Below are 89,559 nucleotides of genomic sequence, written 5' to 3'. Positions count from 1 at the left end.
CACGGCGGGGAAGCGTAGGCAGACCCGATGAACAGAAGGGAAATTGTGTTGGCACCCATCGTGCACGTCCTCGGGGCGCGGCCGAACTTCGTCAAGGCCGCCCCGGTGATCCGGGCGCTGGACGCCGCGGGCGCCGAGCAGGCGGTCGTCCACACCGGGCAGCACTACGACGCCCGGATGTCGGAGGTCTTCTTCGACGAGCTCGGCCTTCCCGAGCCCGACGTCAACCTCGGCGTCGGCTCCGGTTCGCACGCGGCGCAGACGGCCGCGCTGATGACCGGGCTGGAGGAGGAGTTCACGAGCCGTTCACCCTCGGTCGTCATCGTGTACGGCGACGTGAACTCGACGATCGCCGCCGCCCTCGTCGCGGCCAAGCTGCACATCCCGGTCGCCCATGTGGAGGCCGGGCTGCGCAGCTTCGACATGACGATGCCCGAGGAGGTGAACCGCCGGCTCACCGACCAGCTGTCCGACATCTGCCTGGTCACGAGCCCGGAGGGGATCGGGCACCTGGCGAACGAGGGCGTGCCGGTCGAGCGCGCGCACCTGGTCGGCAACCCGATGATCGACACGCTGCTGGCGAACCTGGACGCGTTCGACACCGCGCGGGTCCGCGCGGAGCACGGGCTCCCGGACCGGTACGTCCTGGCGACGATGCACCGGCCCGCGAACGTGGACGCGCCGGACACCGCGGCCGACCTCGTCCGGCGGCTGCACGGCATCGCCGACCTCGCCGACCTGGTCATCCCGGTGCATCCGCGCGGCCGCGCGACCCTGCTGGCCGCCGGGCTCGCCGACCACGACGGCGTGCACGTCCTGGAGCCGCTCGGGTACACCGACTTCATCGGGGCCGTGCGCGGCGCCGCCGCGGTCGTCACCGACTCGGGCGGGCTGCAGGAGGAGACCACGATCCTCGGTGTGCCGTGCCTGACGGTCCGGCCCAACACCGAGCGGCCCATCACCGTCACCCACGGCACCAACCGGCTCGTCACGTTCGAGGAGCTGGTGCCGCAGGTGCGCAAGGTTCTGGAAGCGGCCGTCGGGGAGGACGCCGCGGCCCGGTACGAGAACGCGCGGAAGCCGCCGCTGTGGGACGGTGCGGCCGGCCCCCGCTGCGCAGAAGTGATCATGGAGTTCATCGGTGACTGACCCGATCCGGCACGGTGGGGACGACCCCCGGGCCGCCGCGAACGCCCGGGCCGCCAAGGACGGCGCCAAGGCGAAGCAGCAGGCGGCGCGGTTGCGCGCGGCGCTGCGCGAGCGGGAGGCCCGCGTCCAGGAGCTGGAGCGGCGGCTCGCCGCGCTGGAAGGCTCGACGACCGTGCAGTTCGGCCGGCTGGTCGCCGGCGCCGCCCGCAACCCCAAGCGGCGCGGCACCCGGCTGCCGAAGGAGCTGTACCGGCTCTGGCGGACGCGCAGCGCCCCGGTGGCGGCGCCGAAGACGACCGACGCCGGGCGCGTCCAGCTCGACCCGGTGACGCGCAGCGAGGACCGCCTGCTCGTCGCCGCGCCTTACGAGGGCATCGTCGTCGCGGGGATCCTCGGCGCGCGCGCGGCGGAGACTCTCGCCGCGCACGCCAAGGTCATCCGGTTGTATCCGCACGACGCGGCGATCGCTCTCGACAACGCCGACGCCGACCTGCTCGTCGTCGACACCGCCGCGGGCGAACCCGGCGAAGCCTGGGCGTACCTGGGCGTCCCGGGCATGTACGACCGCGATCGCGCGCTCGCGGACGTCCGCGCCCTCGCCGCCGCCCGCGACCTGCCGCTCGTCCTGTGGAACGCGGCAGGCGAAGGGGCCGTGCCCGCCACGCTCGCGACCCTGCACTGGGACGCCGTCGCGGCGACGCCCGGCCGCCTCGCCGAGCTGCTGGAGACTCCGCTGGAGCCGGTCCGTTGAAAGGAGACCTGCACGTGAAGCCACGCGCTCTCGTCTACGGCGACGTCGACCTGAACCTGATCGACGGGTCGGCGATCTGGGTCCAGGGCATGGTGCAGGCGCTGTCGCGCGCGGGCTGCGAGGTGACGCTCGTCCTGAAGGCGCCGGTGCGCACCGGACGGCTCGTCGACCCGCTGCGCGGCCTGCCCGGCGTCACCGTCCGCAGCCCGCACACCGAGCGGCTCATCGACTCCGAGGTTCCGATGAACCCGCAGACGGCCGCGGTGATCCTCGGCCGCGTCGACGCCGAGCGCCCGTTCGACCTCGCCGTGGTGCGCGGCCGCCGCCTCGCCGGGAAGCTGTCCCACACCGCCCTCGCCGGGCGGCTGTGGACCTACCTCACCGACGTGCCGCAGTCCGCCGGGCAGTTCGACAACGGCGCCAAGGGCGAGCTGCGGCGCATCGCCGACGCGTCCCGGCTGCTGCTCTGCCAGACCGAGGAACTGCGCGGCTTCCTGGAGGCCGCCGTCCCCGCCACCGCGGGCAAGAGCGTCCTGTTCCCGCCCGTCGTCGTGCTCCCCGACGGCCTCGAACCGCGCCCCGCCGGAACCCCGGACGGACGCGCGCTGCGGCTCGTCTACACCGGCAAGTTCGCGCCCCGCTGGAACACCCTCGAAATGTGCGCGCTGCCGCGCCTGCTCGGGCAGCGCGGCGTCGACGCCGAACTCCACATGGTCGGCGACAAGATCCACGACGACCCGGACGACCCCGGCTACGCCGACCGGATGCGCACCGCGCTGGAGAGCGGCGAGGGCGTCGTCCGGCACGGCGGCCACCCGCGCGCCGAGGCGATGCGGCTCACGGCGGGCTGCGACGTCGGCCTGTCGTGGCGGCACCCGGAGATGGACGCGAGCCTCGAACTGTCGACCAAGCTCCTCGAATGCGGGATGCTCGGCGTCCCGGTCGTCCTCAACCGGACGCCCATGCACGAGCGGCTGTTCGGCGCCGACTACCCGCTGTTCGCCGCCACCGAGGCCGACGTCCTCGACGCGCTCACGCTCATCGGCAAGAACCCCGAGGTGTTCACCCTCGCCGCCGACCGCTGCCGCGAGGCCGCCGCCGGGTTCGGCCTCGACGCCGCCGCCGAACGCCTCACCGGCTACCTCGCCGAGACGTTCCCCGCGCCCGTCGAGCAGGTCGCGGCGGCCGCCGCCGCGTACCGTCCGGGGGAGCGGAAGCTGCGCGTCGGGGTCGCGGGGCACGACCTGAAGTTCTTCACCCGCCTCCTCGACTACCTGCGGTCGCGCCCCGACATGGAGATCCGCGTCGACCACTGGGCCGCGCTCAAGGCCCACGACGCCGACCGCAGCCGCGAGATGGTCGAATGGGCCGACGTCGTCATCTGCGAATGGTGCGGGCCGAACGCGCTCTGGTACGCCAAGAACAAGCGCGAGGGGCAGCGCCTCGTCGTCCGGCTGCACCGGTTCGAGCTGTACGCGCCGTGGCCCAAGCAGCTCGACATCGAAGCCGTCGACCAGGTCATCTGCGTCAGCCCCCACTACACGGACCTGACGCGGGAGATGACGGGCTGGCCCGCCGAGAAGGTCGTCACCGTCCCGAACTGGGTGGACGACCGGCAGCTCGACCGGCCGAAGCTGCCCGGGGCGCAGCACCACCTCGGGGTCATCGGCATCGCGCCGTCCCGCAAGCGCCTCGACCTCGCCGTCGACGTCCTGGAGGAGCTCCGCCGCGACGATCCGCGCTTCACCCTCTTCGTCAAGTCCAAGCTCCCGTGGGAGTACTGGTGGATCTGGCAGAAGGACGAGGAGCGCGAGCACTACGAGAAGCTGTTCCGCCGGATCCGCCGCTCGCCGCTCCTCGCGGGCGCCGTGGTCTTCGACTCCTACGGACGCGACGTCGCGTCCTGGCTGCGCCGCATCGGGTTCGTCCTGTCGACCAGCGACGACGAGAGCTTCCACCTCGCGCCCGCCGAGGGCATGGCGTCCGGCGCGATCCCGGCGCTGCTCCCGTGGCCCGGCTCCGACACGATCTACGACCGGCGGTGGATCCACGACGACCCGTCCGCGATGGCCGCGTCGATCGCCACGACCGTCGCGCTCGGCCGCTTCGAGAGCGACGCGGCGGACGCCCGCGAGCAGGTCCGGACGGCGTACGGCCTCGACGAGGTCTGCCGCCGGTGGACGGACCTCCTCGCGCAGCCCCCCGCGCGGACCGACGCGCGGACCGGGGCGCCCGCCGTCCAGTAGCCGCCCTCCCAGGTCCTTCGCCGCAGGCCGAGTTCCCCCTCCCGGCCTGCGGCGAAGGACGCCCTCTCGCGGGGACGCCCTCTCGCGGGACGCCCTCTCGCGCTCGTCCGTAAAGACGTTTTGGCCCCGTGGTGACTTACTCGCCCCTGACCGCCGGGAAGTGCCCGCCGAAGACGGAACGTCCGAAGGTTCGCCACAAGTGCGGATCTGGGACAGATCAGGAGGCGAAGGCATGGGGTACGTCAAGACCAGGGACGGCGAAGAGATCTTCTACAAGGACTGGGGCTCGGGAGACCCCGTGGTGTTCATCCACGGCTGGCCCCTGAACGGCGACGCCTGGGACGACCAGATGCGGACGGTCGCCATGAACGGCTTCCGCGGCATCGCGCACGACCGGCGCGGCCACGGCCGGTCCAGCCAGCCGTTCACCGGCTACGACTTCGACACCTTCGCCGACGACCTGCACGACCTGATGGAACACCTCGACCTGCGGAACGCGACGCTCGTCGCGCACTCCATGGGCGGCGGCGAACTCGCCCGCTACATCGGCCGCCACGGCACCGGACGGGTCGCCCGCGCGGTCCTGCTGTCGGCCATCCCGCCGGTGATGATCCAGGGACCGGGCAACCCCGAAGGCGTCCCCCCGCAGATCTTCGAGGACATCAAGCGCGGCATCCTCACCGAGCGCTCGCAGTACTGGATGGACGCCTCCGAGGGGTTCTTCTCCGCGAACCGTCCGGAGAGCAAGGCCACGCTGGGCAACCGGGAAGCGTTCTGGTTCATGGCCATGCACGAGAACGTCCACGCCGGGGTGGCGTGCGTGGACGCGTTCGCCCGCACCGACTTCACCGACGACCTGCTCGCCTTCGACGTCCCGACGCTGATCGTCCACGGTGACGACGACCAGATCGTCCCCATCGACGCCACCGCCCGCAAGTCCGCGCAGATCATCGCGGACGCCGAGCTGAAGGTCTACGAGGGCGGCTCGCACGGCATCGCGATGGTGCCCGGCGACAAGGAGCGCTTCAACCGCGACCTGCTCGAATTCATCAAACGCTGACCGCGCCGCCGGGGGAAGGGCGGGTCAGCCGGCGCTGGTGCCGGCACCCGCCTGGATCCGCTCGAACTCCTCGACCGGCAGCGTGCGGCGGTGCCCCTCGATCTTCTCCTCGATCGCGGCCATGTTCCGGTTGTAGGCGTTGGTCGCCATCCAGAACTTGTAGATGACCACGAGCTCGAAGAACAGCATCCCGGCGGCGCTGACCGCGACGACCGGGATGATCGCGCCGGAGACGATCGCGGCCGCGACCGGCGCGACGATGAACACGCCCATCTGGAACTCGATGCCGCTGAACAGGTGCGGCCGGATACGGCCGCGCATGAGCACGTCCCGGATGCCCGTGTACCAGGGGAAACGCTGGTAGAGGCCGCCCTGCATGACGGCGTCGGCGGCCTTCTCGGCGGCCTCCTCGCCGACGACGCGGTCCTCGTCGTCCGCGGCGTCGGTGTCGAGCGTGCGCTCCGCCGACGCGAGCCGCGCGTCGACCTCGTCCGGCACGGCGCCCGCGGCGCGCAGCTCCGCCAGCTCCAGCGACTCGGCCTCCCGGCGCGCCTTCGCCAGCGTCGACCGCATCTGCGCCCGCACCTTGAAGATCTCGAGGGAGTCCATGTAGCGGAGCATGTCGAGGAAGACGACGGCGAGCGCCGTCCACACGTAGGCGACGTTGCCGGTCGCGGCGTACTGCCCGGCCATCAGCGCGATCGCACAGGCCAGCACCCGCAGCCGGTCGAAGATGTAGTCGAGCCACGCGCCGAACACCGACCCGGTGCCCTTCAGCCGCGCGATCTTGCCGTCCATGCAGTCGAGCGTGAACGACAGGTGGTACAGCAGCGCGCCCGCCAGCAGCCACTGCCAGTCGGCCATCGCGAAGCACGCGGCCGCCGCCAGCCCCAGCACGAGCGCCGCCACGGTGAGCTGGTTCGGCGTGATCCGGGTGCGGTTCGCGGTGAACTTCACCAGCCGCGCGGCGAGCGGGTCGACGAGCAGCACCGTCCACCACGCGTCACGCGCCTTGTACGTCCGTTGCCGAACGTCGTCGAGCGTGAAGTTCGCCATGGGTGGTGTTCCTTTCGTCGTCAGGGCCGTTCCGATGCTAGCGACTGTCCGGAAGTGGCCTCCGGCATTCTCCCGGACTACCGCCCCAAGGTTCGTTGACCCGGAGGCCGGAACGCCCGCCCCCGTCCTGACGTTGACCTGCGGCGTGTTGCCCTTATGGGCGCCCGAGTTAGGGCAACACGCCGCAGATCAACAACGAAGCGGCTAGGTGTGGAGGGTGGTCAGGAAGGTCTCCCAGTCGGCGGCGACGTCGGCGGCGGCGTAGCGGCGGGCGGTCTCGGGCGCCGCCGCGGCCATCCGGTGGCGCAGCCGCTCGTCGTCGATGAGCCGGACGAGCGCGTCGCCGAGGGCGGCCGGGTCGCCGGGCGGGACGAGCAGGCCGTCGTGCCCGGGGGTGATGATCTCGCGGGGGCCGCGCGGGCAGTCGAACGCGACGGCGGGCAGCCCGCACGCGAAGCCCTCGACGATCGTCATGCCGAACGCCTCGGCCCGCGACGGGACGGCGAGCAGCGACGCCTTCGCGAACTCGCCCTCGATGTCGTCCGTCGGGCCCATCAGCATGACGTTGTTGTAGAGGCCGAGACGGGTGACGCGGCGGCGGAGCTGTTCGAGCCGGGGGCCCTTGCCGTGGATCCGCAGCGTCCATTCCGGGTGTTTCTCTGCGACCCGGGCGAACGCCGTGATCAGCATGTCGTAGCCCTTGATCCAGACGAGCCGTCCGGCGGCGACGACGATCTTGTTCTCCTGCCGGGAGCGCGGGTACACGCGCTCGGGCAGGCCGTTGCGGAGCGTGCGGACGCGCGTGCCCGGCAGGAGCCGCTCGTAGTTCTCGCGGTCGGCGTCGGTGAGCGTGGTGACCGCGTCCAGCCCGGGGTACCAGCGTTCGATCTCGGCGAGGATGCCCGGCTTGTGGATGCCGAGGTGCAGGTGCTCCTGCCCGATGCGGACGACGCCGGACGGCGCGAAGCGGGCCGCCGCGATGTTCAGGCCCGCGCGGGTCGTGACGAGCACGTCGCGCGGAGCCGCCGCAGGGCGCGCGGGATGCGCTCGTCGGTCAGCGCGGAGTACTTGACGTACGAGCGCTCCTCGGGATGGACGAGCGCGCTCGGCTCGTCGAGGAGGCGGCGGGCGCGGCCGGGCCGCAGCCGCGCGAGCCGCACGTCGTCGCGCCGGTCGATCAGGTGGTGCAGCCGGACGCGGTCCGACAGCGGGAACGCCGGGCCGTCGGTGTTGCGCAGCACGCTGACGATCTCGACGTCGTGCCGCCGCGACAGCTCGTCGGCGAGGGTGAACGTGCTGCGCACGGTGCCGTCGAGCGCGGACGACTCCAGCAGCATGAAGACGATCTTCATCGGGCCTCGCCCGCACTCGGGCCGCAGGCGAACGCCAGCTCGTCCCGCACCGTGTAGTAGGGGCGGATCGAGCGGTCCCCGTGGAGCTGCCGCGGGTACGACACCTTGCCGCGCTTGCCGGGGGCGTCGTCGAGGCGGGTGGCCAGCCGCGCGTGGACGTCGGCGACGTCGAGCCACAGGTCCCAGAGGGCGGGCGGTTCGGCGGCCAGGACGTCGACGGCCGCGCACACCTCGAAGGCGGTGCCCTCGACGCGGGCCGACCAGGCGACCCGCCAGCCGCTGCCGCGGGCGACGGCGACGAGGCGGGCGGCGCCCGCGCGCGGCCCGGTGTAGGCGAGCCGCCCGGCGACGCGGATCTCGCCGCCGCCGGGATGCACCGCGACGACCTCGGCGTGCGGTCGCACGGGACGGACGGCGAGCGCGACGCGGACGTCCGGGGCGCGGGTCACGCGGGCGGCGCGGTCGCGGGGACGGTCGGCGTAGGCGAGGAGCCCGTCGAGGGAGAACCCGGGGTCGTCGGTCAGCACCGGACGGGCGATGCCGCCCGCCTCCAGGCACGCCTCCCAGTCGCCGACGTCGAGGTCGGCGACGGGCAGCCGCCAGCGGCGCCCGCCGCCCCCGCCGGACCCCGAGCGGACGGCGCCGGACGCGGCGTGCCGCAGCACGACGCGTTCCCCGTCGGGCAGGGGCGTGTCCCAGCCGATCGTGAGGGTGTCGTCGGCGCCGATCCGGACGTGGTTCGCCACGGTTGCCAAAGATGCGGCCCTTCCCCGAAGTGGACGGGGCATGCTATCAACCCCGCCGGGGGCGTTCGTCACGAGTGAGGCTTCTGTGACGAGTCCCCGTTCGGTGTGTCTTTATTGGATGTTGCCCGCTGCCGCTTCTTCGTTTCCGCGCGGATGCGGCGCTTCGCGGAACGCGCCAGCGCGGGTACCTTTCCGGGCACGACCTCGACCGACAGGTTCCCGCCCTCGGTCCGGTAGAACGCGGCGCTGCGCAGCCCGAGCGGCGCGCACGGGACGGCGGGGGAACGCCCGGGCGCCGTCATCGGCACCCGCGTCCGGGTCCGTTCCGCGCCGACCGTGACCTCCAGCCAGGCGTCCCAGCGCCCGGCGGCCAGCCCCTGCGGGTCGAGCAGGGCGGTGAACGCCAGCAGGTCGCCGTCCTGGTCGCGGCGGACCTCGCCGGTGCGGGCGGTGCCCTGGCTGCGGTGGTCGAGCGCGAAGCCGAGCCGGACGGCGGCCCCGGCGGCGGACGTCGCCGCGATGCGGCCGCGGACCCGCAGCCGCCCGTCGCCGCCCCAGCCGACCTCGTCGAACCGCACCAGCCGCCCGAACCCGGCGGTGCCCGGCGTGACCGTGAACGACAGGTTGCCGTACGGGCGGGTGTAGTACGGGACGACCGCCGCCGCGGACCCGTTCCCGTACGCGACGAGCCGTCCCTCGGGCGGTTCGAGGCCGGGGGAGCGGTCGGCGCCGACCCGGGCCTCCTTGACCAGCTCGTCGTGCGCCACCCGGACGTGCAGGTCCCACGCGCCGGCCGGCAGCGGCCCGCCGGACGCGGCCGTCGCCGCGTCCAGTTCGGCGGTGAACGCGGTCCCGCGGGTCCGGACGGTCAGCAGGTGCTCGCCGCCGGACTTGCGGGTGCGCAGCGGCAGCGTCACCGCGCGGTCGTCGGCGGGGAGCCGGTCGATCGCGGCGGTCCCGTCCAGGCGCAGCACGTCCCCGTACCACTCCAGCCCGGTCAGCTCGCGCCGCAGCGGGAGCCGGTCGGTGACGTCGAAGCACGCGTCCGGGATCGCGGCGGACCCGTCCCCGTACCCGGGGTAGCGGACGTGCGCGCGGTCGCCCGCGACGGCGACCGGGACGGGCGCGTCCGCGAGATCGGCTTCGATGATCTCCACGATGAGGTCGTGGAGCCCGTTGCGGACGCAGTGCGCGAACAGCCGGAACTTGGGCGGTATCCGCATCAGGACGCGTCGGTGAGGAACTCCTCGCACAGGCCGCGCGCGCCCTCGATCGTCCGCCGCCGGGCGTCCTCGTCGAGCAGGAGGTAACGGTCGTTGAACCGGTGCAGGACGTCGCGGTGGAACAGCCGGGTGAGCATCCGGTCGCGGATCGGGCCGGGGTCGCGGTGCGACACGACCTGCTCCAGCAGCGGCCGGGCGGCCCGCGCGAAGTAGATCTCGGGCGGCGCGCCGCCCTGCTGCATGATGCTGGTGCCGTCCTCCCGCTCCACCAGGTAGTAGCAGTCGTAGTCGGCGACGACGGACACGCCGGACGCGTGCAGCAGCGCGTGCACCGTGAAGACCTTGTCCTGGCCGGACGGCGCGTCCTCGGGGAACCGCAGCCGGTGCTCGTCGACCAGCGTCCGGCGGAACAGCTTCTGCGCGGTCAGCGACCGGCGGAAGACGTCGTAGTCGGGGTCGTCCACGGTGACGTGCGCGATGTTGCGGTCGAAGCGCGCCGCGCCCCGCCCCACGCCGACGTAGTTGCCGATGACGATGTCGGTGCCGTTCGCCTCGGCGGCGGCGAGCATCCGCTCCAGCGCCTCGGGGCCGAGCCGGTCGTCGGCGTCCAGGAAGAACAGGTACTCGCCGCGGGCCCGCTCGATGCCCAGGTTGCGGGGGCCGCCGGGGCCGCCGGAGTTCGCCCGCCGCAGCACCGTCAGCCGCGGGTGCAGCGCCGCGAGCCGGTCCAGTTCCTTGTCGCTGCCGTCGGTGGACCCGTCGTCCACCGCGATGACCTCGACGGACTCGGGTGCGATCGTCTGGTCGAGGGCGCTTTCCAGCGACTCGGCCACCGTCGGTATGCAGTTGTAAACGGGCACGATCACGCTGATCTTGGGCAGCCCGCCATCGGGGGATGTCACATGGATTCCTTCAATGTCGTCGCCCGGCGTCAGCCGGCCGACCCGAAGACGCGGTCGACCGTGCGGGCCGCCGCGTGGCCGTCGTCGAGCGGGCAGAACCGTGCGACGAAGTCGTCGTAGCGGGCGGCGTGCCCCGCCGTGGCGGTCTCGACGTCCCGGATCGCGTCGATCAGGTCGTCGGAGGTCTCCACGAGCGGTCCGGGCGCCTCGGCCTCGAAGTCGAAGTAGAAGCCGCGGAGCCGGTCCCGGTAGTCGGCCAGGTCGTAGGTGAAGAACAGCATGGGGCGCCGCGTGTTGGCGTAGTCGAACATCACGACGAGTAGTCGCTGATCATCATGTCGGAGATCAGGTACAGCTCGGTGATGTCGGGGTACAGCGACACGTCCCGCACGAACCCGCCCGGGTCCTCCTGGACGCCGTCCACGACGTTGCTGTGCAGCCGGACGAGCAGGACGTGGTCGTCGCCGAGGGCGGCGCGCGCGCGGTCCAGGTCGAGGCGCATGTCGTGCTTGTACCGGCCGCGGCTGTAGTACTGGTCGTCGCGCCACGTCGGCGCGTACAGCACGACGCGCTTGCCGTCCGGGATGCCGAGCCGGGCCCGGACCCGCTTGGCGACGGCGTCCGCGTCGGGGCTGTGCAGCAGGTCGTTGCGCGGGTAGCCGACCTCCAGCATCTCGCCCTTGAACGCGAACGCGCGCTTGAAGATCTCGGTGCTGAACGGGTTCGGCGACAGCAGGTGGCTCCACTCGGGGACCTTCGGGCCCGCCGGGCCCTTGTCCTTGCTCTGCAGCGCGGACTTCATCCCCGGCGCGTACGCGAAGTGGACCTCCTTGACGTCCCGGCCGATCTTCTTCAGCGGGGTGCCGTGCCAGGTCTGCACGACGATCTGGTCGGGGTGCCGCTGGAACCAGTCGCCGAGCCGGTGGTTGGTGACGATGTACTTCGACGTCGTCACCGCCTCCTGCCACTCCTTGCCGTTCAGGCGGACGGCGTTCAGCGTGTCGGGCAGTTCGGCCTGCGCGTCGTTGACGACCCACAGCTGTTCGAGGTCGGAGCCGCGCCGCAGCAGCTCCTCGTGGATCGACTTCGGGCTGTCGGAGAACTGGCGCCCGTTGAAGCAGGAGAACAGCACGGCGTCGCGGAGCCCGTCGCGGGCGACCCGCTTGCGGGCCTCCTCCCGGTACTTGCCGCCCGCGCTCTTCTCCTCGCTCGACACGTCGCCGGTGACGGCCACGACGAGCCGCCCGTTCTTGGTCTCCAGCTCGTAGCCGCGCCGCGCCACCTCCAGCGGCCCCGGCAGCGAACGCTGCGCGGCGTCGGCCAGCCGGACGGTCAGCGCCCGCTCGCCGGGCGGCCGGAACAGCACGTCCCAGCGGCCGGGCCGCAGCGGCAGGACGCCCGCGACGCTCGGCACCGCCGCCGCCGGGACCTCCGCGCGCAGCACCCCCGAACCGTCCCGGACGAGGTCGAACGCGAACTCCTTGCGGCGTCCGCGGCTGCGCACGACGATCTGCCCGGACTCGTGCGCCGGGTGCGTCGCGGCCAGCGACAGGGTCCCGTCGGGACGCCACACGCAGTCGTCCACCGACAGCCGCGTCGTCGCCCGCCGCACCCGCACGTACCCGCTCGGGCCGCGGCCCGCGCTCACCTCCAGCGCGCCGAACGTGCGCGCCGCCTCCTGCACGCCCTCCGCGAGGACGAGCGGACGGTCGTCGCCGTCCCCGGACGCCACGGACAGCGCCCAGTCGCGGGTGTCGTCGATCGAGTCGGGGTCGATGTCGACGTCGAGCGCGTCCGGGTCGACGCGCACCGTCCAGCCGCCGGGCCGGGCGGTCACCGGGACGGGGACGCGCGAGTCGCCGAGCGTCAGCACCGCTTCGGCGGGCGCCTCGCTCGCCGACCCGCTCGCCGACTCGACCTCGACGATGAGCGCCTGCCCGTCCCAGCGCAGCGCCGTCGCCTTCTCCCGGACCCGCTCCACCCGCACGACGAGGTTGCCCTCGACGACCTTCGGGACGACGCGGACGTCGTCGGCGACGTACCGGTAGGGCGGGTTCGCGCCCGTCCCCGAGCCGCCGCCGCGCACCGGGCCCTGCCGGAACACGCCCGCGTTCAGCACCGAGGCGTGCACCTCCCAGGTGCCCTCGGCCCACCCGCCGCGCTCCTTCAGCTTCGCGGCGTCCAGCGCGAACTCGAACCCGGTCCAGCCGCCGGACGACTTGCCCGGCTTCGGCGTCTGCCGCGCCCGGACGGTGACCTTGCGGCCGCCGTTGCGCAGCGTCACCGTCTTGATCGCCGTCCAGCGGCGGCGCGAGCTGACCGAGTTGATGTACGCCTCGCCGGTGACGACGAGCCGGTCGTCCTCCCACGACACCGCGTGCGTCCGGCCGCGCATCTTCACCTCGTCGCGCGCCCGGTACACGTCGCGGGGGACGTCGACCTTGGCGTCCTTCCAGTACGGGTAGACGACGTAGCGGCGCAGCGGGTCCCGGACGATCGACGGCGAGGACTTGCCGCGCTCGTACCGGACGACCTTCACCAGCTCCATCGTGTGGCCGCTGGTCGCCAGGTGCCACTTCAGCCGGGTCAGCGCGGGCGCGTCGCCGAACACCTTCGCCGAGACGCCGTTCGCGTACGCCGCCGCGAGCGCGATGACCTGCTCGCGCTCGTCCCCGGACAGGTCCGGCAGGGCGTCCAGGAACGTCTTCAGCTCGGTCGTGACGAGCGCGAGCTGCAGCCGCCGCAGCTCCTTGACGTCGCCGCGCTCGGCGACGAACGCGGTGGCGAGGTTCGCGGCGGCGAAACCGTCCGCGATCTCCTGCAGCTCGGTCGTCGGCGCGTACCGCCGCGACCGCCGGTGCACGACGATGTCCGGCACGACGTCGACGGACTTCGCCAGGTGCAGCGCCCGCACCATCACCGGCAGGTCGTCGTAGCGGGCGAGGTCGGGGAACTCCAGCCCGCAGGCGTCCCAGAACGAGCGCCGCAGCAGCGTCCCGACGATCTTGCGGTCGGTCAGCAGGTCGGGGCTGCGGTGCAGGTCGGTGCCCGTCGCCGGGGCCGCGGTGTCGCCGCGCGCCTTCCACTGCGACACCTGCCCGGTCCACTTGCGGGACGCGTCGGGGCCCTTCGCCAGCTCCGCGCCGGACTTCTCCAGCGCGCCGAGCAGCGCCTCGACCGCGTCCGGCGGCAGTGCGTCTCCGGAGTCGGCGAACAGCAGGAACTCGCCGCCGCTCTCGGCCACGCCCAGGTTGCGGGCGGCGCCCCGGCTGGGGGCGCCCTTGCGGATCAGCCGGAACCGGTCGTCCGGCAGGGCCGCGCCCGCGGCGGTGCCGGTGCCGTCGTCCACGACCAGGACCTCAAGGTCGCGGTACGTCTGGACCGCGAGCGACTCCAGTACGGCGCCGAGGTCTTCTCCGCGTGGGAGAGCACGATGACGCTGATGCGAGCGGGCATGCCCACTCCTTCGTGAGCTGGCGAACCGGAACGACGGTCCGGTCGCGGACGGTCAGGGGGTACTGCCGACGGCCCGGTGGGGCGCCGCCGCCGCGGAGTCGTGCCCGCCCTCAGGACGCGCCGCTGCTCGCCGACTCCGCGGGCGCGGCCACCGGCGGGAGCTTCTCGCCGAGGAAGACGCGGCGCACGGCCCGTTCGGCGGCGTTCCCGTCGTCCCACGGGCAGAAACGGTTGCGGAACGCCTCAAGGTTCTTCTCCGCCGCGTCGCCCCACGCCGACCGGGACACGAACGCGTCCACCAGTTCGGACTCGGTACGGGCGACGACGCCGGGCGGGAACTCGGTGAGGTCGAAGTTGACGCCGCGGGTGAGCCGGTAGGTCTCCCAGTCGTTGGCGTAGATCACGATCGGCTTGCCGAGGTTGGCGTAGTCGAACATGACGGACGAGTAGTCGGTGAGCAGCGCGTCCGACGCGACGGACAGGTCCTCGACCGACGGGTGCTTGGAGACGTCGATCACCCGCTCCTCGGGCCACCCGAGGTCGGCCGCCATGTCCTTGAGCTTGTAGAAGTAGTGCGCGCGCAGCAGCAGGACATGGTCGTCGCCGAGCTGCTCGACGACCCGGCCGATGTCGAACATGGGGCTGTAGTTGCGCTGGTAGTCGCGGTGCGTCGGCGCGTACAGGATCGCGGTCTTGCCCTCGGGGACGCCGAGGTCGGCGCGCAGCCGCACCCGGTCCTTCTCGGTGGCGCGGATCAGCCGGTCGTTGCGCGGGTACCCGATCTCCAGCATCTCGTAGTGGCACGGGTACGCCCGCTCCCACGCCTCGCTGGACAGCGGGTTGGACGAGACGAGGTAGTCCCAGCGGTCGCAGCGCTCGATGAGGGCCTTGAAGTCCATGTCGGCGGCGCCGACCGGGTACTCCATCTGGTCGAGGCCCATCTTCTTCAGCGGCGTGCCGTGCTGGGTCTCCAGGTGCACCTGCCCCGGCCGCTTGACGATGTGGTCGGGGAAGTTGACGTTGTTGACGAAGTACTTCGCCGCGGCGACCGTCCGGTAGTACTCCGCCGACCCCGGCACCACGTACTCGACGCCTTCGGGCATGTCCTTGCGGCCGCCCTTCTTCACCACCCACACGCAGCGGATGTGCGGGGCGAGCTCGCGCACCTTCTCGTAGATCGCGGCCGGATTGCAGGCGTACCCGCGGTACCAGTAGGCGCCGAACACGGCGAGGTTCTCGTCGATCGGCATCCGCAGCCGCATCTGGTAGTAATAGCGCTCCTTCGCCAGCTCCTTGGAGCGGACGACGCCGCGCTTCTGCAGCTTGCGGACCTTGCGGGTGCCCTTCTTCGCCTTCGCGGTCAGCGTCGGGGAGCTGAGCCGCTCCCAGGCGCGGAAGTCGTTCCGCTCGATCGCCCGGTGCTTGTCGGCGAGGCGCGGCTCGTCGTCCGGCGGCACGTGCCCGGCCGGCTTGTACCGGTTGTACCACTTCGACATCTCGGTGAAGTAGCGCTGCTTCTCGGACGCGACGATGCGGTCGGGCCGCTCGATGATGACGAGCAGGTGCCAGATCGCCCGGTTGAACATCGTGGACCGGAACTGGTCCGCGTACGAGCCGATCTGGTCCATGAACGCGAAGATGCGGTCGTACTGGTCGAACGCGTCGAAGTGCTTGGCGCTCGCCGTCTTGGTGATCGCGCCGCGGCGGCGCTGCCGGTAGATGTAGCAGACCCGGTCCAGCAGGCTGATCCGCTCGGCCGCCATGAGGACCGGGTAGGTGATGCTGACGTCCTCGTAGTAACCGCTGTTGGAGCGCAGCCCGGTCCCGATCAGGAACTCGCGGCGGATCGCCCGGTTCCAGATGGAGGTGAACATCTCCAGGCACTGCGGACGCTCGGCGAGCGTGAACACGTCCGGTGCGGGCGGCTCGCGGAACAGGTGGTTGATGATGCTGCGCTTGACCCGCCCGTTCCAGTACGAGCGCGCGTAGTCGAACATCAGGACGTCCGGGCGCGTCTCGGCGAGCCGGTCGAGGATCGCGCGGACCGCCCCCTCGGTGGCGTAGTCGTCGCTGTCGAAGAACCAGACGTAGTCGCCCGTCGCCATGTCGAGCCCGACGTTGCGGGCCTGGCCGAGCCCGACGTTCTCGGTGAGGTGACGCACCCGCACCCGCGAGTCCCGCTCGGCGAACTCGTCGAGGATGAGCCCGCAGGCGTCCGGCGAGCAGTCGTCGATCGCGATCACTTCGAGGTTGGGCACGCCCGGCTCGAGGATCGACTCCATGCACTGCCGCAGGTAGCCCTGCACCTTGTGCACCGGAACGATGATGCTCAAAGAGACGTCGTTGTTTTCACTGCTCACGCGCTGGCCAATCGGTTAACGAGAGACGAAGGAACGGTAGCCGCTAGCGTAGATCGATACTACGTCCTGCTTTGCCGTGTCTTGAGAAGCCAGTCGACACGGGGCTCGACCGCCCAGCGGGTGACGCGGCGCACCGGCGACGTGCCGAGCAGGACACCGAGGGCCACCGCGCCCAGCGTCACCGCCACGATCCCCGCCGGGGTGTGCAGAGACTCACTCTCGAAGTAGCCGCCGTAGTCGAGGACCTTCACGAACAGCCCGTGCAGCAGGTAGATGAACATCGTGCGGGCGCCCATCGCGGTGAACCAGGTCGTGCCGCGCGGGATCACCGCGAGGAACGCGGCGCCCAGCAGCAGCGCCGCGACCATGGCCGCGAACCGCAGCCCCATGCCCTCCAGGGCCGAGTACTCCATGGCCTCGTAGCCCCGGTTCCACCAGAGCAGGTCCGAGTTGATCTCCGGGACGATCGTGCCGAGCTGCCACAGGTAGGCGATCGGCAGCGCCGCGACGAGCACGGCGGCCCCCGCCCAGCGCGCCCACCGGGCGCGCAGCCACTGGATGCGCGCGGGGTCGATCGTCAGGCCGAGCACGAAGAACGGCAGCAGCCCGACCGTCCGCGCGACCGTCCCGTCCGCGTTGAACGTCCAGCTGCCGGCGATCAGGCACAGCACCACCGACACGGCCGTCGGGTGCCGCAGGTGGCTCCACAGCGGCGCGCTCAGCCGCCAGAACACCATGGCGACCAGGAACCACATCAGGTAGTGCGGCCGGAACAGCTCGTGCAGATCGAAGTCCGCCCCGTTGATGAAGATCAGCTGCAGCCGGTACGGGACGATGAAGATCAGGTACGGGACGACGAGCGTCGGCAGGATGCTGCGGAACTTGTCCGTCGACCGCATGAAGCCGCGCGAGAAGAAGCCGGAGATGAACACGAACACCGGCATGTGGAACGCGTACAGCACGGTGTAGGCGGCGGCCACGGCGTGGCTCTCACCGAAGTTCGCCCAGACGTGGCCGACCACGACGAGCACGGCCGCGCAGAACTTGGCGTTGTCGAAGTACGCGTCCCGCCGCCCGGACGGACGGCCCGGCGGCTCCGCGGGGCCTTGCGGCGCGTCCGTCCCGGACGCCGGTGACGGGGAACTGGGGGAGGTGGAAGTGGCAACCATAATTCCGAAGGGGAGACGTCACGGTGTCGTGGGAGTGGCATGGGAGTAACGACACGGTCACTGTAGTGGGGGTGCCGGGCTACTTCTTCGCCTTGGCCGGACGCCTGAGCGGGGTGAACATCCACGGCATCTTGGGCTCCAGCGCCCACCGCATCACCCGGACGACCGGCGCGGTGCACAGCACCGTCACGACCACGGCGGCGATCGCGGCGACGCCGAGCACGCCGGGTTCGGTGTTGATCCAGCCGATGTCCCATCCGTCGGTGAAGTTCATCGCCCGGGTCAGGAAGCCGTGCAGCAGGTAGCCGTACAGGGTGGCGGCGCCGAGCCCGGTGAACCAGTGCTTGCGGCGCGGCATGATCGCCAGGAACGCGGCGACGAGGACGAACGCCGCGGCGAACATCGCGACCCGCATCACCGTGCCGGTGACGTTGCTGACGCCCAGTTCCTCGTGCGTGTGCCGCCAGAAGATCCAGTCGATGTTCATCCGGTCCATCGCCAGGTAGGCGAAGCCGAGCCCGCCGGCCAGGACGACCGCGCCGATCGGCCGCGCGATCGGCCGCTTCAGCACCTCGAAGTGCTCCGGCCGCAGCACCAGCCCGAGGACGTAGAACGGCAGCAGCCCGAGCACCCGGTGGAGGCTGAGCGTCGAGCCGAGCTCGCCCGTGTAGGACAGCAGCGAGATGACCAGCGACAGCGCCACCGGCCAGCGGACCTGCTGCCACACCGGGGTCGACAGCCGCCACATGAACAGCGCGAGCAGGAACCAGGTGAGGTAGTAGGGCTCCAGGAGGCTGACCTCCAGCCGCCCGCGCCCGGTGCCGACCCAGTCGTAGAGCGAGTAGGCGACCTCGAACACCACGTAGGGGACCCCGACGGCCGTGATGAGCCGGCGGGCCTTGCCGCCCGAGAACGTCCAGTTCCGCGACATGTAGCCGGTGAGCACGATGAACACCGGCATGTGGAACATGTAGATGAACAGGTACAGGCCCTTGGCGAGCGGCACGTTCTGCAGGTAGGCGACGGAGTGCCCGATCGCCACCAGGACGATCGCGAAGTACTTCGCGTTGTCGAAGAACGGGTCGCGCTGCTTGCGCGGCTTCGCCGCGGGCGGCGGGCCGGCGGGCGCCGGGACGGTCGCCGCGGGTGCGGCCTCCGCCGTGCCGGGTGCCGTGCCGGGTGCCGGGGGGACGGTCGCCGCGGCGGGCCCGTTCGTCCCGTCCGGACCGTCCGGCCCGGTGGCGTCCGGCGGCGGGACCGTTCCCGTCGCCGGTTCCGCCGACTGCGATGTGGACGTGCTGTGGGTCATGCGCCTGCCCCGATCGATCCTTCGCGGATCAGGTTTCGCTGCAGATGTCGTCGCTGGCGCGGATCTCGCCCTGCTGTTCCGGGATGCCCTGCTGACCGCCCTTGAGGTCGGTCCAGTTCGTCCCGATGACGAGGTCGACGACGCCGGGCTGGGCGTCGCCGGTCTGCGCCGCCGCCGTCGGCTTGCTCGGGATGAGGGCGGCCAGGCTCTTCGCCTGGTTCTCCGCACCGGAACCGTACAGCACCTTGGTGGCCTCTGTCCGCTCGGCGTTGCCGCCGACCGTGACCTGGAAGCCCTGCGCCTCCAGCGAGGTCTCGACGCGCGACGCCTGGCCGTTGATGCCGCTGCCGTTGAAGACCCGCACGCGGATCTGCTTCGGCGGGATCGTCGGCGCGGCCTGCTTCGGCGTCCCCCCGGTCGTCTTCTTCTTCTCCTCTTCCGGCGGCTTCTTGTCCTCGCGGACGGACTTGAAGAACGCGTCCGCGTTCGGGGACAGGATGAGCCGGTTCTTGTCCTGGGGGTCCTGGCCGTTCGGGACGGTCACGAAGCGCAGCTTGCCGGACGACAGCCCCTGCATGCCCTGCGCGATGTCCCTCATCGCGGTCACCGACAGCTCGCTGTCGGTGGTGAGCGACTCGGTCGTCGCGTTGAGCAGGCTGAGCAGCGCCTTGGGGTTGGTGAGCACGCCCGCGCTCATCACCTTGCTGGCGAGCGCCCCCAGGAACTTCTGCTGCCGCTTGATCCGGCTGGTGTCGGTGCCGTCGCCGAGGCTGTAGCGGGCGCGGACGTACGCCAGCGCGACCTCGCCCTCGATCTCGTGCTCGCCCCTGCTCAGCTTCAGCCCGGACTTCTTGTCGTCGACGTCCTTGTTGAGGCACACCGGAACGCCGCCGATGGCCTTGGTGATGTTCTTGAAGCCGTTGAAGTCGACCTGCACGAAGTGGTCGATGCGGATGTCGGTCATGCTCTCCAGCGTCTTGATGACGCAGGTGGCGCCGCCGACGGTGAACGCCGAGTTGATCTGCACCCGGCCCGAGCCCGCGACCGTCTTGCCTTCGCGGTCCTCGCACTCGGGACGCTGCACCATCAGGTCGCGGGGGAAGCTGATCGCCATCGCCTGCTCGCCGCCGGGCGACAGGTGCAGCAGGATCATCGTGTCCGAGCGGGGCAGCTCGTTCTTCATCTGCGCGCCGTACTTGGCGTTCGCTCCCTCGCGGGTGTCGGACCCGAGGAGCAGGATGTTCATCGCCTCGTTCAGCTTCTCCGGCCGGTCGGGCCCGAGCTTGGCGTTGACGTCCTCGTGCGCGATGTTGCCGAACGCCTGCCGGTATAGGCCGTAGGCCGTGAGAGAACCGAGCACCATGACCGCCGAGAGGCCGATGCACACCCAGCCGAGGATTCGCCAGCCGCGCCGGGGCGGCGCCGGTTCCTCAGGGTCGGCGTCATCGACGTACTCCATGTACATCGGGTTGCTGTTCATCGGCTCCGTGGTTCCGGTGGGCCCGCTTTCACAGGTCGGGACGTGGACGATGGGCGGATTCGTCGTGCGCGGAGGGGGCGTACGGGGACGGGGCGGCGGGCGGGCAGGGGGCGTGACGGACGCAAGGGAAGCGTAGTCAGGCGAGCCGACGTACGGACCCGGTTGCGTCATTCCAGCCCGGGAGTCCGGCCACCGCCGTCACATGCTCCACCGACACCCGCCTATTTACGGCGGTTTTGTCGAAGTTTCGTTGGATTATGACGGAAGCACCCGAGGCTAGTGGTGCGAGCAGTCCGGCCAGAACCCCGTCGAGTGTGGCGAACGACATGTCAACCAGAAGCCTGTCCCGTGCGTCGAGCTCCCATTTCTCGACGGCGGCGTGCGCCGCGCTCACCAGATCCGCACCGCTGAGTGTGGCGTTTGTCACACTCAACGCGGGCAACCGCGGCGTGACCCCCGGCCCCGCCGCGAACCGGTCGCCGTACGAGCGACCTCCGCCGCGTAGTCCACGACGCCCGGCGGGCAGTGCCCGAGCGGCGCGCCCAGCGCGTGCAGCGACAGCCCCACGATCTCCTCGGCGTCCGCGTCGGCGAGGACCTCGTCCAGCGCCTCCTCCGACGTCGCCAGGACGTACGGCTCGGAAGCCCCGAACGGCTCGGCCGCGCCGTCCTCGGAGCGCGCCTCCAGCGAGCCGGGCGTCACCGGCTCGGCGACCACTCCCGCGGACCAGCAGGCCAGCAGCCACACCGACGTCTGCCAGTGCGGCGGCAGCGCGAGCACCGCGCGCGTCCCGGGCTCGACGCCCAGGCCGTCCACCAGGAAGTTCGCCGTCTTGGCGACCCAGTTGTCGAACGTGCGCGCCGACAGTTCGACGCGCTCGTCCGTCCGGTCGTCGTAGAAGGTCACCAGCGGCCGGGACGGGTCGTCGGCGACCCGCCGCCGCAGCAGCTCCACCGGCCCGGTGTTGCTCTCGCTCATGCAGCCGAGCGTAGAACCTGCCGGGACGATCACGGGTCAAGGCAACGTCTCATCGGCATCGGCGGGCGCCCGGTGCCGCTACGCTCCGCACAGATGAACGAGCGGACGAGTACGTCGGCGGGCCGGGTGCTCGCCCGGATCACCATCGCGCCCGCGCTGATCGTCGCGGCCTGGCTCGCGGTCTCGCTGCCGCTGCTGCTGGCGGGCGTGTTCCACCCCGCCCCGGCGATCGCGCTGTTCGTGCCGGTCGCGGCGCTGGCACTGCGGTACGGCCTGCGCTCCGGGCCGCGCGCCGACGCGCCGGACGGACCGGCCGGCGACCCGGGCGAGCCGGGCGAGCCGGGCGTCCGGACGGTGCGACGCCGCGGACCCTCGCGGGCGTGCTGGCGGTCGTCGCCGTCTTCACCGTTTACCAGGTGTTCATGCTCTCGGAGCAGATCATCGTCCGCCGCGACCCCGCCTCCTACGTCCAGTTCGCGGTGTGGCTCGCCGAGCACGGTTCCCTGCCGATCCCGCAGTCGCTCTGGGCGTTCGGCGGCGCCGACCCCGCCCTCGGGTTCGAGAGCCCCGCGTTCTACGCGGAGGGCGGCGCGATCGTCCCGCAGTTCATGGCCGGGTTCCCGATCGTGCTGACGCCCGGCGGCTGGCTCGCCGGCGCCTCCGGCATCCTGCTCACGGCGCCGCTGCTGGGCGCCTGCTGCGTGCTCGCGTTCGCCGGGCTCGTCGCGCGGCTGGTCCGGCCCCCCGCTGGGCGCCCGCCGGGGCGCTGCTGCTCGCCGTGTGCCTGCCGATGCTGTGGGCGTCCCGCAACACCCTGAGCGAACTGCCCGCGATCATCCTGCTGCTCGGCGGCCTGTCGCTGATCCACGACCGCCCGCCGCGACGCCCGGCGCGGCGCCGCACCGCGACCGTCGACGCCAAGTACTTCCTCGCGGGCCTCGCGCTCGGCCTGATCGTGCTCGTCCGCATCGACGGGCTCCGCGACGTGCTGCCGCTCGTCGCCCTCGCGGGCCTGCTCGTCGGGCTGCCGGCGCGCGCCGGGTACTGGCTGGCGGGCGGGCTGCTGCTCGGCGTCGCCGCCGGGCTCACCGAGGGCGTCGCGCTGTCCCGCCCGTACCTCGAATACCTGCGCGGCTCGGTGCTGCCGCTGCTGGCCATCGCGGCGGTCGTCGTCGCGGCGTCCGTCCTGCTGGCCGTCCTGCTGAGGCTCGACCGGACGAACGCGCGCCTGCGGGCGCTCGCGGGCGCCGTCCGGCACGGGCGGCTCCCCGACGTCCTCGCCGCGCTGACCGTCGCGGCGTTCCTCGCGTTCGCCGCGCGGCCGCTGTTCCAGACCGCCGTCCGCGTCCCCGACAACCCCGACGACCGGCTGAACGCGCAGTTCATCGAGGCCGTCCAGAAGATCAACGGCATGCCGGTGGACGGCACCCGGCAGTACACCGAGCTGTCGCTGTACTGGGTCGCCTGGTACATCGGCGTGCCCGCGCTGCTGTTCGCCGTCGTCGGCGCGGCCGTCCTCGGGCGGCGGCTGCTGCGCGGCCGGTCCGCGGCGTGGCTGCCCGCGTACGCCGTGATCGTGTGGACGACGACGCAGGTCCTGGTCCGGCCGGGCATCACCCCCGACCATCCGTGGGCGTCCCGCCGCCTGATCGGCCTCGTCGTCCCCGGCCTGCTGCTGTTCGCGCTGTTCGGGGCGGCGTGGACGGCCCGGCGGGTGCGGCGCCTCGGCTACTCGCCGCGCGTCCTGCGCTGGGGCGTCGGCACCGGGTTCGTCGTGATGCTCGTGCCGATCGTGCTGGTCTCCGCGCCCTACCTGGCGTCGCGGACCGAGCAGGGCGAGGTCGCGGCCGTCCGCGGGCTGTGCGACCGGCTCGGCGACGACGCGTCCGTGATCGCCGTCGAGCGCGCCACCGCCGACCGGTTCCTGCAGGTCGTGCGGGGGATGTGCGGCGTGCCGACGGCCCGCACGGCCGACGGCGCCACGCCCGGCGACGTCCGGCGGGTCATCGGGAAGGTGCGCGCCGCGGGCCGCACCCCGGTCCTGCTCGGCGCGCGGCGCGCCGACGTCGCGCCGTACGGGACGGCCGAGCAGGTCGTCCGCGTGCGCACCGAGCAGGACGGACGCACGCTGAACGAGCCCCCGCGCGGCACCTGGGGCCTCTCGATCGACGTGTGGATGTCGCGTCCCACCGGCCCCGGCCGTCCCGATGACGGCGGGTCGGGCGGCTGAGGCGAGTATCCTCGCCCTGCGTGAGCACCCAGCCTGCCGATCCCGCGGCCGAACACGTCCACGTCACGATCGTCCTGCCCTGCTACAACGAGCAGGACCATGTGATCGACGAGGTCGAGCGCATCTGCAAGGCGATGGACAACAGCGGCAAGACCTACGAGCTGCTGGCCGTGGACGACTGCTCGACCGACGACACGCTGGCTCGGCTGCGGGACGCCGAGTCGCGGTTCCCGAACATGCGGATCATGGCGTTCCAGCACAACAGCGGTTCGGGGACCGTCCGGCGCATCGGCTCGCAGCAGGCCCGCGGCGACATCGTCGTGTGGACCGACGCCGACATGTCCTACCCGAACGACCGGATCCCCGAGTTCGTCGAGATGCTCGACGAGAACCCGGCGATCGACCAGGTCGTCGGGGCCCGGACCAGTGAGGAGGGGACGCACAAGGCGCTGCGGGTGCCCGCGAAGTGGTTCATCCGCAAGGTCGCCGAGCGGCTCACCAACTCCAAGATCCCCGACCTGAACTCGGGGCTGCGGGCGTTCCGCCGCGAGGTGTCGCTGCCCTACCTGCGGCTGCTGCCGCCCGGGTTCTCCTGCGTGACCACGATCACCATCGCGTTCCTGTCGAACCAGCACCCGGTGCACTACGAGCCGATCGAGTACGCCAAGCGGGCCGGGAAGTCGAAGTTCCACTTCACCAAGGACGCCTACCGCTACATCCTGCAGGTGCTGCGGATGGTCATGTACTTCAACCCGCTGAAGGTCCTGATGCCCCCGGCGCTCTGGCTGATCCTGATCGGCCTCGGCAAGGGCGTCTTCGACATGATCGTCCACTTCGGGTACTTCGCGAACAACACGATCATGATCTTCGTGACCGGTCTGCTCATCGCGTCGCTGGCGCTGCTCGCCGACCTGATCGTCCGATCACGCGTGGACGCCTAGCGTGGGCGCGCCGAACACCACCGCGATGCGCATCTCCGTCGTCGGCCCCGCGTTCCCCTACAAGGGGGGCGGCGCCCACCACACCACCGAGCTGGCGCACCGGCTCGCCGCCGCCGGGCACGACGTCGCCATCGAGTCGTGGCGCGCCCAGTACCCGTCGTTCCTGTACCCGGGGCAGCAGACGATCTCCGAGCCGGAGGGCGAGCCGTTCCCCGGCACCCGGCACCGGCTCGACTGGCGGCGCCCGGACGGCTGGTGGCGCACCGGCCGGTCCCTGCGCTCGCGCGACCTCACCGTGCTGGCCGTCCTCAGCCCCGTGCAGGTACCCGCCTACCTGGGCATCCTCGCGGGCCTCGGCCGCCGCGCCCCGGTCGTCGCGCTGTGCCACAACGTGCTGCCGCACGAACGCAAGCCCTACGACGTCCCGCTGATGCGGCGCCTCCTGCGGCGCGTGCACGGCGTGCTCGTCCACTCGGACGCGCAGGCCGAACTGGCGCGGGGGCTCACGGCGCGTCCCGTCCGGGTGGCGGAGATGCCCGCGCACCTCCCGGCCGCCCCGGCCACCGCGCGGGACGACGGGGTGCGCCGCCGGCTGCTGTTCTTCGGGATCGTCCGGCCGTACAAGGGCCTGGACGTCCTGCTGCGCGCCCTCGCCGCGGGCCCGGACGACGTCGCGCTGACCGTCGCGGGCGAGTTCTGGGGCGGCGTCGAGGACACCGAGAAGCTGATCGGCGACCTCGGCCTCGCCTCCCGGGTGGAGCTGCGGCCCGGGTACGTGCCCGCCGCCGACGTCCCCGGCCTGTTCGCGGCCGCGGACGCGCTCGTCCTGCCCTACCGGACCGCCACGGCCTCGCAGAACGTGTGGATGGCCCACGAGCACGGCGTCCCGGTCATCGCCACCGACGTGGGCGGGTTCGCCGGCCAGGTACGCGACGGCGAGGACGGGCTGATCTGCGCGCCCGGCGACGTCGCGTCCCTGACATCCGCGCTCGGCCGCTTCTACGCACCGGGGGAGCCGGAACGTCTCCGCTCCGGCGTCCGCCCGGCCGACCACGGCCCCCTGTGGGACGCCTACCTGGCGGCGCTCACAGGTGCGGTTCGATGATCTTCAGGAAGGCCCGCTTCGGCTTCGCGCCGGTGACCTGCTCCACGACCTCGCCGTTCTTGAACAGCAGCAGCGTGGGCAGCCCGAGGACGCTGAACTGTCCCGGGGTCCGCGGGTTCTCGTCGTAGTTCATCTTCGCGATCTTGAGCTTGCCGTCCAGCTCGGCCGCGATCTGGTCGAGGACGGGGGCGATCATCTTGCACGGACCGCACCAGTCCGCCCAGAAGTCGACCAGCACGGGGATGTCGCTCTTGACGACCTCGTCGTCGAACGTCGCGTCGGTCACGGTGACCGGAGTCGTCACGGGGCCTCCTTCGTCGGGTGCGTACCGTTCACAAGTCCCGCGCGCGGCCGATCATTCCCGCCGTCGTCCACTACCGCGCCCTTCGGCGGCTTCGTCAGCGCGAACGCCGCGCCCGCGATGAGCAGATCCGCGGCCGTCAGCAGGACGCGGCTGGCGATCGCCACCACGACCGCCGCGCCCCCCGGGAGCGCCGGGCTCAGCACCACGGTCAGCGCCGCTTCCCGCGCCCCGATCCCGCCCGGCGCGATGAACACCAGGAAACCCACCACGAACGCCAGCGCGTACGCGCCCGTCGCGAGGAACGGCAGCCGCGTCCCCTCGCCGTCCACGCCCGCGCACAGCAGCCACAGGTGGACGCCGAACAGCACCCACCCGAGGACCGTCCAGCCGATCGCCCGCAGCGTCACCGCCAGGCTCACCGGACGCTCCAGCGGCGGCCGCCGCAGCAGCTTCAGCATCACGCCCAGCGCCCACGTGACGATCTTCGGATGCAGCGCCGCGAGCAGCACCGGCGCCAGCAGGAACAGCCACCAGAACCTCTCGCGCGCCTCCGCCGACGTCAGCGGCAGCGTCACCGCCGCGACCGCGAGCCCGCACGCCGTGGACGTCGCCACCGCCAGCAGCGTCGACCCGAAGCTCCGCTCCGCCGGGACCTTGTGCTCGCGCGTCATCTCGATCTGCGTGACCAGCGCCCACACCTTGCCGGGCACGTACTTGCCGAGCTGCGAGATCCCCGAGATCCGGAACGCCGCGCCGACCGGCAGCGGCGACCCGAGCCCGCCGAGCAGCGTCCGCCACCCGAGCATCCACACGAACAGCCCCGCGACGCCCGCGGCCAGCGAGCCCGCCAGCGCGAGCCAGGACATGTCGCGCATGGCCCGCACGGTGGCGTCCCACTGCGACGCCACGCTGTAGGCGCAGAAGGCCAGCGCGAGCAGAACCAGCAGCACCCGCAGGACCCGCACGGCGACGACCTTCTTGTTCACGCGCCCCAGAGTAGGCGAACACGGGCCCCGAACGCGGCACTCCCACGGGCCGTCCGCCGTAAGCTACGTCCGATGAAACTCTCCGATGCGATCGCCTTCATGGGCCACCAGGTGCACGTCTGCCGGTACCGCGAGGCCGGGACGCTGCTCGGCTGGATGGGCCGCGACCTGCGCGGCCGCCGCGTCCTCGACGTCGCGGGCGGCGACGGGTACTGGGCCGGGCAGGCCCGCAAGAAGGGCGCCGACGCCGTCTCCATCGACCTCGCCCGCGGCAAGATGGAATACGGCCGGACGCTCGCGCACGCCCCCGCGCTCGTCGAGTGCGACGCGCTGCGCCTCCCCTTCGGCGACGCGTCCTTCGACGCGATCCTCTCGGTCTGCGCCATCGAGCACTTCGACGACGGCGGCCGGTCCCTCGACGAGATGGCCCGGGTGCTCAAGCCCGGCGGCGCGATCTTCATGTCCGCCGACGTCCTCAGCCGCGCCGACGCCTGGCCGAAGCTGCGCGACACGCACAAGGCCAAGTACCACGTCCAGCACACCTACACCCACGAGAGCCTCCGCAAGCTCATGGACGAGCGCGGCCTCGACCTCGTGCGGCACAGCTACCAGTTCCGCACCGCCGCCACCGAACGCCTGTACCTCTCCCTCTCCACCTACGGCGGCAAGGTCGGCTTCAACGCCGCCGCGCCCCTGACGCCCCTCGTCGCCCTCGCCGACCGCAAGGCGCCCAACGAGCGGGGCAGCATCGTGCTCGTCGAGGCCCGCAAGCGCGCGGAGTGACCGTCCACTAGGCTCAACCCCCACAAAGTGGTGGAGAAAGGAGCCAAGTGGAAGCGATCCTCCTGGTAGGAGGCAGGGGAACCCGTCTGCGCCCCCTCACCATCTCCACCCCGAAACCCCTCCTGCCCACAGCCGGTGTGTCGTTCCTCTCGCACCAGCTCGCGCGCGCGCACGCCGCGGGCGTCGAACGGATCGTGTTCGCCACGTCCTACCGGGCCGAGATGTTCGAGGCCGCCTTCGGGACCAAGGCGCACGGGCTCGAACTCGTCTACGTCAGCGAGGACGAACCCCTCGGCACCGGCGGCGCCATCCGCAACGCCGCGCGCGCGCTCACCTGCGCCCCCGACGACCCGGTCCTTATCCTCAACGGCGACATCCTGTCCGGCCACGACGTCCGCGCCCAGGTCGCCCTGCACGAGGAGACGTCCGCCGACGTCACCCTGCACCTGACCCGCGTCGACGACCCGTCCCGCTTCGGCTGCGTCCCCACCGACGACGCGGGCCGCGTGACCGCGTTCCTGGAGAAGACCTCCCATCCGGTCACCGACCAGATCAACGCGGGCTGCTACGTCTTCCGCCGCTCCACCATCGACACGATCCCCGAGGACGAGGTCGTCTCCGTCGAACGCGAGACGTTCCCCGCGCTGATCTCCTCGGGCGCCCGCGTCATGGGCCACGTCGAGTCCGAGTACTGGCTCGACGTGGGCACCCCCGAGGCGTTCGTCCGCGGCTCCTGCGACCTCGTCCTCGGCCGCCTCGCCTCGCCCGCGATGCCCGGCGAACCCGGCGAACGCCTCACCCTCCCCGGCGCGTCCGTGGCCCCGGGCGCGATCGTCCGCGGCGGCACGACCGTCGGCCGCGGCGCCACCGTCGAGGCCGGGAGCACGGTCGTCGGCAGCGTCCTGCTCGACGACGCGTTCGTCGCCGAGGGCGCGACCGTCCGCGACTCCGTCCTGTCCCGCGGCGCCCGCGTCGGCCCCGGCGCCGTCCTCGACGGCGTCATTCTCGGCGACGGCGCCGTCGTCGGCCCCGGCAACGAACTCCGCGGCGGCCTGCGCATCTGGCCCGGCATCGAACTCCCCCCGACCGCCGTCCGCTTCAGCACCGACGCCTAAGCCCCGAGCGCGTCCCGCAGCACGTCGGCGTAGGCGCGCGGGTGGGTGGTGTTGCCGTTGTGGCCGCCGGGGAACTCGCGCGGTCGCGTCCCGCCCAGCGAGGCCAGCGCGACGGCGCACGCCCGGTCGAAGACGGCCCGCGGCGTCGTCCGTCCGACCGCGGGGACGATCCGGACGGGCGTCTTCGCCAGCGCCTCCACGTCGAGGGTGTCCCGCACGATCGCGGTGAAGTCGTGCTCGATGAAGAACTCGAAGTCGCGCACCCGCCGCGGCGTCATCGGCTGCGGGGTGAGGCCGGGTTCGGCGTCCGGCCCGGCCGGATCGATGCCGAGCACCCCGGCGATCGCGGCGAGAGCCGCCCGCAGTCCGTCCCGCCGGTGGACGGACTGGATCTCCGCCAGCTCCCGCTCGTGGGCCGCGCGCCGGTCGGCCGGGAGCAGCCGCGGGCTGACCGGCTCGTGCGCGACGAGCACGCCGACCTGCTCCGGATGCCGCGTGACCAGGTGCAGGCCGATGGAGGCGCCGAGACTGCACCCGAGCATGCGGACCGGCTCGTCGGTGAGTTCGGCCAGCAGGCGGTGGACGTCGTCGGCGTGCTCGTCGAGCGTCACCCCGCCCGCCGGGTCGTCCAGGACGCTGCGCGACAGGCCGCGCCGGTCGTACGTCACGACGGTGTGGTCGTCGACGAGGCGGTCCACCAGGTCCGCGCTGCGTCCCGCGCCGCCCTCGCCGCTCTGCGAGATCAGCAGCATCGGCCCCGTCCCGCGCACCTCGTAGTACAGCGTGGCGCCGGGCACGCGCAGGGTGGTCGCTTCCATGGAGACTCCCAAAAGCATCAGAACTGATGTATCTAAAAAGATGTATCATGGAGTCATGAACGGAGTCGACCTGTTCCTGCTGGGGCGCACCCTGATGAAGATCGGCGAGGCGGCGCTGCCCACCGAAGGCGTCGGGGCGCACTCCACGAGCGTCCGGACCGTCCTGATCGTGGCCGGTGACGTGCGCGACCGTCCGGGCGGCGCGGTCGGCGAGATCGCCGCCCGGACCGGCCTGCCGCAGAGCGCCGTGTCCGGGGCCGTCGCCCGCCTGCGCGAGGCCGGCGCCGTCGTCACCGAACCCGACCCCCGCGACCGCCGCAGGCTCCTCGTCCGTCCGGCCCCGGAAGCCTCCGCCCGGGTGGCGGAGGTGCGGGCGACGCCCATCGACGCCGCGCTGTCGACGGCCCTCGACACCGACGATCCCGAACGCCTAGCCGCGATCGTCGCCCTCCTCGACGAACTCGCACGGCACGTGACCCCGCAGGCCCTGACGCGCCTACGCGAGTGAGGACGCCGACTTTCGTCGGCGCCGGAGGCGGCGGTGTTACCGTCCGGTCAATCGGTCCAAGGCCAACTGGCTTTCCGCGTCGGCGGCGCGGTAGATCACCAGCAGGTGGTCCGGGTCCTGGAGCGGCCTGAGCGTTTCGAACTGGACGGCGATCACACCGACCTCGGGGTGCCGCAGCATCTTGACGCCGCGTGCGTTGACCTTGACGTCCTGCTCGGCCCACAACCGCGCGAAGTCCTCGTGATCGGTGGTGAATTCGGCGATGAGGTCCGTCAGCGCCCGGTCGTCCGGATACGCGGCCCACGCGGCGCGCAGGTGGGCGATCCCCTCTCGCACCATGCGTTCGCGGTCGAGGTAGTACTCGCGCAACTGCGGATGCATCAGGCAGAGCCACATCGAGTTGCGCTGCGACGGCGGCAGGGTGCCGAAATCCAGCAGCAGCCGCGTCATCTCGGTGTTCCAGGCCAGGACGTCGTAGCGGTGGTTCAGGAGCATGGCCGGCAGCGGTGACAGGTCGGCGACCAGCCGGGCCAGCGACGGCTCCGCGGCGGTGACGAGCTTGTCGGCGTCGCGGGGACGCTGCCGCGCCAGGTCGAAGAGGTAGGCGCGCTCGTCCGGGGCCAGGCGCAGCGCCCCGGACAGCGCCTCCACCACCTCCACGGAGGGCCGCAGCCCGCGCGCCTGTTCCAGCCGCACGATGTAGTCGACGCTGACCCCGGCCAGTTCGGCGACCTCTTCGCGGCGCAGCCCCGGGGTCCGCCGGGCCCGCGTGCGCACCGGCAGGCCGAAGTCCCGCGGATCCAGGCGTTCACGCCGGGTCCGCAGGAACGCGGCCAGTTCTCGGGTCTTGTCCACCGTGCGGGGCGTCATGAACGGTGCAACCGCGAGGGTGGGAGCGCTCTTCCCAGGATGTTCCTTCCCTTACCTCCGGTTCGCCGCGGTCACAGACTCGCTGTCGACGACGGAACACAAGCGCAGGAGGACACGATGTCGCTCACCCTCGACGACTACCGGCTGCTCGGCCGTTCCGGCCTGCGGGTCTCCCCGCTCGCGCTGGGCACGGCGACCTTCGGCACCGAGCACGGCTGGGGGGCCGAGAAGGACGAGACGCGCAAGCTGTTCGACACCTACGTCGAGCGCGGCGGCAACTTCATCGACACCGCCAACACCTACACCGACGGCAGCGCCGAACGTCAGCTGGGCGAATTCACCCGCGGCGACCGCGAGAGCCTGGTCCTGGCGACGAAGTACACGACGCTGCGCCGACCCGGCGACCCGAACTCCGCGGGGAGCCATCGCAAGAGCATGTTCGCCTCCGTGGAGGCCAGTCTCCGGCGGCTGAACACCGACTACCTCGACCTGCTCTACCTGCACGTGTGGGACTTCACGACGCCCGTCGAGGAGATCCTGCGCGGCCTGGACGACCTCGTCCGGCAGGGCAAGGTCCTGTACGTGGCGATGTCCAACGTCCCGGCGTGGGAGATCTCGCGGATGCAGGCGATCGCCGACCTGCGCGGCTGGTCGCCGCTGGTCGGGCTGCAGATCGAGTACAACCTCGTCAGCCGGGACGCGGAACGCGATCTCATCCCCATGGCCCGGACGATGGGGCTCGGAGTGACCCCGTACTCGCCGCTGGCGGGCGGCGTGCTCACCGGAAAGTACGGCCGCGCCGACCTGACGAGCCCGGCGGCGTCCGAGGAAAGCTCCCGCAAGAGCTTCAACGCCGGGCTGGGGCTGGTCACCGAACGCAACCTCGGCATCGCGACGCGGTGAAGGAGGTCGCCGCGGAGCTGGGCCGCACCCCCGCGCAGGTCGCGCTCGCCTGGACGCTGCAGAACCCGGGCGTGACGGCGTCGATCATCGGCGCCCGCACCCTTGCGCAACTGGAGGGCAACCTGGGCGCCCTGGAGGTCGACTTCACCGCCGCCCAGCTGGCCCGCCTCGACGAGGCCAGCGCGATCAGCCTCGGGTACCCCCACGACCTGCTCGCAGGCGACCACATCCGCAATGTGACCAAGGGCGACATGAAGATCGAAGCCCGCGCCTGACATCCGGGCCGCCGAAGCCGCGACCGTCGGACCCGCTGGTCCGACGGTCGCGGCGGTTCATCGGTCAGCGGCCGGGGTCGCGACCGAACAGCTTCATCGACCAGAGGAATCCGACCAGGGCGATGCCCGCGGACCAGGCGACGGCCTGGTAGGCGCTGCCGCCGATGGCGTCGCCCATCAGCAGGCCGCGCAGGGTCTCGATGGCGGGGGTGAAGGGCTGGTACTCGGCGAACCAGCGCAGGGCGGTCGGCATCGAGTCGGTGGGCACGAAGCCGCTGCCGAAGAACGGCAGGAGCATCAGCAGCAGCGGCGCGTTGCTCGCGCCCTCGGGGTTCTTGGCCACCAGGCCGAGTGCGACCGCCAGCCAGGTGAGGGAGAAGACGAACAGCGCCAGGAACCCCGCGGCGGCGACCCATTCGGCGAGGCCGGCGTTCGGCCGGAAGCCGATCGCGAGGGCGACGCCGATGACGACCACGATGCTGATCGCGATGGAGGCCATGCTGCCGATGACGTGCCCGGTGAGGATCGACGACCGGGAGATGGCCATGGTCCGGAACCGGGCGACGACTCCCTCCGCCGTGTCCATGGCCACCGAGATGGCGGTGCTGGTGGCGGCGCCGACCGTCGTCATCAGGATGATGCCGGGGGTCACGTAGCCGAGGTACGCCCGGCGGCCCCCGCCGCCGGCGAGCCCGTCGCCGAGCGTGCCGCCGAAGACGTACACGAACAGCAGCAGGAAGACGACCGGCATGCCGATGAGCTGCACCGTCATGGCCGGGTAGCGCAGCATGTGCTTCAGGCGCCGCCGGGTCATCGTGGCAGAGTCGGCCAGGGTGTGGGTGCGGACGACGGTGGCGGTGCTCATCCGACTGTGTCCTTGTGGGTGCCGGTGAGGGTGAGGAAGACGTCGTCGAGGTCGGGGGTGTGCACGGACAGGTCGGCCGGTTCGATGTCGGCGGCGTCCAGCCGGGCGAGCAGGTCGCGCAGTGCGGCGACACCGCCGTCGGAGGGGACCTGCAGCGTGAGCCGGTCGTCGTCGGAGGTGTCCACGAAGCCCCGGCCGAGCGCGCCGAGCGCACCGGTGAGCGCGGTGTCGTCGGCGAAGCGCAGGGACACGTGGCCGCCGGGGACGAGGCGCTTGAGCTCGTCGGGGGTGCCCTCGGCGATCAGCGTTCCGTGGTCCAGCAGCGCGATGCGGTCGGCGAGCCGGTCGGCCTCTTCCAGGTACTGCGTGGTGAGGAAGATCGTGACCCCGCCGTCGGCGAGGTCGCGGACGATCTGCCACATGGTGCGGCGGCTGCGCGGATCCAGGCCGGTGGTGGGCTCGTCCAGGAAGATGACGCGCGGGTCGCCGACCAGCGTCATCGCCAGGTCCAGCCGCCGGGCCATGCCGCCCGAGTAAGTGGCCGCCGGCTTCTTGGCGGCCTCGACGAGGTCGAACCGTTCCAGCAGCCGCGCGGCGAGCCGGCGGCCCTCGCGCCGCCGAAGGTGGTGCAGGTCGGCCATCAGGACGAGGTTCTCCTCGCCGGTGAGGAGCTTGTCCACGGCCGAGTACTGGCCGGTGACGCCGATGGACGCGCGGACCGCGTGGGGGTCGGCGGCCAGATCATGGCCTGCCACCCGCACGTCGCCGCCGTCGGCGCCGATCAGCGTGGACAGGATCTGCACGGTGGTGGTCTTCCCAGCCCCGTTGGGGCCGAGCAGGGAGAAGACCGTGCCTTCGGCGACGGACAGGTCGATGCCGTCGAGCACGACGTTGTCGCCGTAGGACTTACGTAGTCCGGTGACCGCGATCGCCGGGGGTTTCGCGCTTGTCATGGGGGCTCCTTGAAAGCCGCGGGTAGGGCAGAATTCCGCGGGCACCGGTCGACGGGTGCTACTTGTCGGCCGTGCCGGATTTCCCGCCGATGGACTCCTGATGAATGTCGGCGTAGGTGCGCGAGTCCTTGATCAGGTCGTCGCAGAAGGCGGCGACATCGTCCCCGAGGAGTTCCAGGACCCCTCTGCCGGTCGCGACGCCCTCCTCGAAGAAATCGACGATCCCGGAGAGCAGGTCACCTTCGACGAGGTCGACCGGTCCGACTTTGAAGAAGTACCTCTGCATCTCCTTGTAGACGATCTGGTAGTCCGGCGGGAGCGCCTTGACCCGCGCCATGTGCGCGCGCCAGTGCTTCTTGCCCTCGATGATGTCTCGGATGCTCACGTCAGCCTCCCCAATTTCCTTGCGACGTTCCTGTTCAACTGCTCGCGCCACCGGTCGCGATGATTCCGGGCCCCTTCTCCGCCGGCGAGCGCCGCACAGAAGCCCTCGATGTCGTCGCCCAGCACCTCGTCGATGCCCTGCCCATCGGCCGCAGACTCTTCGAGCAGCACCAGGGCGCCTGTCGAGAATCGGCATCAGGCTTCGGCCGGTGAAGTCTCCGTAGGGGAGCAGATGGCCCTTGATCTGTTCCCACGCCGCCCGGTGGCCGGCCGGCAATTTCTCGGCCCGGGCTTCGAAAGCCTTCCACTCCCTGGTGAGATCGCTGCCCGTAACGGTTTCCCGGAACTTCATTTTCCACCCTCCTTGAGTTTGTCGATCCGTGAGGTGATGTGCTCCCATCTCGCCCAGAACATCGCGAGTTCCTCGCGCCCCGAACCGTTGAGCGCGTAGAACTTGCGAGGCGGGCCCTGTCCGGACGGTCGTTTCGTCACCTGGACGAGTCCGTGCTTTTCCAGCCGCTGCAGGATGGTGTAGACCGTCCCCTCGACGACATCGGTGAAGCCGAGGTCGTTCAGCCGGCGGGTAATGGCGTACCCGTAGGTCTCCTCGCGGCCGATGATTTCGAGCACGCAGCCTTCGAGCGTGCCCTTGAGCATCTCCGTCATCTGCTTGTCCACGAACACCCCCTTTCACTACTGAGTGCTGCTGACTACCGGTACAAAGTAACACTCACTACCGGTACATAGCAACACCGAGTAGCTCGGCCGCGAGACGGGACCGCGGACGCGCAGGCACGGCCGGCAGTGCCGATCCCGTCATCGCGCGGGCCGACCGGTTCGAGATCCGGGGGTACATCGGCGGATTCCCGCCGTTCAGGTGCCGTCCACCGGAGTGCACGATCATTCCGGGCGACAACGGACCAAGAACGGAGGCGCCGATGACGCCCGACCGACGGACCTTCCTGCGCGGCGGACTGGCCGCGGGTACCGGAGCGGCCGTGGGGACGCTGCTCGGCGGCGGCCCCGCGCTGGCCGCGCCCGCACTGGTGCGGCGCCGCCCGCGCCTGACCCACGGCGTGCAGACCGGTGACGTCACCGCGCACGAGGCGGTCGTCTGGGCCCGCTCGGACCGGCCCGCGCGGATGCTCGTCGAGGTGAGCCACCGGCCCGACTTCGCCCGCGCCAGGCGCGTCCCGGGGCCGCTGCTCACCCCCGGCACCGACCTGACCGGCAAGACGTTCCTGCGCGGCCTCCCCGCCGGGCGGGAGCTCCACTACCGCGTGGTCCTGGCCGACGCGGACCGCCGCTCCGTCCTGTCGGAGCCGGTGACCGGACGCCTGAGCACCGCGCCCCGCGACCGCTCCGACGTCCGGTTCGTCTGGTCGGGCGACCTCGCGGGCCAGGGCTGGGGCATCGACGCGTCCCTCGGCGGCTACCGCATCTTCAACGCGATGAGCGCCCTCGACCCGGACTTCTTCCTGTGCAGCGGCGACCTGGTGTACGCCGACGGCCCGCTACAGGAGACGGTCGAGCTCCCGGACGGACGGACGTGGCGCAACCTCGTCACCGCGGAGAAGTCCAAGGTCGCCGAAACGCTCGCCGAATACCGCGGGCAGTTCCGGTACAACCTCGAAGACGCCGCCATGCGCGCGTTCAACGCCCGCGTCCCGATGATCTACCAGTGGGACGACCACGAGGTCGTCAACAACTGGTACCCCGGCGAGATCCTCGACCTGCCCCAGTACACCGAGAAGCGCGTGGACGTCCTGGCCGCACGCGCGCGCCGTGCGATGTTCGAATACACCCCGACGGCCGTCCGGGCCCACAAGAACGGACGCCTGTACCGCCGCCTCTCCTACGGCCCGCTGATGGACCTGTTCGTCCTCGACATGCGCACCCACAAGGACGCCAACGGGACGAACGACTCGCCCACCGCGACCGAGGGCGTCCTCGGCGCCGAGCAACTCGCGTGGCTCAAGCGCGAACTGCGCCGCTCCCGCGCCACCTGGAAGGTCATCGCGGCCGACCTGCCGATCGGACTGATCGTCCCGGACGGCTCGGCCCAGGAAGGCGTCGCGCAGGGCGACGGCGGCGCCCCGCTGGGCCGCGAGCGCGAGATCGCCGAACTGCTCTCGTACGCCAAGCGCAAAGGCGTCCGGAACATGGTGTGGCTGACGGCCGACGTCCACTACACGGCCGCGCACTACTACGACCCGTCGAAGGCGGCCTTCCAGGACTTCGACCCGTTCTGGGAGTTCGTCTCCGGCCCCCTGAACGCCGGGGCGTTCGGCCCGAACATCCTCGAAGGCACCTTCGGTCCCCAACTCGATTTCTACCGCGCCCCGCAGACCCCGAACACGTCCCCGGCCGGCGGCTTCCAGCACTTCGGCGAAGTCGCGATCGACGGAGACTCGGCCGAACTGACCGTCCGCCTCCGCGACATCGACGGCACGGCCCTCCACACCCGAACCCTCACCCCCCGCTGACCGGTTCCCGAGGGACGAACACCCGCCGTGAGGTCACCGGAATCCGGTGACCTCACGGTGATCAACGGCGGAGATCAGAAACCAGCGCGCGGAAGGCGTCCCGCCCGATCAGGAGTTTGGGGCCGGTGGGGTTCTTGGAGTCGCGGATGCCGATGCCGTCGGGGAGTCCGGCCAGTTCGACGCAGTTGCCCCCGGTGTCCGTGCTGCGCGACGCCTTGCGCCACGTGGGCTCACTCCGGTCCATGTCCTTCTCCCAGGCGGGTGAGGAGCGCTCGGAAGGTGTTGTGGCTGATGAGGAGTTTGGGGCCGGTGGGGTTCTTGGAGTCGCGGATGCCGATGCCGTCGGGGAATCCGGCCAGTTCGACGCATGCTCCGCCGTTGCCCGAGCTGCGCGATGCCTTGCGCCACGTCGGCTCATTCCGGTCCATGATCTTCTCCCATGATGCGGCGGATAATGTCGGCCGAGTGCTTCACCGGCAGGGCCGATGATTTGATCGACTCATAGCACGTGGTCCAGTGGCCGACGTCCTCCGGGCGTTCGATGAATCGGCCGCCCGTCAGATCTTCAGAGTAGGCCACTGTCGTGCCCTCGGGGAGTGTCAGAAGAATGAAGCAGCACGTCAGTCCTGCGTGGGCTCCGGTGTCGAATGGGACGACCTGCAGGCTGACCTTTGGATGGTCGATGATCTTCAGGAGATGCTCGCACTGAGCGTGCATGATCTCCTTTGAGCCGACCGGGCGGCGGAGGACCGTTTCGTCCACCACCACCCACAGCGTCGGGGCGCCCGGGGTGTCGAGGACCGCCTTCCGCTCCATGCGCGCCGTGACGAGCGCGTCTATCTCTTCGGCCGAGTCGCCCGGACGTCCCGCGCGGTGGAGTTCGCGCGCGTAATCCATGGTCTGGAGCAGGCCCGGGATACAGAGTCCCTCGTACCAGCGGATCATCGATGTCTTCTTCTCGACTTCGAGGTACTCGGCGAACCCCGCCGGGAAGCGGCGTGCTTTTTTGAAGTCGAGTGCGCGGACGAGTGCCCCGCCCGTCCCGAGTTCCCGGTCGCACGCCGTGGCGAACTCGATGGAGGAGAGGACCTGTCCCGTCTCCGCGCCGGAGATCAGCGATTCGGAGAAGTTGATGCGTTCGGCGAGCTGGGCCTGCGTCAGCCCGGTCGCCTTGCGGTAATGGCGCAGTTCACGGCCCCAGAGTGCCTGGGGGCTGTACGGGTCGACCATCGCACGGGCCTCCGATTTGTCGGACTTCAAAGACCTCAAAGAAGGCGGGGGGTGCTTCAGGGTCTATTCACAGTGTCGCGATCCGTTCACCCAGAGTATCGCCGGGTGCGCACGCTGGGCGGACACTTCGTCGGAAGGGTGGATCGATGTCGGGTGCTTGTGCGTCGGAGGTTCCTACGGTCGTGCTCGAACGGGACGCGGGGGCTGCGGGGGTGGCTCGGCGGTTCATGGCCGAGCAGTTTCGTGGGTGGGGGATCGCGGACGACTACGCGGCGCGGCTCGTCGCGTGCGAGCTGGTCACCAACGCCTACCGGTACGGGGAGGGGCCGATCGTGGTCCGGGTGTTCCTGGACGAACGCGACGGGCTCCCCGTGATCGAGGTGTGGGACGGCGGCGAGGGGCGGCCCTTGGTGCGGCCGGAGAACTACGCGGACATGCGCGGGCGCGGTCTCTTGCTCGTGGCCGAGATGGCGCACGCCTGGGGCGTCCGTCCGCTGAACGAGGGCGGCAAGGTCGTTTGGGCCAAGTGCGCCGCGTGCTGAGGCTCCTGGTCGTCCGCTATCTGCGGCGGCGGGCCATCCGGCAGATGGGTGAGGCGTTCGATCTGGCGGACGGACGGGACGCGCGCGGGGCCGTGCGGTGTCACGAGCGGGCGACGGTGCTCTGGCGGGCCGTCGAGGTGCTGCGTTGCCCCTGACGGCTGGCACACTGGGGAACGTATGTTCGGGGAATCGGTGGCCGTGGGGCGGGAGTGGCGGGCGCTTGGGCGTTGGACGTCCGGGCGACGCTGGCGCCGCACGCCCGGGGGCCGTACGACCCGGCCTTCCAGGTTCGGGACGGCTTCGTCTGGCGGGCCTCGTTCACCCCGGACGGTCCGGGCACGCTGCGGCTTCGCAAGGTCGGCGACGTCGTGCGGGCGGACGGGTGGGGCCGGGCGCGCAGTGGTTGGTCGACGGGGTGCCGGAGCTGCTCGGGGCCGATGATCCGGCGGAGGAGTTCGTCCCGCTGCACGACGTCCTGCGGGAGCGGGTGCGGCGCCGTCCGGGGTTCCGGGTCGGGCGGACGCGGCGGGTGTTCGAGGCGCTGGTGCCCGCGGTGATGGAGCAGAAGGTGCTGGGCCAGGAGGCGTGGCGGGCCTGGGGGTATCTGGTCCGGCGGTTCGGACGGCCGGCGCCGGGGGCGCCGTGGCTGCGGGTGCCGCCGCCGCCCGCGGTGTGGGCGCGGATCCCGTCGTGGGAGTGGCACAAGGCGGGGCTGGAGGCGGTGCGGGCCCGGACGATCATCGGTGCGGCGCGCGTCGCGGGGCGGCTGGAGGACGATCCGGCGGTGGCGCGGCTCACGTCGCTGCCGGGGATCGGGGTGTGGACGGCCGCGGAGGTGCGGCAGCGGGCGGTGGGCGATCCCGACGCCGTCTCCGTCGGCGACTACAACCTGCCCGGGGTGGTGGGCTGGGCGCTGGCCGGGAAGAAGGTCGACGACGCCGGGATGCTCGAACTGCTGGAGCCGTACGCGGGTCACCGGTACCGGGTCACCCGGCTGCTGGAAGGCTCCGGTGCGCGCCCGCCGCGGCGGGGGCCGCGGCTGGCGATGCGGGACTACCGGTCGTTCTGACGCGGAAAGGGCGCCGCCGCCAGAAGTGGTGGGGCGTCCAGTCGCGGCCGTCGCGGCTGTCGGCGCCGAGGAGGGGGCCGAGGACGGCGAGGGCGATGAGGAGGGCGAGCATGACGATCATGGGTCTGTCCTTCGCTGGTTCGGACGTTCCCGCGCGGTTGCTTCGAGTGTGGACGCGATCATTGTTCAGGTCTAGCTAATGTTCGTGTAGTGATCGTGTTAGAAACACTTCACCGTGAAGGTTCGGGAATAGAAAGCCGCTGATCAAGGCTGTGTGTGTTGACCTTCGCGGGGCCCCCGGCGCGCGAGAGATTATGACGATTGGCATAGAGTGCCCCGCATGGAGGTCACCAGCACCGCGGTGCGCCGGGCCCTGGCCCGCGCGCGTGACGGCAAGACGCTCGACCGATCCGAGGCCACGACCCTGCTGCACGCCCGCGGCGAGCAGCTCGACGACCTGCTGGCGTACGCGGCGCGGACCCGCGACGCCGGGCTCGCGGCGGCCGGCCGTCCCGGCGTCGTCACCTACAGCCGCAAGGTGTTCATCCCGCTGACCCGGCTGTGCCGGGACCGCTGCGGCTACTGCACGTTCGCGACGGTTCCCCACAAACTGGACGCGCCGTATCTGAGCCCCGACGAAGTGCTGGACATCGCGCGGCAGGGCGCGGAAATGGGCTGCAAGGAGGCCCTGTTCACGCTCGGCGACCGTCCCGAGGACCGCTGGAAGCAGGCCCGCGAATGGCTCGACGCGCACGGGTACGACGACACGCTCTCGTACGTGCGCGCGATGGCGATCCGGGTGCTGGAGGAGACCGGGCTGCTGCCGCATCTGAACCCGGGCGTGCTGAGCTGGCGCGACTTCCAGCGCCTCAAGCCCGTCGCGCCGTCCATGGGCATGATGCTCGAGACGACGGCGACGCGGCTGTTCAGCGAGCGGGGCGGCCCGCACTTCGGGTCCCCGGACAAGGACCCCGCGGTGCGGCTGCGCACCCTGGAGGACGCCGGACGGACGAACGTGCCGTTCACCACCGGCATCCTGATCGGCATCGGCGAGACCGTCGGGGAACGGGCCGACGCGATCTTCGAGATCCGCAGGACGATGCGGGAGTACGGCGCGATCCAGGAAGTCATCGTGCAGAACTTCCGGGCGAAGCCCGACACGAAGATGCGCGACGCCCCGGACGCCGAACTGGACGAGCTGGCCGCGACGATCGCGGTGACGCGGCTCGTCCTGGGCCCGAAGGCGCGCATCCAGGCGCCGCCGAACCTGGTGGCGGAGCAGTACGCGCTGATGCTGCGGGCGGGCATCGACGACTGGGGCGGCGTGTCCCCGCTGACGCCCGACCACGTGAACCCCGAGCGGCCGTGGCCGCAGATCGACGAGCTGGCCGAACGGACGGCGGCGTCCGGCTTCGAGCTGCGCGAGCGGCTGACGATCTACCCCGAGTACGTCAAGCGCGGCGAGCCGTGGCTGGACCCGAGGCTGATCGGGCACGTCGCCGCGCTCGCCGACCCCGCGACCGGGCTCGCGCGCGAGGACGCCGTCCTGGAGGGACGCCCGTGGCAGGAGCCCGACGGCGGATTCGAGGCGTCCGGACGGACCGACCTGCACACCGAGATCGACACCACCGGACGCACCAGCGACCGGCGGGACGACTTCGACGAGGTGTACGGCGACTGGGACGCCCTCAAGGAACGCATGGCCGCACCCCAGCGGTTCGACGCCGACGTAAAGGACGCTCTCGCGCGCGCGGAGCGTGACCCGGGCGGGCTCACCGATGACGAGGCCCTCGCCCTACTCCACGCGGACGGCCCCGAACTCGACGCGCTCGCCAAGCTGGCCGATGACCTTCGCAAGGACACGGTCGGCGACGACGTCACGTACGTGGTCACGCGCAACATCAACTTCACGAACGTCTGTTACACCGGCTGCCGGTTCTGCGCGTTCGCGCAGCGGCGGACGGACGCCGACGCGTACACGCTCTCGCTGGAGCAGGTCGCGACCGGGTGGACGAGGCGTGGGCCGCCGGGGCCACCGAGATCTGCATGCAGGGCGGTATCCATCCCGATCTGCCGGGAACCGCGTACTTCGACCTGGCTCGCGAGGTGAAGCGCCGCGCGCCCGGAATCCACCTGCACTCCTACAGCCCGATGGAGGTCGTGAACGGCGCCAGCCGCACCGACATGTCCATCCGGGAGTGGCTGCAGGAGGCGAAGGCGGCCGGTGTCGACTCGCTGCCCGGCACGGCGGCGGAGATCCTGGACGACGACGTCCGCTGGGTGCTCACGAAGGGCAAGCTGCCGGCCGACCAGTGGGTCGAGGTCGTCACCACCGCGCACGAGGTCGGCATCCCGACGACGTCCACGATGATGTACGGGCACGTCGACACCCCCTCGCACTGGGTCGCGCACCTCAAACTGCTGAGGTCGCTGCAGGAGCGGACGGGCGGGTTCAGCGAGTTCGTGCTCCTGCCGTTCGTGCACCACAATTCGCCGATCTACCTCGCAGGGCTCGCTCGTCCCGGACCCACGGTTCGGGAGAACGTCGCCGTGCACGCCTTGGCCCGGATCCTGCTCCATGGCGCGATCCCCAACATCCAGACGTCCTGGGTAAAGCTCGGGGACGAACTGTGCACGCGCGTCCTGCAAGGAGGCGTGAACGACCTGGGCGGCACCCTGATGGAAGAAACCATCAGCCGTATGGCGGGTTCGGAGAACGGTTCGTTCAAGCCCATCAGCGAACTGGAAGCCATCGCCGCGCGCGCGGGCCGTCCCGCCAGGCAGCGCACCACTCTCTACGGGGACGTCCCGGCGGAGCGCATCGAGGCCGCGCGCCGCACGGACGGCATCGGCGAGTTCGGCCGCAAGAGCCTCCCGCTGCAGCCCATCACCTGACCGGTCTCGCGGGGCCGGACGAGCGATTCGTCGGCCCCACGAGGCCGTCAGCGCACGGTGATGAACGCCTCCGCCGACCGCGCCGGACGGACGCGCGGCGGCGCGGCCGGGCGGCCGACGCCCACGGCGCCCATCGGGTCCCAGTCGTCCGGCAGGTCGAGCGCGCTCCGGACGACGTCGCGGCAGAACATCGTGCTCGACACCCAGCAAGACCCGAGGCCCTCGACGGCGAGCGCGACGAGAAGGTTCTGGACGCCCGCGCCCGTCGCGACGACGAACATCTCGCGTTCGGCGCGCGCGCGCCGCTCGTCCGGGTAATCGTGCGACCCGTCCATCACCAGGCACGGGACTACCAGGTACGGGGCGCGGCGCAGCACGTCGCCGCGTCGCAGCCGCTTGGTGATCGACTCGTCGGTGAACCGGTCGCCGCGCAGGTCGGACTCCCACGCGTCGCGCATCGCGTCGAGCAGGCGGGTGCGCGACTCCGCCGATTCGAGCAGGACGAACCGCCACGGCGTCGTGTGGTGCGGCGCGGGCGCGGTGATCGCGGCGTCCACGGCGCGACGCACCGCCGCGCCGTCCACCGGCTCGTCGGTGAACTCCCGGATCGTGCGGCGCGCGCGCAGCACGTCCGAGGAGCCGTACCGGAACATGTCCTCCTCCGGTGGACGGACGAGCGCGCGCGCCCCCGGCCCGTCGTCCGGCGTCACGAGGTCGCCGAGCCCCCGCACGACCGCGATCGGCACCCCGGCGAGCTTGCCCTTCACCAGTTCGGCCGCCGCCGCGACCTCGTCCGCGACCGCCGTGATCGTCGCTTCGAGCCGGTTGCCGTGCTCGTCGTCGCGTCCGCGCAGGTCGTCGAGGGGGGACAGGCCCGCGATGCCGATCGCCGCGTCCGTCAGCCCGTTGCGCCACGGCCGTCCCAGCGTGTCCGACACGATGACCGCCACGTCCTTGCCCGTGTGCGCGCGCACACCGGCCCGTAGGGCACGTGCGGACGCGTCAGGGTCCTCGGGCAGCAGCAGCACCGTTCCGGGGGCCGTGTTGGACGCGTCGACGCCCGCGGCCGCGAGGACGAGCCCCTGCCGCGTCTCCACGATCCGCGTCTCGCCGCGCGCGTGCGCCCGCCGCGCCACGACCCTCACGGTCTCGGCGTCGATGGCCTTCTCCCGGTCGTCGGCGACCAGGACCCGCCCCTCCGCCTTGCTGACGATCTTCGACGTGACGACGAGCACGTCGCCGTCCTCGATCAGCGAGGCGGGGACGAGCGCGGCGACATCGTCGCCCTCGGCGACCTCCGGCAGCCCCGGGATCCCGAAAACCCGCAGCTCCACCCCGTTCACCGCGACGTCCTCGATCACTGGGCTTCCTCGTCTTCCCGCTTCAGTTCCACCGCCAGGTCCAGCGCCGCCCGCGCGAGGTCCGCCGTCGACCCGGCGTCGCTCATCAGCAGCGGCCGCGCGCGCACCTCGACGCCCTCGACCCGGACGTCCGCGTCCGCCTCGGCGACGAGCCAGCCGTCGATCAGACCCGGCCCGTACAGCTCCCCGACCGCCTGGGCCGTCGTCTCCACCCCGATCGCGGTGAGGCACGCGTCCGCCATGCCCCGCACCGGCGCGTCCCCGATGATGGGGGAGACGCCCACGACCGTCTTCGCCGCGACCGCGTCCCGGATGCCCGGCACCGACAGGATCGTCCCGATGCTCACCACCGGGTTCGACGGCGGGAACAGGACCACGTCCGCCGCCTCGATCGCCTTGACGACGCCCGGCGCCGGCTTGGCGTCCTCCGCCCCGACCGGCGCGATCGACAGCGCCGGGAGGGACGCGCGCAGCCGCACCCACCACTCCTGGAAGTGGATCGCGCGCCGCCCCTGCTCGGGATCGTCGACCACGACGTGCGTCTCGACCTGGTCGTCGGTCATCGGGATCAGCCGGACGCCCGGCTTCCACCGGTCGCACAGCGCCTCGGTGACCGCCGACAGCTTGTACCCGGCCTCCAGCATCTGCGTCCGCACGATGTGGGTGGCGAAGTCGCGGTCGCCGAGCCCGAACCAGCCCGGCCCGACCCCGTAGGCGGCGAGTTCGTCCTTGACCGTGAACGTCTCGTCGGTGCGCCCCCAGCCCTGCTCCTCGTTGATCCCGCCGCCGAGCGTGTACATGACGGTGTCGAGATCGGGGCAGACCCGCAGGCCGAACAGCGAGATGTCGTCGCCGGTGTTGCCGATCACGGTGATGTCCGCGTCCGGGACCGCAGACCGGAGCCCGCGCAGGAAGCGGGCCCCGCCGATGCCGCCCGCCAGCGCCACGATGTTCATGCTGATCAGCCTACGGCCTGTCCAGCGGGCCCCGCGGGGTTCCTCGGCACGCCTCCGGTGCGCCTCCGTCCATCCGGGCGCGGACGCGCGAGAATGGACGGGCGGCGACGTTCGGCCGCGGTGACGTTCGACACTCGCGGGCGTCCGGCGCGGACCGGTCCCGGCGGGCTTCGGGTCGGCGCCGCAGTGCCCGCACATCGCCGCAGGACGGTCGCCGAATGGCCGCGTTCGTCCGGCCCGTACCGTTTTGGCGTCCCGCGGGGGACGGAGACGGCGGCGGGCGAGATGTGCAAAGCTTTGCCGTGTCATCGCAATGCCTCGGTCTGGAGAAGTCGCAGTGAACAAGGAAGCCGTCCAGCGCCTGCGCGAACCGGCCGCCTGGGTCCTGCTCGCCGCTGCGGGCGTGCACCTGCTGGCGGGCATCATCCGGTTGCTGGGCGGTAACGGGGAATTCACGTCCCGCGCCTACGACGAGAGCGTCGGCGGGGTGTTCACCGAGGTGTACATCGTCGCGCTCGTGGTCCTCGCGGTGGTGCTCACGAACTGGGGCACGGCGACGCGGCAGGCCCGCAACATCACGATGGGCGCGCTCGGCGTCCTCGGCGGGATCCTGCTGTTCGGCGTGATCAGCTGGCTCGGCGGGATGCTCGCCGAAGGGCCCGACTCGATCTACAAGCTGACGACCTTCCTCATCGGCGCCGCGAAGGTCGCCGTGATGGGCGTCGGCGTCTGGTTCGTCCTGACCGTCTTCCAGGGCATGCAGCCCGCGCGGCCGAAGCCGCAGCCGCAGATGCAGCAGGGCGGTTACCCCGACTTCGGCTACCAGCAGGGCCCTCCCGGGCAGCCGGGCCAGCCGGGGCAGCAGTACGGCCAGCAGGGCGCCTACCCGCAGCAGGGGCAGGCGCAGCAGTACCAGCAGTACGGCCAGCCGGGGCAGCCCGGTCAGCCCGGCCAGCCCCAGGGCGGCGAGCAGTACGGCCAGCAGCAGTACGGCCAGCCCCAGTACGGGCAGCCCGGCCAGCAGTACGGCGGGCAGGAGCAGTACGGCCAGCCCGGCCAGCAGCCCGGCTACCAGCAGCCGGGCCAGCCCGGCCAGACGGGGCAGCCCGGCCAGCCGGGCGCCGCCCCGCAGGGCGAGGACGAGATGGGCGAGTGGACCCGCGCCTACGGCGGCTCCCAGAGCGCCCCGGACCAGGGCCCGCAGGGCACCCAGCCGGCCCCGCCGCAGCAGGGTGAGCAGCGCCCCGAGGACGGCGGCGACTGGTACCGCGACAACCGGTAGCGAACCCGCCCCGGTGAACCGGGGTGATAGGACCGTGACCCGTCCGTGATGGGCGGCGTGATCGGCGGAAGGCGTGCCGCGGGCGGGGCCCGCGGCACGCGCACTTCCCCCCGGTGACCGGCCGATTAACTGATCTTCAGCCAAAGGTCATCGGCTGTATCCCTACATAACCCGCTATGTCCCCCTGCGAACTCGTTCCGCTTGACGGACCGGGCACTACACACGTGTAATTTCGGGGGTGTAGTTTCTATGCCTTCTCGGGGGAAGGAGCCTGAGGGAAGGCATTGATCCAGGGGGCTCCACGGGCAGGGAGGTGCGCTGTGAGCGAGGTGGTCATCCCGCTGGCGCACGGCACAGACGGCGAAGAGTTGGGCTGGCAGGAGCGCGCACTGTGCGCGCAGACGGACCCGGAGGCTTTCTTTCCGGAGAAGGGCGGCTCCACTCGCGAGGCCAAGAAGGTGTGCCGCGCATGCGAGGTGCGTACGGAGTGCTTGGAGTACGCGCTGCAGCACGATGAACGTTTCGGTATTTGGGGCGGGCTGTCCGAGCGAGAACGCCGGAAGCTGAAGCGCCAGGCCGTCTAGGGCCGCGGCCCGGCGGACGGGACGTGCGCCCGGGTACGGGCGCCGCAGACGCCGAAGAAGCCGTGCCGACCACCGCGTCGGCACGGCTTCGCCGTTGTCGCGGTTCTCCGGGGGCGCCCGCTCCGGCCGTCCCGGACGGGGACCGTCGGTCCGGACGACCGTCGGTCCGGACGTCCTACTCGTCGGGGGAGTCGTAGCTCGGGTCGACCGACTCGGGGGACAGGCCGAGCAGGTCGGCGACCTCCTCCACCAGCAGGTCGCGGATCAGCCTGCCCAGCTCCTGCTCCCCGGCCGCGCGCGCCTCGACGGGACGCCGGAACACGACGATGCGGACCGGGCGTCCGCCATCGCCGGGGACGGTCTGGCCGAGCGGGACCGGCCCGTCGAACCCCGGCTCGACGTCCGGGACCTCGGCGACCGTGAACTCCACCCGCGCCAGCTCCTGCTCCCAGTGCTCGCCGAGCCGGCTCACCTCGTCCTCGACGAGGTCGTCGAACCGCTCCGCGCGGGTTCGCGAGATCGGGGCCTGCGGGGGCGCCAGAGGGCCCCGCAGTCCGCGACCGCGTCGATCGCGGCGCCGTACGCCTGCCACACGGGATCGCACCCCCCAAGCGTACCCGCAGGGCCCCCGCGCAACCTCTGGACGCGTCCGTTACGGCGTCTCGCGCCGCAGTGACAAGAAACCGCACAGTACGTGGGCGTTCCCGTGCGGTATGTAGTTCTTGCCCCGGAAATCGGCCGATAGCGGCGACACGTGCGCCCGGGTGGTGGCGGACGCGGCGGGAGCGAGGTACGGTCGGCCATCGTGAGCCCCGTCCGCACTTGCTCCCGCACCGCCTGCAAGGCGCCAGCAGTCTTCACGCTCACGTACGTCTACCGTGACTCCACCGCGGTCCTCGGGCCGCTCGCCGCGTACGCGGAGCCGCACTGCTACGACCTGTGCGCCGAGCACTCCGAGCGGCTCACGGCACCGATGGGCTGGGAACTGGTCCGGCTGCCCGTCGAGGAGGACACCTCGCTCGGCGAGGACGACCTGGAGGCGCTCGCCGACGCGGTCCGCGAGGCCGCGCGCCCCGCGCCCGGCCCCGGCCAGGAGCCGGTCGGCCAGGGCACCGAGGTCGGCCGCCGCGGCCACCTGCGCGTCCTGCGGAGTACTGACTGAGGCGCCCTCGGCGTCGGGCCCTGGGGGCCCTCCTGTTTGCCTGCGTCGCCCTCGGCGTCGGGCTCTGGGGGCCCTCCTGTTTGCCTGCGTCGCCCTCGGCGTCGGGCCCTGGGGGCCCTCCTTCAACGGGCGCCGCGTGCGATTGCTGCATCGCTCCGACTCGCCCAGGGGCTCGCTGCGCGATCAAGTTCTCGCTTCGCTCGAACTTGGCTTCGCTCGCAATCGCGGTTGTACCGGTCCGCTCTGGTTGAGGTGGCGGTTGTACCGGTTCGCTCTGGCCGGGGTGGTAGTCGGGGCGGGTGGCCATGGGAGCTGTGGCGAGTGCGGTAGCAGATAGGCTTCGGTGTCTCGCCAATTGTTTCGGACGGCTCGGACAGGGAGCAGGAGTGGGCGACCTCGCCAAGATCTTCAAGGCGTACGACATCCGCGGTGTCGTGCCGGACGAGCTGGACGCCGCGACCGCCGAGGCGGCCGGTGCGGCGTTCGTCCGGGTGACGGGCGCGAGCGCGATCGTCACCGCCCACGACATGCGGTCCTCGTCGGTCCCGCTCGCCGAGGCGTTCGCCCGGGGCGCGACGGCGCAGGGCGCGGACGTCATCGAGGCCGGGCTCGGCTCCACCGACCTGCTGTACTACGCCAGCGGCAGCCTCGACCTGCCCGGCGCGATGTTCACCGCGAGCCACAACCCGGCCAAGTACAACGGGCTGAAGCTGTGCCGCGCGGGCGCCGCCCGGTCGGCCGCGACACCGGCCTCACCGAGATCCGCGAGCTGATCGAGCAGGGCGTACCGGCCTACGACGGCGAGCCCGGCACGGTGTCCAGGCGGGACGTCCTCAAGGGCTACGCCGACCACCTGAAGACCCTCGTCGACCTGTCCGGCATCCGCCGCCTCAAGGTCGTCGTGGACGCGGGCAACGGCATGGGCGGCCACACGGTCCCGTCGGTGTTCGACGGCCTGCCGATCGACCTCGTCCCCATGTACTTCGAGCTGGACGGGACGTTCCCCAACCACGAGGCGAACCCGATCGAGCCGGAGAACCTGCGCGACCTGCAGGCCAAGGTCCGCGAGACCGGCGCCGACATCGGCCTCGCCTTCGACGGCGACGCCGACCGCTGCTTCGTCGTGGACGAGCGCGGCGAGACCGTCTCCCCGTCCGCCGTCACCGCGCTGGTCGCGACGCGCGAGCTGGCGAAGCACCCGGGGTCGTCGATCGTGCACAACCTGATCACGTCCGCGGCCGTCCCGGAGATCATCTCCGAGCACGGCGGGACGCCCGTCCGCACCCGGGTCGGGCACTCGTTCATCAAGCAGACGATGGCGGAGACGGGTGCGGTGTTCGGCGGCGAGCACTCGGCCCACTTCTACTTCCGCGACTTCTGGTTCGCCGACTCCGGCATGCTCGCCGCCATGCACGTCCTCGCGGCCCTCGGGCAGCAGGACGGGCCGCTGTCGGCGCTGATGGAGGAGTTCACCCGCTACGTCGCGTCCGGCGAGATCAACAGCGAGGTCGACGACCAGGCGGCCGCCGCCGCGAAGGTGCGGCAGGACTTCGCCGGGCGCCCCGGCACGACGATCGACGAACTCGACGGCCTCACCGTCGCGAACGAGGACGAGGGCTGGTGGTTCAACCTGCGCCCGTCCAACACCGAGCCGCTGCTGCGCCTCAACGCGGAGGCCGGCGACGAGAAGACCATGGCGGAGCTCCGCGACGAGGTCCTGGCCATTGTGAGGGAGAAGTGACGATGAAGCTCGACTCCTGGCTGCTGGAGATCCTCGCCTGCCCGAACTGCGGCGGCGGGCTGCGCGCCGACGACGGCGCGGACGAGCTGGTGTGCACCGGGTCGTGCGCGTACGCCTACCCGGTCCGCGACGACATCCCGGTGCTCCTGGTCGACGAGGCCCGGACGCCGGCTTCGTGAGCGTCGGGCTCGACCCGGGGCGGCTCGACGAGATCTCCGCGATCGAGGCGGCCGACCCCGGCGGGATGCTGCGGCAGGTCGCGTCGTCGGCCGCGCAGATCCGGGAGGCGCGCCGCGCCGCGGACGAGGCGGGCATCGCCTCGCTCGCCGACGACGGACGCCCCCGCGCGATCATCGTGACCGGAATGGGCGGTTCGGGCATTTCCGGCGACGTCCTCTCCGCGATCTGCGGCACCGGCTGCCCGGTGCCGGTCACGACCGTGCGCGGCTACCGGCTGCCCGGCTGGGTCGGCGCCGCCGACCTGGTCATCGCCGTGTCCTGCTCGGGCGGGACGGAGGAGACCCTCGCCGTCGCGGCGGAGGCGGCCCGGCGCGGCTGCCGACTGCTGTTCGTCGGCGGGACCGGCTCGCCGCTCGCCGAACTGGCCGAGCGGACGCGCGCGCCGTTCGTCCCCGTCCGTTCCGTGGGGCAGCCGCGGTCGACGCTGTGGGGGCTGACGATCCCGCTGATCCTCGCGGCGCGCACGCTGGGCCTCGCGGACGCGCCCGACGCCGTCCTGGAGGCGACTGCGACCCGGCTGGAGGACGTCGCGCACCGCTGCCGCCCGTCCAGCGAACCGTTCGTCAACCCGGCGAAGCGGATCGCGCTGGACCTCGCGGGCGACGTGCCGCTGGTGTGGGGGTCGTCCGCGCTGGCGGGCACCGCCGCGTACCGGCTGTGCTGCCAGCTCAACGAGAACGCCAAGTACCCGGCGGTGCCCGGCGAGCTGCCGGAGGCGAACCACAACCAGGTGATGGCGTTCGACGGGTTCTTCGCGCGGGGCGCCGCGTCCGACGACCCCGACGACTTCTTCCGCGACCGGACCGACGAGGCCGAACACGGCCTCCACCTGGTCGTCCTCCGCGACACCGAGGAGCATCCGCAGGCGCGCAAGCGCGCCGACGCGTCCGTCGAGACGGCCCGCGACCGCGGCGTCGCGGTCACCGAGCTCAAGGCCGAGGGCGAGCATCCGCTGGAAAGAATCGCGACACTCATCGCGCTCGCGGACTACGTCACGGTTTACTTGGCTGTCGCACTGGGCGTGGACCCCACGCCCGTGCCTGCCATTCAAGAGCTCAAGGCGAGGATTGCAACATGAGTGCTGAGGGTGGGACCAAGGCCATCGTGGCCGCGTTGGCCGCCAACCTTGGAATCGCGGTGTCGAAGTTCGTGGCGTTCGTGTTCACGGGTTCGTCGTCCATGCTGGCCGAGTCGATCCACTCGGTAGCCGACTCCGGGAACCAGGGACTGCTGCTGGTCGGCCGCAAGCGCTCCGAGCGCCGCCGCACCCCGAAGCACCCGTTCGGCTACGGCCGCGAACGGTACTTCTACGCGTTCGTCGTCGCGGTCGTGCTGTTCACGGTCGGGTCCGCGTTCTCCCTGTACGAGGGCTACCACAAGATCTCCCATCCGGAGGAGGTCAAGTCCGCGGGCTGGGCGTTCGGTGTGCTGATCGCCGCGATCGTCATGGAACTGTTCTCGTTCCGGACGGCGATCGTGGAGTCGAACCGCATCCGGGGCGACAAGTCCTGGTGGGCGTTCATCCGCCGCGCGAAGGCCCCCGAGCTCCCGGTCGTCCTCCTGGAGGACCTCGCCGCCCTCCTCGGACTCTTCCTCGCGCTGTTCGGCGTCACGATGGCGGTCGTCACCGGCGACGGCATCTGGGACGGCATCGGCACCGTCGCGATCGGCGTCCTGCTCGGCGCGGTCGCCACGATCCTGGCGATCGAGACCAAGAGCCTGCTGATCGGCGAGGGCGCCGACCCCGAGCAGGAGGACCGCATCGTGGCCGCGCTGGAGTCGGTCGAAGAGGTCGACCACGTCATGCACATCCGCACCCAGTACGTGGGCCCCGAGGAGATGCTGATCGCGGCCAAGATCGCGGTGGACCACGACGACACCGCCGCCGAGGTCGCCCGCGGCATCGACGCCGCCGAAGCGAAGATCCGCGCCGAGTTCCCCGAAGCGCGGCTGATCTACCTTGAGCCCGCGCTGGACGAAGCCGGGCGCAAAGCCCCCGTGGAAGCCGAAGCCCCCGCGCCCGAAGCCCCCACGTCCGAATCTCCCGCGTCTTGACGTCCCGACGCCGGCCCGCGTCCCTCGCCGGTCGGCGGCACTGCCGTGCCGGTCGACCCCAGCCCAGGTGAGACCGGCGGGCTCCTCCGAGGAGGGTGCCGCCGTCCGGCGAGGTGCTTCCCTTGCGGCCCGCCCGGACCCCTGAACCCGGACGGTCTGGTGTGACCGCGGCGACCGTCGCCGAACCCCCTACGTCGGCTGCGGTCGCCGTCGCGGTCACGATTCAACGTTACGTTCGCGCCGGTCGCCGTCGCGTCCACCGGAAGGAGGGAAACCGGGTCGTCCTCCAGGGGGACGCGCGGCGTCGGCATACCTCCCGACGGTGAGTCCATATGGGCCTCGCAGAGGTCACTATGTAGGCGTGACATCCGACGACGACACCCGGACCGGGCCGGATCCCGCGCGGTTCGGCCCCGCGCTCGCGCATCACGCGTGGCGGCTGTCGGGCCGGATCGTGGCGGGGGTGGGCCAGCTCCTGCTGTGGATCCTCACCGGCATCGGACGGCTGCTGCGCCCGCTCGCGGTCCGCGTCGCCACCAAGCTGACCGGTACCGGCCGCGAACAACCCGCCGCACCATACGGGACGCCCGGCCCGTACGGGCCACCCGGAGCCCCCGGCCCGTACGGGACGGCGCCAGGGCCGCCCGGCGGGGCACGGGGCGCCGGGCAGGCGGCGCCGCTGCCGCGGTGGGCGACGCCGTGGCGCGAGGCCGTCCGGTCGTGGTGGTTCGCGCCGCTGACCGGCCTCGCCCTCACCGTCGCCGCGCTCGCCGAGCTGTCCCCGCGCGCGGAGACGCCGATCAGCGTCGCGGGGGCCTTCGCGGTCGCCTCGACGCTCCCGCTGGTGTGGCGGCGCGAGTACCTGCGGCCCGTCGCCGCCGTCGTGCTCGGCGCGTTCGCCGCGAGCCTGCTCACCGGCCAGGTCGTCCTGTTCACGACCGGGTTCGCGGCCCTCTACACGCTGTACGCGCTCGGACGGGAACTCCCGCGGCAGTCCACGGGCGTCCTCGCCGTCGGGAGCGTCGTCACCGTCGCGGTCGTGTACCTGACGACGTTCACCCTCGACGACGTCCCGTGGCCCGCGACGATCGTCGCCGTCCTCGCCGCGATCGGCCTCGGCGACGCCCGCACGGTCGTCGAGACCGCCGAACGCACCGAGGCCGCGGCGGCCGAACGCACCAACGAGACCCTCACCCGGCTCACCGCCGTCCAGCGCGAGCAGGCGGTCATGCGCGAGCGCGCCCGGATCGCCCGCGAACTGCACGACGTCGTCGCGCACTCCGTCTCCATGATCGCCGTGCAGGCCGAGACCGCGCCCTACACCATGCAGGACCTCTCCCCGGAGGCCCGCGAGGGGTACACCGAGATCGCCAAGACCGCCCGCGAGGCCCTCGTGGAGATGCGGCGGCTGCTCAGCGTGCTGCGCGCCGACGCCAAGCCCGAACCGGACGCCGCGAACTCGCCGCAGCCCCGCCTCGACCGGCTCCCCGACCTCATCGAGCAGCACCGCGGCGCGGGCGGCCGCGTCGACCTCGCCGTGCACGGCGACCCCGGCGACATGTCCGCGACCGTCGAACTGTCGGCGTACCGGATCGTCCAGGAGGCCCTCACGAACGCGCGGCGGCACGCCCCCGGCGCCGAGGTGCACGTCGACCTGGTGTTCCTGCCCGACCGGATCGCCGTCCGGGTCCGTGACGACGGCCCGTCCGCTCCGGCGGGGTCCGAGCACGGCTCGTCCGATCCGACCATGGTGCTGGACCGCGACGACATCGCCTCCCGCACCGCCGTTCTCGACCCGGGCGGGGCCGCCGGGCCCGCCGGCCGGGGCGAGGCGGACCGGACGCGCGTGGAAGGCATGCCGTCCGCCGGACACGGTCTCGTCGGGATGCGGGAACGTGCGACGATGCTGGGCGGGCGGTTCTCCGCCGGTCCCGCCACCGAAGGCGGGTTCCTGGTGGAGGCCGAGCTTCCGCTGCACAGGGAGGAGCCGGGCGATGGAGGCGGACGAGGGCGGTAGCGCGGGGCGGCAACGGTGATCAAGGTGCTGATCGTCGACGACCAGACGATCGTGCGGGCCGGCTTCGCCGCGCTCCTCGCCGCGCAGGAGGACATCACCGTCACCGGTGAGGCGGGCGACGGCCGCGAGGCCGTGCGGCTCGCCGAACTGAACCGGCCCGACGTCGTCGTCATGGACATCCGGATGCCCGGCATGGACGGCATCGAGGCCACCCGCCGCATCCTCGCGCTGCCCGGCGCCGACAGTGTCCGGGTGCTCGTCCTGACGACGTTCGACGTCGACGAGTACGTCTACGACGCCCTCGCCGTCGGTGCGAGCGGCTTCCTGCTCAAGGCGCGACGGCCGACGAGCTCGTCTCGGCCGTCCGCGTCGTGGCGCGCGGCGACTCGCTGCTCGCGCCGCAGGTCACCGGCAGGCTCATCCGCGAGTTCAGTAAGCAGCGCCGCAGCCGCCCGCAGGCCCCGGCGGAGCTGGCGACCCTCACCGCGCGCGAGACCGAGGTCCTGGTGCTGATCGCCGGGGGCCTGTCGAACTCGGAGATCGCCCGGCGGCTCGTCGTCAGCGAGCACACCGTCAAGACGCACGTCGCCCGCGTCTTCACCAAGCTCGGCCTGCGCGACCGCGCCCAGGCGTGATGCTCGCGTACGAGTCGGGCGTCGTCGTCCCCGGCGAAAGCACCGCCTGACCGTCGGACGGGCGGTGGTGCGGCGGCGCGGCCGGGGGCGGCGCTCCCCGCGGCCCCGCCGCCGCCGTCTCGGTCAGCCGATCGTGAACCCGGCGCCGACGCCGCCCTGCTCGTCCATGTCGGCGAGGACACTGGTGATCGGGGTGAAGTGCTGGCCGCCCCACGCGATGCCGGCCAGCTCGGTGCCGTTGACGACCGGGGCGCCGGAGTCGCCGCCCCACGTCCAGATCAGCGTCCAGTACCAGGGGCCGTCGGCGCCGAGCGTCGCGCCGCAGGTCAGGCCGGTGCGGTGGCCCTGCTTGCACATGCGCGTGCCGTACGGGGGCACCTCGCCGACGGACGTGACCGTGGACGAACCGGACGGGCTGGTGACGGTGTCCGTGGGCGTGACCTTCTCCGGGTCGAGCTTGATCACCGCGTAGTCGAGGCCCTGGGGCCCGCCCGCGACGTAGTTGTTGGGCTCGCTCACGTAGGTCACTTCGCCGATCGGCCCGATGTCCACGGTCTCCTGGGTGATCTCCAGCGGAGCCGGGCTGTCCCACGTCCCGGCGGGCGTGGTGTCCAGGTGGACCTCCTGGCCCACGAGCTTGTTGCCCTCGTCGTCGATGAAGCAGTGCGCGTTGGACAACCCCACGAGGTTTCCGGCGTTGTCGTGGCCGATCGCCGTGAGCGTGCACACGGTGAAGCCCGTGACCTGGCCTTCCGCGTCCACAGCGAGCCTCGGGACGATGCCCGTGCCGGCGCCGATCGGGATCGTCGTTTCCGCCTGGGCGGTCGTGACCGGGGCGGTGAGGCAGGCCGCCGCGACCGCGCCGAGGGCGCAGAGTCTGAGAAGCAAGCGAGACATCCGTGCTTTCCCTTCCAGAGGAGCAAGGCTGGAAGGAAGTCAAACAGACAAGAATGTCTTTTGGGAGTGTGGGGCGCGTCACCCGGTTTCCGGTTCCGGAAACGGGCTGGTCGGGCCGGGTGGAGCGCCGTTTCAGGCGCCGGGCGAGGCATGCTCCGCCTGTCCGAATTGGAGGGAGTTGGGGGAAATTAGTCTCTGCCGGCCCGGGCGGACACGATCCCTCCGATGGCGAGCCCGGCACCGATCATGAGCAACCCGAACCCGGGGCCCGCCCGAGAGGGACGGCCGGCCCGAACTCCTCGTCGACCTTCCCGGCGGTGAACGCGCGCCCCCCGAGCGCGCGGGCCCGCACCCGTTCGGGCGGGGCGTCGGCCCGGCGGACGCCCAGCCGCACGTCGTCCCAGTCGGCGTCCAGGGTGCCGGTGCGGCGCGTCCCGTCGACCGTCCACGTCGCGCCGTCGAAACTCGGGTCGGACTGCCGCGCCCCGCGCGTCATGTACGAGTACGAGTCCGGCAGGGTGACGAGCACGTCCTCGCCGTACTCCCACGTGTACTCGGCCGTCCGCGAGACGACGAACGCCGCGCCGCCGAGCGCGATCAGCAGCGCGCCCAAGGCGAGGACGAGCAGCCCGACGGGACGTGCGTGCGGCGTCAGCCCCAGCGCGACCCCGACGGCGAACAGGGCGACGGCGAGGACCAGCAGCGGGATCCCGACGATCCGCACCGGCGGCAGCGCGCACATGACCCCGCCGATGACGACTCCCCAGAACCCCACGAACGCGGCGACGAAGCCCAGTTCGCCGCGCAGCCCGTCTCCCGGACCGCCGCCCGGCCCGTTGCCGCCCACCGGGTACCGGGCGGTCACGCCGCCGCCTCCGGCTCCGTGCCCGGCCGGGCGTCGCCGCCCCGCCCGGCCGTCCTGCGGTCGTCCAGCGCGACGCCGACAGCAGCGGTGATCGCGACGACGGCGACGCCCCCGACCAGCAGCCCGATACCGAGGGGCCGCCGGTCGCCGTCGAAACACCACACGAGGCCGAGGACGGCCGTTGCCGGCCCCGCGATGCCGAGCAGGCAGCCGACGACCGTCTCTCCGGTGTGGTCCTTGCCGTCCGCCGCCACCGGCGCCCGCAGCGGCCCGTCCGGTTCCAGCCTCAGGTCCTCCAGGGCCGGGAGCCGGGCCGGTCCGCCGTGGTCCCGCCAGAAGCCGTCCGCGATCCCGTCCAGCAGGCTTCCGATGGCGTCGAGCATCTCGACGAGCGATTCGTCGCTCACCCGTCCGTTCAGGACGAACGCCGCTTCGGCGTCCTCGACCAGCACCCGGTTGTCGTCCATGCCCGTGCTCCGGAGGCCGCGCCCCCGCTGCAGCAGTGTCCGCAGCCCGCCGGTGAAACCGTCCCCCAGTTCCGCCGCCGCCCCCTCCGGCGGCCCCTCCAGCCGGACCAGCACCTGGGGGAGCGCGGCGGGCAGCCGGACCACCACGAGGGTCTCGTCGATGGTCTGCACATTCGCGTCCCCCACGTCGACGACGTGCTGCACGTCGGCGACCAGCCACTGCCGCCCGCCGTACGCGCCCTGCGCCGCATTGACCGCGCGGACGTGATGGCCGCCCCGCCCGAAGGGATCGCCGCGCCACCGGCCCAAGATCGCCTCCGGGTCGCCCCAGAGGGCGAACCGCCACCCGCGCTCCTCCGCGAACCTCCTCCGCCGCCGTCCCATCGCGCCCCGGCGGACGCCCAGATAGACCAGGGACAGGATCGCCGGAGCCGCCACGACCAAGCCCGCACCGACGACCCACAAGATGCCGCTCATGCCGTCTTCCCATCGTTTCCGGCCCCCAGGCTCGCCCCCGCCGGTACACGGCCGGTACAGGACGGACGTCCCCGCGAACCGGACGCCGCCCCCATTCGTCCTATGGTCGGGCTGCCCCGGACGCTGGAGGACCCATGACGATCGCATCGGCGGACTTGCGGTTCGAGGTGCTGGGCCCGGTGACGGTGCGGCACGGCGGCGCACCGGTCGAAGCGGGGACGTCCCGGCGGACGGGCGTGCTCGCCGTCCTGCTGGCCCGCGCGGGACGCGCCGTGCCCGTCGACGTCCTCGTCGACGCCGTATGGGAGCGGGACCCGCCGCCCAGCGCGGGCAAGAACCTCCAGACGTACGTGCACCGGCTCCGCCGCCTGCTCGGCGACGCGGACCGGATCGTCCGGGACGGCCCCGGCTACCGGCTCGTCGTCCGCCCCGGCGAACTCGACGCCGACCGGTTCGAGGCGCTGGTGCGGGAGGGACGGGCCGCGGCGCCGCCGGTCCGCGCCGCCGCGACCCTGCGCCGCGCCCTCGACCTGTGGCGCGGCGACGAACCCTACTGCGGCGCACCCGGCACGATGCCGATCCGCGCGGAGGCCGGACGGCTGGCCGAGCTGCGGCTGACCGCGCTCGCCGCCTGGGCGGACGCCGAACTGGCGTGCGGCCGCGCCGCCGAGATCGTCCCCGACCTCACCCGGCTCACCCGCGTCCACCCGTTGCGCGAGGACCTGCGGGCGACGCTGATCCGCGCGCTGTGCGAGTGCGGGCGCCGCGCGGACGCGCTGGCCGCGTTCGAGGACGCGCGGCGCGTCCTGCGCGCGGAACTCGGCACCGAACCCGGCGCGGAGCTGCGGCGGCTCCACCGGGACATGCGGACGATCCGCCCGGTTCCGCCCGTCCCGCACCACGGCGACCGGCCCCGCGACGCGGCCCACGAACGCGCCGAAGGACTGCAGGCCGCCGTCTCGCCCATGCTCGTGCCGCTGCGCGTGACGAGTCTCGCCGGGACCGGCTTCTGGGCCCGTACCACCGGCCGCCGCGCCGGTGACCTGCTCGTCGCCCGGATCACCGCCGCGCCGCACCGCGTGGTGCGCGAAGCGGGCGGACCGGGGGATCCGGAACTGCTGAAGGTGGTGCTGAACCGCGGCGCCCGGCCCGTCGGCGTCGAGCAGGACGACCGGCGCTGCAGCGTCCCGTCCGGTCACTTCGTCGCCTGCGACACCACCCGCCGCTACGAGATCGTCGTGCCGGACCGCTGCGACGTCTCCGTCGTCGGGGTGCCGCGCGGCGTCCTCGGCACGGACCCGCCCGACCGGGCCACCGCCGTCCCGCTGCCCGGCGGGCGCGGCATCGGCTCGCTCGTCGCCGCCTGCCTGACCGGTCCGGCGGGGAACCTCGACGGGCTGCCCGACCCGGCGCGTCGGCACCTCGGCGACGCCCTGGCGTCCCTGGTCGCCGCCGCCCTCACCGGGACGACCGGCGGACGCGTCGAAAGCGAGTCCGGCCTGGCCGACCGGATCACCGCGTACGTCCTGGCGAACCTCTCCGACCCGGCACTGTGCGCGAAGACGGTCGCCGACCGGCACGGTGTTTCGGTCCGCTACCTGCACCTGCTGTTCCGGGAGCGGGACGAGACGTTCGCCGCCTGGGTCCGGCGCGAGCGCCTCACGCGCGTCCGGCGCGACCTGCGCGACCCGGCGCTGGCCGGGACGACGGCCGCCGCGATCGCCGCGCGCTGGGGGATCGCGACCCCGCGCACCTCGGCCGCGCGCTGAAGGCGCAGTTCGGGGAGACCGCCGCCGAGATCCGCCGCCGCCCGGACTGACCGCCGCCGCCCGCGGGACGAACGACGCGCGTCGCGTCCGTGCACGCCGTGGCGGGCGTCCGTGCGCGGGACGGCGACCGCCGACGGTCGCGGACGGCCGCGAACAGCGGCGGCGCAGCAGGCGCATCGCCTTCTCCTTCTCGAAGTCGAGGGCGCGCGTGGGCGGCGCCGACAGGCGTCCGACGCGTTCGCCGAGCTCGCGCACCCGCGCCTGCACCTCCGGCTCGGCCAGCACCCGCAGCCCGAACGCCAGCTCGGCCGGGCCGACGTCGTAGCGTTTCTCGAGCGCCAGCGTGAGCGCGACGGCCCGCAGCTCGGCGTCCCCGAACCTGCGGTGCCCGCCCCGGGGCTCGCGGGTCGCGGGGAGCAGCCCGAGCGTCTCCCGGTAGCGGAGCATGCGGGGCGATGTGCCGAGCCGACGGGCGGCCTCCGTGATGCGCATGGGACCGATTCTGACAAATCTGTGTCAGAAAGTCGCCCCGGAGCGTGCCTCCGCCGCCCGGCCGACCGTAGACTCGCGGCGTCGACCCTCGCGGACGCGCAACACCAAGGAGCTACGAAAGCATGGACTACAAGGTCGCCGACCTGTCACTGGCTGACTTCGGGCGCCGGGAGATCCGGCTCGCCGAGCACGAGATGCCCGGCCTGATGGCCGTGCGCAAGGAGTACGCCGACGCCCAGCCCCTGCGCGGCGCGAAGATCATGGGCTCGCTGCACATGACCATCCAGACGGCCGTGCTCATCGAGACGCTGGTGGACCTCGGCGCCGACGTCCGCTGGGTATCCTGCAACATCTTCTCCACCCAGGACCACGCCGCCGCCGCGATCGTCGTCGGCAAAAACGGCACGAAGGACGACCCCAAGGGCGTCCCGGTGTTCGCCTGGAAGGGCGAGACCCTCGAAGAGTACTGGTGGTGCACCGACCAGGCCCTGCAGTGGCCCGACGGCACCGGCCCGAACATGATCCTGGACGACGGCGGCGACGCGACCCTGCTCGTCCACAAGGGCGCCGAGTACGAGAAGGCGGGCGCCGTCCCCGCCGCCACCGCGGACGACCCCGAGGAGTGGGGCGTCATCCTGGAGACGCTCCGCAGCACCATCGCCGCGAAGCCGAACCGCTGGACGGAGACCGCCGCCGAGATCAAGGGCGTCACCGAGGAGACCACCACCGGCGTCCACCGGCTCTACGAGATGGCCAAGGCCGAGACCCTCGCCTTCCCGGCGATCAACGTCAACGACTCGGTCACCAAGTCGAAGTTCGACAACAAGTACGGCTGCCGGCACAGCGTCATCGACGGCATCAACCGCGCCACGGACGTCCTCATCGGCGGCAAGGTCGCGGTCGTGTGCGGCTACGGCGACGTCGGCAAGGGCTGCGCCGAGGCCCTCAAGGGCCAGGGCGCCCGCGTGATCGTCACCGAGATCGACCCGATCTGCGCCCTGCAGGCCGCCATGGACGGCTTCCAGGTCACCACCCTCGAAGACGCCGTCGGCAGCGCCGACATCTTCGTCTCCACCACCGGCAACTTCAACATCATCACGGCCGACCACATGAGCCGGATGAAGCACCAGGCCATCGTGTCCAACATCGGGCACTTCGACAACGAGATCGACATGGCCGGCCTCGCCAAGATCGACGGCATCGAGAAGATCGAGATCAAGCCGCAGGTCCACGAGTGGCGCTTCCCCGACGGCCACTCCATCATCGTCCTCGCCGAGGGCCGGCTGATGAACCTGGGCTGCGCCACCGGCCACCCCTCGTTCGTCATGTCGAACTCCTTCACCAACCAGGTCATCGCGCAGATCGAGCTGTTCACCAAGACCGAGGAGTACCCGGTCGGCGTGTACGTCCTGCCGAAGCACCTCGACGAGAAGGTCGCCCGCCTCCACCTTGACGCCCTCGGCGTCAAGCTCACCGAGCTGACCAAGGAGCAGGCCGCCTACATCGGCGTCCACGTCGAAGGCCCCTACAAGCCGGACCACTACCGGTATTGAGTTGTTGGCAAGGCCCTTGGCACCAGGCCGCGAGGCGCCCTTCCTTCAAGGCTCACTCGCCCCGGCCGAACCCCAACCAGAACGGACCGGGACCACTGCGATTGCGAGCGAAGCCAAGTTCGAGCGAAGCGAGAACTTGATCGCGCAGCGAGCCCCTGGGCGAGTCGGAGCGATGCAGCAATCGCACGCGGCGCCCGTTGAAGGAGGGCCCCCAGGGCCCGACGCCGAGGGCGACGCAAGCCAATAGGGTGATGCCGGACGGGTGTGGTTTGCTCGTCCGGCATCGGCCTTCCGGCTCGCGTCCGGGTTCGGCCTTCTTTGGGGAGTGGATGAGCGATATTGCTGACGGATCGCTCGCGTACGAGGGCGTGAAGCGGATCGAGTGGGCGGACCGCAGCATGCCGGTACTGCGGCAGATCCGGGAGCGGTTCACCGCCGAGCGTCCGCTGGACGGCGTGCGCGTCGCGGCGTGCATGCACGTGACGACGGAGACGGCCGGGCTCATCCGCACCCTGCAGGCGGGCGGCGCGAGCGTGGCGCTGGCGTCGTCCAACCCGCTGTCCACGCAGGACGACGTGGCCGCGGCGCTCGCCGAGGAGTTCGGCGCGCAGGTGTTCGCGCGGGCGGGCATCGACCGCGAGGGGTACTACGCGCACATCTACCGGGCCCTGGAGACGGGCCCCGACCTCGTCCTGGACGACGGGTGCGACCTCGTCAACACCCTGCACACCGACCGGGAGGACCTGCTCGGCACGGTGAAGGCGGGGTGCGAGCAGACGACCACGGGCGCATCCGGCTGCACCAGATGGTGCAGGAGGGCGTGCTGCGGTTCCCGGTCGTCGCGGTGAACGACACCGCGACCAAGCACATGTTCGACAACCGGTACGGGACCGGGCAATCCACCCTCGACGGCATCGTGCGGGCGACGAACACGCTGCTCGCGGGGAAGACGATCGTGATCGCGGGGTTCGGGTACTGCGGGCGGGGCCTCGCCGAACGGGCCCGCGGGCTGGGCGCCCGGGTCGTCATCACCGAGATCGACCCGGTGAAGGCCCTGGACGCGGCCCTGCAGGGCTTCACCGTCCAGCCGATGGCCGACGCGGCGCCGCACGGCGACGTGTTCATCACCGTGACCGGGAACCGCGACGTGGTGAACGCCGATCACCTCGCGATGATGAAGGACGGTGCGATCCTCGCCAACTCCGGGCACTTCGACGTGGAGATCGACGTGCGCGCGCTCGACGCGATGGCCGTGCGGGTGCACCGCGGCGTCCGTCCGCAGGCCGACGAGTACGTGCTGGAGGACGGGCGGCGGCTCGTCCTGCTGGCCGAGGGGCGGCTGGTCAACCTGGCCGCCGCCGAGGGGCATCCGGCCGCCGTGATGGACATGTCGTTCGCCGACCAGGCCCTCACCTGCGCGTGGCTCGTCACCGCCCACGAGGGGCTCGCACCGGCCGTCCACGACGTGCCCGCCGAGATCGACGGGGAGGTCGCGCGCCTCAAGCTCGCCTCGATGTCGGTGTCCATCGACGCCCTGACCCCGGACCAGGAGGACTACCTGCACTCCTGGCGGATCGGGTCCTGATGCCCGCTGGCGTCTACCTCCACCTGGAAGAGGAGACCGAGGAGCGGTTCCACTGCGCGCCCGGCCCCGGCGGGTGGCGCTACACCTCGACCCGTCCCGGCCTGCGCACCGACATCGTCGTCGACTCGCGCTGGCGGCAGATCCGGGTCGAGCTCGTGACGCCCGCCTGGTGGATGCGCGGCGGCGTCACCGGCCCGGACGTCGCATGGGTGCGAGCCTCGGGCGACACCGGCACCGAGCACACCGAGCGCGCGATGGGCTTCATGTCCGACTCGCCCGGCTTCCTCGTCGCCGCCGCGCGTGCCCTCGATTTGGACGACGGCGCGGAGACCGACGTCCGCATGGTCACGTTCGCCGGGCCGTCCCTCGCGCCCCTCACCGCCCCGTGGCGGTGGCGCCGCGCGGGCACGTCCGTCCATGACACCGAGACGGAGCCGCTGCCCGTCACGCGGTACGACGTCACGGATCTGTCCACCGGCGAGATCGGCCGGGTGCACCTGGCCGGCGACGTCGTCCTGGACGCCCCCGGCATCGAGCTCACCGGCCTGGAGTCGCCCCCGACGCTCCCTTAATGATCTACTAACGCTTTAACACTCTCCGTATTCAACTAAGAACTCTTGGTGAGCACACTGGACGTTGAGTAATCAGGCCGCTTCACAGGGAGAGCAGCGCGCATGAGCACCCCTCAACTGCCGCCCGTCGTCACCGTCAAGCCGACCGACGTCCGCTATCCCGCCCTCCGCCGCGGCTTCAACCAGCGGTGGCTCGCCCGCCCCGAGTATGTCCGGTTGGTGAGCACCCCGCAGGCCGTGGTCACCGCCCTGTCCGAGGCGGTTAACCAGGAGCCCGACGACGTCAGCCGCGACCGCGTCACCGTCCGGTCGGGCGGCCACTGCTACGAAGACTTCGTCTGCGGCGACGACGTCCGCGTGATCCTGGACGTCAGCCCGATGTGCGACATGTACTTCGACCCGGCCCTGGAAGCGTGGTGCGTCGAGGCCGGGGCGACGAACTGGCACGGCTACAGCCACCTCTACCCCATGTCCGGGCGTGCACTGCCCGGGGGTTCGTGCTACTCGGTGGGGCTCGGCGGACACATCACCGGCGGCGGATACGGCCTGCTTTCCAGACAGGCGGGCCTCACGGTCGACTACCTGTACGCGGTCGAGGTCGCCGTGGTCACCGAGGCCCGCACCGTCGAACTCGTCGTGGCCACCCGCGACGACCCCGACCCCGAGCGGCGCGACCTGTGGTGGGCCCACACCGGCGGGGGCGGCGGCAACTTCGGCGTCGTCACCCGGTTCTGGTTCCGTGACCTGCCTGTCCCGCCTCGCAAAGTACTGCTGACCGCACGCTCCTGGAACTGGGCCGACGTCACCCGGGAGTCCTTCACCCGGTTGCTGAACGCCTACGGCACCTGGTTCGCCGACCATCAGGACCCCGACACCGCCTCCGGGAGACTCTTCGCGCTGCTCGCCCTCAACCACCGTGCCGCGGGCACGATCAACCTCACCGTGCAGGTCGACGCCGAAAGCGACGACGCTTCCGACGAGGGCACCGCCGCCCTGCTGAACTTCCTGGAAGCCGTCGACCCCCAGTCCGGCCCGAAATCGCGCCCGATGACGCATTCGATCGCTGAGCACGCGGCCGTCCCGGACGCCTGGACACCGCGGTTGATGCCCTGGCTGACCGCCACCCAGGCGCTCAACGGCTCCGGCCCGAACCGTTCCGGCAAGTACAAGTCAGCCTATGTGCGCACCCCATTCACCCGGCCGCAGATCGAGGCGATGTGGGGCTACCTCGGAAACAACGATCAGACCAGGCATCTGACGAACAAGGAAGCGCTCATCCAGATCGACTCCTACGGTTCGGCGGTCAATACCCCGCCTCGCAGCGCCACCGCCTGTCCGCAGCGCGACTCGATCATGAAGATGCAGTACCAGGTCTACTGGAACCGCCCCAGCGACGACGACCCCGGCCATGAGGCCGAGAGCCTGAAGTGGATCCGCGACACCTACCGGGCCACGTTCGCCGACACCGGCGGCGTCCCCATCGTCGGAGGCAATACCGACGGCTGCTACATCAACTATCCCGACGTCGACCTGGACGACTCAGACTGGAACACCTCCGGCCAACCTTCGTCCCAGCTCTACTACCAGGACGCCTATCCCAGGCTGCAACGCGTCAAGGCCCGCTGGGACCCGCTCAACGTCTTCCGCAACGCCCAATCCATCGAGCCGTCTTCCGGCACCTGATCATGGTCACCCCGCACCGGGCCCGCCGCCGCGCGTCCGCCGGTTCGGGCCAGGCGCCCCCCCGGGCGTTGGCCGCCGAAGCCGTCCTCGGAAGCCGCCGTCGGTGTCTGGGTCCTGTCCGGTGATCCACCGCGCCTCGCCGGTCGCGTTAGTCGGCCGATTGGGCGAGCCCGGTCGTCGGGGGCGCCGTAGCGGCCGGATGGGAGATCGAAGGTCGGCGCGGGCCCGGTCGGGACGCGCCGCGATGTGCCGCACGTCGAGATCGAAGATCGGCGTGGCCGTCCGCGACATGCTTCGGTCGGGTGTCAGGTGTTCAGGTCGAACAGTTGCGCCGCGTTGTCGTCGAGGATCAGGCGGGTCTGTTCGGGGGAGAGGCCGGCCTTCTCGACATAGCCGACCGCGCGCGTGTACAGGTCGTCGCGGAAGAAGGGGAAATCGCTTCCGAGCATGATCTTGTGGGCGCCGAAACTCTCCACGGCGCACCGCAGGGAAGGGGGGTGGAAGTTGGCGGTGTCGAACCACATGCGGCGCAGCAGGACGCTCGGCCGGTCCGGGAACGCCTCGTTCCAGTGCTCGTAGTTGTCGTCGATGCGCTGCAGCAGGAAGGGCAGCGGGCCACCCAGGTGCGCGACGATGAAGCGGATGCCGGGATACCGGGCGGTGACCCCCGCGCGCAGGAGGTGCAGAACACCGACGGCGTCCTCGAACGGGGCTCCGACGATCCAGGTGAGGCCGTGTTCGGAGACCAGCGGTGAGTTCAGGTCCGTGCCGGCCGCGTGGATGAACACCACCGCTCCGCGGCGGTCCAGTTCGGCCCAGAAAGGTTCGAAGGCGGGGTCACCGAGGGTGTGATCCAGGACGACCGTGGTGATACCGACGCCGTGGAAGCCCAGCTCGTCCATGGCCCGTGCGACCTCCACCGCGGCGGCCTCCCCGTGCGGCAGCGGGGCGGCGGCCAGGGCGGCGAACCGGTCCGGACGGGTTCGGACGATCTCGGCGTACATGTCGTTCGCCATCCGGGCCGCCGTGACGGCGTGCTCACGGTCTTCGAAGTAGGGCATCTGAGGAGTGGCGGACATGATCTGCATGTCCACCCCCGCCCGGTCCATCATGCGGAGACGGGCATCGACGTCGTCGGCGGTCGAACCGGCGCACGGCATCCGCGCGGTGTCGGTCGCCTGGGATCCGTAGTTGCGCAAGGTGTCCAGGTAGTCGACCGGGTAGTAGTGGGCGTGCACGTCGACGCGCATGGCTGTTCCCCGCAATCATCACGGTCGGATGCGTCAACAAGCCGGGCGACCGACCAGGAGGGAAGGGGCACGCCTGCCCGGCCTGCATCCGGCACCGTTTCCCGGATGCTCGGCCCGAAACCGCCTCCGCGACGCGTCCCGGCCCGCTGCTGTCGTTGACGGCTGCCCGATCGACCGGCCTCGCCCGCGCGGCGGTGTCGGCGCCGGTGCCGTGAGGCACGAATGTCGGGCGGCCGGTGCGCAGCGCGTCGATCAGCCGGACGGGCCGCGGAAAGTGGCGCGGTAGGTGCTCGGGGAGACGCCCAGCGCGGCGCGCATGTGCGCGCGCAGCGAGGCGCCCGTGCCGAAGCCCGCGCGTTCGGCGATCCGGTCCACCGGCAGGTCCGTCTGCTCCAGCAGTTCGCGTGCCCGTTCCACTCGCTGGTGCGTCAGCCACGCCGCCGCCGACAGGCCCGTCTCGTCCCGGAAGCGGCGGGTGAACGTCCGCACGCTCATCGACGCCTGCGCCGCCATGTCCGCGAGTGTCACCGGACGATCGAGGCGCCGCAGGGCCCAGGTCCGGGCGGCGTCCGTCGACGGTCCCCGCGAGGACGGGACGGGACGCGCGATGAACTGCGCCTGCCCGCCCTCCCGGTGCGGCGGCACGACGGTGCGGCGCGCCACGTCCGCCGCCACCGCCGCCCCGTGGTCGCGCCGGATCATATGCAGGGCCAGGTCGATGCCCGCCGCCTCGCCCGCCGAGGTCAGCACACGGCCCTCGTCGACGTACAGGACGGCCGGGTCGACCGACACGGCCGGGTACTGCCGGGCGAACCGGTCGCACGACAGCCAGTGCGTCGTCGCGCGGAGCCCGTCCAGCAGGCCCGCCGCCGCCAGGACGAACGCGCCCGTGCAGACGGACGCGAGCCGGGCGCCGCGGGCGTGGGCGGCACGCAGGGCCGGGGGGACGGGGCCGTCGCCGGGCCGGGTCTCGTCGAGGGCGTGCGACGCGGGGACGAGCACGGTGTCGGCCTCGTCGAGGGCTTCGAGCCCGTGCGGGGCCGTCACCGTGAAGTCGGCGTCGGTGGGGATCGCGCCCGCTTCGACGCCGCACGACACCACCTCGTACAGGGGCGTGCCGTCCGCCGTGCGGGCGGCGCCGAAGAGTTGGTGGACGAGGCCCAGTTCCAGCGGCAGGACGCCCTCGCGCACCAGCACCGCGAGCCGGTGCCGCCCATCGTCACCGAACACCATGGCCGGATCCTTGCACATGATGGCCTGCGGGCCACTCACGGGGAGGAGCGGTCACCGGCGAACATCGTTGGTGTCCGCACCGATCAAGGGAGGCACCATGAACGTCCTGTGGGTATTCGCGCACCCCGAGCCCCGGTCCCTCAACGGCGTTCTGCGCGACCACGGCGTCGGCACCCTGCGCGCCCTCGGCCACCGTGTTCGCGAGTCGGACCTGTACGCGATGGGCTGGAACCCGCTCGTGGGCCCCGCCGACTTCGGCCACGACCCCGGTGACCGTCTGCTGGTCGGCGCCGCGTCCGAGCACGCCCACGCCGGCGGGACGCTGAGCTCCGACATCCGTGCCGAACAGGACAAGCTCGCCTGGGCGGACGCGCTCGTCCTGCAGTTCCCGCTCTGGTGGCACGGGATGCCCGCCATCCTCAAGGGCTGGTTCGACCGTGTTTTCGTGCAGGGCTTCGCGTTCGGCCTGCCCGGCGCGCGGCGCTACGGGGACGGCGGCCTGGCCGGGCGGCGCGCGCTCGTCGTCACCACCGCCGGCGCCCGTCCCACCGGGTTCCTGCCGCGCGGGATCCACGGCGACGCCGAGCAATTGCTGTTCCCGCTGCTGCACGGCACCCTGTTCTACAGCGGCATGGACGTCCTGCCGCCGTTGGTCGTCGGCGGGGCCGACCGCGCCCGGACGGCCGATGCCGCGGCCGCGGCCGCGAGCCTGGACGAGCGGCTCCGCGACCTCCCGTCCGCCGCGCCCATCCCGTACCGGCCGGAGCAGGGCGGCGACTACGACGGCGATCTCGTCCTGCACCCGCACCTGGCGCCCGGCCGCTCCGGCCTGGGCGTCCACCGGACCGTCCCCGCCGAAGACCGCGCGGAGCCGTGCCCGGTCCGATAGGGCCGCCGGGCGCGGGCCCGCCGGTGCGGCGCACGCGCGGATCGCGCGTGCGCCGCACCTGTCGATGGCGGCGGTCATGACCCCGGGTACGCGGTCTCCGCCGCGTGCCGCCGCGTGCCGCCGCGTGCCGCCGCGTGCCTACGCCTGCTTCGCGGCGAGCCGCCGCAGCAGCCGCTTGCTCGGCGTGAACGCGTACTCCGTGCCCTGCGTGCGGATGAACCGTTCGACCTTGAGCTCCAGCGGGCGTCCGTGCCGTTCGACTTCCGGTCCCGCTCGTAGAACCGGCAGGTCATCGACTTGGACGAGCCGATCACCGGGTCCACGCCGTCCGGCTTCTCGGAGTTCGGCAGGCCGGAGACGACCTTGTTCGGGAAGTCGTCGTTGTTCGCCCAGCTCTGCTGCAGGAACTCGAACTGTTCGGCCAGGTCGGAGCAGAACGCGATGAACACCAGCCCGCGTTCGGTGTCGGCGCCGTTGCCCTCGCCCGTCGCCGGGTCGAACTTCGCGCCGAAGGGGATGCCGCGCCGGACGATCCGCCGCTTCGCGGCGATCGCGCCCTCGTTCGGGGGCCGCTCGTTCAGCCCGTTCCGCGGGTTCATCTTCCGGATGTGGGAGCAGCGCGGGGTGTCGTAGCCCGCCGGGTCTTCGGAGTAGGTGAAGTCGTTGTCCATGCGGACGCCCGACTTGTGCGGGTCGGTGTCGGGATGGTGGGCGAGCGGGGCGCCGCTGCGCCACCGTCCGACCATGCGGGCCGCGAGCCGGTCCTTCTGCTCGGCGGTGTGGCCGTGCTCGGTCCCGAGCCGCTCGATCTGCGCCCACCAGCCCGCGACGTCCTGCTGGAGCCGGCGCAGGACCATGAACGAGCCGTCCTCCATCCACGCCGGGCAGTTCAGCTCCGCGCGGCCGTCCCCGGCGGGACGGTTGATCTTCCCGTTCTCGATCTTGTGCGGCGACTTGCCGAGGACGAACTCGCCGGGGTCGACGAGCTCCGTGCCGGGCCGTCCCATCCGCTCGCCCGTCCGGTCCGGCTCGGGCTTGTGGAACTGCTTGACGCCCGGCTGGGAGACGCCGTCCTTGAAGCCGAAGTGCTCGTGGCCGGCCCCGTCGCCCGGCAGCGTCGTACCGGCCTGCTCGTACACCTCCGCGACCTGGTGCCGGGCGCACAGGTCCCGGATGCGCGACAGCCTGTTGCGCAGGTCCTCGGGACGGTCCGCGGCCACCGTCACGATCGCGTGGACGTCCCAGTCGTCCTGCCCCGCCACCTCGTGGCCGAAGTACCAGTGGTCGGGGTCGTCGACGCCGGTGTCGCCGAGGATGTCGGCGCGCTTCGCGGCGCCCTGCAGGAACGCCGCCATCGTCGAGACGCGGGGGAGGTTCCCCGGGTCCTCCAGATCCTTGCGGATCTTCTCGTCGCCGACGAGGCGGAGGGCGCCGACGGTCAGCGACAGGCCGACCCACGTCGCGGCCATGTCCGCCGGGTCGTGCCCGAGGAGGCGGCGCCGCTCGCTGAACCGCTCGTTGAAATCCTCGACCTCCCGCGTGTCGGAGATCATCGGCTCGATGCGGCCGAGCCATTGCCGCGCCTTCGCGGCGTCGGTGAACCGCAGCAGCAGGAACGTCTGCTGGTCTTTGTTGAATGCCGCCAGAACGTTGCCCTGGATGTTCTCCGACCAGCGGAGCGGGCGCGACTCGTCCCGCGTGCCCGGGGCCGGTGCGCGCAGGTCGGTCAGCACCTCGCCGTCGCTGACCTGCCGCATGATGGCCGACTCCAGTTCCACGGGAATCTGCGTTGTCATGTAGGAGGACCTTTCTGCTCGCCGCCGATGGCGGCCGGGAACGCCCCTCCCGGCCGAAAGATAATGCGGACACGGTGTCCGAAACGGGAGTGATTTCGGATCGATCGTATGATTTTCGGCCGACTGTGACGTCTGGGGCGTCCAACAGATCGGCAAACGTTTGATATAGCGAAACGAGTACCGAAAAGGCAGGCAAATAGGTTTTGGGGGAGGGGGCGGAAGCTCGTCGTGGTGTTGCCTGCACCGCGATCGGTAGTGCTGGCTACACCGCGTTTCTTCCTGTGTGCGTTATCGATCCGGGCGCCCCGGACCGAGATCGTTGAGGTGTTCCTGAGACACCCCCGCTCCCACCGATCCGGTGGTCTTCGAGGAGAAACGATGCCCACGCACCGCCAGCCCGCCGCACGTCCGAACGTCCCGTCCAAGCGACGCCCCCGGCTGTCGCGGACGGCCGCGGTGGCGGCGGCCGGAGCCCTGTTCGCGGGCGGCCTGACGGGCTGCGCCACCGGCACCGAGGCCGACGCCCAGGCGGAGATCGGCGCCGCCAAGAACGAGATGGCCGTGCTGAAGGCGATGCAGGAAGTGGTGAAGGCCGGTTTCCCCGGCGTGCTGGTCTCGGTCAAGGGCAAGGACGGCGAGACCCGCGACTACTCCGCCGGGCTCGGCGACCGCGAGAAGGGCGAGGAGCCGCCGAAGAACGCGTTCGTGCGCGTCGGCAGCAACACCAAGACCTTCACCGCCGTGGCCGTCCTCCAACTGGTCGGCGAGGGCAAGATGAAGCTCGACGAACCGATCGACACCTACCTGCCGGGCGTCGTCGAGGGGCCGGACTACAGCGGCAAGAAGATCACCGTGCGGAACCTGCTGGGGCACAGCAGCGGCATCCCGGACTACACCCAGTGGGCGGACGCGGACACCGGCAAGGCGCCGATGAAGACCTACACGGCGGAGGAGTTGCTCAAGCCCGCACTGGAGCACAAGGCCGACTTCCCGGTCGGCAAAACGCGGGCGTACAGCAACACCAACTACATCATCGCGGGGATGCTGGTCGAGAAGCTCGACGGTAAGCCCGTGGGCGAGGCGGTCACCGAGCGGGTCATCGAACGGGCCGGCCTGAAGGACACCACCTGGCCGAAGCCCGGCGACAAGAGCGTCCCCGAGCCGCGCATGGAGGGCTACATCGCGCCGCCCGGAGGCGAACTGAAGAAGGCCACCGAGATCGACCCCTCGATCTCGGGCGCCGCCGGCATGGTGATCTCCACCCCGCGCGACATGAACAAGTTCCAGACCGCCGTGATCAGCGGGAAGCTGCTGCCCGACGCCCAGCTGAAGGAGATGCAGAAGACCGTCAAGGGCGGGCCGGACGACATGCCCGACACCGAGTTCGGGCTCGGCCTCGACAAGACCACGCTGTCGTGCACCGAGATCTGGGGCCACGGCGGCGACATCCACGGCTACGAGTCGCGCGGCGGCGTGACCGCCGACGGCCGCGAGGTCACCATCGTCGTGAACGCCCTGCCGGGCGCGATCATCAAGAAGACGGACGACATGGAGGCCATGACCAAGGAGTTCATGAAGAAGCACGAGACGGTCATGAACGTGGTCGAGACGGCCATCTGCAAGTAGGGGAGCGGGACTCGCCGGTGGCGCCTACCGGGCTGGAGGCGCCACCGGCGTTCAGCGTGCGCGGGTGACGCGCGACTCGTCCCAGACCGGGTCGGACGACTCGTAGACCGAGCCGTCCGCGCCGAAGACCAGGAACCGGTCGAAGGAACGGGCGAACCAGCGGTCGTGCGTGACCGCCAGGACCGTCCCCTCGAACGACTCCAGCCCCTCCTGGAGCGCTCGGCGCTCGCTAGGTCGAGGTTGTCGGTGGGCTCGTCCAGCAGGAGGAGCGTGGCGCCGCCCAGCTCCAGCAGCAGGATCTGCAGCCGGGCCTGCTGGCCGCCGGACAGCGTCTCGAACGGCTGCTCGGCGCAGACCGTCAGTTCGTACCGGGCGAGCGCGGACATCGCGTCGTTGCGGAGGCGGGCGTGCTCGGTCATGACGATCTCGCACGGCGTCCGCCCGTCCAGGTCCGGACGGGCGTGCGTCTGCGCGAACAGGCCGGGGACGACGCGCGCGCCGAGCCGTCCGACGCCGGTGTGCGCGACGGACGCGACGGGCGCCGCACCGCGCGGGAGCGTCTCGGCGACCGACGCCAGCAGCCGCAGGAAGTGCGACTTCCCGGACCCGTTCGACCCGAGCACCGCGACCCGCTCGCCGTACCAGACCTCGGTGTCGAACGGCTTCATCAACCCGGACAGCTCCAGGGCCTCGCAGATCACGGCGCGTTTGCCGGTCCGTCCGCCGCGCAGCCGCATCTTGATCGACTGGTCGCGGGGCGGGACCTCCGGCGGCCCGGCCTCCTCGAACTTGCGCAGCCGCGTCTGCGCCGCCTGGTAGCGGGACGACATGGAGTCGTTGAACGTGGCCTTGTTCTTGAGCATCATGACGAGCTGCTTGAGCTTCGCGTGCTCCTCGTCCCAGCGGCGCCGCAGCTCCTCCAACCGCTCGTTGCGGTCGCGGCGCGCCTCGGCGTAGGTCGCGAACCGCCCGCCGTGCACCCACACCCGGCCCGCCTCGACGGTGACGATCCGGTCGGCGGCCGCGTCGAGCAGCTCCCGGTCGTGCGACACGATCAGCACCGTCTTCGGCGTCTCGCGGAGTCGCTCCTCCAGCCACTGCTTGCCGGGAACGTCCAGGTAGTTGTCGGGCTCGTCGAGCAGGAGCACCTCGTCGGGCCCGCGCAGCAGCGCCTCCAGGACGAGCCGTTTCTGCTCGCCGCCCGACAGCGTGCGGACCTCGCGCCACCGGCACGAGTCGTACGGGACGCCGAGCGCCGCGACGCAGCACGCGTCCCACAGCACCTCGATCTCGTAGCCGCCCGCGTCGCCCCACCCCGCGAGCGCGTTCGCGTACCGGAGCTGCGTGGGCTCGTCGTCGCGTTCCATCATCGCGAGCTCGGCCGCCTCCACGGTCGCCGCCGCCTCCCGGACGCGCGGCGGCGCCACCGACAGAAGCAGATCGTGCACCGACGAGTCGTCCCGGACGTTCCCGACGAACTGCCGCATGACGCCCAGTCCGCCGCTGTGCGCGACCGTCCCCTCCTGCGGCGGCAGGTCACCGGAGATCAACCGGAGCATGGTCGTTTTCCCCGCGCCGTTCGGCCCGACGAGCGCCGCCGTCACCCCCTCGCCCGCGCGGAACGACGCGTCGTCCAGCAGGACGCGGCCGTCGGGCAAGGTATGCCGCACATGCCCGACTTCGACGTGTCCCACGGTCAGCCCCCTCGCGATTGAAGTCCGCAGCCGAGTCTCGGCACCGTTCCCGCCCGCGTCAAACGGTTTTCGATCGGCTCGGCGGGCGGCGTCGTCCGAGGTCAGGCCGTCCGGCGCAGGACCAGGCCGGTGTCGCAGACGACGGGTGCGCCGACGTCCGGGCCCGACGCGCCGAGCAGCATCTCCACCATCGTCCGTCCCATCCGCTCGGTGGGCTGGTGGACGGTGGTGAGCATCGGCAGCGTCGGGCGGCGAAGGGCCGTGTCCTCGAACCCGACGACCGCGACGTCGTCCGGGACGCGGCGTCCCTGCCGCTCCAGCTCGCGCAGCGCGCCGGCCGCCATCACGTCGGACGCGGCGAACACCGCGTCGAGGTCCGGCCGCCGCGCCAGCAGGCGCCGCATCGCGAGCATCCCGCCCGCCTCGGTGAAGTCGCCGAAGGCGACCGCCCCGGGACGCCCGCCCAGCGCCCGCCGGTAACCGGCGAGCCGGTCGGCGCCCGCGGACCGCTCCGGCGGCCCGGCGATCGTGGCGATCCGGCGGCGCCCGCGCCCGATCAGGTACTCGACGGCGCGCCTGCTCCCGCCCCGGTTGTCCGCGTCGACATAGCCCGCGTCGACATAGCCCGCCTCGACACGGCCCGCGCCGCCGGGCGTCCGCGCCGCCGGGACGTCCCGCCGACACGGTGGGCACCCCCGCGCGGCCGAGCAGCCCCGCGAGGGGTTCGCGGGGCAGCGCGGACAGCAGCAGGGACGCGCCCCGCTCCGGGGCTCGCGCAGCCGCCGGGCCAGTGCCGCGCGCTCGCCGCGCGACCGCGCGTAGTGCAGCGCCACCGCCGCCCCGGCCGTGTCGGCGGCCGCGGTGATCCCGTCCAAGAGCTGGCCGAGGTAGGGCTGCTCGAACCGGCGGCCCGGCTCCTCCGCCAGCACCAGCGCCAGGGTGCCCGGACGTCCGCCGGCCAGCGCGCGGGCGGCGGCGTCGGGCACGTAACCGAGGTCGCGGACCGCCCGCCGGACGCCGCGCGCGTCCGCTCGCTCACCCGCGCCGAACCGTTGACCACCCGGGAGGCGGTACCGCGCCCCACCCCGGCGCGGGCGGCGACGTCTTCGAGCGTCGGACGGCGATCGGCCATGCCCCCTGTTCTACAGGGCGCCCCGCCGTCGCGCCATCGTCAGAAGCGGCGCAGCAGGGCCTGCTTCGCGGTGGCGAACTCCTCCTCGGTGAGGATGCCCTCCTTGTGGAGGTCGCCGAGTTCGCGCAGGCGGCGCAGCAGGACGTCGTGGTCGTCCCCGGAAGCCTGCGGCTCGGGCTCCGCGGCGGCCGCGGCCTCCGGCAGGGCCGGGACGTCCGCGGGCGGGGGCGCGCTCGGATGCGGGAGCCGCGCCACGACGGCGGCGGCCACGGCGATCGCGGCGGCGCCCTCCTTCTTCGTGCCCCACAGCGTCAGGCAGTACGGGTCGTGCTTGGGCTTGGGCGGGACGGGCCCGTCCTTGATGTGGAACCGCAGATGCCCCTCGTCGAGGCCGACCGACGGATGCAGTTCGACCTTCGCGATCTCCGCCAGCGTGAACTGCTTGGGACCCGCCTTCTGCTTGGCGTGCTCCGCCATCCAACTCCAGTCGAGCCGGACGGTCTCCCCGTCGAAGGTGACCGACCCCTCGCCGCCGGACGCCCGCAGCGGCACCCCCGGACCGGCGAGCAGCCAGCGGTCCACCGGCCCCGTCCCGACCTGCTCGATCTGGAGCGCGTCGCGCACCTCGTCGACGAAGTACTCGGCGAGCGACGACGCGTCCTTCGTCAGGTTCAGCCGGTACGGATCGGACGAGTCGTCGAGCGCGTTCCCCGCCGCCTGCACCAGCGGATCGGCGCCCTGCCGCAGGCGGACGCGCAGCACGCCGCTCTTCCTGCCCGGTTCGAAGGCGATCCCGGCGAGGGCCTCCAGCGGCACCTCCAGTTCGCCGAGGATGCGCCGGAGACGATGAACCCCCCGCCCGTTGCCGGGGACGATCCGCAGGAGATCGCCGTCGAACGTCCAGCGGCCTTCACTACCCGTGACCTCTGCCATGAACCCGTTTCCGCAATCGACCGACCCGGGCAACAAGGGTAAAACGCTCAGGCGTTCACCAGGGAGCGGACGTGCGCCACGACCGCGTCCAGCGGGACCTTCTCCGTCTCGCCGGTCGCGCGCGCCGTCACCTCCGCCATGCCCTCGGCGAGGGCGCGGCGCCCGATCGTCACCCGGTACGGGATGCCGGTCAGCTCGACGTCGCGGAACTTGACCCCGGCGCGCTCGGCACGATCGTCGATCACGACCTCGACACCGGCCGCGGCGAGGTTCGCGTAGACGTCCTCGGCGGCCGCGGTCACGTCGTCGGTGGTCTGCGCCGGGACGACCGCGACGTGGAACGGCGCGACCGAGAGCGGCCACACGATGCCGCGCTCGTCGTGGTGCGTCTCGACGATCGCGGCCATCGCGCGCTCGACGCCGATGCCGTAACTGCCCATGATGATCGGGACCTGCTTGCCGTCCGGGTCCAGGACCTCGGCGCCGAGCGCGCGGGCGTAGCGGTCGCCGAGCTTGAAGATGTGCCCGATCTCGATCGCCCGGACGACCCGCAGCGGCTCGCCGCAGCGGGGGCACGGCTCCCCGGCGGTGACCTCCCGCAGGTCGGCCCACGTCCCGACGGAGATGTCGCGCCCCACGTCCACGCCGCGCAGGTGCACGCCGTCGCTGTTCGCGCCGGTGAACATGTTCGTGCGGCCGCGCAGCGCCTCGTCCGCGATGACCGGCAGGCCCGCGCGACCGCGCCGAGGCTGCCGGGCAGCGCGCCGAGCGCGTCCCGGATCTCGTCCGGCTCGGCGGGCCGGATCGCCGCTGCGCCCGTCGCGTCCACGAGCTTCTGCTCGTTCAGCGGGTGGTCGCCGCGCAGCAGGACGAGCGTGAGCTCGCCGTCCAGGAGGTACACGAGCGTCTTGATCTGCCGGTCGCCGGGGGCGTCGTAGGCGAGGAGGTCCTCGATCGTCCGGACGCCCGGCGTGTCGAACCGCTCGGGGACGGCCGGGCCCGGCTCGTCCGCCGCGTCCGCCAGCCGGGACGTCGCCCGCTCGATGTTCGCCGCGTAACCGCAGGCGGGCGAGTGGACGACGAGGTCCTCGCCGACGTCGGCGGGGCACATGAACTCGGTGGACCCGGCGCCGCCCATGGTGCCGCTGGACGCGTCGCAGGGCAGCGCGGGCAGGTCGAGGCGCTCGAAGATCCGCGTGTAGGCGCCGTGGTAGGCGTCGAACGACGCGTCCAGCCCCGCCCGGTCGATGTCGAAGCTGTAGGCGTCCTTCATGGTGAACTCGCGCGTCCGCATGAGGCCGCCCTTGGGGCGCGGCTCGTCCCGGAACTTGGTCTGGAACTGGTACCACTGCTGCGGGAGCCGCTTGTAGGAGTGCAGCTCCTGCGCGATCGTCGCGAAGATCTCCTCGTGCGTCATGCCGAGCGCGAGCTCGGCGCCGCGCCGGTCGCGGAGCCGGAACATCTCCTCGCCCATCAGCTCCCAGCGGCCGGAACGCCGCCACGGCTCCGCCGGGTGCATGGCCGGGAGCAGCATCTCCTGCGCGCCGATGGCGTCCATCTCCGCGCGGATGATCGCGATCACCTTGGCGCGGACCCGCACCGCCAGCGGCAGCAGCGAGTAGTGACCGGACGCGAGCAGGCGGACGTGGCCCGCGCGCAGGAGCAGCCGGTGACTCGGCGCGTCCGCGTCGGCGGGATCCTCGCGGAGGGTGGGCACGAACATCTGGGACCAGCGCATCCAGGGAGGCTATCGAAACGCGCGCCGCACGCGCGCGGAGCCGTTGCACGGCCTCCGCTCGCAGAGCTCGCTCCGGCCGCGCCGGGAAGACCGCCCCCGGACGGGACGAGGGCGGGCAGGTCACCGAATGGGCACGACGGGGGTGCGGGGTGTCGCAGGTCAGTACCCTGAATGCCGTGAGTCGAGAAGGTGTGACGCCGCAGAGCGAGGATTTCTCCGCCTGGTACAACGAGCTGGTCGTGCAGGCCCAGCTGGTCGACCGTGGCCCGGTTCGCGGCACGATGGTGATCCGACCGTACGGGTACCGGGTGTGGGAGCTGCTCCAGGCCGACCTGGACCGGCGCATCAAGGAGGCGGGGCACGACAACGCGTGCTTCCCGATGCTCATCCCGGAGTCCTACCTCAAGCGCGAGGCCGAGCACGTCGAGGGCTTCTCGCCGGAGCTGGCGGTCGTCACCCACGCGGGCGGCAAGGACCTGGAGGAGCCGCTGGTCGTGCGGCCCACCTCCGAGACCGTCATCGGCGAGTACATGGCCAAGTGGATCGACTCGCACCGCGACCTGCCGCTGCTGCTGAACCAGTGGGCGAACGTGGTGCGGTGGGAGATGCGGCCCCGCATGTTCCTGCGGACGACCGAGTTCCTCTGGCAGGAGGGCCACACCGCGCACATCGACGAGGCCGACGCGATGCGCGAGACGATGTGGGCGCTCGACGCGTACACGGCCGTCGCGCGCGACCTCGCGGCGATGCCGGTCGTGGCGGGGGAGAAGACGCCCGGCGAGCGGTTCGCCGGGGCCGTCCGCACGTACACGATCGAGGGCATGATGCGGGACGGCCGCGCCCTGCAGGCCGGCACGTCCCACTATCTCGGGACGAACTTCGCGAAGGCGTTCGAGATCCAGTACCAGGACGAGGCGGGCAAGCTGGCGCTCGCGCACACGACGTCCTGGGGGATGAGCACCCGCATGATCGGCGGCGTGATCATGACGCACGGGGACGACAAGGGCCTCGTGCTGCCGCCGCGCCTCGCCCCCTACCAGGTCGTGATCGTCCCGATCGGGCGCAAGGAGCAGGGCGAGCAGGCCGCCGCCGAGGCGCGCCGGCTGGGCGCGGCGGTCAGGTCGATGGGCATCCGCGTGCACGTCGACGACAACCGCCCGCAGCTGTCGCCGGGGTTCAAGTTCAACGAGTGGGAGATGCGCGGCGTCCCCGTCCGGATCGAGCTGGGCAAGCGCGACCTGGAGGCCGGTGTCGCGACGGTCGTCCGGCGGCTCCCGACGGCCGAGGGGCAGGGCAAGGAGCAGATCCCGCTGGAGAAGGTGCCGGAGCTGATCCCCGGGATCCTCGCCGAGTTCCAGTCGTTCCTGCTGGCCCGCGCCGAGGCGTTCCGCGAGGAGCGCACCGCGGCCGTCGACACCTGGGACGCCTTCACCGGCCAGGTCGCGGGCGGCTGGGCGCGCGCCCTGCACTGCGGCCGCACCGGGTGCGAGGACGAGATCAAGGCCGACACCGCCGCGACGCCGCGCGTCATCCCGTCCGACGCTCCGGAGGAGACGGGCGCGTGCGTGAAGTGCGGGGAGCCGTCCGCGTACGGCAAGCGAGTGATCTTCGGCAAGTCTTACTGACGGACGGACGGACGGATCGGACGGGACGGCGGCGGTCAGCCGTCGCCGTCGCCGTCGCCGTTCGTGCGGGTGACCTTCATCCGGTCCCGGAACGGCTGGACGAACCACAGCCAGGCGCACAGCGCCACCACGACGGCGGCGGTGACGACCGCCCACCGGTCGGCGGTGAGCGTCTGGACGATCAGCGTGGTGGCGGCCGAGATCGACACCGCCAGCGCGATGCCGCCGCCGATGCCGAGGCGGTTGGCGCGGCGGATCAGCACCGCCTTCTTGTTCAGCCGGAACAGGATGCGGTGCTGGAACACCGGGGTGCTGAAGCAGATCGACGCGGCCGCCGCGCCGAACAGGGCGATGTAGAACAGGATCTCGCCGGTGTCGTCGACCTTGTCGAACCGCGCCGCGAACGGGACCGTCAGCAGGAACGCGAACAGCACCTGCACGCCGGTCACCGCGACGCGGAACCCCTGCAGCAGCTCGATGAGCTGCCGGTCGAGCCGTTCGTGCTCGGTCTCGTTGCGGGGCTTGTGAACCGGATCGACGCTCATGAACGTCCTGTTACCCGGCATAAGGGGGAACAGTCGGGTTTGGATTGGTTTGTCGTGACTTCTGGCTGCCGGTCCGTCGGGAGCCGCACGGTGTCCGCGGCGGGCCCGACCCCCGTCCGGCCCCGGCCCGCCGCCACCTGCTCACTCCACGCTCGTGAGGTCTTCGAGCGCGGGGCGGGCGGCCACCCGGCGGATCAGCCGTATTCGGTCCCGGAATGGTTGCAGGAACCACAGCCAGCCGCACAGCGCCACGATCCCGATGGCGGTGAGGATCGACGCCCATGCAGTTGTCAGCGTTTCCATGATCAAAGTCGTGGCGGCCGAGATCGATACCGCGAGTGCCAGGCCGCCCCAGATTCCTAGTCGGTTCGCACGCCGGACCAGTGCCTCTTTCTGGTCCATCCGAAACAGGATTCTGTGCTGGAACACCGGTGCACTGAAACAGATCGACGCGAGTGCCGCGCCGAACAGGGTGACGAAGAAAAGTATCCTGCCGGTCTCGTCGATCCTGTCCCAACCTGCCGCGTACGGGACGGTCAGCAGGAACGCGAACAGCACCTGGACGCCGGTGATCGCGACCCGGAAGCCCTGCAGCATTTCGATGAGCTGCCGGTCGAGTCTTTCATGATCGGTTTCATTACGTGGCTTGAGTGACGGGTCCACGCTCATGTTGTTTGAGTACCCGGGCGGTGTGCTGACCAGTCAGTTAGGTCGGTCAAATCTCTCGACCGCACCAGTTCCTTTTGGTGGATTCGGCCAATTTCTCGGATTGGTCGCGTGGTCCGGTACGCAAGCCGATTCAATCCAGCGACGGCGGCTCCACGCGCAGCGCCAGCATCGACACGTCGTCGCGCAGATCGCCGTCGCAGAACTCCACCAGCGCCTGCTCCACCGCCGCCAGCATGCCGTCCGGCGTGTCCTTGGCGTGCGCGGCGAGCGTCTCCAGCAGCCGCTCCTGCCCGAACTCCTGCCGCTGCAGGTCGCACGCCTCCAGGACGCCGTCGGAGTGCAGGACGAGCGTGTCCCCGACGGCCAGCTCGACGCCGTCCAGTCCCGCCTCGAAGTCCTCGAACAGCCCGAGCGGCACCCCGCCGCGCGACGCCGACCGGATCACCCCGTCCGCCCGCACCACGACCGCCGGGGGATGCCCCGCGACGCCCAGCGAGACCAGCACCCGCTCGGTCTCCATCGTCAGCCCCGCCATCACGGCGGTGACGAACCGGTCCTCGTCCAGCAGCGCCTCGTTGACCATGCCGAGGACGTCCCCGGGCGTGGACTTCCAGCGGGCCGCGAGCCGGGCGCAGTGCCGCGCGGTGGCCGTGACGGCCGCCGCGTCCTCGCCCTTGCCGCACACGTCGCCGAGGATCAGCCCCCAGCCGTCCTCGGTGCGGAACACGTCGTAGAAGTCGCCGCCCACCTCGGCGGAGCCGTGCGTCGCCGTCATGTAGCGGGCGGCGACGGAGGCGCCGGGATCGCCGGGAGCGACTTCGGCAGCAGCCCGGCCTGCAGCGTGTCGGCGACCTCGGCGCGCCGCCGGTACAGCCGGGACGCCCGGATGACCAGCGCCAGGTACCGGCCGAGGCGCTGCACGACACCGAGGTCCATGAGGTCGAACGGGCCGTAGTCGCCGCTGGCCGCCAGCGTGATCGTGCCCAGGCAGCGCTCGCCGTCCTCGATCGGGACGCACAGCACCGACGTCGCGCCGATCTTGGCGCAGACGGGCTGGCCGTCCGGGCAGACGCCGAGCAGTTCGAGATCCTCCACGTGCGGGCGCACCGTGCTCTGCCGGGTGATGAACACGGTGTGCGGGAGGGTGCCCTGCACGGGCTCCAGCTCCTCCAGCATCCGCGCCGCCTCGACGGACCGCTCGTCCTCCGGTCCCATCGCGACCTGGCGGCGCAGCAGCGGCACCGCGTCCGCGGCGGTCGCGCCGCCCGACCCGCCGGTCACCGGCCCGCCGGGCCCGATGAGGTCGACCAGCGCCCAGTCGGCCAGCTCGGCCGCCAGCAGCCGGGCGCACCGCCGCACGGCGACCGTCTCGTTGAACACCGGCTCGTCCAGCAGCAGCTCGCAGGCGGTGGCGAGGACGTCCATGCGGTGCACCATCGTGGCGACCGTCTCGTCGTCCCCAGCCGGGAGGGCCGACCCCTGCGCAGCCGCGCGCGGCGACGCCCCGCCCGCTTCGGCGGAGACCCCCTCCGCCTCGGTCGGTCCGGCTTCGGACCGGACGGGCTCGTCGGTTTCGGCTCGCCGGACTCCCGGACGATCGAGCTGCGTCTGCCGCGGGACGGCCGCGGGCGGGACGGCGCGTGCCGCACCCGCCGCGCCCGCCGCGCCCGGTGTGCCCGGTTCGTTCGGCCGTGGACCGCCGTCCTTGGCCGGCTGCTTCCCGCCGGCCTGCCCGGACGGTCGCGGACGCGTCGCCTCGCCGCCCTGCGGGGGGCTCGCGGCACCGGCGGCGACCACGACCATCGGGTCCGGCTCGCCGCGGATCCACACCCGCGCCAGCGTCACCACCGCGTCGATGCCGCGTTCCCGGCCGAGGAAACGGACCTGGACGCGTCGGCGGCGGCCCGTCCGGACGGCCGCGGCGAGCTGCGACCGCACCGCCGCCCGCGTCGCCAGATCGCAGAACGACGCGAACTGCTTGCCGGACACGTACCCGGCCGACACCCCGAGGAGCGTCGCGGCCTGCCGGTTCACCCGGCGCACGCTGCTGGTGCGGTCGAGGAGGAACAGCGGCACCGGCGCGTCCTGGAACACCGTGCGCAGGACCCGCCGCTCGTTCTCGGCGGCCGTCGATCCGCCCTGCTCGGGGCCCTGCTCGGAGCCCATGGCGCGCAGCGCCGACAGTGCGAGTTCGAGTTCGACCAGCGCCGCGTCCAGCGTGGCGCGCAGATCGGGTTCGGGCAGCCCGGCGGCCTGCCGCAGCTCCCCGATGCGCCCCTCGAGCTCGGTGATCTCGCGCAGCATCGCCTCGGGCTCAAGCTGATCGAACTGATCGTGCATCCGATCTCCCTTTCGTCCGTTCGCCACGGCGAAACCAGATCGGCCACCGCCCCGACCGGGCCGGGGGCCGCGCCCTTCACGATCGCTTCACCGGTGCCCGTTCGGCTAGGTGATCCCCTGGTCACCGACAATACGCTGGGCCAGCGCCGTGAGCTTCACGTGCCTGGTCTGCGAGATGCGGCGCAGCTCCTGGAACGCCTCGTCGGCGTCGCAGCCGAGCGCGTGCATCAGGATGCCCTTCGCCTGGTCCACGACCGCGCGGGCCTCGACCGCCTCCTGGAGCTGGACGGCCGTGCGGTGAACGTCGTCGTACTGCTGGGTGTTCGACATCGTCGCGCTGCCCTGCGCCATCAGCAGCGCGGCGAGCGCGTGCCGTTCGGCGCCGAGCGACTTGGGCGTCACCCCGTAGAGGGTCAGCGTGACCATGATGTTCGCGTTCAGGTGCGGTGACGTGGTGAAGCAGCGGACGCCGCGCCGCAGCATGTCCGGCACGCGTCCGGCCAGCGGGTCTCGACCAGGATGTCGTCGGAGCCGAGCGGGCGCCGCTCGCGCACGACGTCGAACAGGGGGCCGTGGCCGCGCGCCAGCTGGCGGTCGGTGATCTCGGCGATGTCGGGGTGGCTGGCGGCGGTCGCCAGCGGTTCGGGGCGCGATTCCTCGGGGGAGGACGGGGCGGACGGGGCGGCGCCGTTCGTCCGGGGGAGCGCCCAGCGGACGCCCGACGGCGGGCGCACGGGGGGGGACGGCCCGGGCGGCCAGCTCGGCCACGCGGTGCAGCGTGCCCACGTCGGAGGACTCCCCGACCAGGCCCAGCCGCGCGATCTCCAGCGCGAGCTGGTCGGTCAGGACCGTGTCGGTCGGCGTCACACCCACGACGGTATCTCGCCGTTCGCCGTGCGCCGACCCTTGCCCCGGGGTCAGCTGTTGGGCGCCGCCTTGCTGATCTCGTGCAGGGGGCGGGCGACGCCCGGACCGGAACCGTCGGCGACGGCCAGATCGCCCAGGGACACGATGCCCACGGGGCGCTGCAGGGCGTCCACGACGGGCAGCCGCCGGACGGCGTGCTCGCACATCAGCCGGACGGCCGCCTCGGTGTCGTCCTCGGGGCGGACGGTCGTCAGCTCGGCGGTGCAGACGTCGCCGAGCGGCGTCAGGGAGGTGTCGCGACGCTCCGCGACGGCCCGGATCACGATGTCGCGATCGGTGACGACGCCGCACAATCGCCCCGCGTAGGTGACGAGGACGTCGCCGATGCCCTCGTCGCGCATGACGCGGGCCGCCTCGTCCAGCGTCGAGTCCAGCGGCAGCGCCTGCGGGGCCGCGGTCATCACGTCGCTTATTGTTCGTGACATCGCGCGAAGGTCCTCCTGTTTCTCCGGCGCTTGCATGGCCGTGTGCGCGCTTTACCCGCGCGCGGGCCGCTCATGCGACCGTGGCGTGATCCGGACCCGGGCCGCCGCCGGGGGCGCGAGCGGAACCGGCCGCCCGGTCAGAACGCGAAGACCATGCCGGTCCGCGAGCGCATGACGCAGTCGTTGGGGTAGGTCTTACGGAACCGGACGGGCCGCTCGCGCCACGTGCCCTCCGCCCGGACGGTCACGGGGGAGTGGATCGCCGTGCACATCCGCCCGTCCGGCTCGTGGGCGATCGCGCCGCCCGACTCCGCCAGGTCGGCGCACGCCCGCATCGCCTCCGGATGCCGTCCGCCGGGCGGATCGCAGTGCAGCGTCGCCGTCCGCGGCCCGGTGGTCTCCCGGCCGGGATGCTTGAGCGTCAGGCGCAGGGACGTGCCGGAATCGGACTGGGCGACGGGCAGCAGGGCCAGGGCGGCGCCCACGAGGACGCTGCCGAGCGTGTGCGGCATCGATGCTCCCGAGGGTCGGGGGTCGAGCGACCGAGCGAAATGGGGGGACGTCGCTCATTGTACTCGGCCGACTACCGAATGCGCATGGAATTGGTCCAACGAATCCGGTCGCCCGGAAGCCGGGAAGGGGACGACCCCGCGGCCACGGGGCGGCCGCGGGGTCGGATTCGGGAGGAATCGGGGGGAGTCGGAGGAGCCGAGGGAACCGGAAGAGGCGGGGGAGCCGGGGGTCAGGCGGCCAGCGTGTGGTCGTCGGCGGGCTCGTCCGGGCGGGCGTGCCCGGCGCGCGGGTGGTCGGCGAGGGACTCGCGGAGCTGCTTGCGGCCCCGGTGCAGGCGGGACATCACCGTGCCGATCGGGGTGCCCATCATCTGGGCGATCTCCTTGTACGGGTAGCCCTCGACGTCGGCGAGGTACACCGCGTCGCGGAACTCGCGGGGCAGCGCGCGCAGGGCGTCGACGATCCGCGCGTCCGGGATGCGGTCGAGCGCCTCGTGCTCGGCGGACCGGAACCCCTCGGCGTGCGCCTCGCCTTGGGCGATCTGCCACTCCTCCAGCTCCTCCGAGCCGGCGCGCTGGGGCTCGCGCTGCTTCTTGCGGTAGGTGTTGATGAAGTTGTTGGTCAGGATGCGGTGCAGCCAAGCCTTGAGGTTCGTGCCCTCCTTGAACTGGTGGAAGTTCACGTAGGCCTTGGCGAGGGTCTCCTGGACGAGGTCCTCCGCGTCCGCGGCTGTTGCGGGTCATCCTGACGGCCTGGGCGTACAGCGGGTCGGCCAGGGGAAGGACGTCGCGCTCGTAACGCTCGGTGCTCCGCGGGTCGCGTGCGGTGGGGCGGCGGTCGGTGGTGAAGGTAGCAGCGGTCATCATCGCTCCCGTGGTCGTTGCCTGCGGACGAGGTCCGCAGTCGCGCGTTCGGCGGGCGTGCGCGTGTGTCGGGCGGACGGACCGCCCCCCGTTCGTTCGGTTCGTGCCACCGGTTTCCGACGGGTCTCGGCCGGATTCATGACGCGCTCGTCGTCAATGGGCCATGGTCGGGCGCCGTTTTCCCCCGTCGGCTCTGCCGGGGTGCGGCGTGTCGGGTTGCTCGGCCGCGCTTGGAAGGTGGGCCGAGGAAGACGCGCGAGTCGGGCGATGCCAGGCGACCCCGTGCTCCGGGACGTCGCGGGTCGTGTCCGGACCGGCGCTCTTGCTCTCCGGTGGTGTTCCCGTTACGTAAGACGCAGAGTAAGGCCCAAAAGGTTGCGTGGCGTCCGTCACAAGAAGTGAGACGCCCCCAGAAGCCCGTGGCTCCTGGGGGCGTACTTTACCCGTCGATCAGGTGAACTGTGCCGGTTCGCCCGGCCGGGTCAGGGGAGCAGGAGGTTGAGCGCTCCCTCCATCAGGGACTCCTGCCGGGCCTTGGACTCGACCTGTTCGAGGCCGAACCCGAGCAGGACGGTGTCCTTCGTCGCGACCGCCGACACCGAGTCGATGACCGCCTCCGACCGGACGAACTCGGCGCCGTTCCCCGGGCTGCCCGCGGGCGCGCCCTGGATCGTCCACGGCCCGAGCCCGGACTCGAAGTCCGCGGCGTCGAGCCGTCCGCCGGACGTCGTGACCTCCGTGTCGTCGACGAACAGCCCCGCTTCGCCGGTGGCGGGGTCGCTCACGTACGCGATCGACACCTCGACCTTCTTGCCCGCGTAGGCGGACAGGTCGAACGACGTCGGCACCCAGCCGCCCGAATCGCCGGTGAACGCGTGCCACGCACCGGTCGTCCCGGTGTCGCCGCACGGGTTGCCGCCGGTGAGGTAGTGCTCCAGGAACGGGTGCATGTCGAGCAGGTACGCCTGCTCGCACTGGGTCGGAACCGCGTCGTCGGTCCGTCCGTTCTCGTCGGGGAGCGTGGTCCAGTCGTCCGCGCCGGCGGTGTGCGCCTCGACGATCACGTTGTCGAAGCCGCCCTCGGTGCTGTACGACAGCTGCGCCTGCAGCTTCGGCGCCTGCGCGGCCGTGACCGAGGTCAGGTCGATCGTCCGGGTGAGCCGCCGGTAGGTGGCGTCCTGGTGCGTCCCGGCGACGTACCACCGGCCCTGGATCGGTTCGGTGCCCGCCGCGGCGCCCGTGTAGTCGCCCGCCTTCCAGCTGCGGAACTGCGGGAAGTCGGCCTCGGGCAGGACGGTCGAGGTGACCTGGAAGCCACCCGCCTCGTTCAGCTCGTTGGACGACGTCCCCGCCAGCTCGGCCTCGATCCCGTAGAACGGCCGCGTGCTCCCCGCGAAACCGCTGGGGGAGCCGATGTGCTGCCGGTCGAAGCGCCGAGGTAGTACTGGAAGAAGTCGTCCGACAGCAGCTCGCAGTCGTCCCGGAAGCTGGTGGTGATGACGCAGGGCTCGTCCGGGGCCCCCTTCAGGCCGTAGTACAGGCCGCCGCCGTTGTAGCGGCTGGCCTCGCCCGCGTACCCGGTCGTCTCGCCGACGTGCAGCAGCTTCCCGCGCTCGTTCAGGTACGAGCGGACGTTCAGCAGCAGGTCCTTGGCGCGGTCGGCGACCTGCGAGTCCGACATCGGGCCGATGGCGGTCTGCACCGGTTCGTCGGCCTCGTCCTGGGTCAGGCGGTTGTCGCCCAGGTACCAGACCACGGCCCGGAAGTGCTTGAGGACGCCCAGGTGGTGCGGCGCGCCGTCCTTGTCGACGTCCCACACGAGCGGCGTGTGCCCGGCCTCGCGGACCAGGTCGGCGTACTGCCCCGCGTACTTGGGCTCGTCCGTTCCGGACGGGTAGGTCGGATTGACGCCGGTGTAGTCCTCGTCCGCGATGACCAGGACGTCGGCCTTCTTCTGATCGCGGACCTCGTACGTGAAGTGCTCGCTCTCGACGCGCTCGCCCTTCTCGTTCGTCCCGGCGAACCAGACCTCGACCTCGTCGCCGGGCTCCTGCCCGGTGACCTGGCCGCGGAACTCGCCGTAGTAGTGATCGTTCTCGTCGCCGTAGCGGTCGCCGCCGCGCCACTCGCGCGCGCCGTCCGTCCGGACCGGGCCGCCGTTGATCCGGTAGCGCAGGTCGCGGTTCGCCAGCGAGCGGCGGACGTACGCCGAGACCTCCTGCGCGGACCCGTAGGACACCTCGAACGGGTCGACCTCGAAGTCCGGGGTGGTGCGCTCGACCGGGGAGACCGGGTGGTCGGGGTCGTGCGCCGACTTCGCGGTCGAGATCGCCAGCGGCAGGTTGTTGCGGAACTCCTTCTCGATCAGCGCCTCGTCGTCGGGGAACTCGAAGCCGCTGCCGCAGTCGCCCGGCGCCCACTCGTCGTCCGGGTCGTACTCGGCCGCCGTCGCGCACGTCGCCATCTCCGGGGTGATCGACAGCGCCCCGTGCACGTTGTCGGCGTAGCCGTCGGTCTCGCCGTTGGTGGTGTACAGCTGCGCGCTGAGCTGCGGGACGTAGCCGGGGACGGCCGGGTCCTCGACGTCGCCGAGCAGCGCCTCGTGGATCAGGTCGTCGGGGCTGCGGGTGAGCGCCTGCCAGCCGACGCCGTACAGCAGCAGCTCCGCCGCCGAGTGGTAGTTGATCAGGTACTTGGGCTTCAGCCGCTCGAAGAGCTTCATCTGCGCCTGCGTCTCCGGCTCCGAGCCGGCCGACGGACCGCGGTAGGTGGGGTTCGTCCGCTGCGGGGACGACCCCTCAATTGTCGTAGCCCCACTTGTACGGGAAGTTCCGGTTCAGGTCGACGCCGTCCTGCCCGCCGATCTGCCCGTCGCCGTCGTTGTCGCGGACGTTCTTGCGCCAGAGCCGGAACCCGTCCTCGAACGTCAGGTCGTAGCCGTCCACGTTGGTGACCGGGACGAACCACAGGTCCGTGCTGTCGACGATCTTCGTGATCTCGGGGTCGGTGCCGTAGCCGTCCACGTAGTGGTGCAGGAGCCGCCGCACCATCTCCGTGGTGATCCACTCGCGCGCGTGCTGCGTCGCCTGGTACAGGATGACCGGACGCTGCCCGTCCTGGAGATTCGCGACGTCCTTGCTCACCCGGACGGCCGTGATCGGCTTGCCCTGGTGGGACTTGCCGATGTCGACGGCCTTCGCGATCGACGGATTCTCGGAGGCGACACGCAGCAGTTCCTCGTGGATGTTCCCGGCGCCGCTGTAGGGGCGGAACACGTTGTCGGGGGCCGCCTTGGCGCGCGCGCGGGCGTCCTTGCCGTCCACCTTCTTGACCTTCAGGCCGAGCCCCTGCCGGTTCAGCTCGGCGGCCATGGCGTCGTTCAGCACGGCCTCGACGCGGACGCGGTCCTCGCCCTCACCGGCCTCGCTGATCTGGACGTCCTCGCGGGCGAGCCCGGCCCGGTCGAGGATCTTCATCTGCGCCGCCGACAGCTCGGCGGTGTAGACGTCCACGGTGCCGCCGGACGCCCGCGGTGCGGGAGCGGCGGTCGCGGGGGCCGCCGTGAGCACTCCGATGAGGAGCGCCCCGGCGGCCAGGATGGGTGTGAGTCGTCTGTGCCGGAACAGCGTGCGCGTCATCGCGCCCTCCCTGGCATTGATCACAACGGGGGTCGGGTGATCGTCATCCGGGGTGAGAGGGGTGTCAACGCACCATTGGTGCCATTTGCCGCTTCTGGTCATTTTGGTGGGCCGGTGCACCGGACGTCCGGTCGGTGCGTCCGGCGCGCGGGTATATCGCGGCCGGTTTCCGCATAGCGCGGGCGTCACGCCCTAACGGGATGTAGCTTCTCCCTTACCAAGGGTCGCCAGTGTTCATCGAAGGCGCCTGCCGGCCAGGTGCAGCGCGCCGTTCGCCCAGGGGGTCCGCATGACCGTCCCGCAGAGCCGTCCGCCGGACACCGCCGACGGCGCGCCGCCCGCCCGCGCCGAGGCGTACACGCCCCGCTTCCTGCACCAGCAACTGCTCGGCGTCGCCCGCATCGCCGCCTTCGCCCTCGACCGCGACGGCCGCGTCCTGCACTGGAACGCCGCCGCCACCGGCCTGTTCGGCGTCCCCCCGGACGACGCCGTCGGCCGCGACCCCGCCGAACTGCTCCGGCTGCCGGGCGAACACCGCGCCGCCTTCCGGCCCGGCGCGTTCGGGCACGTCTGTGCGGCGCCTGCACGGTGCCCCGCGCGGACCACGGCGAACTCGTCGAGACGGCCTGGTGGGTCTACCCGATCGAGGACGCGCCCGGCATCGGCGTCCTCGCCCTCGCCGCCGACCTGCGGCACCTCCGCGAGCAGGGCCCCGGCCTGTCCATGGGCTCGGGCTCGTCGCCGGGCCCGACGGCGCCGCCCGCCGCGACTCCGGCGCCCGACTGCTGCGCGTCGAACCCGCCCTCGCCGACGGCGCCGCCGGCTCCGTCG

At 71.9% G+C, this 89,559-nt stretch carries 78 protein-coding genes and 13 pseudogenes; 37 read left to right on the top strand and 54 right to left on the bottom strand.

The window, feature by feature from the left end:
* Window positions 1-27 precede the first annotated feature (27 nt).
* The 4 genes from wecB to BJF79_RS01895 all read left to right on the top strand — a co-directional run bounded on the left by wecB (window position 28) and on the right by BJF79_RS01895 (window position 5,206).
* Complete coding sequence (gene wecB / locus BJF79_RS01910) at window positions 28-1,149, top strand: non-hydrolyzing UDP-N-acetylglucosamine 2-epimerase (RefSeq protein WP_075894712.1); 1,122 nt, start codon at window positions 28-30, stop codon at window positions 1,147-1,149.
* Window positions 1,142-1,900 (top strand): hypothetical protein, encoded by a 759-nt coding sequence (locus BJF79_RS01905; RefSeq protein ID WP_143219641.1) that lies wholly within the window; start codon window positions 1,142-1,144, stop codon window positions 1,898-1,900. The genes wecB and BJF79_RS01905 overlap by 8 nt, the downstream gene beginning before the upstream one ends.
* Window positions 1,901-1,989: 89 nt before the next feature.
* A complete protein-coding gene (locus BJF79_RS01900; RefSeq protein ID WP_262401393.1) occupies window positions 1,990-4,146 on the top strand; it encodes a glycosyltransferase in 2,157 nt (718 codons plus the stop codon).
* A 199-nt stretch (window positions 4,147-4,345) separates the two neighbouring features.
* The gene (locus BJF79_RS01895) at window positions 4,346-5,206 is read left to right on the top strand and encodes an alpha/beta fold hydrolase (RefSeq protein ID WP_262401390.1); all 861 of its coding nucleotides are present in this window, start codon (window positions 4,346-4,348) and stop codon (window positions 5,204-5,206) included.
* 24 nt (window positions 5,207-5,230) lie between these two features.
* On the opposite strand, the gene BJF79_RS01890 is transcribed toward BJF79_RS01895, so the two are convergent.
* From BJF79_RS01890 to BJF79_RS01830, 12 genes and pseudogenes are all read right to left on the bottom strand, one after another.
* Window positions 5,231-6,262, bottom strand: a complete 1,032-nt coding sequence (locus tag BJF79_RS01890; protein ID WP_075894709.1) for a CDP-alcohol phosphatidyltransferase family protein — start codon at window positions 6,260-6,262, stop codon at window positions 5,231-5,233.
* Window positions 6,263-6,466: 204 nt separating this feature from the next.
* Window positions 6,467-7,273, bottom strand: a complete 807-nt coding sequence (locus BJF79_RS52695; protein WP_075894708.1) for a glycosyltransferase — start codon at window positions 7,271-7,273, stop codon at window positions 6,467-6,469.
* A complete protein-coding gene (locus tag BJF79_RS52690) occupies window positions 7,246-7,614 on the bottom strand; it encodes a hypothetical protein (protein WP_075894707.1) in 369 nt (122 codons plus the stop codon). Before BJF79_RS52690 ends, BJF79_RS52695 begins: the two co-directional genes overlap by 28 nt.
* Entirely contained in the window at window positions 7,611-8,369 is a 759-nt protein-coding gene (locus BJF79_RS52685) for a hypothetical protein (protein WP_143219640.1), read from the bottom strand. Before BJF79_RS52685 ends, BJF79_RS52690 begins: the two co-directional genes overlap by 4 nt.
* Window positions 8,370-8,428: 59 nt before the next feature.
* Window positions 8,429-9,583, bottom strand: a complete 1,155-nt coding sequence (locus BJF79_RS01870) for a hypothetical protein (RefSeq protein WP_075894706.1) — start codon at window positions 9,581-9,583, stop codon at window positions 8,429-8,431.
* Window positions 9,583-10,485: a glycosyltransferase family 2 protein gene (locus tag BJF79_RS01865; protein ID WP_075894705.1), complete on the bottom strand. Its 903-nt coding sequence runs from the start codon at window positions 10,483-10,485 to the stop codon at window positions 9,583-9,585. The genes BJF79_RS01870 and BJF79_RS01865 overlap by 1 nt, the downstream gene beginning before the upstream one ends.
* A 29-nt stretch (window positions 10,486-10,514) precedes the next feature.
* Window positions 10,515-13,888, bottom strand: a pseudogene (locus tag BJF79_RS01855) (CDP-glycerol glycerophosphotransferase family protein); the annotation flags it as partial.
* A 163-nt stretch (window positions 13,889-14,051) separates the two neighbouring features.
* On the bottom strand, window positions 14,052-16,274 hold the full coding sequence (locus tag BJF79_RS01850; RefSeq protein ID WP_143219639.1) for a bifunctional glycosyltransferase family 2 protein/CDP-glycerol:glycerophosphate glycerophosphotransferase: 2,223 nt from the start codon (window positions 16,272-16,274) through the stop codon (window positions 14,052-14,054).
* A gap of 86 nt (window positions 16,275-16,360) precedes the next feature.
* Window positions 16,361-17,470 (bottom strand): acyltransferase family protein, encoded by a 1,110-nt coding sequence (locus BJF79_RS01845; RefSeq protein ID WP_075894701.1) that lies wholly within the window; start codon window positions 17,468-17,470, stop codon window positions 16,361-16,363.
* A gap of 79 nt (window positions 17,471-17,549) precedes the next feature.
* Window positions 17,550-18,779, bottom strand: coding sequence for an acyltransferase family protein (locus BJF79_RS01840; RefSeq protein WP_075894700.1), 1,230 nt, complete (start codon window positions 18,777-18,779; stop codon window positions 17,550-17,552).
* A gap of 28 nt (window positions 18,780-18,807) precedes the next feature.
* A complete protein-coding gene (locus BJF79_RS01835) occupies window positions 18,808-20,259 on the bottom strand; it encodes an LCP family protein (RefSeq protein ID WP_075894699.1) in 1,452 nt (483 codons plus the stop codon).
* A gap of 429 nt (window positions 20,260-20,688) precedes the next feature.
* Complete coding sequence (locus BJF79_RS01830) at window positions 20,689-21,237, bottom strand: TIGR03089 family protein (protein WP_262401389.1); 549 nt, start codon at window positions 21,235-21,237, stop codon at window positions 20,689-20,691.
* Window positions 21,238-21,617: 380 nt separating this feature from the next.
* Here BJF79_RS01830 and BJF79_RS58055 point away from each other — a divergent pair, with 380 nt between their 5' ends.
* The 4 genes from BJF79_RS58055 to BJF79_RS01815 are packed head-to-tail and all read left to right on the top strand — an operon-like array spanning window position 21,618 to window position 25,513.
* The gene (locus BJF79_RS58055) at window positions 21,618-22,055 is read left to right on the top strand and encodes a hypothetical protein (RefSeq protein WP_262401388.1); all 438 of its coding nucleotides are present in this window, start codon (window positions 21,618-21,620) and stop codon (window positions 22,053-22,055) included.
* On the top strand, window positions 22,028-23,467 hold the full coding sequence (locus BJF79_RS01825; RefSeq protein ID WP_262401387.1) for a hypothetical protein: 1,440 nt from the start codon (window positions 22,028-22,030) through the stop codon (window positions 23,465-23,467). Before BJF79_RS58055 ends, BJF79_RS01825 begins: the two co-directional genes overlap by 28 nt.
* Window positions 23,468-23,487: 20 nt before the next feature.
* On the top strand, window positions 23,488-24,408 hold the full coding sequence (locus tag BJF79_RS01820; protein WP_187356944.1) for a glycosyltransferase family 2 protein: 921 nt from the start codon (window positions 23,488-23,490) through the stop codon (window positions 24,406-24,408).
* A gap of 25 nt (window positions 24,409-24,433) precedes the next feature.
* Window positions 24,434-25,513, top strand: coding sequence for a glycosyltransferase family 4 protein (locus tag BJF79_RS01815; RefSeq protein WP_075894717.1), 1,080 nt, complete (start codon window positions 24,434-24,436; stop codon window positions 25,511-25,513).
* Here BJF79_RS01815 and trxA read toward each other — a convergent pair.
* Window positions 25,494-25,817 (bottom strand): thioredoxin, encoded by a 324-nt coding sequence (gene trxA / locus BJF79_RS01810; RefSeq protein WP_075894697.1) that lies wholly within the window; start codon window positions 25,815-25,817, stop codon window positions 25,494-25,496. The two genes, BJF79_RS01815 and trxA, sit on opposite strands and share 20 nt — an antisense overlap.
* Entirely contained in the window at window positions 25,814-26,803 is a 990-nt protein-coding gene (locus BJF79_RS01805) for a YbhN family protein (protein ID WP_075894696.1), read from the bottom strand. Before BJF79_RS01805 ends, trxA begins: the two co-directional genes overlap by 4 nt.
* A 72-nt stretch (window positions 26,804-26,875) precedes the next feature.
* On the opposite strand from BJF79_RS01805, the gene BJF79_RS01800 reads away from it, so the two are divergent.
* Both BJF79_RS01800 and BJF79_RS01795 read left to right on the top strand, forming a co-directional pair.
* A complete protein-coding gene (locus tag BJF79_RS01800; RefSeq protein ID WP_075894695.1) occupies window positions 26,876-27,586 on the top strand; it encodes a class I SAM-dependent methyltransferase in 711 nt (236 codons plus the stop codon).
* 47 nt (window positions 27,587-27,633) lie between these two features.
* Window positions 27,634-28,701 carry a sugar phosphate nucleotidyltransferase gene (locus BJF79_RS01795; RefSeq protein WP_075894694.1) on the top strand — a complete coding sequence of 356 codons (1,068 nt, stop codon included), beginning with the start codon at window positions 27,634-27,636 and terminating at the stop codon, window positions 28,699-28,701.
* Here BJF79_RS01795 and BJF79_RS01790 read toward each other — a convergent pair.
* A complete protein-coding gene (locus BJF79_RS01790; protein ID WP_075894693.1) occupies window positions 28,698-29,519 on the bottom strand; it encodes an alpha/beta fold hydrolase in 822 nt (273 codons plus the stop codon). The two genes, BJF79_RS01795 and BJF79_RS01790, sit on opposite strands and share 4 nt — an antisense overlap.
* A gap of 55 nt (window positions 29,520-29,574) precedes the next feature.
* Here BJF79_RS01790 and BJF79_RS01785 point away from each other — a divergent pair, with 55 nt between their 5' ends.
* Window positions 29,575-30,027: a MarR family winged helix-turn-helix transcriptional regulator gene (locus BJF79_RS01785; protein ID WP_075894692.1), complete on the top strand. Its 453-nt coding sequence runs from the start codon at window positions 29,575-29,577 to the stop codon at window positions 30,025-30,027.
* A 36-nt stretch (window positions 30,028-30,063) separates the two neighbouring features.
* On the opposite strand, the gene BJF79_RS01780 is transcribed toward BJF79_RS01785, so the two are convergent.
* Window positions 30,064-30,897 (bottom strand): helix-turn-helix transcriptional regulator, encoded by an 834-nt coding sequence (locus BJF79_RS01780; protein WP_075894691.1) that lies wholly within the window; start codon window positions 30,895-30,897, stop codon window positions 30,064-30,066.
* A gap of 117 nt (window positions 30,898-31,014) precedes the next feature.
* On the opposite strand from BJF79_RS01780, the gene BJF79_RS01775 reads away from it, so the two are divergent.
* Entirely contained in the window at window positions 31,015-31,800 is a 786-nt protein-coding gene (locus tag BJF79_RS01775; RefSeq protein ID WP_262401386.1) for an aldo/keto reductase, read from the top strand.
* Entirely contained in the window at window positions 31,797-32,075 is a 279-nt protein-coding gene (locus BJF79_RS58050; protein WP_262401385.1) for an aldo/keto reductase, read from the top strand. Before BJF79_RS01775 ends, BJF79_RS58050 begins: the two co-directional genes overlap by 4 nt.
* Window positions 32,076-32,139: 64 nt before the next feature.
* Here the strand turns inward: BJF79_RS58050 and BJF79_RS01770 are convergent, their stop codons facing one another.
* The 6 genes and pseudogenes from BJF79_RS01770 to BJF79_RS01750 all read right to left on the bottom strand — a co-directional run bounded on the left by BJF79_RS01770 (window position 32,140) and on the right by BJF79_RS01750 (window position 34,943).
* Window positions 32,140-32,940 (bottom strand): ABC transporter permease, encoded by an 801-nt coding sequence (locus BJF79_RS01770; protein ID WP_075894690.1) that lies wholly within the window; start codon window positions 32,938-32,940, stop codon window positions 32,140-32,142.
* The gene (locus BJF79_RS01765; RefSeq protein WP_075894689.1) at window positions 32,937-33,893 is read right to left on the bottom strand and encodes an ATP-binding cassette domain-containing protein; all 957 of its coding nucleotides are present in this window, start codon (window positions 33,891-33,893) and stop codon (window positions 32,937-32,939) included. The genes BJF79_RS01770 and BJF79_RS01765 overlap by 4 nt, the downstream gene beginning before the upstream one ends.
* A 58-nt stretch (window positions 33,894-33,951) precedes the next feature.
* Complete coding sequence (locus BJF79_RS01760) at window positions 33,952-34,278, bottom strand: DUF1048 domain-containing protein (protein ID WP_075894688.1); 327 nt, start codon at window positions 34,276-34,278, stop codon at window positions 33,952-33,954.
* Complete coding sequence (locus BJF79_RS58045) at window positions 34,275-34,448, bottom strand: DUF1048 domain-containing protein (protein ID WP_262401392.1); 174 nt, start codon at window positions 34,446-34,448, stop codon at window positions 34,275-34,277. The genes BJF79_RS01760 and BJF79_RS58045 overlap by 4 nt, the downstream gene beginning before the upstream one ends.
* A 70-nt stretch (window positions 34,449-34,518) precedes the next feature.
* Window positions 34,519-34,629 (bottom strand): annotated as a pseudogene (locus BJF79_RS58040) (hypothetical protein); the annotation flags it as partial.
* The gene (locus BJF79_RS01750; RefSeq protein ID WP_075894716.1) at window positions 34,626-34,943 is read right to left on the bottom strand and encodes a PadR family transcriptional regulator; all 318 of its coding nucleotides are present in this window, start codon (window positions 34,941-34,943) and stop codon (window positions 34,626-34,628) included. The pseudogene BJF79_RS58040 and the gene BJF79_RS01750, both read right to left, overlap by 4 nt.
* 272 nt (window positions 34,944-35,215) lie before the next feature.
* On the opposite strand from BJF79_RS01750, the gene BJF79_RS01745 reads away from it, so the two are divergent.
* The gene (locus BJF79_RS01745; RefSeq protein WP_075894687.1) at window positions 35,216-36,763 is read left to right on the top strand and encodes an alkaline phosphatase D family protein; all 1,548 of its coding nucleotides are present in this window, start codon (window positions 35,216-35,218) and stop codon (window positions 36,761-36,763) included.
* Between the two features lie 61 nt (window positions 36,764-36,824).
* Here the strand turns inward: BJF79_RS01745 and BJF79_RS01740 are convergent, their stop codons facing one another.
* From BJF79_RS01740 to BJF79_RS01730, 3 genes are read right to left on the bottom strand one after another with little or no spacing between them, the layout of a single operon-like run.
* Window positions 36,825-37,007 carry a DUF397 domain-containing protein gene (locus BJF79_RS01740; RefSeq protein ID WP_075894686.1) on the bottom strand — a complete coding sequence of 61 codons (183 nt, stop codon included), beginning with the start codon at window positions 37,005-37,007 and terminating at the stop codon, window positions 36,825-36,827.
* Entirely contained in the window at window positions 36,994-37,191 is a 198-nt protein-coding gene (locus BJF79_RS01735; RefSeq protein WP_075894685.1) for a DUF397 domain-containing protein, read from the bottom strand. Before BJF79_RS01735 ends, BJF79_RS01740 begins: the two co-directional genes overlap by 14 nt.
* On the bottom strand, window positions 37,178-37,993 hold the full coding sequence (locus BJF79_RS01730) for a helix-turn-helix domain-containing protein (protein WP_075894684.1): 816 nt from the start codon (window positions 37,991-37,993) through the stop codon (window positions 37,178-37,180). Before BJF79_RS01730 ends, BJF79_RS01735 begins: the two co-directional genes overlap by 14 nt.
* A 182-nt stretch (window positions 37,994-38,175) precedes the next feature.
* On the opposite strand from BJF79_RS01730, the gene BJF79_RS01725 reads away from it, so the two are divergent.
* From BJF79_RS01725 to BJF79_RS01715, 4 genes and pseudogenes are all read left to right on the top strand, one after another.
* Window positions 38,176-38,535, top strand: coding sequence for an ATP-binding protein (locus BJF79_RS01725; protein WP_158079061.1), 360 nt, complete (start codon window positions 38,176-38,178; stop codon window positions 38,533-38,535).
* The gene (locus tag BJF79_RS55035; RefSeq protein WP_158079060.1) at window positions 38,529-38,690 is read left to right on the top strand and encodes a hypothetical protein; all 162 of its coding nucleotides are present in this window, start codon (window positions 38,529-38,531) and stop codon (window positions 38,688-38,690) included. The genes BJF79_RS01725 and BJF79_RS55035 overlap by 7 nt, the downstream gene beginning before the upstream one ends.
* A gap of 260 nt (window positions 38,691-38,950) precedes the next feature.
* A complete protein-coding gene (locus BJF79_RS01720) occupies window positions 38,951-39,604 on the top strand; it encodes a DNA-3-methyladenine glycosylase family protein (protein WP_262401384.1) in 654 nt (217 codons plus the stop codon).
* A 340-nt stretch (window positions 39,605-39,944) separates the two neighbouring features.
* Window positions 39,945-42,499: pseudogene (locus BJF79_RS01715) on the top strand (bifunctional FO biosynthesis protein CofGH).
* Window positions 42,500-42,546: 47 nt separating this feature from the next.
* On the opposite strand, the gene BJF79_RS01710 reads toward BJF79_RS01715, so the two are convergent.
* Both BJF79_RS01710 and cofD read right to left on the bottom strand, forming a co-directional pair.
* Entirely contained in the window at window positions 42,547-43,833 is a 1,287-nt protein-coding gene (locus tag BJF79_RS01710; protein WP_143219642.1) for a coenzyme F420-0:L-glutamate ligase, read from the bottom strand.
* Between the two features lie 23 nt (window positions 43,834-43,856).
* Entirely contained in the window at window positions 43,857-44,816 is a 960-nt protein-coding gene (gene cofD / locus BJF79_RS01705; protein ID WP_075894682.1) for a 2-phospho-L-lactate transferase, read from the bottom strand.
* Window positions 44,817-45,153: 337 nt separating this feature from the next.
* On the opposite strand from cofD, the gene BJF79_RS56970 reads away from it, so the two are divergent.
* Together BJF79_RS56970 and BJF79_RS01695 are read left to right on the top strand one after the other, a co-directional pair.
* The gene (locus BJF79_RS56970; protein WP_075894681.1) at window positions 45,154-46,098 is read left to right on the top strand and encodes a hypothetical protein; all 945 of its coding nucleotides are present in this window, start codon (window positions 45,154-45,156) and stop codon (window positions 46,096-46,098) included.
* A 320-nt stretch (window positions 46,099-46,418) separates the two neighbouring features.
* The gene (locus BJF79_RS01695) at window positions 46,419-46,682 is read left to right on the top strand and encodes a WhiB family transcriptional regulator (protein ID WP_021594342.1); all 264 of its coding nucleotides are present in this window, start codon (window positions 46,419-46,421) and stop codon (window positions 46,680-46,682) included.
* Window positions 46,683-46,857: 175 nt separating this feature from the next.
* On the opposite strand, the gene BJF79_RS01690 is transcribed toward BJF79_RS01695, so the two are convergent.
* Window positions 46,858-47,274 (bottom strand): metallopeptidase family protein, encoded by a 417-nt coding sequence (locus tag BJF79_RS01690; protein WP_075894680.1) that lies wholly within the window; start codon window positions 47,272-47,274, stop codon window positions 46,858-46,860.
* Window positions 47,275-47,487: 213 nt separating this feature from the next.
* Here BJF79_RS01690 and BJF79_RS01685 point away from each other — a divergent pair, with 213 nt between their 5' ends.
* From BJF79_RS01685 to BJF79_RS01655, 7 genes and pseudogenes are all read left to right on the top strand, one after another.
* Entirely contained in the window at window positions 47,488-47,844 is a 357-nt protein-coding gene (locus BJF79_RS01685) for a DUF3499 domain-containing protein (RefSeq protein WP_075894679.1), read from the top strand.
* A gap of 386 nt (window positions 47,845-48,230) precedes the next feature.
* Window positions 48,231-49,585 (top strand): annotated as a pseudogene (locus BJF79_RS01680) (phosphomannomutase/phosphoglucomutase).
* A gap of 2 nt (window positions 49,586-49,587) precedes the next feature.
* A complete protein-coding gene (locus BJF79_RS01675) occupies window positions 49,588-49,764 on the top strand; it encodes a Trm112 family protein (RefSeq protein WP_187356943.1) in 177 nt (58 codons plus the stop codon).
* Entirely contained in the window at window positions 49,761-50,903 is a 1,143-nt protein-coding gene (locus tag BJF79_RS01670) for a bifunctional phosphoglucose/phosphomannose isomerase (protein WP_075894677.1), read from the top strand. Before BJF79_RS01675 ends, BJF79_RS01670 begins: the two co-directional genes overlap by 4 nt.
* Window positions 50,900-51,880: a cation diffusion facilitator family transporter gene (locus tag BJF79_RS01665; RefSeq protein WP_075894676.1), complete on the top strand. Its 981-nt coding sequence runs from the start codon at window positions 50,900-50,902 to the stop codon at window positions 51,878-51,880. Before BJF79_RS01670 ends, BJF79_RS01665 begins: the two co-directional genes overlap by 4 nt.
* Before the next feature lie 361 nt (window positions 51,881-52,241).
* Window positions 52,242-53,897, top strand: coding sequence for a histidine kinase (locus tag BJF79_RS01660; RefSeq protein ID WP_075894675.1), 1,656 nt, complete (start codon window positions 52,242-52,244; stop codon window positions 53,895-53,897).
* A gap of 15 nt (window positions 53,898-53,912) precedes the next feature.
* Window positions 53,913-54,582 (top strand): annotated as a pseudogene (locus tag BJF79_RS01655) (response regulator).
* Between the two features lie 73 nt (window positions 54,583-54,655).
* Here BJF79_RS01655 and BJF79_RS01650 read toward each other — a convergent pair.
* The 3 genes from BJF79_RS01650 to BJF79_RS01640 all read right to left on the bottom strand — a co-directional run bounded on the left by BJF79_RS01650 (window position 54,656) and on the right by BJF79_RS01640 (window position 57,238).
* Window positions 54,656-55,420, bottom strand: coding sequence for a S1 family peptidase (locus BJF79_RS01650; protein ID WP_262401383.1), 765 nt, complete (start codon window positions 55,418-55,420; stop codon window positions 54,656-54,658).
* Window positions 55,421-55,673: 253 nt separating this feature from the next.
* Entirely contained in the window at window positions 55,674-56,294 is a 621-nt protein-coding gene (locus tag BJF79_RS01645; RefSeq protein WP_075894673.1) for a hypothetical protein, read from the bottom strand.
* On the bottom strand, window positions 56,291-57,238 hold the full coding sequence (locus BJF79_RS01640) for a hypothetical protein (RefSeq protein WP_075894672.1): 948 nt from the start codon (window positions 57,236-57,238) through the stop codon (window positions 56,291-56,293). The genes BJF79_RS01645 and BJF79_RS01640 overlap by 4 nt, the downstream gene beginning before the upstream one ends.
* 134 nt (window positions 57,239-57,372) lie before the next feature.
* Here BJF79_RS01640 and BJF79_RS01635 point away from each other — a divergent pair, with 134 nt between their 5' ends.
* The gene (locus BJF79_RS01635) at window positions 57,373-59,007 is read left to right on the top strand and encodes a BTAD domain-containing putative transcriptional regulator (protein WP_075894671.1); all 1,635 of its coding nucleotides are present in this window, start codon (window positions 57,373-57,375) and stop codon (window positions 59,005-59,007) included.
* 156 nt (window positions 59,008-59,163) lie between these two features.
* Here BJF79_RS01635 and BJF79_RS01630 read toward each other — a convergent pair.
* Window positions 59,164-59,499: pseudogene (locus tag BJF79_RS01630) on the bottom strand (MerR family DNA-binding transcriptional regulator); the annotation flags it as partial.
* 122 nt (window positions 59,500-59,621) lie between these two features.
* Between BJF79_RS01630 and ahcY (BJF79_RS01625) the strand changes: the two are divergent.
* From ahcY (BJF79_RS01625) to BJF79_RS01610, 4 genes and pseudogenes are all read left to right on the top strand, one after another.
* Window positions 59,622-61,052 (top strand): adenosylhomocysteinase, encoded by a 1,431-nt coding sequence (gene ahcY / locus BJF79_RS01625; protein WP_075894670.1) that lies wholly within the window; start codon window positions 59,622-59,624, stop codon window positions 61,050-61,052.
* Between the two features lie 329 nt (window positions 61,053-61,381).
* A pseudogene (gene ahcY / locus BJF79_RS01620) lies at window positions 61,382-62,637 on the top strand (adenosylhomocysteinase).
* Entirely contained in the window at window positions 62,637-63,209 is a 573-nt protein-coding gene (locus tag BJF79_RS01615; protein WP_075894669.1) for a hypothetical protein, read from the top strand. Before ahcY (BJF79_RS01620) ends, BJF79_RS01615 begins: the two are co-directional and overlap by 1 nt.
* Before the next feature lie 102 nt (window positions 63,210-63,311).
* Window positions 63,312-64,892, top strand: coding sequence for an FAD-dependent oxidoreductase (locus BJF79_RS01610; protein ID WP_075894668.1), 1,581 nt, complete (start codon window positions 63,312-63,314; stop codon window positions 64,890-64,892).
* A 305-nt stretch (window positions 64,893-65,197) separates the two neighbouring features.
* Here BJF79_RS01610 and BJF79_RS01605 read toward each other — a convergent pair whose 3' ends face one another.
* The gene (locus tag BJF79_RS01605) at window positions 65,198-66,142 is read right to left on the bottom strand and encodes an amidohydrolase family protein (RefSeq protein WP_075894667.1); all 945 of its coding nucleotides are present in this window, start codon (window positions 66,140-66,142) and stop codon (window positions 65,198-65,200) included.
* Window positions 66,143-66,394: 252 nt separating this feature from the next.
* Window positions 66,395-67,375, bottom strand: coding sequence for a GlxA family transcriptional regulator (locus tag BJF79_RS01600; protein ID WP_262401382.1), 981 nt, complete (start codon window positions 67,373-67,375; stop codon window positions 66,395-66,397).
* 97 nt (window positions 67,376-67,472) lie between these two features.
* Here BJF79_RS01600 and BJF79_RS01595 point away from each other — a divergent pair, with 97 nt between their 5' ends.
* A complete protein-coding gene (locus BJF79_RS01595) occupies window positions 67,473-68,264 on the top strand; it encodes an NAD(P)H-dependent oxidoreductase (protein ID WP_075894713.1) in 792 nt (263 codons plus the stop codon).
* Window positions 68,265-68,338: 74 nt separating this feature from the next.
* On the opposite strand, the gene BJF79_RS01590 is transcribed toward BJF79_RS01595, so the two are convergent.
* Window positions 68,339-70,060: a Dyp-type peroxidase gene (locus tag BJF79_RS01590; RefSeq protein ID WP_083733088.1), complete on the bottom strand. Its 1,722-nt coding sequence runs from the start codon at window positions 70,058-70,060 to the stop codon at window positions 68,339-68,341.
* Between the two features lie 378 nt (window positions 70,061-70,438).
* Between BJF79_RS01590 and BJF79_RS01585 the strand changes: the two genes are divergently transcribed.
* A complete protein-coding gene (locus BJF79_RS01585; RefSeq protein ID WP_075894665.1) occupies window positions 70,439-71,686 on the top strand; it encodes a serine hydrolase domain-containing protein in 1,248 nt (415 codons plus the stop codon).
* 51 nt (window positions 71,687-71,737) lie between these two features.
* Here BJF79_RS01585 and BJF79_RS01580 read toward each other — a convergent pair.
* From BJF79_RS01580 to proS (BJF79_RS58020), 7 genes and pseudogenes are all read right to left on the bottom strand, one after another.
* A pseudogene (locus BJF79_RS01580) lies at window positions 71,738-73,380 on the bottom strand (ABC-F family ATP-binding cassette domain-containing protein).
* 101 nt (window positions 73,381-73,481) lie between these two features.
* Entirely contained in the window at window positions 73,482-74,366 is an 885-nt protein-coding gene (locus BJF79_RS01575; protein WP_262401381.1) for a substrate-binding domain-containing protein, read from the bottom strand.
* Between the two features lie 77 nt (window positions 74,367-74,443).
* Window positions 74,444-74,512, bottom strand: a pseudogene (locus BJF79_RS58035) (hypothetical protein); the annotation flags it as partial.
* 39 nt (window positions 74,513-74,551) lie between these two features.
* Entirely contained in the window at window positions 74,552-75,445 is an 894-nt protein-coding gene (locus BJF79_RS01565) for a DUF4429 domain-containing protein (RefSeq protein WP_075894664.1), read from the bottom strand.
* Window positions 75,446-75,492: 47 nt separating this feature from the next.
* The gene (locus BJF79_RS58030) at window positions 75,493-75,810 is read right to left on the bottom strand and encodes a His/Gly/Thr/Pro-type tRNA ligase C-terminal domain-containing protein (RefSeq protein ID WP_262401391.1); all 318 of its coding nucleotides are present in this window, start codon (window positions 75,808-75,810) and stop codon (window positions 75,493-75,495) included.
* A 78-nt stretch (window positions 75,811-75,888) separates the two neighbouring features.
* Window positions 75,889-76,131 (bottom strand): annotated as a pseudogene (locus tag BJF79_RS58025) (proline--tRNA ligase); the annotation flags it as partial.
* A 101-nt stretch (window positions 76,132-76,232) separates the two neighbouring features.
* A pseudogene (proS, locus tag BJF79_RS58020) lies at window positions 76,233-77,168 on the bottom strand (proline--tRNA ligase); the annotation flags it as partial.
* 206 nt (window positions 77,169-77,374) lie between these two features.
* On the opposite strand from proS (BJF79_RS58020), the gene proS (BJF79_RS01555) reads away from it, so the two are divergent.
* The gene (proS, locus tag BJF79_RS01555; protein WP_075894663.1) at window positions 77,375-78,808 is read left to right on the top strand and encodes a proline--tRNA ligase; all 1,434 of its coding nucleotides are present in this window, start codon (window positions 77,375-77,377) and stop codon (window positions 78,806-78,808) included.
* A 35-nt stretch (window positions 78,809-78,843) separates the two neighbouring features.
* Here proS (BJF79_RS01555) and BJF79_RS01550 read toward each other — a convergent pair whose 3' ends face one another.
* From BJF79_RS01550 to BJF79_RS50360, 12 genes and pseudogenes are all read right to left on the bottom strand, one after another.
* Window positions 78,844-79,353, bottom strand: a complete 510-nt coding sequence (locus tag BJF79_RS01550) for a DUF6328 family protein (protein ID WP_083733087.1) — start codon at window positions 79,351-79,353, stop codon at window positions 78,844-78,846.
* A 141-nt stretch (window positions 79,354-79,494) separates the two neighbouring features.
* Entirely contained in the window at window positions 79,495-80,022 is a 528-nt protein-coding gene (locus BJF79_RS01545) for a DUF6328 family protein (protein WP_075894661.1), read from the bottom strand.
* A gap of 130 nt (window positions 80,023-80,152) precedes the next feature.
* Window positions 80,153-80,797: a PP2C family protein-serine/threonine phosphatase gene (locus tag BJF79_RS58015; RefSeq protein ID WP_075894660.1), complete on the bottom strand. Its 645-nt coding sequence runs from the start codon at window positions 80,795-80,797 to the stop codon at window positions 80,153-80,155.
* Window positions 80,794-82,362 carry a PAS domain-containing protein gene (locus BJF79_RS58010; protein WP_075894659.1) on the bottom strand — a complete coding sequence of 523 codons (1,569 nt, stop codon included), beginning with the start codon at window positions 82,360-82,362 and terminating at the stop codon, window positions 80,794-80,796. The genes BJF79_RS58015 and BJF79_RS58010 overlap by 4 nt, the downstream gene beginning before the upstream one ends.
* Before the next feature lie 105 nt (window positions 82,363-82,467).
* Complete coding sequence (locus tag BJF79_RS58005; RefSeq protein WP_262401379.1) at window positions 82,468-82,845, bottom strand: ANTAR domain-containing response regulator; 378 nt, start codon at window positions 82,843-82,845, stop codon at window positions 82,468-82,470.
* On the bottom strand, window positions 82,800-83,096 hold the full coding sequence (locus BJF79_RS58000; RefSeq protein WP_262401378.1) for a hypothetical protein: 297 nt from the start codon (window positions 83,094-83,096) through the stop codon (window positions 82,800-82,802). The genes BJF79_RS58005 and BJF79_RS58000 overlap by 46 nt, the downstream gene beginning before the upstream one ends.
* Before the next feature lie 183 nt (window positions 83,097-83,279).
* Window positions 83,280-83,690 carry a CBS domain-containing protein gene (locus tag BJF79_RS01525; RefSeq protein ID WP_262401377.1) on the bottom strand — a complete coding sequence of 137 codons (411 nt, stop codon included), beginning with the start codon at window positions 83,688-83,690 and terminating at the stop codon, window positions 83,280-83,282.
* Window positions 83,691-83,851: 161 nt separating this feature from the next.
* Window positions 83,852-84,226 (bottom strand): SSI family serine proteinase inhibitor, encoded by a 375-nt coding sequence (locus tag BJF79_RS01520; protein ID WP_075894657.1) that lies wholly within the window; start codon window positions 84,224-84,226, stop codon window positions 83,852-83,854.
* A gap of 230 nt (window positions 84,227-84,456) precedes the next feature.
* A pseudogene (locus tag BJF79_RS01515) lies at window positions 84,457-85,090 on the bottom strand (sigma-70 family RNA polymerase sigma factor).
* A gap of 482 nt (window positions 85,091-85,572) precedes the next feature.
* Window positions 85,573-86,154 (bottom strand): immune inhibitor A domain-containing protein, encoded by a 582-nt coding sequence (locus BJF79_RS55030; RefSeq protein WP_083733086.1) that lies wholly within the window; start codon window positions 86,152-86,154, stop codon window positions 85,573-85,575.
* A 263-nt stretch (window positions 86,155-86,417) separates the two neighbouring features.
* Window positions 86,418-87,893, bottom strand: a complete 1,476-nt coding sequence (locus tag BJF79_RS50365; protein WP_083733085.1) for a M14 family zinc carboxypeptidase — start codon at window positions 87,891-87,893, stop codon at window positions 86,418-86,420.
* A complete protein-coding gene (locus tag BJF79_RS50360) occupies window positions 87,889-88,728 on the bottom strand; it encodes a M14 family zinc carboxypeptidase (RefSeq protein ID WP_158079059.1) in 840 nt (279 codons plus the stop codon). The genes BJF79_RS50365 and BJF79_RS50360 overlap by 5 nt, the downstream gene beginning before the upstream one ends.
* 289 nt (window positions 88,729-89,017) lie before the next feature.
* Here BJF79_RS50360 and BJF79_RS66375 point away from each other — a divergent pair.
* Both BJF79_RS66375 and BJF79_RS57990 read left to right on the top strand, forming a co-directional pair.
* Window positions 89,018-89,218, top strand: a pseudogene (locus BJF79_RS66375) (PAS domain-containing protein); the annotation flags it as partial.
* A gap of 98 nt (window positions 89,219-89,316) precedes the next feature.
* On the top strand, window positions 89,317-89,559 hold a 243-nt coding region (locus BJF79_RS57990; protein ID WP_262401375.1), incomplete at its 3' end, for a hypothetical protein.

It is taken from the genome of Actinomadura sp. CNU-125 (genome assembly GCF_001942465.1).
In the GTDB taxonomy this organism is placed as follows: domain Bacteria; phylum Actinomycetota; class Actinomycetes; order Streptosporangiales; family Streptosporangiaceae; genus Spirillospora.
This window is presented reverse-complemented; position numbering and strand designations above follow the sequence as displayed.

Coding starts and splice junctions, on each gene's coding strand:
- BJF79_RS01585 (WP_075894665.1), top strand. CDS start 70,439: ATGCCCACGCACCGCCAGCCCGCCGCACGTCCGAACGTCCCGTCCAAG.
- BJF79_RS01565 (WP_075894664.1), bottom strand. CDS start 75,445: ATGGCAGAGGTCACGGGTAGTGAAGGCCGCTGGACGTTCGACGGCGAT.
- BJF79_RS01790 (WP_075894693.1), bottom strand. CDS start 29,519: ATGGAAGCGACCACCCTGCGCGTGCCCGGCGCCACGCTGTACTACGAG.
- BJF79_RS01775 (WP_262401386.1), top strand. CDS start 31,015: ATGTCGCTCACCCTCGACGACTACCGGCTGCTCGGCCGTTCCGGCCTG.
- cofD (WP_075894682.1), bottom strand. CDS start 44,816: ATGAACATCGTGGCGCTGGCGGGCGGCATCGGCGGGGCCCGCTTCCTG.
- BJF79_RS01780 (WP_075894691.1), bottom strand. CDS start 30,897: ATGACGCCCCGCACGGTGGACAAGACCCGAGAACTGGCCGCGTTCCTG.
- BJF79_RS01605 (WP_075894667.1), bottom strand. CDS start 66,142: ATGCGCGTCGACGTGCACGCCCACTACTACCCGGTCGACTACCTGGAC.
- BJF79_RS58005 (WP_262401379.1), bottom strand. CDS start 82,845: ATGCTGCGGCGCGGCGTCCGCTGCTTCACCACGTCACCGCACCTGAAC.
- BJF79_RS01825 (WP_262401387.1), top strand. CDS start 22,028: ATGCTGTGGGCGTCCCGCAACACCCTGAGCGAACTGCCCGCGATCATC.
- BJF79_RS01835 (WP_075894699.1), bottom strand. CDS start 20,259: ATGAACAGCAACCCGATGTACATGGAGTACGTCGATGACGCCGACCCT.
- BJF79_RS01595 (WP_075894713.1), top strand. CDS start 67,473: ATGAACGTCCTGTGGGTATTCGCGCACCCCGAGCCCCGGTCCCTCAAC.
- BJF79_RS01665 (WP_075894676.1), top strand. CDS start 50,900: ATGAGTGCTGAGGGTGGGACCAAGGCCATCGTGGCCGCGTTGGCCGCC.
- BJF79_RS01545 (WP_075894661.1), bottom strand. CDS start 80,022: ATGAGCGTGGACCCGTCACTCAAGCCACGTAATGAAACCGATCATGAA.
- BJF79_RS01890 (WP_075894709.1), bottom strand. CDS start 6,262: ATGGCGAACTTCACGCTCGACGACGTTCGGCAACGGACGTACAAGGCG.
- BJF79_RS01770 (WP_075894690.1), bottom strand. CDS start 32,940: ATGAGCACCGCCACCGTCGTCCGCACCCACACCCTGGCCGACTCTGCC.
- BJF79_RS01845 (WP_075894701.1), bottom strand. CDS start 17,470: ATGGTTGCCACTTCCACCTCCCCCAGTTCCCCGTCACCGGCGTCCGGG.
- BJF79_RS01590 (WP_083733088.1), bottom strand. CDS start 70,060: ATGACAACGCAGATTCCCGTGGAACTGGAGTCGGCCATCATGCGGCAG.
- wecB (WP_075894712.1), top strand. CDS start 28: ATGAACAGAAGGGAAATTGTGTTGGCACCCATCGTGCACGTCCTCGGG.
- BJF79_RS01750 (WP_075894716.1), bottom strand. CDS start 34,943: ATGACGGAGATGCTCAAGGGCACGCTCGAAGGCTGCGTGCTCGAAATC.
- BJF79_RS01525 (WP_262401377.1), bottom strand. CDS start 83,690: ATGACCGCGGCCCCGCAGGCGCTGCCGCTGGACTCGACGCTGGACGAG.
- BJF79_RS01730 (WP_075894684.1), bottom strand. CDS start 37,993: ATGGTCGACCCGTACAGCCCCCAGGCACTCTGGGGCCGTGAACTGCGC.
- BJF79_RS50360 (WP_158079059.1), bottom strand. CDS start 88,728: ATGACGCGCACGCTGTTCCGGCACAGACGACTCACACCCATCCTGGCC.
- BJF79_RS01615 (WP_075894669.1), top strand. CDS start 62,637: ATGCCCGCTGGCGTCTACCTCCACCTGGAAGAGGAGACCGAGGAGCGG.
- BJF79_RS01870 (WP_075894706.1), bottom strand. CDS start 9,583: ATGCGGATACCGCCCAAGTTCCGGCTGTTCGCGCACTGCGTCCGCAAC.
- BJF79_RS01600 (WP_262401382.1), bottom strand. CDS start 67,375: ATGGTGTTCGGTGACGATGGGCGGCACCGGCTCGCGGTGCTGGTGCGC.
- BJF79_RS01765 (WP_075894689.1), bottom strand. CDS start 33,893: ATGACAAGCGCGAAACCCCCGGCGATCGCGGTCACCGGACTACGTAAG.
- ahcY (WP_075894670.1), top strand. CDS start 59,622: ATGGACTACAAGGTCGCCGACCTGTCACTGGCTGACTTCGGGCGCCGG.
- BJF79_RS01610 (WP_075894668.1), top strand. CDS start 63,312: ATGAGCACCCCTCAACTGCCGCCCGTCGTCACCGTCAAGCCGACCGAC.
- BJF79_RS01800 (WP_075894695.1), top strand. CDS start 26,876: ATGAAACTCTCCGATGCGATCGCCTTCATGGGCCACCAGGTGCACGTC.
- BJF79_RS52690 (WP_075894707.1), bottom strand. CDS start 7,614: ATGAAGATCGTCTTCATGCTGCTGGAGTCGTCCGCGCTCGACGGCACC.
- BJF79_RS01550 (WP_083733087.1), bottom strand. CDS start 79,353: ATGAGCGTCGATCCGGTTCACAAGCCCCGCAACGAGACCGAGCACGAA.
- BJF79_RS01735 (WP_075894685.1), bottom strand. CDS start 37,191: ATGGACCGGAATGAGCCGACGTGGCGCAAGGCATCGCGCAGCTCGGGC.
- BJF79_RS01840 (WP_075894700.1), bottom strand. CDS start 18,779: ATGACCCACAGCACGTCCACATCGCAGTCGGCGGAACCGGCGACGGGA.
- BJF79_RS01635 (WP_075894671.1), top strand. CDS start 57,373: ATGACGATCGCATCGGCGGACTTGCGGTTCGAGGTGCTGGGCCCGGTG.
- BJF79_RS58010 (WP_075894659.1), bottom strand. CDS start 82,362: ATGCACGATCAGTTCGATCAGCTTGAGCCCGAGGCGATGCTGCGCGAG.
- BJF79_RS01830 (WP_262401389.1), bottom strand. CDS start 21,237: ATGAGCGAGAGCAACACCGGGCCGGTGGAGCTGCTGCGGCGGCGGGTC.
- BJF79_RS01520 (WP_075894657.1), bottom strand. CDS start 84,226: ATGCCGCACACGCTCGGCAGCGTCCTCGTGGGCGCCGCCCTGGCCCTG.
- BJF79_RS01745 (WP_075894687.1), top strand. CDS start 35,216: ATGACGCCCGACCGACGGACCTTCCTGCGCGGCGGACTGGCCGCGGGT.
- BJF79_RS01785 (WP_075894692.1), top strand. CDS start 29,575: ATGAACGGAGTCGACCTGTTCCTGCTGGGGCGCACCCTGATGAAGATC.
- BJF79_RS01675 (WP_187356943.1), top strand. CDS start 49,588: ATGAAGCTCGACTCCTGGCTGCTGGAGATCCTCGCCTGCCCGAACTGC.
- BJF79_RS58015 (WP_075894660.1), bottom strand. CDS start 80,797: ATGACGGCGACGCACGGCTCCGCCGAGGTGGGCGGCGACTTCTACGAC.
- BJF79_RS01815 (WP_075894717.1), top strand. CDS start 24,434: ATGCGCATCTCCGTCGTCGGCCCCGCGTTCCCCTACAAGGGGGGCGGC.
- BJF79_RS01900 (WP_262401393.1), top strand. CDS start 1,990: ATGGTGCAGGCGCTGTCGCGCGCGGGCTGCGAGGTGACGCTCGTCCTG.
- BJF79_RS01740 (WP_075894686.1), bottom strand. CDS start 37,007: ATGGACCGGAGTGAGCCCACGTGGCGCAAGGCGTCGCGCAGCACGGAC.
- BJF79_RS01640 (WP_075894672.1), bottom strand. CDS start 57,238: ATGAGCGGCATCTTGTGGGTCGTCGGTGCGGGCTTGGTCGTGGCGGCT.